The sequence below is a fragment of the Streptomyces sp. NPDC048185 genome, from assembly GCF_043202495.1.
Lineage (GTDB): Bacteria > Actinomycetota > Actinomycetes > Streptomycetales > Streptomycetaceae > Streptomyces.
Genome location: NZ_JBIDAN010000004.1, coordinates 1 through 115,343, shown reverse-complemented (window position 1 = coordinate 115,343; position 115,343 = coordinate 1). Strand labels below are relative to the sequence as shown.

The 115,343-nt window shown below is 72.0% G+C and carries 92 protein-coding genes, 1 tRNA gene, 1 rRNA gene, 1 pseudogene and 1 riboswitch (1 of these 96 running past the window's edge); of the genes and pseudogenes, 31 read left to right on the top strand and 64 right to left on the bottom strand.

From position 1 onward, the window contains the following. The 3 genes from ACGF3H_RS14155 to ACGF3H_RS14145 form a co-directional block, all read right to left on the bottom strand. Positions 1-726: the 5' portion of a M23 family metallopeptidase gene (locus ACGF3H_RS14155; protein WP_362490744.1), read on the bottom strand. Its footprint begins 39 nt before the window's first position; the window shows 726 of its 765 coding nt (coding positions 1-726); the start codon lies at positions 724-726; the stop codon falls past the left edge of the window. Between the two features lie 13 nt (positions 727-739). Further along, positions 740-903, bottom strand: a riboswitch (cyclic di-AMP (ydaO/yuaA leader). 191 nt (positions 904-1,094) lie between these two features. Beyond that, complete coding sequence (locus tag ACGF3H_RS14150) at positions 1,095-2,483, bottom strand: pitrilysin family protein (RefSeq protein WP_362490742.1); 1,389 nt, start codon at positions 2,481-2,483, stop codon at positions 1,095-1,097. After that, positions 2,480-3,859 (bottom strand): pitrilysin family protein, encoded by a 1,380-nt coding sequence (locus ACGF3H_RS14145; protein WP_362490739.1) that lies wholly within the window; start codon positions 3,857-3,859, stop codon positions 2,480-2,482. Before ACGF3H_RS14145 ends, ACGF3H_RS14150 begins: the two co-directional genes overlap by 4 nt. A 298-nt stretch (positions 3,860-4,157) precedes the next feature. On the opposite strand from ACGF3H_RS14145, the gene ACGF3H_RS14140 reads away from it, so the two are divergent. Continuing rightward, a complete protein-coding gene (locus tag ACGF3H_RS14140) occupies positions 4,158-6,614 on the top strand; it encodes a DNA topoisomerase IV subunit A (protein ID WP_362490736.1) in 2,457 nt (818 codons plus the stop codon). A 101-nt stretch (positions 6,615-6,715) separates the two neighbouring features. On the opposite strand, the gene ACGF3H_RS14135 is transcribed toward ACGF3H_RS14140, so the two are convergent. Then, on the bottom strand, positions 6,716-7,795 hold the full coding sequence (locus ACGF3H_RS14135; protein WP_393816493.1) for a CobW family GTP-binding protein: 1,080 nt from the start codon (positions 7,793-7,795) through the stop codon (positions 6,716-6,718). Positions 7,796-8,114: 319 nt separating this feature from the next. Between ACGF3H_RS14135 and ACGF3H_RS14130 the strand changes: the two genes are divergently transcribed. Together ACGF3H_RS14130 and ACGF3H_RS14125 are read left to right on the top strand one after the other, a co-directional pair. Beyond that, on the top strand, positions 8,115-8,666 hold the full coding sequence (locus tag ACGF3H_RS14130; protein WP_362490732.1) for a DUF6082 family protein: 552 nt from the start codon (positions 8,115-8,117) through the stop codon (positions 8,664-8,666). A gap of 95 nt (positions 8,667-8,761) precedes the next feature. Continuing rightward, positions 8,762-8,998: a hypothetical protein gene (locus ACGF3H_RS14125; RefSeq protein ID WP_029393384.1), complete on the top strand. Its 237-nt coding sequence runs from the start codon at positions 8,762-8,764 to the stop codon at positions 8,996-8,998. A gap of 139 nt (positions 8,999-9,137) precedes the next feature. On the opposite strand, the gene ACGF3H_RS14120 is transcribed toward ACGF3H_RS14125, so the two are convergent. Beyond that, positions 9,138-10,280, bottom strand: a complete 1,143-nt coding sequence (locus ACGF3H_RS14120; protein ID WP_362490728.1) for a citrate synthase/methylcitrate synthase — start codon at positions 10,278-10,280, stop codon at positions 9,138-9,140. A gap of 113 nt (positions 10,281-10,393) precedes the next feature. Between ACGF3H_RS14120 and ACGF3H_RS14115 the strand changes: the two genes are divergently transcribed. The 4 genes from ACGF3H_RS14115 (at position 10,394) to ACGF3H_RS14100 (ending at position 15,155) form a co-directional block, all read left to right on the top strand. After that, a complete protein-coding gene (locus ACGF3H_RS14115; protein ID WP_362490725.1) occupies positions 10,394-11,653 on the top strand; it encodes a citrate synthase in 1,260 nt (419 codons plus the stop codon). A gap of 54 nt (positions 11,654-11,707) precedes the next feature. Continuing rightward, positions 11,708-12,649, top strand: coding sequence for a sucrase ferredoxin (locus tag ACGF3H_RS14110; RefSeq protein WP_362490722.1), 942 nt, complete (start codon positions 11,708-11,710; stop codon positions 12,647-12,649). A gap of 128 nt (positions 12,650-12,777) precedes the next feature. Then, entirely contained in the window at positions 12,778-14,478 is a 1,701-nt protein-coding gene (locus ACGF3H_RS14105; RefSeq protein WP_362490720.1) for a sensor histidine kinase, read from the top strand. Next, positions 14,475-15,155 carry a response regulator gene (locus ACGF3H_RS14100; protein WP_362490718.1) on the top strand — a complete coding sequence of 227 codons (681 nt, stop codon included), beginning with the start codon at positions 14,475-14,477 and terminating at the stop codon, positions 15,153-15,155. The genes ACGF3H_RS14105 and ACGF3H_RS14100 overlap by 4 nt, the downstream gene beginning before the upstream one ends. A 42-nt stretch (positions 15,156-15,197) precedes the next feature. Here ACGF3H_RS14100 and ACGF3H_RS14095 read toward each other — a convergent pair whose 3' ends face one another. The 6 genes from ACGF3H_RS14095 to ACGF3H_RS14070 form a co-directional block, all read right to left on the bottom strand. Further along, entirely contained in the window at positions 15,198-16,790 is a 1,593-nt protein-coding gene (locus ACGF3H_RS14095) for a cation acetate symporter (protein WP_362490715.1), read from the bottom strand. Further along, a complete protein-coding gene (locus ACGF3H_RS14090; protein WP_362490713.1) occupies positions 16,787-17,350 on the bottom strand; it encodes a DUF485 domain-containing protein in 564 nt (187 codons plus the stop codon). Before ACGF3H_RS14090 ends, ACGF3H_RS14095 begins: the two co-directional genes overlap by 4 nt. 69 nt (positions 17,351-17,419) lie before the next feature. Further along, positions 17,420-18,103 carry a response regulator transcription factor gene (locus ACGF3H_RS14085; RefSeq protein WP_362490711.1) on the bottom strand — a complete coding sequence of 228 codons (684 nt, stop codon included), beginning with the start codon at positions 18,101-18,103 and terminating at the stop codon, positions 17,420-17,422. After that, the gene (locus ACGF3H_RS14080) at positions 18,100-19,251 is read right to left on the bottom strand and encodes a histidine kinase (protein ID WP_362490709.1); all 1,152 of its coding nucleotides are present in this window, start codon (positions 19,249-19,251) and stop codon (positions 18,100-18,102) included. The genes ACGF3H_RS14085 and ACGF3H_RS14080 overlap by 4 nt, the downstream gene beginning before the upstream one ends. Continuing rightward, positions 19,248-19,772: a DUF1453 domain-containing protein gene (locus ACGF3H_RS14075; protein WP_362490706.1), complete on the bottom strand. Its 525-nt coding sequence runs from the start codon at positions 19,770-19,772 to the stop codon at positions 19,248-19,250. Before ACGF3H_RS14075 ends, ACGF3H_RS14080 begins: the two co-directional genes overlap by 4 nt. Before the next feature lie 284 nt (positions 19,773-20,056). Next, on the bottom strand, positions 20,057-22,180 hold the full coding sequence (locus ACGF3H_RS14070) for a DNA topoisomerase IV subunit B (RefSeq protein WP_362490704.1): 2,124 nt from the start codon (positions 22,178-22,180) through the stop codon (positions 20,057-20,059). A gap of 444 nt (positions 22,181-22,624) precedes the next feature. Here ACGF3H_RS14070 and ACGF3H_RS14065 point away from each other — a divergent pair, with 444 nt between their 5' ends. Continuing rightward, positions 22,625-22,855 carry a hypothetical protein gene (locus tag ACGF3H_RS14065; protein ID WP_161167239.1) on the top strand — a complete coding sequence of 77 codons (231 nt, stop codon included), beginning with the start codon at positions 22,625-22,627 and terminating at the stop codon, positions 22,853-22,855. 109 nt (positions 22,856-22,964) lie between these two features. Here ACGF3H_RS14065 and ACGF3H_RS14060 read toward each other — a convergent pair whose 3' ends face one another. The 6 genes from ACGF3H_RS14060 to ACGF3H_RS14035 form a co-directional block, all read right to left on the bottom strand. Next, positions 22,965-23,831: a serine protease gene (locus tag ACGF3H_RS14060; RefSeq protein ID WP_362490701.1), complete on the bottom strand. Its 867-nt coding sequence runs from the start codon at positions 23,829-23,831 to the stop codon at positions 22,965-22,967. A 154-nt stretch (positions 23,832-23,985) separates the two neighbouring features. Then, complete coding sequence (locus tag ACGF3H_RS14055) at positions 23,986-25,515, bottom strand: RNA polymerase sigma factor (RefSeq protein WP_362490699.1); 1,530 nt, start codon at positions 25,513-25,515, stop codon at positions 23,986-23,988. Positions 25,516-25,950: 435 nt separating this feature from the next. Continuing rightward, complete coding sequence (locus tag ACGF3H_RS14050) at positions 25,951-26,838, bottom strand: FCD domain-containing protein (RefSeq protein ID WP_362490695.1); 888 nt, start codon at positions 26,836-26,838, stop codon at positions 25,951-25,953. Positions 26,839-27,001: 163 nt separating this feature from the next. After that, a complete protein-coding gene (locus ACGF3H_RS14045) occupies positions 27,002-29,371 on the bottom strand; it encodes an ATP-binding cassette domain-containing protein (RefSeq protein ID WP_362490928.1) in 2,370 nt (789 codons plus the stop codon). Between the two features lie 121 nt (positions 29,372-29,492). Continuing rightward, a complete protein-coding gene (locus ACGF3H_RS14040) occupies positions 29,493-30,251 on the bottom strand; it encodes an NUDIX hydrolase (RefSeq protein WP_362490692.1) in 759 nt (252 codons plus the stop codon). Positions 30,252-30,447: 196 nt separating this feature from the next. Continuing rightward, positions 30,448-32,085: a DUF4192 domain-containing protein gene (locus tag ACGF3H_RS14035; protein ID WP_362490689.1), complete on the bottom strand. Its 1,638-nt coding sequence runs from the start codon at positions 32,083-32,085 to the stop codon at positions 30,448-30,450. 163 nt (positions 32,086-32,248) lie between these two features. On the opposite strand from ACGF3H_RS14035, the gene ACGF3H_RS14030 reads away from it, so the two are divergent. Next, complete coding sequence (locus ACGF3H_RS14030) at positions 32,249-34,411, top strand: RecQ family ATP-dependent DNA helicase (RefSeq protein ID WP_362490686.1); 2,163 nt, start codon at positions 32,249-32,251, stop codon at positions 34,409-34,411. A 285-nt stretch (positions 34,412-34,696) separates the two neighbouring features. Further along, a complete protein-coding gene (locus ACGF3H_RS14025) occupies positions 34,697-35,311 on the top strand; it encodes a hypothetical protein (RefSeq protein ID WP_362490683.1) in 615 nt (204 codons plus the stop codon). A gap of 429 nt (positions 35,312-35,740) precedes the next feature. Here ACGF3H_RS14025 and ACGF3H_RS14020 read toward each other — a convergent pair whose 3' ends face one another. The 3 genes from ACGF3H_RS14020 to ACGF3H_RS14010 form a co-directional block, all read right to left on the bottom strand. Next, positions 35,741-36,373 (bottom strand): hypothetical protein, encoded by a 633-nt coding sequence (locus ACGF3H_RS14020; protein WP_362490681.1) that lies wholly within the window; start codon positions 36,371-36,373, stop codon positions 35,741-35,743. 68 nt (positions 36,374-36,441) lie between these two features. After that, positions 36,442-37,143 carry a ribonuclease HII gene (locus tag ACGF3H_RS14015; RefSeq protein ID WP_362490678.1) on the bottom strand — a complete coding sequence of 234 codons (702 nt, stop codon included), beginning with the start codon at positions 37,141-37,143 and terminating at the stop codon, positions 36,442-36,444. Between the two features lie 81 nt (positions 37,144-37,224). Then, positions 37,225-37,842 (bottom strand): TetR/AcrR family transcriptional regulator, encoded by a 618-nt coding sequence (locus tag ACGF3H_RS14010; RefSeq protein ID WP_362490675.1) that lies wholly within the window; start codon positions 37,840-37,842, stop codon positions 37,225-37,227. Positions 37,843-38,042: 200 nt separating this feature from the next. On the opposite strand from ACGF3H_RS14010, the gene ACGF3H_RS14005 reads away from it, so the two are divergent. Next, the gene (locus tag ACGF3H_RS14005) at positions 38,043-39,575 is read left to right on the top strand and encodes an MFS transporter (RefSeq protein ID WP_362490672.1); all 1,533 of its coding nucleotides are present in this window, start codon (positions 38,043-38,045) and stop codon (positions 39,573-39,575) included. Between the two features lie 102 nt (positions 39,576-39,677). Here ACGF3H_RS14005 and ACGF3H_RS14000 read toward each other — a convergent pair whose 3' ends face one another. The 3 genes from ACGF3H_RS14000 to ACGF3H_RS13990 all read right to left on the bottom strand — a co-directional run bounded on the left by ACGF3H_RS14000 (position 39,678) and on the right by ACGF3H_RS13990 (position 41,938). Further along, positions 39,678-40,598 (bottom strand): ADP-ribosylglycohydrolase family protein, encoded by a 921-nt coding sequence (locus ACGF3H_RS14000; protein ID WP_362490669.1) that lies wholly within the window; start codon positions 40,596-40,598, stop codon positions 39,678-39,680. Positions 40,599-40,610: 12 nt separating this feature from the next. Continuing rightward, on the bottom strand, positions 40,611-41,270 hold the full coding sequence (locus ACGF3H_RS13995) for a histidine phosphatase family protein (protein ID WP_362490666.1): 660 nt from the start codon (positions 41,268-41,270) through the stop codon (positions 40,611-40,613). Between the two features lie 62 nt (positions 41,271-41,332). Next, a complete protein-coding gene (locus ACGF3H_RS13990; RefSeq protein WP_362490663.1) occupies positions 41,333-41,938 on the bottom strand; it encodes a YdbC family protein in 606 nt (201 codons plus the stop codon). Between the two features lie 155 nt (positions 41,939-42,093). Here ACGF3H_RS13990 and ACGF3H_RS13985 point away from each other — a divergent pair, with 155 nt between their 5' ends. Next, on the top strand, positions 42,094-42,627 hold the full coding sequence (locus ACGF3H_RS13985; RefSeq protein WP_362490660.1) for a TerD family protein: 534 nt from the start codon (positions 42,094-42,096) through the stop codon (positions 42,625-42,627). A 67-nt stretch (positions 42,628-42,694) separates the two neighbouring features. On the opposite strand, the gene ACGF3H_RS13980 is transcribed toward ACGF3H_RS13985, so the two are convergent. Both ACGF3H_RS13980 and nrdR read right to left on the bottom strand, forming a co-directional pair. Next, the gene (locus tag ACGF3H_RS13980; protein WP_362490657.1) at positions 42,695-45,598 is read right to left on the bottom strand and encodes a vitamin B12-dependent ribonucleotide reductase; all 2,904 of its coding nucleotides are present in this window, start codon (positions 45,596-45,598) and stop codon (positions 42,695-42,697) included. 168 nt (positions 45,599-45,766) lie between these two features. Beyond that, positions 45,767-46,318, bottom strand: coding sequence for a transcriptional regulator NrdR (gene nrdR, locus ACGF3H_RS13975; RefSeq protein WP_362490654.1), 552 nt, complete (start codon positions 46,316-46,318; stop codon positions 45,767-45,769). Positions 46,319-46,882: 564 nt separating this feature from the next. Here nrdR and lexA point away from each other — a divergent pair. Then, on the top strand, positions 46,883-47,662 hold the full coding sequence (lexA, locus tag ACGF3H_RS13970) for a transcriptional repressor LexA (RefSeq protein ID WP_362490651.1): 780 nt from the start codon (positions 46,883-46,885) through the stop codon (positions 47,660-47,662). Between the two features lie 100 nt (positions 47,663-47,762). Here lexA and ACGF3H_RS13965 read toward each other — a convergent pair whose 3' ends face one another. The 4 genes from ACGF3H_RS13965 to ACGF3H_RS13950 all read right to left on the bottom strand — a co-directional run bounded on the left by ACGF3H_RS13965 (position 47,763) and on the right by ACGF3H_RS13950 (position 53,851). Next, positions 47,763-49,739 carry an ATP-dependent DNA helicase gene (locus tag ACGF3H_RS13965; protein ID WP_362490648.1) on the bottom strand — a complete coding sequence of 659 codons (1,977 nt, stop codon included), beginning with the start codon at positions 49,737-49,739 and terminating at the stop codon, positions 47,763-47,765. Between the two features lie 128 nt (positions 49,740-49,867). After that, on the bottom strand, positions 49,868-50,629 hold the full coding sequence (locus tag ACGF3H_RS13960; RefSeq protein ID WP_362490645.1) for a GNAT family N-acetyltransferase: 762 nt from the start codon (positions 50,627-50,629) through the stop codon (positions 49,868-49,870). A 47-nt stretch (positions 50,630-50,676) separates the two neighbouring features. Further along, complete coding sequence (locus tag ACGF3H_RS13955) at positions 50,677-52,569, bottom strand: IucA/IucC family protein (protein ID WP_393816485.1); 1,893 nt, start codon at positions 52,567-52,569, stop codon at positions 50,677-50,679. 52 nt (positions 52,570-52,621) lie between these two features. Next, complete coding sequence (locus tag ACGF3H_RS13950; RefSeq protein WP_362490922.1) at positions 52,622-53,851, bottom strand: aminotransferase class III-fold pyridoxal phosphate-dependent enzyme; 1,230 nt, start codon at positions 53,849-53,851, stop codon at positions 52,622-52,624. 440 nt (positions 53,852-54,291) lie between these two features. On the opposite strand from ACGF3H_RS13950, the gene ACGF3H_RS13945 reads away from it, so the two are divergent. After that, positions 54,292-55,521, top strand: coding sequence for a hypothetical protein (locus ACGF3H_RS13945; RefSeq protein WP_362490643.1), 1,230 nt, complete (start codon positions 54,292-54,294; stop codon positions 55,519-55,521). A gap of 255 nt (positions 55,522-55,776) precedes the next feature. Here the strand turns inward: ACGF3H_RS13945 and hflX are convergent, their stop codons facing one another. The 6 genes from hflX to miaA form a co-directional block, all read right to left on the bottom strand. After that, entirely contained in the window at positions 55,777-57,270 is a 1,494-nt protein-coding gene (hflX, locus tag ACGF3H_RS13940) for a GTPase HflX (protein ID WP_362490640.1), read from the bottom strand. 146 nt (positions 57,271-57,416) lie between these two features. Further along, entirely contained in the window at positions 57,417-58,943 is a 1,527-nt protein-coding gene (locus tag ACGF3H_RS13935; protein WP_362490637.1) for a M1 family metallopeptidase, read from the bottom strand. Positions 58,944-59,064: 121 nt separating this feature from the next. Continuing rightward, positions 59,065-61,248: an HD domain-containing protein gene (locus tag ACGF3H_RS13930; RefSeq protein WP_362490634.1), complete on the bottom strand. Its 2,184-nt coding sequence runs from the start codon at positions 61,246-61,248 to the stop codon at positions 59,065-59,067. A 216-nt stretch (positions 61,249-61,464) separates the two neighbouring features. Beyond that, positions 61,465-62,334 (bottom strand): diaminopimelate epimerase, encoded by an 870-nt coding sequence (dapF, locus tag ACGF3H_RS13925; protein WP_362490631.1) that lies wholly within the window; start codon positions 62,332-62,334, stop codon positions 61,465-61,467. Between the two features lie 193 nt (positions 62,335-62,527). After that, a complete protein-coding gene (locus ACGF3H_RS13920; protein WP_362490920.1) occupies positions 62,528-63,028 on the bottom strand; it encodes a hypothetical protein in 501 nt (166 codons plus the stop codon). A gap of 107 nt (positions 63,029-63,135) precedes the next feature. Then, positions 63,136-64,074 (bottom strand): tRNA (adenosine(37)-N6)-dimethylallyltransferase MiaA, encoded by a 939-nt coding sequence (miaA, locus tag ACGF3H_RS13915; protein ID WP_362490629.1) that lies wholly within the window; start codon positions 64,072-64,074, stop codon positions 63,136-63,138. A gap of 184 nt (positions 64,075-64,258) precedes the next feature. On the opposite strand from miaA, the gene ACGF3H_RS13910 reads away from it, so the two are divergent. Further along, positions 64,259-64,528: a hypothetical protein gene (locus ACGF3H_RS13910; RefSeq protein ID WP_362490626.1), complete on the top strand. Its 270-nt coding sequence runs from the start codon at positions 64,259-64,261 to the stop codon at positions 64,526-64,528. Positions 64,529-64,552: 24 nt separating this feature from the next. Next, positions 64,553-64,846, top strand: coding sequence for an antitoxin (locus ACGF3H_RS13905; protein ID WP_362490623.1), 294 nt, complete (start codon positions 64,553-64,555; stop codon positions 64,844-64,846). A gap of 231 nt (positions 64,847-65,077) precedes the next feature. Here ACGF3H_RS13905 and ACGF3H_RS13900 read toward each other — a convergent pair whose 3' ends face one another. From ACGF3H_RS13900 to ACGF3H_RS13885, 4 genes and pseudogenes are all read right to left on the bottom strand, one after another. Further along, a complete protein-coding gene (locus ACGF3H_RS13900; RefSeq protein WP_362490620.1) occupies positions 65,078-65,815 on the bottom strand; it encodes a class III extradiol dioxygenase subunit B-like domain-containing protein in 738 nt (245 codons plus the stop codon). Between the two features lie 50 nt (positions 65,816-65,865). Next, positions 65,866-67,383 carry a tRNA (N6-isopentenyl adenosine(37)-C2)-methylthiotransferase MiaB gene (gene miaB / locus ACGF3H_RS13895; RefSeq protein ID WP_362490617.1) on the bottom strand — a complete coding sequence of 506 codons (1,518 nt, stop codon included), beginning with the start codon at positions 67,381-67,383 and terminating at the stop codon, positions 65,866-65,868. A 77-nt stretch (positions 67,384-67,460) separates the two neighbouring features. Then, positions 67,461-68,120 carry a response regulator transcription factor gene (locus ACGF3H_RS13890; protein WP_225631475.1) on the bottom strand — a complete coding sequence of 220 codons (660 nt, stop codon included), beginning with the start codon at positions 68,118-68,120 and terminating at the stop codon, positions 67,461-67,463. Between the two features lie 332 nt (positions 68,121-68,452). Further along, positions 68,453-69,490, bottom strand: a pseudogene (locus tag ACGF3H_RS13885) (HAMP domain-containing sensor histidine kinase); the annotation flags it as partial. Between the two features lie 112 nt (positions 69,491-69,602). Here ACGF3H_RS13885 and ACGF3H_RS13880 point away from each other — a divergent pair. After that, positions 69,603-70,088 carry a cation:proton antiporter regulatory subunit gene (locus tag ACGF3H_RS13880; RefSeq protein ID WP_189231791.1) on the top strand — a complete coding sequence of 162 codons (486 nt, stop codon included), beginning with the start codon at positions 69,603-69,605 and terminating at the stop codon, positions 70,086-70,088. A 4-nt stretch (positions 70,089-70,092) separates the two neighbouring features. Then, on the top strand, positions 70,093-71,325 hold the full coding sequence (locus ACGF3H_RS13875) for a cation:proton antiporter (protein ID WP_362490610.1): 1,233 nt from the start codon (positions 70,093-70,095) through the stop codon (positions 71,323-71,325). Positions 71,326-71,337: 12 nt separating this feature from the next. On the opposite strand, the gene ACGF3H_RS13870 is transcribed toward ACGF3H_RS13875, so the two are convergent. Beyond that, on the bottom strand, positions 71,338-71,751 hold the full coding sequence (locus ACGF3H_RS13870) for a MazG nucleotide pyrophosphohydrolase domain-containing protein (RefSeq protein WP_362490607.1): 414 nt from the start codon (positions 71,749-71,751) through the stop codon (positions 71,338-71,340). A gap of 124 nt (positions 71,752-71,875) precedes the next feature. On the opposite strand from ACGF3H_RS13870, the gene ACGF3H_RS13865 reads away from it, so the two are divergent. Beyond that, positions 71,876-72,871: a TAXI family TRAP transporter solute-binding subunit gene (locus tag ACGF3H_RS13865; protein WP_362490604.1), complete on the top strand. Its 996-nt coding sequence runs from the start codon at positions 71,876-71,878 to the stop codon at positions 72,869-72,871. On the opposite strand, the gene ACGF3H_RS13860 is transcribed toward ACGF3H_RS13865, so the two are convergent. Continuing rightward, a complete protein-coding gene (locus ACGF3H_RS13860) occupies positions 72,868-74,292 on the bottom strand; it encodes a HAMP domain-containing sensor histidine kinase (RefSeq protein WP_362490602.1) in 1,425 nt (474 codons plus the stop codon). The genes ACGF3H_RS13865 and ACGF3H_RS13860 overlap by 4 nt on opposite strands. A gap of 9 nt (positions 74,293-74,301) precedes the next feature. After that, positions 74,302-74,988 (bottom strand): response regulator transcription factor, encoded by a 687-nt coding sequence (locus tag ACGF3H_RS13855; RefSeq protein ID WP_362490600.1) that lies wholly within the window; start codon positions 74,986-74,988, stop codon positions 74,302-74,304. A 315-nt stretch (positions 74,989-75,303) separates the two neighbouring features. Here ACGF3H_RS13855 and ACGF3H_RS13850 point away from each other — a divergent pair, with 315 nt between their 5' ends. The 7 genes from ACGF3H_RS13850 to ACGF3H_RS13820 all read left to right on the top strand — a co-directional run bounded on the left by ACGF3H_RS13850 (position 75,304) and on the right by ACGF3H_RS13820 (position 81,706). Beyond that, entirely contained in the window at positions 75,304-76,080 is a 777-nt protein-coding gene (locus ACGF3H_RS13850; RefSeq protein ID WP_362490598.1) for an amino acid ABC transporter ATP-binding protein, read from the top strand. A 93-nt stretch (positions 76,081-76,173) separates the two neighbouring features. Further along, positions 76,174-77,010 carry a glutamate ABC transporter substrate-binding protein gene (locus tag ACGF3H_RS13845; protein WP_362490595.1) on the top strand — a complete coding sequence of 279 codons (837 nt, stop codon included), beginning with the start codon at positions 76,174-76,176 and terminating at the stop codon, positions 77,008-77,010. An 84-nt stretch (positions 77,011-77,094) separates the two neighbouring features. Further along, positions 77,095-77,763 carry an amino acid ABC transporter permease gene (locus tag ACGF3H_RS13840; RefSeq protein WP_362490593.1) on the top strand — a complete coding sequence of 223 codons (669 nt, stop codon included), beginning with the start codon at positions 77,095-77,097 and terminating at the stop codon, positions 77,761-77,763. Next, positions 77,760-78,659 carry an amino acid ABC transporter permease gene (locus ACGF3H_RS13835; protein ID WP_362490591.1) on the top strand — a complete coding sequence of 300 codons (900 nt, stop codon included), beginning with the start codon at positions 77,760-77,762 and terminating at the stop codon, positions 78,657-78,659. The genes ACGF3H_RS13840 and ACGF3H_RS13835 overlap by 4 nt, the downstream gene beginning before the upstream one ends. A 175-nt stretch (positions 78,660-78,834) precedes the next feature. Next, complete coding sequence (locus tag ACGF3H_RS13830) at positions 78,835-80,448, top strand: FAD-dependent monooxygenase (RefSeq protein WP_362490588.1); 1,614 nt, start codon at positions 78,835-78,837, stop codon at positions 80,446-80,448. Positions 80,449-80,765: 317 nt separating this feature from the next. Beyond that, the gene (locus ACGF3H_RS13825; protein ID WP_362490586.1) at positions 80,766-81,317 is read left to right on the top strand and encodes a cysteine dioxygenase; all 552 of its coding nucleotides are present in this window, start codon (positions 80,766-80,768) and stop codon (positions 81,315-81,317) included. After that, positions 81,314-81,706 (top strand): rhodanese-like domain-containing protein, encoded by a 393-nt coding sequence (locus ACGF3H_RS13820; RefSeq protein ID WP_362490584.1) that lies wholly within the window; start codon positions 81,314-81,316, stop codon positions 81,704-81,706. The genes ACGF3H_RS13825 and ACGF3H_RS13820 overlap by 4 nt, the downstream gene beginning before the upstream one ends. A gap of 10 nt (positions 81,707-81,716) precedes the next feature. Here the strand turns inward: ACGF3H_RS13820 and ACGF3H_RS13815 are convergent, their stop codons facing one another. The 3 genes from ACGF3H_RS13815 to recA form a co-directional block, all read right to left on the bottom strand. Further along, positions 81,717-82,679 (bottom strand): sugar ABC transporter substrate-binding protein, encoded by a 963-nt coding sequence (locus tag ACGF3H_RS13815; protein WP_362490581.1) that lies wholly within the window; start codon positions 82,677-82,679, stop codon positions 81,717-81,719. A 223-nt stretch (positions 82,680-82,902) separates the two neighbouring features. Beyond that, a complete protein-coding gene (gene recX, locus ACGF3H_RS13810; protein WP_362490579.1) occupies positions 82,903-83,613 on the bottom strand; it encodes a recombination regulator RecX in 711 nt (236 codons plus the stop codon). Between the two features lie 3 nt (positions 83,614-83,616). Beyond that, positions 83,617-84,744: a recombinase RecA gene (gene recA / locus ACGF3H_RS13805; RefSeq protein ID WP_362490576.1), complete on the bottom strand. Its 1,128-nt coding sequence runs from the start codon at positions 84,742-84,744 to the stop codon at positions 83,617-83,619. 283 nt (positions 84,745-85,027) lie between these two features. Between recA and ACGF3H_RS13800 the strand changes: the two genes are divergently transcribed. Further along, positions 85,028-85,228, top strand: coding sequence for a DUF2191 domain-containing protein (locus ACGF3H_RS13800; RefSeq protein ID WP_362490574.1), 201 nt, complete (start codon positions 85,028-85,030; stop codon positions 85,226-85,228). 67 nt (positions 85,229-85,295) lie between these two features. Here ACGF3H_RS13800 and ACGF3H_RS13795 read toward each other — a convergent pair whose 3' ends face one another. Together ACGF3H_RS13795 and ACGF3H_RS13790 are read right to left on the bottom strand one after the other, a co-directional pair. Then, positions 85,296-86,597: an AI-2E family transporter gene (locus ACGF3H_RS13795; RefSeq protein ID WP_362490571.1), complete on the bottom strand. Its 1,302-nt coding sequence runs from the start codon at positions 86,595-86,597 to the stop codon at positions 85,296-85,298. 59 nt (positions 86,598-86,656) lie between these two features. Next, positions 86,657-86,851, bottom strand: a complete 195-nt coding sequence (locus tag ACGF3H_RS13790) for a DUF3046 domain-containing protein (RefSeq protein ID WP_362490569.1) — start codon at positions 86,849-86,851, stop codon at positions 86,657-86,659. Between the two features lie 81 nt (positions 86,852-86,932). Between ACGF3H_RS13790 and ACGF3H_RS13785 the strand changes: the two genes are divergently transcribed. Next, complete coding sequence (locus tag ACGF3H_RS13785) at positions 86,933-87,877, top strand: hypothetical protein (RefSeq protein ID WP_362490566.1); 945 nt, start codon at positions 86,933-86,935, stop codon at positions 87,875-87,877. A 15-nt stretch (positions 87,878-87,892) separates the two neighbouring features. Here ACGF3H_RS13785 and ACGF3H_RS13780 read toward each other — a convergent pair whose 3' ends face one another. From ACGF3H_RS13780 to ACGF3H_RS13770, 3 genes are read right to left on the bottom strand one after another with little or no spacing between them, the layout of a single operon-like run. Beyond that, entirely contained in the window at positions 87,893-88,201 is a 309-nt protein-coding gene (locus ACGF3H_RS13780) for an AzlD domain-containing protein (RefSeq protein WP_362490564.1), read from the bottom strand. Next, entirely contained in the window at positions 88,198-88,998 is an 801-nt protein-coding gene (locus ACGF3H_RS13775) for an AzlC family ABC transporter permease (RefSeq protein WP_362490562.1), read from the bottom strand. The genes ACGF3H_RS13780 and ACGF3H_RS13775 overlap by 4 nt, the downstream gene beginning before the upstream one ends. Further along, positions 88,995-89,861 carry an AraC family transcriptional regulator gene (locus ACGF3H_RS13770; protein ID WP_362490559.1) on the bottom strand — a complete coding sequence of 289 codons (867 nt, stop codon included), beginning with the start codon at positions 89,859-89,861 and terminating at the stop codon, positions 88,995-88,997. The genes ACGF3H_RS13775 and ACGF3H_RS13770 overlap by 4 nt, the downstream gene beginning before the upstream one ends. A gap of 132 nt (positions 89,862-89,993) precedes the next feature. Between ACGF3H_RS13770 and ACGF3H_RS13765 the strand changes: the two genes are divergently transcribed. Both ACGF3H_RS13765 and ACGF3H_RS13760 read left to right on the top strand, forming a co-directional pair. Beyond that, positions 89,994-94,967 (top strand): ATP-dependent helicase, encoded by a 4,974-nt coding sequence (locus ACGF3H_RS13765; RefSeq protein WP_362490557.1) that lies wholly within the window; start codon positions 89,994-89,996, stop codon positions 94,965-94,967. A gap of 37 nt (positions 94,968-95,004) precedes the next feature. Next, on the top strand, positions 95,005-95,844 hold the full coding sequence (locus ACGF3H_RS13760) for a DNA-formamidopyrimidine glycosylase family protein (RefSeq protein WP_362490554.1): 840 nt from the start codon (positions 95,005-95,007) through the stop codon (positions 95,842-95,844). Positions 95,845-95,869: 25 nt separating this feature from the next. Here the strand turns inward: ACGF3H_RS13760 and ACGF3H_RS13755 are convergent, their stop codons facing one another. The 11 genes from ACGF3H_RS13755 to ACGF3H_RS13705 all read right to left on the bottom strand — a co-directional run bounded on the left by ACGF3H_RS13755 (position 95,870) and on the right by ACGF3H_RS13705 (position 111,108). Then, a complete protein-coding gene (locus ACGF3H_RS13755; protein WP_362490552.1) occupies positions 95,870-96,355 on the bottom strand; it encodes an SRPBCC domain-containing protein in 486 nt (161 codons plus the stop codon). Beyond that, on the bottom strand, positions 96,352-96,624 hold the full coding sequence (locus tag ACGF3H_RS13750; RefSeq protein WP_362490549.1) for a hypothetical protein: 273 nt from the start codon (positions 96,622-96,624) through the stop codon (positions 96,352-96,354). Before ACGF3H_RS13750 ends, ACGF3H_RS13755 begins: the two co-directional genes overlap by 4 nt. Continuing rightward, positions 96,621-97,091 (bottom strand): DNA starvation/stationary phase protection protein, encoded by a 471-nt coding sequence (locus ACGF3H_RS13745; RefSeq protein ID WP_362490547.1) that lies wholly within the window; start codon positions 97,089-97,091, stop codon positions 96,621-96,623. Before ACGF3H_RS13745 ends, ACGF3H_RS13750 begins: the two co-directional genes overlap by 4 nt. Positions 97,092-97,276: 185 nt before the next feature. Further along, on the bottom strand, positions 97,277-97,657 hold the full coding sequence (locus tag ACGF3H_RS13740) for a helix-turn-helix domain-containing protein (protein WP_161164858.1): 381 nt from the start codon (positions 97,655-97,657) through the stop codon (positions 97,277-97,279). A 109-nt stretch (positions 97,658-97,766) separates the two neighbouring features. Continuing rightward, complete coding sequence (locus ACGF3H_RS13735; RefSeq protein WP_362490544.1) at positions 97,767-98,312, bottom strand: CinA family protein; 546 nt, start codon at positions 98,310-98,312, stop codon at positions 97,767-97,769. Further along, positions 98,309-99,082 carry a CDP-diacylglycerol--glycerol-3-phosphate 3-phosphatidyltransferase gene (gene pgsA, locus ACGF3H_RS13730; RefSeq protein ID WP_362490542.1) on the bottom strand — a complete coding sequence of 258 codons (774 nt, stop codon included), beginning with the start codon at positions 99,080-99,082 and terminating at the stop codon, positions 98,309-98,311. The genes ACGF3H_RS13735 and pgsA overlap by 4 nt, the downstream gene beginning before the upstream one ends. After that, positions 99,079-100,548 (bottom strand): 30S ribosomal protein S12 methylthiotransferase RimO, encoded by a 1,470-nt coding sequence (gene rimO, locus ACGF3H_RS13725; RefSeq protein WP_362490539.1) that lies wholly within the window; start codon positions 100,546-100,548, stop codon positions 99,079-99,081. The genes pgsA and rimO overlap by 4 nt, the downstream gene beginning before the upstream one ends. Positions 100,549-100,639: 91 nt before the next feature. Next, positions 100,640-101,491, bottom strand: a complete 852-nt coding sequence (locus ACGF3H_RS13720; RefSeq protein WP_362490535.1) for a RodZ domain-containing protein — start codon at positions 101,489-101,491, stop codon at positions 100,640-100,642. Between the two features lie 261 nt (positions 101,492-101,752). Beyond that, the gene (locus ACGF3H_RS13715) at positions 101,753-104,491 is read right to left on the bottom strand and encodes a DNA translocase FtsK (protein ID WP_362490533.1); all 2,739 of its coding nucleotides are present in this window, start codon (positions 104,489-104,491) and stop codon (positions 101,753-101,755) included. Between the two features lie 142 nt (positions 104,492-104,633). Next, positions 104,634-105,308: a response regulator gene (locus ACGF3H_RS13710; RefSeq protein WP_362490530.1), complete on the bottom strand. Its 675-nt coding sequence runs from the start codon at positions 105,306-105,308 to the stop codon at positions 104,634-104,636. A gap of 325 nt (positions 105,309-105,633) precedes the next feature. Then, the gene (locus ACGF3H_RS13705; protein ID WP_362490528.1) at positions 105,634-111,108 is read right to left on the bottom strand and encodes a HAMP domain-containing protein; all 5,475 of its coding nucleotides are present in this window, start codon (positions 111,106-111,108) and stop codon (positions 105,634-105,636) included. Positions 111,109-111,499: 391 nt separating this feature from the next. Here ACGF3H_RS13705 and ACGF3H_RS13700 point away from each other — a divergent pair, with 391 nt between their 5' ends. After that, positions 111,500-114,265 (top strand): SpoIIE family protein phosphatase, encoded by a 2,766-nt coding sequence (locus tag ACGF3H_RS13700; protein ID WP_362490525.1) that lies wholly within the window; start codon positions 111,500-111,502, stop codon positions 114,263-114,265. Positions 114,266-114,320: 55 nt separating this feature from the next. On the opposite strand, the gene ACGF3H_RS13695 is transcribed toward ACGF3H_RS13700, so the two are convergent. From ACGF3H_RS13695 to rrf, 3 genes are all read right to left on the bottom strand, one after another. Further along, positions 114,321-114,396: transfer RNA gene (locus ACGF3H_RS13695), tRNA-Thr, on the bottom strand. A 78-nt stretch (positions 114,397-114,474) separates the two neighbouring features. Next, complete coding sequence (locus ACGF3H_RS13690; protein ID WP_362490917.1) at positions 114,475-115,137, bottom strand: DegT/DnrJ/EryC1/StrS family aminotransferase; 663 nt, start codon at positions 115,135-115,137, stop codon at positions 114,475-114,477. Positions 115,138-115,252: 115 nt separating this feature from the next. After that, positions 115,253-115,343, bottom strand: a 5S ribosomal RNA gene (gene rrf / locus ACGF3H_RS13685); the annotation flags it as partial.

Genomic DNA, 115,343 nt, shown 5'->3' with positions numbered 1-115,343 from the left:
ATCCATGTCCGAGCCGTACTCCGGGCTCGTGCGGGCCTCGAAGTGCAGGTGCGGGCCGGTGACGTTGCCGGTGGCACCGGAGAGGCCGATCTGCTGACCCGCCTCGACCGACTGGCCGACCGTGACGCCGATGGACGACAGGTGCCCGTACTGGGTGTACGTGCCGTCGTGCATCTTGATCACGACCTGGTTGCCGTACGCGCCGCCCCAGCCGGTCTCGACGACGGTGCCGACGCCGACCGCGTGCACCGAGGTGCCGGTGGAGGCGTGGAAGTCGATGCCGGTGTGGCTGCCGGAGGACCACAGGGAGCTGCCGGCCTGGTAGGCCGTGGAGACGTAGGAGCCGGTGATCGGCGCGACGAAGGTGTTGAGGCGCCGGCGCTCGGCTTCGCGCGCGGCGCGCTCCTTGGCCTCGCGCGCCTCCTTGGCGGCCTCCGCGACCCGCTCGCGCGCGGCCTCCATCGCCGCCTCGCGGGCGGCGGCGTCCTGGGCGGCCTGCTTCTGCGCGGTGGCCTGGGCGTCGATCTCGTCGGCGATGGAGTCGCCGATGGTGACGACCGGGGTGAGTCCGCTCTGCTCGACCTCGGGCTCGGCGGCGAGGGCCGGGGCAGCGAGGGTGCCGACGACGCCGGTGGTGGCGAGGGCCGCGACGCCCGCCGCTCGGGCGGTGGTGCGGTGGATGCGGCTGGGACGGCGGTGCTTCCCGGTGGCGCGCGTGAACGCCATGTAGAGGCTGTTTCCTTTCCTTCCCTCTCGCCTACCGGGTTAGCTGACGGGTTCGGAGCAGGAAGGTCTCCTACGGACCCCCTCGCCGGAGCGCGGGCGTCCGATTCACCCCAGGGACTGCGATGGGTCCCCGGCTCCCCTGGCTCGCGCCGTACGGGGACTCGGCGATGACTGTCCGGTGCCGCGGGTGCGGCGCACTGCCTGACGAACAGCCCGGACGACGCTAAACGCGGCTGTCTTCAATACTCAAACGCAACCGGGTTTTTGTAGCGCACGCCACAGGGCAGACGGGCAGCCTCTCTCCCAATTCGGACATACGACGGCCCTGGTGACGTTCGGGTCACCAGGGCCGTCGCACGGGCGTGCCGCTACTCGGCGGCCACGATGGTGACTTGGCCGATGCCGAGGGCCTCGACGGGCTCCTTGATCTGCGCCGCGTCACCGACGAGGACCGTGACCAGTCGGTCGACCGGGAAGGCGTTGACGACGGCCGCGGTGGCCTCCACGGTGCCGGTGGCGGCCAGTTGGCGGTACAGCGCGGCCTGGTAGTCGTCGGGCAGGTGCTGCTCGACCTGGTCGGCCAGCGTGCTCGCCACGGCCGCCGCCGTCTCGTACTTCAGCGGCGCCACTCCCACCAGGTTCTGCACGGCGACGTCCCGCTCGGCGTCGGTGAGCCCGCCCTCGGCGAGCGTGCGCAGCACCGTCCACAGGTCCTGCAGTGCCGGGCCGGTGTTGGGTGTGTCGACCGAGCCGCTGATGGCCAGCATCGCGGCGCCCGTCCCGTCGGGCGCGGAGCGCAGGACCTGCCCGAACGCCCGCACGCCGTAGGTGTAGCCCTTCTCCTCGCGCAGCACGCGGTCCAGGCGGGAGGTGAGGGTCCCGCCGAGGCAGTAGGTGCCGAGGACCTGTGCGGGCCACACGCGGTCGTGCCGGTCGGCTCCGGTGCGGCCGATCAGCAGCTGCGTCTGGACGGCGCCGGGGCGGTCCACGATGACGACCCGTCCGGTGTCGTCGGCGGTCACCGGCGGCACGGGGCGCGGCTCGGCGGCGGAGCCGGTCCACGCGCCGAGGGTGTCGCCGAGCAGCGCGTCGAGGTCGACGTCGGTGAGGTCGCCGACGATCACGGCGGTGGCCGTGGCGGGGCGGACGTGCTTCTCGTAGAAGGCCCGGACGGCCGCCGCGTCGATGGCCGCGACCGTCTCCTCCGTGCCCTGCCGCGGGCGCGACATCCGCGAGTCCGCCGGGAACAGCTCCTTGGAGAGCTCCTTGGCGGCGCGGCGGGAGGGGTTGGCCAGCTCGTGCGGGATCTCGTCGAGCCGGTTGCGCACCAGCCGCTCGACCTCGCTGTCGGCGAAGGCGGGCGACCTGAGCGCGTCGGCGACCAGGCCGAGGGCCTTGGCGAGGCGCGAGACCGGCACCTCGAGGCTCAGCCGGACGCCGGGGTGGTCCGCGTGCGCGTCGAGGGTGGCGCCGCAGCGCTCCAGCTCCGCGGCGAACTCCTCGGCGGAGTGCTTGTCGGTGCCCTCGGAGAACGCGCGCGCCATGATCGTGGCGACACCGTCCAGGCCGGCGGGCTCGGCGTCCAGCGGGGCGTTCAGCGACACCTCGACGGCGACGACCTGCTGACCGGGGCGGTGGCAGCGCAGCACGGTGAGGCCGTTGTCGAGGCTGCCGCGCTCGGGGGCCGGGAACGCCCACGGCTTGGGCTCGCCGGGGTGCGGCTGGGAATGGAATTCCATGGTGGCGAGCTCGGTCACTTGGCCGCCTCCTCGTTCTCGTCGGTGGCGTCGGCGTCGGTCACGGAGACGGTGACGGTGGTCTCGTCGGCGGGGGCGGTCGGCTCGTAGACGAGCACCGCGCGGTTGTCGGGGCGCAGACGGGCCTTGGCGACCTCCTGCACCTCCTCGGCCGTCACCTCGAGCACCCGCTGTACGGCGGTGAGGGCGAGCTGCGGGTCGCCGAACAGGACGGCGTAACGGCACAGTTCGTCGGCGCGGCCGGCGACCGTGCCGAGCCGGTCGAGCCACTCGCGCTCGAGCTGGGCCTGGGCGCGCTCCATCTCCTCGGCCGTCGGGCCCTCCTCGGCGAACCGGGCGAGCTCCTCGTCGATGGCGGTCTCGATGACGGGCACCTCGACGTCACCGGACGTCTTCACGTCCAGCCAGCCCAGGGAGGGCGCCCCGGCGAGCCGCAGCAGGCCGAAGCCGGCGGCCACGGCCGTGCGGTCGCGCCGTACGAGCCGGTTGTACAGGCGGGACGACTCGCCGCCGCCCAGGACCGTGAGGGCCAGGTCGGCCGCGTCGCACGCGCGCGTGCCGTCCTCGGGGAGGCGGTAGGCCGCCATCAGCGCGCGGGCCGGGACCTCCTCCTCGACGACCTCGCGCAGCTGCTCGCCCATGACGTCGGGCAGCGAGCCGTCCCGGGGGGCGGGCTTGCCGTCGTGCGAGGCGATGGAGCCGAAGTACTTCTCGATCCAGGCGAGCGTCTGCTCGGGGTCGATGTCGCCGACGACGGACAGCACCGCGTTGTTCGGCGCGTAGTAGGTGCGGAAGAACGCGCGCGCGTCCTCCAGCGTCGCCGCGTCCAGGTCGGCCATCGAGCCGATCGGCGTGTGGTGGTAGGGGTGGCCCTCCGGGTACGCGAGGGCGGTCAGCCTCTCGAACGCGGTGCCGTAGGGCACGTTGTCGTAGCGCTGGCGGCGCTCGTTCTTGACGACGTCCCGCTGGTTCTCCATGGACTCCTCGTCCAGGGCGGCGAGCAGGGAGCCCATCCGGTCGGCCTCCAGCCAGAGGGCGAGCTCCAGCTGGTGGGCGGGCATCGTCTCGAAGTAGTTGGTGCGCTCGAAGCTGGTGGTGCCGTTGAGCGAGCCGCCGGCTCCCTGCACCAGCTCGAAGTGCCCGTTGCCCTTGACCTGGGCGGAGCCCTGGAACATCAGGTGCTCGAAAAGGTGAGCCAGGCCGGTACGCCCCTTGACTTCGTGGCGCGAGCCGACGTCGTACCAGAGGCACACCGCCGCGACCGGGGTCAGGTGGTCCTCGGAGAGCACCACGCGCAGGCCGTTGGCCAGGCGGTGCTCGGTCGCTGTCAGGCCGCCGGAGCCTGCCTGGGCTGTGGCCGTGTGACCCATGGGCATGTACGTCCCTTCGATCGCGGAATCTTCGTGGAGTCATCGGGCGGAACCGCGGAATTCCGCCGGTCCTGCCACTGTATGCAAGCGTGCGGGCCGCCGGTGGAGTTCCCGGCCCTCGTACGCCGAGAGCGAGCACGGGTCGGCGGGCCGCCGGGGACGACGGCGCGGGGCGAGGGCGTACCCTGCGGGCAGCGCCGGGCCGGGCAGCCCGTGACGGGTCCTGGTCGGTCGCTGTCAGTGCCGCGGTCCACAATGGACCGCGTCAGATCACCGTTCACGCTTCAGCAAGGAGCCGGCAGCGATGGCCCGCCGTAGTACGAAGACCCCGCCGCCCGACGACTCGTACGAGGAGAAGATCCTCGACATCGACGTCGTCGACGAGATGCAGGGCTCCTTCCTCGAGTACGCGTACTCGGTCATCTACTCCCGTGCGCTGCCGGACGCCCGCGACGGCCTCAAGCCGGTGCACCGCCGCATCGTGTACCAGATGAGCGAGATGGGTCTGCGGCCCGAGCGCGGCTACGTGAAGTGCGCCCGTGTCGTCGGCGAGGTCATGGGCAAGCTGCACCCGCACGGTGACGCGTCGATCTACGACGCCCTGGTGCGCATGGCCCAGCCCTTCTCCATGCGCGTGCCCCTGGTGGACGGCCACGGCAACTTCGGCTCCCTGGGCAACGACGACCCGCCGGCCGCCATGCGGTACACCGAGTGCCGGATGGCCGAGGCCACCAGCCTGATGACGGAGTCGATCGACGAGGACACCGTCGACTTCGGCCCCAACTACGACGGCCAGGAGCAGGAGCCGGTGGCCCTGCCCGCCGCCTTCCCCAACCTGCTGGTCAACGGCGCGTCCGGCATCGCGGTCGGCATGGCCACGAACATGCCGCCGCACAACCTGCGCGAGGTGATCGCGGCCGCGCGGCACCTGATCCGGCACCCGAACGCGGACCTCGAAGCGCTGATGAAGCACGTGCCGGGCCCGGACCTGCCCACCGGCGGCCGGATCGTCGGCCTGCCCGGCATCCGCGACGCCTACGAGACGGGCCGCGGCACGTTCAAGATCCGCGCGACGGTGTCCGTGGAGACCGTGACGGCCCGCCGCAAGGGCCTGGTCGTCACCGAGCTGCCCTTCGCGGTGGGCCCCGAGAAGGTCATCGCGAAGATCAAGGATCTGGTCGGCTCGAAGAAGCTCCAGGGCATCGCGGACGTCAAGGACCTGACCGACCGCGAGCACGGACTGCGTCTGGTCATCGAGATCAAGAACGGCTTCGTGCCCGAGGCCGTCCTGGAGCAGCTCTACAAGCTGACGCCGATGGAGGAGTCCTTCGGCATCAACAACGTCGCCCTGGTCGACGGCCAGCCCCTCACGCTGGGCCTCAAGGAGCTGCTGGAGGTCTACCTCGACCACCGCTTCGACGTCGTACGGCGTCGCAGCGAGTTCCGGCGCACCAAGCGGCGCGACCGTCTCCACCTGGTCGAGGGTCTGCTCACCGCCCTGGTCGACATCGACGAGGTCATCCGCCTCATCCGCTCCAGCGAGAACTCCGCGCAGGCCAAGCAGCGCCTGATGGACCGGTTCTCGCTGAGCGACGTCCAGACCCAGTACATCCTGGACACGCCGCTGCGCCGGCTGACCAAGTACGACCGCATCGAGCTCGAGGCGGAGAAGGACCGGCTCAACGCGGAGATCGAGGAGCTGACGCGGATCCTCGAGTCGGACGCGGAGCTGCGCAAGCTGGTCTCGGCCGAACTGGCGGCGGTGGCCAAGAAGTTCGGCACCGACCGGCGGACGCTCCTGCTGGAGTCGGCCGGCACCCCGGTGGCCGCCGTTCCGCTCCAGGTGGCTGACGACCCGTGCCGGGTACTGCTGTCCTCGACGGGCCTGCTGGCCCGCACCGTGAACGACGACCCCCTCGTCACGGATGCCGGCGCCAAGCGCGTCAAGCATGATCTGATCGTGTCGTCGGTCCCCGCCACGGCCCGTGGCGAGATCGGCGTGGTGACGTCCGGCGGGCGGCTCCTGCGGGTGAACGTGGTCGACCTGCCCCAGCTCCCGGACCCTCTGCCGACGCCGAACCTGTCGGGCGGCGCACCGCTGGCCGAGTTCGTGTCCCTGGAGGACGACGAGACGGTCGTCTGCCTGACCACGCTGGACGAGTCCTCGCCGGGTCTGGCCCTGGGCACGGAGCAGGGCGTCGTCAAGCGAGTGGTGCCCGACTACCCGTCCAACAAGGACGAGTTGGAGGTCATCACCCTCAAGGACGGTGACCGGATCGTCGGCGCGGCCGAGCTGCGCACGGGCGACGAGGACCTCGTCTTCATCACGGACGACGCGCAGCTGCTGCGTTACCAGGCCTCGCAGGTCCGTCCGCAGGGCCGGCCGGCGGGCGGTGTGGCGGGCATCAAGCTCGCCGAGGGCGCGAAGGTCATCTCGTTCACGGCGGTGGACCCGGCGGCGGACGCGGTCGTCTTCACGGTCGCGGGATCACGCGGCACGCTGGACGACTCCGTCCAGACCACGGCCAAGCTGACCCCGTTCGACCAGTACCCGCGCAAGGGCCGCGCCACGGGTGGCGTGCGCTGTCAGCGGTTCCTGAAGGGTGAGGACTGCCTGGCACTGGCCTGGGCGGGTCCGGTCCCGGCGCGGGCCTCGCAGAAGAACGGCACCCCGGCCCAGCTCCCGGACATCGACCCGCGCCGCGACGGCTCGGGCGTGTCGCTGCCGAAGACGGTGGCGGTGGTGGCGGGTCCCGCCTAGGCCGGGTCCTGCCCGGGCCGTGTCCCGGCTGAGCCGTGTCCCGCCTGGGCCGTGCGCGGCCCAGGCGACGGGCGGCCTGTCCCGCCTGGGCCGTGCCCGGTTTAGGCGACGGGTGGCGGTTCCTCGCCGTCCGGCTCCGCCGGGTCACCGTCCTCGGGATCCGGTACGTAGCGCAGGACGCCCCACATGCCGTGTTCGTCGGCGTACGGGGTGTCGCTGCGGCACGCGTCGAGTTCCTTGCCGAGCGCGGCCGCGTCGATGCCGGCGCCGATCAGGACGAGCTGGGTGAGACGCGGGTCGGCGGATGGCTCCGGGTAGAAGCGCAGGAAACGCCCGACGGCGTGGACGGCGTACCGGTTGCGCCTGTCGTGCGGTCCGAAGTCGACGTAGCCCTTGATCCGGTACAGGCCCTCGGGCCGGCTGTCGAGGAACCGCATCAGCCGGCGCGGGTCGAGGGGCACGTCGGAGACGAAGGACACGCTGTCGTAGGCGGTGTGCAGATGGCCGGGCCGCGCGTCGCCCGGCGAGTGGTCGTGCAGGTCGTCGAAGGACAGCTGCCCGATGCGCTCCTCGCTGGGCCGGCAGTCGAAGAGGAACTCGGGGTCGATGCGTCCGTAGGCCGCGGGGAGCACGGCCGCGCGGTCGGCGAGTGAGCGCACGAGGGCGAGGACACGCCCGGCGTCCGGGGCCCGGTCGGTCTTGTTGACCACCACGAGGTCGGCCAGCGCCAGGTGGCGGTCGATCTCGGGGTGCTTGGCGCGCGTGGCGTCGAACTCGGCGGCGTCGACGACCTCGACGAGGCCGCCGTACACGATCTCCCGCTGTTCGCTGGCGAGCAGCATGCGCACGAGTTCCTGCGGCTCGGCGAGACCGCTGGCCTCGATGACGATGACGTCGACGCCGGCGTCGGGCCGGGCGAGCCGCTCCAGGTACCCGTCGAGTTCGCCGGCATCGACGGCACAGCACAGGCAGCCGTTGCCGAGCGAGACGGTGGAGTCGCCGAGTGCGCCGGCCACCGCCATGGCGTCGATCTCGATGGAACCGAAGTCGTTGACGAGGGCACCGATCCGGCTCCCTCCGCTGCGGTGCAGCAGGTGGTTGAGCAGGGTGGTCTTTCCGGAACCGAGAAATCCGGCAAGAACGACGACCGGGATCTGCCGGGACATCGGGCGCTGCCCCACCATGCGTCCTCTCTCTCACCTAGGCGTACGCCGGCCCGCGGCAGGGTGCACCCGCGGGAACGGAACTGCCTGCTCAGGATACGAGCAGGTGAGGTCGCCCCGGAGTGAACGATTGTTAGCAGCACTTGCGGGGCAGACGTTGGACATGGCGCCGGACTGTGCGACCCTCGCCTCCCTCCGTGCGCCGCCTCTCCGCCTCCCCGCCGATCAGCGCCGCTCGGCACTCTGGAGGCGGCACGCGCCGCCCATCGCTCGCCGGTCCCCGTCAGCCGACCCGCACTCGACGACCGGCGGGCGGTCGCCTGATTCGGGGGTTGACATGGTCACACGGAAAAACGTCAGGGGGAGGTTCGGCTCCGCCACGGCCGGTCTGCTGTTCGCCACGGCCGGACTGACGCTGGCCGCGCGGCAGCGGCGACTCGACGCGGCGCGCCTGCACGCACGGCAGCTGGAACTGGAGGAACTGGCGATCCGGCGCCAGTCGCTGGCACATCAGCAGCGCATGCACTGGGAACTTCTGACCAGGGCGATCGACGACCCTTCCCTGGCCGAGGTCATCGACACGTACGACCGCAGCATCCCGGCCGCGAGGCGGCGCCAGTTCTTCTACGCCAACGCCTGGTACGTGAACCTCTTCCACATCCACCGAGCAGGGCTGATCGGCCGGGACGAGCTGTACGGGCACCTTCGGGAGTTCCTCCAGAACCAGATCTTCCGCGAGTACTGGGAGGCCTCACGGCACATGAGGGCGACGCTCGAACAGTCGTCGGACGAAGCACGGATGGGCCACCTCGTCGACGGGCTCATCACGGAACTCGACGAAGCCGACACGGACGAGTGGTGGGTGGTCGGCACGCCTCCCACCGATTAGCGCAGCGGCTTTCGGCGTGTATCCGCGTGTGTCCCCGCACCACCAGTAACGTACTGCCGACCTGTGTGCCCAGTCTCTGTAAGGACCGGTACCCCTTGAAGATCGTGCGCCGTATCGGTGTGCCTCCGAGTGCCCGCGGCAGCGCGTCGGGCGCCAACTGCCCCGACGTGTTCGAGTTGAGCGACGGCAACTTCGCCGTCATCGGCACCGAGGCCACCGAGGCGCTGGAGCGGGAGCTGCCCGCCGACGCCGCCCGCGCCGACTACGAACGCATCGTCGTCGTGAGCCGGGAAACGCTGATCCGCGCCAAGGCCGACATCCCCGACGCCTGACGTCGTCGCCCACGTCTCCGGCCGCACCCACCGTCGCCCGCGCCGGACCCCCACCCGGCGAGCAGCGCGGTACCCCGTCTTTGCTCGACGCTTCCCGACCAGGCCTGGCGCCCGAACGGCACCAGGCCACTCGTGTTCCTCAGGCCGCCGCGGGCACGCCCACGGGCGCCGGCGGCCCCACGTACCGCGCCGCAGGCCGGATGATCTTCGAGTCCCCCGCCTGTTCCAGGATGTTCGCGCTCCAGCCCACCACCCGTGCCGCCGCGAACGTCGGGGTGAACATCTCGCGCGGCAGCCCGCACAGCTCCATGACCACGCCCGCGTAGAACTCGACGTTCGTGTGCAGTTCCCGGCCGGGCTTCAGTTCCGCGAGGATGGCCTCCACCTGTCGCTCGACCTCGACCGCGAACTCCACGCGGGGGCCGCCGAACCCCTGCGCCACCTCGCGGAGCAGCCGCGAACGGGGGTCCTCCGTGCGGTAGACGGCGTGGCCGAAACCCATGATGCGGTCGCCGGCGAGCACCCGCTCCCGGATCCAGGGGTCGATGCGCTCGGGCGTGCCGATCGCGTCCAGGGTGTCCAGCGCCCGGCTCGGTGCCCCGCCGTGCAGCGGCCCGGACAGTGCCGCCACCGCCCCGGCGAGGCAGGCCGCCACGTCCGCACCCGTCGAGGCGATGACCCGCGCGGTGAACGTTGACGCGTTGAACCCGTGATCAATGGTGGAGATCAAGTACTGCTCGACCGCCCGCGTGCGCCGCTCGTCCGGCTCCGCACCGGTCAGCATGTACAGGTAGTTCGCCGCGTACGGCAGGTCCTCGCGCGGCTCCACGGGCTCGAGTCCCCGCCCGAGCCGGTGCAGCGCGGTGAGCAGCGTCGGTACGGCCGCGGCGGCCACGAGGGTGTCCTGGCGACGCCGGCCGGCGTCCAGGTCGTACACCGGCCGGAAACCCTCGGCCGCGCCCAGCAGCGACAGCGCCGTGCGCATCCCGGCCAGCGGGCCGGAGCGTCCGCCGGCCGCCGCGATGGCGGGCAGCGCTGCCCTCACCTCGCCGGGCAGCCGCCGCAGCGCCGCGGTCTCGGCGGCGAAGGCGGCGCCGCGCCGCGTGTCCGGCAGTTCGCCGTTGACAAGGAGGTGCCAGACGTCCTCGAAGCCGCGCGTCCGCGCCAGTTCGACGGCCGAGTACTGCCGGTAGTGGTAGAAGCCCTCGAGGCCCCTGACGTCACCGACCTCGGTCTCGGTGACCACGACTCCCGCGAGCCCTCGCGGCACGTTGACAGACATGTTTGCCTCCCTAGACTCCATGTCACTGTCCATACTTGACTGTCTACCTGTCAATATTGATTGAATCAATATTCCGAGACGAGCCAGCCCCGAGGATCGATACGGTGACCCCCATGCACGATCAAGAACCCGGCCACTCCGCCGGCACCGAGCGGCGCCTGACCACCCGGGAGGCCGCCGAGCTTCTGGGCGTCAAGCCCGAGACCGTGTACGCGTACGTCAGCCGCGGCCAGCTCAGCAGCCGACGCGCACCCGGCGGCCGGGGCAGCACCTTCGACGCCGAGGAGGTGCAGCGGCTCGCCCGCCGCAACCGGCGCGAGAGCGGCGCGGCCCAGGGCTCCGGACAGGAACTGGCCGTCCGGACCCGGATCACGCTCATCGAGAAGGACCGGTACTACTACCGGGGCGTCGACGCGGTGGACCTCGCCTCGCGCCACAGCTACGAGGAGGTCGCCGAGTGGCTGTGGACGGGACGACTGCGCCACGGCGTCTCCTTCACCGCGCCTCAGGAGCCGGTGACGGTCGCCCGCCGGGCCGTCGACGCCCTGCCGGAACACGCCGGCCCCACCGACCGGCTGCGCGTCGCGGCCATCGCCGCCGCGGCCGCGGACCCACTGCGCTTCGACCTGTCCGAGGACGCCGTCCTGGGCACCGCCCGCGTCCTCATTCCCACCCTGGTCGCCGCGCTGCCCCCCGTGCTGCACGAGCACGAGGACGAGGGCCCGCTCGCCCGCCGTCTGTGGACGCGGCTGAGCGGGCGCCCCGCCGACGAGGCGTCGCTGCGCGTCCTCGACACCGCACTCTCCCTGCTCGTCGACCACGACCTGGCCGCCTCCACCCTCGCCGTGCGGGTCGCCGCGTCCGCGCGGGCGCACGCGTACGCGGCCGTGTCCGCCGGGCTCGGCGTGATCGAGGGCCCGTTGCACGGCGCGGCCGGCGGGCTCGCCCACCGGATGCTGCTCGAGGTGCTCGACCAGGGCAGCGCGGCACCGGTGATCGCGGAGGAGCTGCGGGCCGGCCGCCGGATCCCGGGACTGGGCCACCGGCTCTACCCCGGCGAGGACCCGCGCGCGCGTGCCCTGTTCACCCTTCTGGAGGACATCCCCGGGGCCGCGCCCACCCTCGCCGCGGCCCGCGACGTGGTGGCCACCACCGCCCGCCACACCCCCCTGCACGCCAACGTCGACCTGGCCCTGGCCGTGTTCACCGCCTCGTCCGGCATGCCCGTCACCGCCAGCGAGACCATCTTCGCGGTGGCCCGTACGGCGGGCTGGATCGCGCACGCGCTGGAGGAGTACGGGGAGCGCCCGCTGCGCATGCGCCCCAGCGGTCTGTACTCGGGTCCGAGGCCGCCGCAACCCCTGCCGGAGTAGCTCCCGAGCGCGGCTGGAAGTCATCGCGAGCCAACTCAGGTTAGGCTCACCTCTGTGAGTACGTGCTCAACCGTTTCCCGGGACCTCGACGAGCCCGTCTCGGGGACGGCACCGGTCGCGAGGACCTGGCTGCTGCTGGAGCAGCCAGGCCCCTGGGGTGCGAAGGCGCTCACTTCGAGCCACCTGGATCCCGCGCTGGGCCGTGCCCTGGAGGCGGCGGCGAAGGGGACCGGCGTACGCATCGCGCTCATCCGCCGCCCCGGCCGCCACGCGGACCGCCACACCCCCGCGGACCGCCGGGTGTACGTGGCCCACACCGCGCCGGGAAACGCGTGGGTGCACGGTGCCGTGGTGTCGGACCCCCGCCGGCTGCTCGACCTCGACTTCGCCGCGCTCGGCAGGGGCGACCGCCGCTCCTTCGACACGGTGCTCACGGGCGGTCCCCACACCGGCGATCCGCTCGTCCTCGTCTGCACCAACGGCAAGCGTGACCGCTGCTGCGCCCTCCTCGGCCGTCCCCTGGCCGCCGAGCTCGCCGCCTCCGGGGTCGAGGGCGTCTGGGAGGTCACCCACCTCGGCGGGCACCGTTTCTCGCCGACGATGCTCGTCCTGCCGTACGGATACGCGTACGGCAGGGTCCGGGCCGACGACGTCCGGGACATCCTCCACGGCGTCCGGGACGGCCGGATCGTCGTGGACAACTGCCGCGGGAACTCGGCGTGGGACCGGCCCGGCCAGGCGGCCGAACTGGCCGTGCGCTCGGCACTGGGCGAGGACGCGGCGCAGGTGCTGGGCATCGTCCGCACCGACGGCTGCGCCCCGCGCTGGGACGTGACCGTGGCCCACGCCGACGGACGGCACTGGCGGGTCACCGTCACCCAGGGGGCGTCGCTGCCGGCCCGCCCGGAGAGCTGTGGGACCTCGGTGCTCGGCTCGCCCGCCCGGATGGAGGTCACCGCGGTCCGTGAGCTGACGGTGACGGCGCTGGCGAGCTGAGGCCGGCGCCGGAACGCCGCGACCGTCGGCCGCGCGCTTCACCGGGAAGGCGTCGCGAGGCCCCCGTAAGCGAGATCCGCACCACACCCGCCTCCGGCACAGCGCGGCCCCCACGTACCGTCATGGGTATGAGCTCCACTCCCCCCGTTCGCCGCCTGCGCCTCGGCCTGCCACGGCGGGTGTTCTCCCAGGTGCTGCTGATGCAGCTGGCGATCGCCGCGGGAGTCGCGGTGCTCGCGACCGGGCTGTTCCTGGCCCCCCTCGGTGATCAGCTGGACGACCAGGCCATGCGCCGGGCCCTCGCGATCGCGCAGACCACCGCGCAGCAGCCGCAGATCGTCCGGGACCTGCGCGGCACCCCGCCGACGCCCGGCGGCCCGGTGCAGCGGGAGACGGAGCGGATCCGTGAGGCGACCAGCGCCGAGTACGTCGTCGTGATGGACCGGCAGGGGGTGCGCTGGTCGCACACCGACCCCGCGCGGATCGGCTCGGTCGTGTCCACCGACCCCGGGCAGGCCCTGGCCGGCCGTGAGGTCATGGAGATCGACGACGGCACCCTGGGCCGTTCCGCCCGCGGCAAGGTCCCCCTGCGCGACAGCGACGGTGACATCGTCGGGGCGGTCTCGGTGGGCATCGCGTACGACAGCGTCCGGGCCCGGCTGATCCACGCCATTCCCGGGCTGCTCGCCTACGCCGGAGGTGCCCTGGCCGTCGGCGCGCTGGCCGCCTGGCTCATCGCGCGCCGGGTCCAGCGGCAGACCCGGGACCTGGCCTTCTCGGACATCGCGGGACTGCTCGCCGAGCGTGAGGCCATGCTGCACGGCATCCGGGAGGGCGTCGTCGCCCTGGACCGCGGCGGCCGGGTCCGGCTCCTGAACGACGAGGCGCAGCGCCTGCTGGGCATCGGCCCGGAGGCCGTCGGACGCCGCCCCGACGAGGCGCTAGGCGCGGGCCGTACCGCCGATGTCCTGGCCGGACGGGTGGCCGGCACCGACCTGCTGACCGTGCGCGGCCAGCGGGTCCTGGTCGCCAACCGGATGCCCACCGACGACGGCGGCGCCGTCGCCACCCTGCGCGACCGCACCGAGCTGGAGCAGCTCGGCCGGGAGCTCGACTCGACGCGCGGTCTGATCGACGCCCTGCGCGCGCAGGACCACGAGCACGCCAACCGCATGCACACGCTGCTGGGGCTGCTGGAACTGGAGATGTACGACGACGCCGTGGAGTTCGTCGGCGAGGTGGTCGGCGACCACCGCGCCACCGCGGAGCAGATCACCGAACGCATCGGGGACCCGCTGCTCGCCGCCCTGCTGGTCGGCAAGGCGACCGTCGCGGCCGAGCGTCAGGTCGCCCTGTGGGTGTCGGACCGGACCCGGCTGCCGGACCGCCTGGTCGACCCGAGGGGGCTCGTCACGGTCGTCGGCAACCTGGTCGACAACGCGCTGGACGCCGTGGCGGGCACACCGCACGCGCGCGTGGAGGTCGAGCTGCGCGCGGAGGGCCGTGCCGTCACGCTCACGGTCCGCGACACGGGGCCCGGCGTGCCCCCCGAACACCGCGAGCTGGTGTTCACGGAGGGATGGTCCACCAAGGAACCGCCCGCGCACCGCCGGCGCGGCATCGGGCTGTCCCTGGTGCGCAGGCTCGCGGAGCGGCAGGGGGGCGGTGCCACCGTCCGCGCGGCGCACGGTGGAGGCGCGGAGTTCGTCGTCGTCCTGCCCGAGGCACTGACCGGCGCGGAACCGGAGCCCGCACTCACCGCCCCCGTGTGTCCCGCGCCCGACAGCGCCGCCCCCGTGAACACCGTCGCCGAGGAGGAGTCCCGATGATCGAGGTCCTGGTCGTGGACGACGACACGCGGGTCGCGCGGGTCAACGCCGCCTACGTCGCGAAGGTGCCGGGCTTCCACGTGGCCGGCGAGGCGCACAGCGCGGCGGAGGCGCTGCAGCGCGTGGAGAGCCTGCCGCGCCTGGACCTGATCCTGCTGGACCACTACCTGCCCGACCGGACCGGCCTGGAGGTCGTCCAGGAGATGCGGCGACGCGGTCACCAGACCGACGTGATCATGGTGACGGCGGCGCGGGACGTGGCGACCGTGCAGGCGGCGATGCGCCAGGGTGCCCTGCAGTACCTCGTGAAGCCGTTCGCCTTCGCGGGTCTGCGCGCCAAGCTGGAGGCGTACGCGGAGCTGCGCCGGACCCTCGACGGCGGTGGTGAGGCCGAGCAGGCCCAGGTGGACCGCATCTTCGGCGCCCTGTCGGCACCGTCGGAGCCGGGGCTTCCCAAGGGGCACTCCCCCACCACCGCCGAGGCGGTGCGCCAGTGCCTGATGAACGCCGGCGGGCCGCTGTCCGCCCAGGAGATCGCGGAACGGACCGGGGTGAGCCGCCAGACCGCCCAGCGCTATCTGAAGCTCCTGGAGCGCACGGGACGGGCCAGGCTGACCCTGAAGTACGGCGACGCGGGCCGTCCGGAACACCGTTACGAGTGGGCCACCCGGGCCTGAGCCGCCGCGCGGGCCCGTCGGTGGGCTGCGGCCGTCCTCGTCCTACACGGCCCCCGCCCCCGTCAGCGACCGCACCTCCGTCTCGGCGTGCCGGGCCTCGTCGGGGACCTCCGTCGAGGTGACCGTGCCGAGCCAGCCCGCGACGAAGCCCAGGGGGATCGAGACGAGGCCGGGGTTCTGCAGCGGGAAGAACTGGAAGTCGGCGCCCGGGAACAGCGACCGCGGGCCGCCCGACACCACCGGCGACACCAGCACGAGCACCACGGCCGGGATCAGCCCGCCGTAGACCGCCCACACGGCACCGCGTGTGGTGAAGCGGCGCCAGAACAGTGCGTAGAGCAGCACCGGCAGGTTGGCCGACGCCGCGACGGCGAAGGCGAGCCCCACCAGGAAGGCGACGTTGAGGTCGCGGGCGAGCAGACCGAGAGCGATCGCGACGGCCCCGATCCCGACGGCGGCGACGCGTGCCACGGCGACCTCGCTGCGGCGCCCGGCACCGCGGCGCCGCAGTGACGCGTACAGGTCGTGTGCCACGGAGGCCGAGGAGGCGAGGGTGATTCCGGCGACCACCGCGAGGATGGTGGCGAAGGCGACGGCGGCCACGACCGCGAACAGGACCGTCCCCCCGGTGGAGTCCGCGCCGCCGCCGAGGTCGAGCGCCAGCAACGGCACCGCGGTGTTGCCCGCCGCGTTCGACGCGCGTACGGCATCCGGGCCGACGACGGCGGCGGCTCCGAAGCCGAGCACGATCGTCATCAGGTAGAAGCCGCCGATGAGGCCGATCGACCAGACCACCGACCGGCGCGCGGCGCGGGCGGTGGGCACGGTGTAGAAGCGGGACAGGATGTGCGGCAGTCCGGCCGTGCCCAGTACCAGGGCGAGTCCGAGGCTGATGAAGTCGAGGCGGGAGGTCCAGTCCCCGCCGTACACCAGTCCGGGCGCCAGGAACGCCTCGCCGTGGCCGCTGCGCCCGGCCGCCGTGCGCAGCAGCCGGTCGACGTCGCCGTGGAAGCGCACCAGGACGAGCGCGGTCAGCGCCACGGTGCCGCCGAGCAGCAGGACCGCTTTCACGATCTGGATCCAGGTGGTGGCCCGCATCCCGCCCAGTGACACATAGATCACCATGAGCGCTCCGACGCCGATGACGGTCCAGGTCCGCGCCGCGTCGCCCGTGCCGCCGAGCAGCAGCGCGACCAGGCTGCCCGCGCCCACCATCTGCGCCACGAGGTACAGGACGGACACGGTGACCGAGGAGGTGCCGGCCGCGATCCGCACCGGCCGTTCCCTCATGCGCGCGGCCACTACGTCCGCGAGGGTGAACCTGCCGCAGTTGCGCACGAGTTCGGCGACCAGGAACAGCACGACGAGCCAGGCGACCAGAAAGCCCACCGAGTACAGCATGCCGTCGTAGCCGTACAGCGCGATGAGTCCGGAGATGCCGAGGAACGAAGCGGCGGACATGTAGTCGCCCGCGATGGCGAACCCGTTCTCCATCGGGGAGAAGAGACGGCCTCCCGCGTAGAACTCCTCCGCCGATCCCTGCCGGTGACGGCTCACCCATGTCGTGATTCCCAGGGTGACGGCGACGAAGGTACTGAACAGCAGCAGCGCCCACGTCTGGTGGTCGCCCGTCATGAGGCACCGCCCCGGACTCCACGGGTCAGTTCCTGGGTGTCCCAGCGCAGTTCGAGCGCGGCCCGGTCCCGGCGCAGCCGAGCGTGCCGGGCGTAGGCCCAGGTGAGCAGGAAGGTCGTGAGGAACTGTCCGAGCCCCGCAAGCATCGCCACGTTCACCGCTCCGGCCACCGGACGGGCCATCAGTCCGGGCGCCGCCGTGGCGGCCACCACATAGGCGACGTACCACACGAAGAAGGCGGCGACCGCCGGCACCACGAACCTGCGGTACCGGCCGCGGACCTCCTGGAAGGCGGCGCTGCGCTGCACCTCCAGGTACACCTCGGCCGCGCCCCGAGGAGCCTGTCCCGGCGCTTCCGGACGCGTCGGGGGCACCGCCGCCACGGAGACTCCCGAGTCCGCCGACTCGCCCCAGCCCGAGGCCAGGGCGTCGTACCAAGGGTCGTCGTATCGCGGGCTCGGGGCCTCCTCGGCGCCGGCCAGGTCCCGGCCCTCGCGGTGGTCGGCCGCGACGTCGGGACCGTACCCGGCGGCGCGGAGGCGATCGTTGCTTGACTGCATGCCCAAGGATGGACAGAACGGGAAGTTCCCTGACTCTTCTTCCCCACGCGCTTCACCCCATCAGGTGACTCACCCCGCTGGTGGCCGCACGATCCCCCTCCCGTAGGCGTAACGCACCGCCTGGGCGCGATCCTTGACGCCTGTCTTGGCGAACAGGTTGTTGATGTGGGTCTTCACCGTCGCCGTGGAGACGTGCAGTCTCCGCGCGATCTCCTGGTTGCTGAGCCCTTCGGCGATGAGGACCAGCACTTCGGTCTCCCGGGCGGTGAGTCCGTCCGGCGCCTGCGCCGGGGCCGCCTGTCGCGGTTCCGGCTCCGACAGACGCTCCAGGAGGCGTCGTTGGACGGCCGGCGAGAGACCGGCGTCCCCGGACAGCACGCTGTGCACCGCCCGGACGATCTCGTCCCCGCCCGCGTCCTTGGTGAGATAGCCGCGGGCCCCCGCCCTCAGGGCGGGGAAGAGCGACTCGTCGTCCCCGAAGGTGGTGAGGACGACGACCTGTGTACCCGGATGCTCGGCGCGGATCCTCCGGGTCGCCTCGACGCCGTCGCAGCGGGGCATCCTCAGGTCCATCAGCACCACGTCCGGTGCCAGTTCGGCGACCAGCCGCACCGCCTCCTCGCCGTCCCCCGCGGCACCGACGACCTCGACTCCCGGCAGCAGTCCGAGGAGCATGACGATCCCCTCCCGCACGACGGTCTGATCGTCCACGACCAGCACCCTCGCCGGCTTCTCCCGGACCTCCTCCGTCATACGGGCACCTTCAACGTCACCACGAACCCCTCCTCGCCCGGACCTGCCCGCAGCGAGCCGCCCAGCAGCTCGGCACGCTCCCGCATGCCCAGAAGACCGTACCCACCTCCGACACCGGTCAGTTCGCCCGGCGGTCCTCCCGAGTCCCGCACGTCCAGCGTCACCTCATGGGCGCTGTACTCCAGCCGCACCCGGACCCTGGCGCCGGGAGCGTGCTTGCGGACGTTCGTCAGTGCCTCCTGGGCGACCCTGCGCACCGCCTGCGACGCCTCGGCCGGCAGCGGTCTGCGATCACCTGTAACGGTGACCTCCGCGCCGTCGGCCGTGCTGACGAGCTGGGCCAGGAGGTCCTCCAGCGGCGTCAGGTCCCCGCGCAGGGCGGACAGCGCCTGCCGGGTCTCGGAGAGTCCGTCGCGGGCCATTCCCCGGGCCGCCACCACCCGTTCGAGGATGTCCTTCCGGTCTGCGCCTCTCTCGATCAGCAGCCTGGCCGCTTCCAGGTGCACCAGCTGTGCCGAGAGGCTGTGCGCCAGCACGTCGTGGATCTCCCGGGCGATGCGGGCCCGTTCCGCGAGCGCCGCCGACTCCGCCTCGGCGGCCCGTGCCGCCCGCTCCTGCGCCAGCAGCCGCTGTGCGTTCCCGCGTGCCTCGGCGTCCAGCCGCAACACGTATCCGGCGAGCGCCAGTCCGGCCATCGTGGCCGCTGTGGACAGCCACTCGTCGTCGTTGAACGCCGCGTAGGAGGCCAGGGCCACCGTGGTCACGGGGAGCGCCGCCGCGATGGGCAGCCGTTCCAGCGCGGAGATGGCGCAGCCGCACCAGATGACCAGGGCGGGGATCCGGAAATCGGCGGCCTGGGAGACGACCGCCACGCCCAGCATCGCCGTCACGAGCGCCATCGACGGCCACAGCCGGTGCTCCAGCGTGGTCCGGGTGAAGGCCCACGCGGCACCGGCGGTCACCAGGGCAGCGGCCACCGCCGCGATCGCGCCCCACCCCCGCACGGGACTGCGGGTGAACGTGCCCCACAGCAGCATGCCGAACACGAGCACACGAACTGCCCAGGTCAGCAAGCGGCGGCGGCCGGAGATCCCCACGTGCCCGAGTGCTTCTTCGGACGGCCACCGCGTCCAGACGTTCTCCGTCATGCGGGCTCCTTCCGGGCGGGGCGGGGCGCCAAGTCGCCGGGGGCGGCGCCGGTCGCCGCGGCCCGGCCCGGTGCCTGGGCGCGCCACGCCAGGATGCCGGAACGGGCGAGGAGTGTCGCCGCGAGCGCCAGGAGCAGGGCTGACGTGTCCTGACGCACTCCCAGGGCCGCACCGGCCGCGAAGAGCGCGGCACGCAGCGCGATGCCGGCGATCCACACGGCGATGCTCGCCCGGCTTCCTCTGCCCCACACGCCACCGTCCGCCGCCACCCATATGCGGGTGGTCCAGGCCCAGCCGACTCCGGTGGCGGCACCGATGCACAGTTCCGCGGCGAGCAGCAGGACCGACGCCGGCCGGTGGTCGGCGTCGATCACGCCCGGCTGCCGCAGGGCCAAGACGCCCAGGACCACGGGCGCGACCCACCAACGCGTGTCTGTGTCGATCCGTTGCGCGCGGAACTGGCGGAGGACGACGAGACCGGCCACAGCCACGATCATCAACGCGTCGACGAGCCCGGGCATCACGGCCTCCTGGAGGGGCGAAGGACGGTGCCGGTGGCGGCCACCACCGACGCCTTCGACGCTACGCACCCCGCGCGGTCACGGGATCGGCGCCCGGGTGGATCACGGGTGGAGCCTCGGCAGGCACCGGGCTCCACCTGCGGGTGGAGGGAGGTCGGGGCGGCCGCGGCGAGCGGGCTTCCCATCCACCGGGCCGTGCACGGCAACGGCACCCACGAACGGCAGACGGCCCGGCCCCGGGCCCGTCCAGGAGACGGGGCCGGGGCCGGGGCCGGGGGGTACGGCTAGGCGTCGATGCGCGACCGGTCGAGCGTCGCGGCCGAGTTGGAGATGAACTCCTTGCGGGGAGCGACGTCGTTGCCCATCAGCAGATCGAAGACGTTCTCCGCGGATTCGAGATCGGTGAGGTTGATCCGGCGCAGGGTACGGCGGCGCGGGTCCATGGTGGTCTCGGCCAGCTGGTCGGCGTCCATCTCGCCGAGGCCCTTGTAGCGCTGGATGGAGTCCTTGTACCGGATGCCCTTGGTCTGGAACTCCATGAGCTTGTCGCGCAGTTCGCGGTCCGAGTACGTGTAGACGTACTTGTCCTGGCCCTTCTTCGGCTGGGTGAGTTCGATGCGGTGCAGGGGCGGCACCGCGGCGAAGACCCGGCCGGCCTCGACCATGGGCCGCATGTAGCGGTGGAACAGGGTCAGGAGCAGCGTCCGGATGTGGGAGCCGTCCACATCGGCGTCGGTCATCATGATGATCTTGCCGTAACGGGCCGTGTCGATGTCGAAGGTACGGCCCGATCCGGCTCCTATGACCTGGATGATCGCGCCGCACTCGGCGTTCTTCAGCATGTCCGTGACGGACGACTTCTGAACGTTGAGGATCTTGCCGCGGATCGGCAGCAGGGCCTGGAACTCGGAGTTCCGGGCGAGCTTCGCCGTACCCAGCGCGGAGTCGCCCTCCACGATGAACAGCTCGCTGCGGTCGACGTCGTCGCTGCGGCAGTCGGCGAGCTTCGCGGGCAGCGAGGAGGACTCCAGGGCCGTCTTGCGGCGCTGGGCGTCCTTGTGCTGGCGGGCGGCGATGCGGGTGCGGGCCGCGGCGACGGCCTTCTCCATGACCACCCGGGCCTGCTGGGCGGCGTCGCGCTTGGTCGAGGTCAGGAACGCCTTGAGTTCCTTGCTGATCACGTTGTTCACGATGCGGCGGGCCGCCGAGGTGCCGAGGACCTCCTTGGTCTGCCCCTCGAACTGCGGCTCGGCGAGGCGGACCGTGACGACCGCCGTCAGGCCCTCCAGGGCGTCGTCCTTGACGATGTCGTCCTCGGCGACGCGCAGGAGCTTCTTGGCCCGCAGCACCTCGTTCATCGTCTTGGCGACGGCCTGCTCGAAGCCGGCGACGTGGGTGCCGCCCTTGGGCGTGGCGATGATGTTGACGAACGACCGGAGCGTGGTGTCGTACCCGGTGCCCCAGCGCAGCGCGACGTCGACCCCCAGGTCGCGGGTGACCTCGGTGGGCGTCATCTGCCCGTACTCGTCCAGGACCGGGACGGTCTCCTTGAAGCTGCCCTGCCCGCTGAAGCGGAGGACGTCGCAGACGGGCCGGTCACTGGCCAGGAACTCGCAGAACTCGCTGATGCCGCCGTCGAAGCGGAAGGACTCCTCGCCCTTGCTGCCGCCGTCGCCGAGGCCGAACTCGTCGCGGACGACGATGGTCAGTCCGGGCACCAGGAACGCGGTCTGGCGGGCGCGCTGGTGCAGCGTCTCCAGGGAGAGCTTGGCGTCCTTGAGGAAGATCTGCCGGTCGGCCCAGTACCGCACGCGCGTGCCGGCGCGGCTCTTGGGGATCTTCTTGGCCTTGCGCAGTCCGCTCTTGGCCTCGAACTTGGCGTCGGGGCCCGCCCCCGCGAACGCGCCCGGGACTCCGCGCCGGAAGCTGATGGCGTGGGTGTTCCCGTCACGGTCGACCTCGATGTCGAGGCGGGCGGACAGGGCGTTCACCACGGACGCGCCGACGCCGTGCAGGCCACCCGAGGCGGCGTACGAGCCGCCGCCGAACTTGCCGCCGGCGTGCAGCTTGGTCATGACGACCTCGACGCCGGACAGGCCGGTCTTGGGCTCGACGTCGACCGGGATGCCGCGGCCGTTGTCCCGGACCTCCACCGACGCGTCGTCGTGGAGGATCACCTCGATGTGGTCGCAGTGACCCCCGAGAGCCTCGTCGACGGAGTTGTCGATGATCTCCCAGAGGCAGTGCATCAGACCACGGCTGTCGGTCGATCCGATGTACATGCCCGGACGCTTGCGCACGGCCTCGAGCCCCTCGAGGACGAGCAGGTGCCGCGCGGTGTAGTTGGATCCGTCCCGGTCTGCTCCTGCCAGCAGCGCAGTGGACGGCACGGACGTCTCGGCGGTCACGCGGTTCGCTCCTCGCTGAATTTCAGATGGGGCCCCGCTGGGTAAGGGCGCGGCTCGGTTCACCGGTCAGAGGGTACAGAGGCCTGGTAGAGCCGGTGTAACGCCACCCTCGCGGAAAACTCACCCTAGTCCACGGTCGCATACTTGTTCGATCCCTCGATGGGGTGAAGTACACATCACGTTCCCTTCGAGGCATGAACCATTTAGGCTCCGGGCACGTCCTCATGAACAAACCGGCAACCCAGCCGGCGGGACCGATCCACTGACCGACCGCGCGAACCCGTACGACACAGAGACACGCAATACGGCACATTCGCCGCCAACCGGCAACAGCCGGCCACTCGGAAGAAATTTTTTCGAGGAAAAGCCACGAGCGGGAACGTTTTGGGGCTGGTTGGATGTTGACCCTGGTACGACAGCTCGTCGAGCTAGAGAAGAGGCGACGTGACTACTGTTCTGACTTCCGCGAGCCCGCTGACGGCCGCTGATCGCTGCGACCGCTGCGGCGCCCAGGCATACCTGCGCGTCGTCCTGCTGAGCGGCGGAGAACTGCTCTTCTGCGCCCACCACGGTCGCAAGTTCGAGCCGGAACTCAAGAAGATCGCCGCTGAGATACAGGACGAGACGGAGCGGCTGACGGCCGTTCCCGCGTCTTCCCCCGAGGAAGACCGCTGAGGCTGCGCGCCGACCGACGAGCGAACCGGCACAGGCCGGACGAACGGGCGGCCACCTCCGACACGGAGGTGGCCGCCCGTGCTCGTGTCCGGTGAGCCCTCAGGGCGCGTCAGGCGGCCTTGCGCTGGTGCGGGGCCCTGTCCCAGCCCAGCGCCCGCAGAGCGGCGGAGATCCGCGTGTACACCCCGGGATTGCCGGGGCGCCCGCAGCCGTTCCCCCAGGACACGAGTCCGATGAGTCTCCCCCGGGCGACGAGCGGTCCTCCGCTGTCCCCCTGGCAGGCGTCGCGCCCGCCGGCTTCCACCCCGGCGCACAGCATGGTGCCCGGCAGGTACCTTCCGTCGCCACCCCCCGGATACGCCCGTTCACAGAGGGCGTCGGACAGTACGCGCACGCGTGACGCCCGCAGGCCGCTGGCGTAGTCCCCGGCACCCGAGGTGTCCCCCCACCCGTAGACGAGCGCTCCGGTCCCCGGTCCGTACGCCGTGTCGCCCTCGGCCGCCATGGCGATGACCGAGCCGGCGGGAAGAGCCTCGGAGAGGGTGAGAACGGCGAAGTCACCGGCATTGCTGATGTCGTCGTGCGCCGGGTTGACCCAGACGTCACGCACGGGAATCTCCTCCCCCTCGTCCGACAGCAGGTCCGTGCGCCCCGCGATGACCTTGAGGTCACCTACCTGTTCGGGCGGGGATCCCAGGACCTCCTCACCGAGGCAGTGGGCCGCCGTGAGCACGGTGGTCCGGCCGACGGCCACTCCCCCGCAGAACTGTCCCGCCCGCGTGCCTCCGAACCGGGCACGACTGGACAGGGCCACGGTCCACGGGCTGTCGGACACGTCGACCGGAAACCCACCGACGACGATGCCGTCGGTGGCGGCGGGAGCGGAGGCGGAGGCGGCGGACGCCAGCGGTATCGCCGTCGCCACGGCCGCCAGGACGAGCGGCCGCGCGAGTACCCGGGCAAAGAGGCGACGCATACGGACTCCTCACGGAGAGGTGTACAGGGAACACCCAGGGTGATCCACCTCGTCGGACCTCGCACCCGCTGGTCAGCACGAAGGCCCGGTTCCCCCATGGGGGAACCGGGCCTTGCCGGTCGTACGCCCGCTCTCGCGGGACGTACGGCCGTTACTAGTCGAGGTAGTCGCGCAGCACCTGGGAGCGCGACGGGTGACGCAGCTTCGACATGGTCTTGGACTCGATCTGGCGGATGCGCTCGCGCGTGACGCCGTACACCTTGCCGATCTCGTCGAGGGTCTTAGGCTGACCATCGGTGAGACCGAACCGCATGGAGACGACACCCGCCTCGCGCTCGGAAAGGGTGTCCAGCACGGAGTGCAGCTGCTCCTGGAGGAGCGTGAAGGAGACGGCGTCGGCCGGAACGACGGCCTCGGAGTCCTCGATGAGGTCACCGAACTCGCTGTCGCCGTCCTCGCCCAGCGGGGTGTGCAGCGAGATGGGCTCACGGCCGTACTTCTGGACCTCGATGACCTTCTCGGGGGTCATGTCGAGTTCCTTGGCCAGCTCCTCCGGGGTGGGCTCGCGGCCCAGGTCCTGGAGCATCTGGCGCTGCACGCGCGCGAGCTTGTTGATGACCTCGACCATGTGCACCGGGATGCGGATGGTGCGGGCCTGGTCGGCCATCGCTCGCGTGATCGCCTGACGGATCCACCAGGTGGCATACGTGGAGAACTTGTAGCCCTTGGTGTAGTCGAACTTCTCGACCGCGCGGATCAGACCGAGGTTGCCCTCCTGGATGAGGTCCAGGAAGAGCATGCCGCGGCCGGTGTAGCGCTTGGCCAGGGAGACCACCAGGCGGAGGTTGGCCTCCAGGAGGTGGTTCTTGGCTCGGCGGCCGTCCTCGGCGATGATCTCCAGCTCACGCTTGAGCTTGGGCGCGAGCTTGTCGGAGTTCGCCAGCTTGTCCTCGGCGAAGAGGCCCGCCTCGATGCGCTTGGCGAGCTCGACCTCCTGCTCGGCGTTGAGCAGGGGGACCTTGCCGATCTGCTTGAGGTAGTCCTTGACCGGGTCGGCGGTGGCGCCGGCCGCGGCGACCTGCTGGGCGGGAGCGTCGTCCTCGTCCTCGTCGGACAGCACGAAGCCCGCGTTCTCGGTGCCCTCGGGCTCCTCGGTCGCCGCCTTCGGCTCCTCGATCGCCTCGTCCTCGAGAAGCTCGCCGTCGTCCTTCTTGGCGCTGGTCTTCTTGGCCGCCGTCTTCTTGACGGTCGCCTTCTTCGTCGCCGCCTTCTTGGCGGTGGTCTTCTTGGCCGCCGGCTTCCCGGCCGACGCCTCTTCCTCGGCCGCGGGGTCAGCGGCAGGAGCCGCCGGTGTGGCGGGGGCGGCCTTCCTGCTGGTCACCGGCTTCGCCGCGACCGTCTTGGTGGCGGTGCGCTTGGCGGGACTCTTCGCTGCGACGCTCTTTCGGGTGCGCTTGGGCTCTGCGGCACTGACCATCAGCGTCACACCCTCTTCCTCGAGGATCTGGTTGAGGCTGCGCAGTACGTTCTTCCACTGAGTGGCCGGAATCTGGTCAGCTTCGAAGGCCCGACGCACGTCATCGCCGGCGATCTGCCCCTCAGCCTTTCCCCGCTCGATGAGCGCCATGACAGAGACGGATTCGGCGATCTCCGGCGGGAGCGTACGGGATGTGCTGGCCGACACGAACAACCTCTCGGAACGTTGGAAAACGGCTTCCGGCCCCGTCCGGGGAGGACAGGGGCCGACCGCCGGCTTGGGGATGGGCCGACGGCGCGGGCGGGGGCCGGGGAGATGCACAGCGCCGTGAACGGCGTCCGTATTCCCTCCGCGGCTGTCACCTCTTAGGTCATCGCGTTGTTCCCACGAGCGTTACGCCCAATCCGCGTGGCCCGAGTCACACCCCGTAAGCACTCAAAACCGGTCACACGCGAACAAAGAGGGTCGTCAATCGTTCCGGTTCGACCGGGCCTGGAGCGTCAAGCGGTTCATCATCACACCGTCGGACCCCGCGGGGTCCGGAGATCCCGCGGGGCCCGCGGCGGCGGCGAGCCGGCCGGCCACGGCCAGAGGAGGGGCTGGCGGGTGTGGCCGGCGCGCGCCGTGTCGGGGGGTGCGTGCTCAGTGCTCGCGCGGGGCGGGCACCACGCGGTCCACCTCGGGGTGGACGGTCAGGAGCTGCCGCATGGCCGTCTCGGCCGCGGCGCCGTCACCGGCCCCCAGGGCGTCGACGATCCGGCCGTGCTGCGCCAGCGAGGCGTCGTTCGGCCGGTCACAGCCCGTGACCGGTCCGCCGGAGACGTGGAGGGCGGCGGACACGATCCCCGAGAGGTGCCCCAGCATGCGGTTGCCGGCGACCTGGATGAGGAGCGTGTGGAACTCGGCGTCGGCGCGGGAGAAGGTGAGCGCATCACCCTGCCCCATGGCATTGCCCATGATCCCGACCATGTCGCACAGCCGCCGCTGCACATCCTCGCGCCCGTGCCCGGCGGCGAGGCGCGCGGCGAGCGGCTCGATGGTCCAGCGCAGCTCACTGAGCTCACGGCGCTGGTCGTCACGCTGCGGGCCGAAGGCGCGCCATTCGATGATGTCGGGGTCGAGGAGGTTCCAGTCGCTGACGGGGCGCACCCGCGTACCGACGTTCGGGCGGGCGCTGACCAGGCCCTTGGCCTCCAGGACACGGAGCGATTCACGGACGACGGTGCGGGAGACCTCGAAACGCTGACCGATCTCCTCGGGCACCAGGGGACGGTCGGCCCCCAGGTCGCCCGAGACGATCATCTGGCCGAGCTGCTGAACGAGTTGCCCGTGCAGTCCACGCCCTCGGCTGCCCCCGGTGCGCCGGCCCACGCGTCCCAGCTCGGGCTCCACGCCTTCCCAGGCGGGCACCCCGACGCGGTCGGCGGCGGCCGCCTCGGCGTACGGGTAGCGGTCGAGTTCGCCCGGGTTCGCGAGGCCGGAGTCGGCGGAACGGGCGGCGGTCATCATGGTGTGCGCAAGGGTAGTCACGCATCCTTTGTCGGCCTCGCCTCCAACTCCCTTGAGGTCTTTGGTGAAAAGCACACGAAAGGGTGATCGCTCACCCCGTCGCAATTGACGCCTTATCGGAAAGAAATGGGCGTTCCCCGGGGAGTTGCGCACATGGTCGAACCGGAAGGGTACGGGCGGGCTGTCAGCGGGTCCTGCCGCGCAGGGTCATGAGCAGATACGCGCAGAGCAGAGCGGTCAGTGACAACGTCATTGCGCTGCCCACGGGTTGAGCGAGGACCCGAAGGATCTCTCCGAGGTAACGCTGCCCGCCGAACGGCCACTGCGTCAGGAGCGCCTCCCGCAGCCGCATCGGAAGGCCGGCCGCGGTCCGCACGGACTGGCCCTGCCAGACCCTTTGTACGAGGGGAACGACGAGGACGGGAACGGCGACCACCGCGGCGAGCCCGGCCGAAGTGGAGCGGAAGATTCCCGCGGCCAGCACCCCGGACCAGGCGCATCCGACGCAGAGCCCGAGCCAACCGGTGCCCAGCGCGGGCCAGTCGGCGGGGACCCGTGTCAGCTCCGGCCCGTAGAACAGGTGGAGCACCTCCGCGTCGCAGCCCACCGTGAGGACCGCCAGCATGATCGCGGTGGCCGCGGAGACGACGAGTTTGGCGGTCAGCAGCCCCAGCCGACGGGGCACGGTGCCGCGGTCCGCCGCCAGGGCGGGATGACGGAACTCGTCGCCGAAGGCCAGCGCGCCGAGCAGTCCCGCGCCGAGCGCGGCGGGCGGCAGCGGCAGCTCCCGCGGCCAGGCTGCCAGCAGGCGCGGCTGCGGGGTGTGTCCGATGCGGGCGAGGAGCACGGCGGTGACGGCGGACACGAGCAGGACGGCCGCCCCGGTGAGGAATCCGGTGCCGATGCCGGTCGCGCGGCGCAGTTCGTACCTGAGCGGGCGGAGGGGGCTCGGCGCGGAGCGGACGGAGATGGGCGGTGGGAGGGGGGACAGGGCACGGCCGGAGGCCGGTGCGCCGGAGGTGAGCGCGGCGCCCGGGTGCGGCGCGCCTCGTGGGGCAGGTCGTGGGGACGCGGGGCGGGAATCGTGCGACGCCGGGGTGGCCGCCTCGGTTGCCGTTTCGTCCTCGCCCTCGGCTCGGGGGGCGTCGCCCGGCGCGGACGCCTCGGGGGCCGAAGGGGTCGCTCGAACCGCCGGGGACACCGCCTCGTCCGCCGCCGCCTGCCCGGGCTCGTCGGGGGCGGCAGCGGCGGACCTGGGCCCGGCGGACCGCTGAGCGCCGGCCGGGCTGGGGATCCGGTAGGGGCCGGCCGTCCCCGGCACCTCGGCGGGCACATGGCGCAGGCCGGCGGGCGAGAGGGAGGTGTCCGGAGCTGAGGGGACGGCGCCGGCGGCCGAGGACGCCGCGGCGGAGGCCGAGGAGGCCGTGCCGGCGACCGACGCATCGGTACCGGCGGTACCGGCGTCCGAATGACCCGCCCCGGTGACGGAAGAACTCGCTCCCGTGACCGAAGGGCCCGCCCCAGTGGTGGAAGGGCCCGCTCCGGTGGTGGGAGACTCCGCTCCCGGGCCGGAAGAGCCCGTGCCGGTCGGCTGCCGGGGGGCCGGTGACGGGTGGCTCTCGATGGCCCGGTGCCGGCGGACCGGAGCCGAGCGCCCCAGGGGCGCCGTACTCGCACCTGGCCCCATGTCGCCGACCTCGTCGGCCAGTTGGTGCACGAGGATGCCGTGACGGAAGGCCGTGTCGCCGATGTCGGCGCACGTACTGCCGTACACGGCCAGGCGGTTGCCGCTCTCCTGCACGACCTCGACGGAACGGCGGCCGGTGCGCGCCTCCTTGACCAGCAGAGCGGCGAGACGGGCCGCGTGCGGGCTGCGCACGGCGACGCGGGGGCGCAGGCGGGTCCGGGAGAAGTCCGCGGCCTCCTGGTCGGCGACGACTCTCCCCCGTTCCAGCGTGACGACGTGGTCGGCGGCACGCGCCGCTTCCTTGGGGTCGGACGTGCTGAACAGGACGGTGCCGCCCTGCGCCGCGTGGGCGCGCAGGGCGCCGTGCAGCCAGCGGGCCTCACCGGCGGAGAGCGCGCCGGCCGGGTCGTCGAGCACCAGGGTGTGCGGATCGGCCAGCAGTGCGCAGGCCAGCCCGAGGCGCCGGTCCATACCGCGCGCCAGGGTGCCGAGGCGTTCGTCGCGCAGACTCACGAGGCCCACGGACTCCAGAACGTCGTCCGCACGCCGGCCGGGAACACCGGCGGCCGCGCAGAGCATCCGCAGATGGCCGCGGACGGTGCGGGCCGGGTGCCCGGGCACATCGCCCAGCAGCACCCCGACTTCGCGCGAGGGGTGGGCGATGCGGTGCAGGGGGCGGCCCCTGAAGTAGGTGATGCCACGGCCGCGTTGCAGTCCGAGCATGAGTCTGAGCGTCGTCGTCTTGCCCGCGCCCGGGGCTCCGAGCAGTGCGGTGACGCGGCCCGCGCGGGTCTCGAAGGAGACGTCGTCGACGGCGGGCGGATGCTCCTTGCGGGGGTTGCTGGTCAATCCGAAGACCTGGATCACTCGCAGCAAGATAGCGCGCAATACTCCTTTTTTCGGGCATCGTGCGGCTTTTCGGGTGTAAAGGGTTCGGTCATGCCGACTGCCCCTCGTCGTTCGCACCAGGCCCGTCCGGGCTTCGGTGTCACACCTCGGGGCGCAGCATCGGCGGATTGAGGAGGGTCGCGCCGCCGGCTCGGAAGAGCTGCGCCGGACGGCCGCCCTGGCGGGTGGTGGTGCCGCCGGTCGGGACGAGGAAGCCCGGCGTGCCCGTCACCTTGCGGTGGAAGTTCCGCGGGTCGAGGGCCACGCTCCACACCGCCTCGTAGACGCGGCGCAACTCGCCGACGGTGAACTCGGGCGGGCAGAAGGCGGTGGCCAGCGACGAGTACTCGATCTTGGAGCGGGCCCGTTCCACCCCGTCCGCCAGGATCTGCGCGTGGTCGAAGGCGAGGGGTGCCACCGGCTCGCCGTCATGGCCGTAACCGCTCTGTTCCAGCAGTTCCTCGACCGGCGCCCAGCGCGCGTTGCTGGCGTCACCGCCCGCCCGGGGCGCGGGCAGGTCGGGGGCGAGCGCGAGATGCGCGACACTGACCACTCGCATCCGGGGGTCCCGTTTCGGGTCGCCGTACGTCGCGAGCTGCTCCAGGTGTGCGCCGTTGTCCTCGGCGGGCACGGCGGGGTCGTGGACGCGCAGCCCCGTCTCCTCGGCCAGTTCCCGCGCCGCCGCCTGCGCCAGGTCCTCGTCGGCCCGCACGAAACCGCCGGGCAGGGCCCACCGCCCCTGGAACGGCGGTTCGCCGCGGCGCACCGCCAGCGCGCACAGGGAGTGGCGCCGCACGGTCAGCACGACCAGGTCCACGGTGACGGCGAAGGGCGGGAAGGCTGACGGGTCGTAGGACATGCGGCGATCATAGTCGTCTGCCTGACGATAAACACTCCCTTCACCGGCCGCTTCGGCGGCTGATCCACCCCGGCGCGGCGTCCCTGCCGCCGTCTGCGCCCCGGCACCGTGCGAGCCACGTCGCGCCAGGTCGAAGCGCCGGCCGTCGGCCATCGGTGTTTCGACGGCGCCGTCCCCCGATCCGGTCCCGCCGCGCCTATTCACCTCCCTTTCCGGGCCTCCCGGAGCACGTGTCTCCCGGTCGGGTGCCCTGCCCGCCCGTGGCCTCCTCGCCCGAGGACCCAGGACGCGTCCGGTCCGGCCGCGTCCCGCCGGGGCGTGCGCCGCCCGCCGGACCGCGGGGACGTACCACGTTCGCACCCGGCTCGCGGCTCTGCACCCTCGCCCGGCGGCGGGCTGTCCCGTCGGCCAGGGCCCCCGAACGCGTCCGGCGCCGACGGGCGGGATGCGCCCCCGGCGCCGCCGGGGCCCCGGCCGTCGCGCGACGCACCGGCCGGTCGGCACGCTCTTCGCCGTCCGGCGCACCACCGTCCGGCACGCCGTCGTCCAGCACGCCGTCGTCCAGCACGCCGTCGTCCAGCACGCCGGTATCGGCTCGCCCGCTGCCGTCCGGCACGCCCGTATCGGCTCGGCCGCTGTCGGCCCGCTCGGCGCGCAGGCAGCGGCGGACCGACTCGGGGTCGAGGCCTTCGTTGCAGGCCTGGTGCAGGAGCCTGGCGAAGAGGTAGTCCGGGTCCGCCCCCAGTGCCATCGCCAGGGCCTCCCGTGCCTCCAGTTCGTCGCCGGAGGACCAGGCGACCCATCCGGCGAGGGTGAGGGGCGCGGCGGCGTGTTCGCCGTACGGTCCGACGCAGCGCCGGGCCAGTGCCCGCCAGAGGCGCAGCGCGGGTCCGGCCTCGTCACCCTCCATCCACGCCGCCGCACGGTCGCGGGTCGTACGGTCCTGCAGCCCGAGGATCAGGGCCGCGGCCTCGTCGTGTCCGAGCAGCCGGTCGTCCCGCAGGTCCTGCGCGGGCATGCCGGACACCGCAGGGGCGTCGGCCAGACGGCCCATGACCCGTTCGGCCAGGGCGAGTGTCTCCTCGGCCACGTCCGCGCGCCTGGCGTCGTCGAGGAGCCGGGAGACGATCGTCATGCCGGCGGAGTCCAGGGCGGCCTGCTGTTCGAGTGCCGCGGAGTGCTCCCACGGAAGCAGCCTCGCCCGCAGCTCGCGCAGCGAGCCGCGCACCTGGATACCGGCGTAGGTGGCCGCCGCGGCCAGCACGGACGTGCCCGGCAGACCCATGGGGACGCCCTCGGAGGGGCAGCAGGTCCGGTCGTCGCAGCAGTACGACCAGAAGCGGCCGTCCGAGATGCACAGCGCCTCGACCACCGGGACGTCGAGGGTGCCGCACTCGACGCGCAGCCTCTGAGCCAGCGGCCGCAGGCGCTCCATGACCTGTCGGCCCGATTCGCCCGGGGACGGTTCCTGGCAGAGGTAGGCGACCATCTGCTCGGGGCGGACACCGCGGCGCTCGCTGCCGGTCACCAGGCCGTGGACCAGCTGTCCGGCCGCGCCCGCCCAGTCCTCCTCGTTCGCGGGGATGCCGAGGCGGGCACGGCCGCCGAAGCGGCCCCGACCGTCCCTGTCGCGCAGGGCGACCAGGACGATGCTGTCCTCGGGGCGGTAGCCGAGCAGGTAGGGAAGGGCGTCCGCCAGTTCGGCCGGGGTGCGCAGGGTGACCTGGGGTTCGTCGCCGGGGCCGTCGCCGCGGGTCCGTGCCGCCTGGTCCGGGGCGGGCCCGGTGATGTCGCCGTTCTCCGCGGATCCGGTCGTTTCGCTGTGGTTCGTCATGGCCCGACGATCTCGCGGATCACGACGCTCCGCTCCGCCCTGTGGATAACCTCGATCAGGGACACGCCACCTTCGGCTGCCGGTCCCCCCGTACGGGCAGCCCCCTCCCCGTCCCGCCCGCCCCTGGCGCCGGATGTCAGTCCCGTCCTGTTGTATGGAACGCATGGAGCACACGAACAACGCGGACCTCCGGACAGCGGCCGACGCGGTCCTCGCCCGTCTCGTCGGGGACCCCTCCGGCGCCGCCCGCCTGCGGGAGGACCAGTGGCGGGCGATCGAGGCGCTGGTCGCGGACCGGCGCCGGGCCCTGGTCGTCCAGCGCACGGGCTGGGGCAAGTCCGCGGTGTACTTCGTGGCCACCGCGCTGTTGCGGGACCGGGGCAGCGGCCCCACCGTGATCGTCTCCCCGCTGCTCGCGCTGATGCGCAACCAGGTCGAGGCAGCGGCCCGGGCCGGTATCCGTGCCCGGACCATCAACTCCTCCAACACCGAGGAGTGGGGTGCCGTCCAGGACGAGATCACCGCGGGCGAGGTGGACGTCCTGCTGGTGAGTCCCGAGCGGCTCAACAATCCGGACTTCCGCGATCAGGTGCTGCCCGAGCTGGCCGCCGCCACCGGGCTGCTCGTGGTGGACGAGGCCCACTGCATCTCCGACTGGGGCCACGACTTCCGCCCCGACTACCGGCGGCTGCGCACGATGCTCACCGACCTCCCGCCCGGTGTGCCGGTCCTGGCGACGACCGCCACCGCCAACGCGCGCGTGACCGCGGACGTGGCGGAGCAGCTGGGCACCGGGGGCACCTCGGACGCCCTGGTGCTGCGCGGACCGCTGGACCGGGAGAGCCTCAGCCTGAGCGTGCTGCGCCTGTCCGACGCGGCGCACCGGATGGCCTGGCTCGCCGACCACCTCCACGAGCTGCCGGGCTCCGGGATCATCTACACGCTCACGGTGGCCGCCGCCGAGGAGGTCACCGCCTTCCTCCGCCGGCGCGGCCACACCGTCGCCTCCTACACGGGCAAGACGGAGAACGCCGACCGGCAGCAGGCCGAGGACGACCTGCTCGCCAACCGCGTCAAGGCCCTCGTCGCCACCTCGGCGCTGGGCATGGGGTTCGACAAGCCGGACCTGGGTTTCGTGGTGCACCTCGGCTCGCCGTCCTCCCCCATCGCCTACTACCAGCAGGTCGGCCGCGCCGGCCGCGGTGTCGATCACGCCGAGGTGCTCCTCCTGCCGGGCAAGGAGGACGAGGCGATCTGGCAGTACTTCGCCTCGCTGGCCTTCCCGGCCGAGGACCTGGTGCGCCGGACCCTCGACGTCCTCGCCCGCGCGGAGCGGCCCTTGTCGCTGCCGGCCCTGGAGCCCCTGGTGGAGCTGCGCCGCTCCCGCCTGGAGACCATGCTCAAGGTCCTCGACGTGGACGGCGCGGTGAAGCGGGTCAAGGGCGGCTGGATCGCGACCGGCCTGCCGTGGACGTACGACGCCGAGCGGTACGACTGGGTCGCGCGGCAGCGCAGGGCCGAGCAGCAGGCGATGCGCGACTACGCGTCGACGACGGACTGCCGGATGGAGTTCCTGCAGCGCCAGCTGGACGACGAGGGCGCGAAGCCCTGTGGCCACTGCGACAACTGCGCGGGCCCCCGCTTCACTGCGGACACCTCCAGCACCGCCCTGGACGCCGCGCGGGTCGACCTCGGCCGGGCCGGCGTCGAGGTGGAGCCGCGCCGGATGTGGCCGACGGGCCTCCCGGCCATCGGCGTCGAGCTCAAGGGCCGTATTCCCGCCGGGGAACAGGCGTCACCCGGGCGGGCGTTGGGACGTCTTTCCGACATCGGCTGGGGAAACCGGCTGCGTCCGATGCTGGGGGCGCACGCTCCCGACGGGCCGGTCCCGGACGACGTCGCGAAGGCCGTCGTGACGGTGCTGGCCGACTGGGCGAAGGGGCCGGGCGGCTGGGCCTCCGGCGCCGCGGACGCGCCGCCGCGTCCCGTCGGGGTGGTGACGATCGCCTCGCGCTCGCGCCCGCAGCTGATCCGTTCGCTCGGTGCGCGCATCGCCGAGGTGGGCCGGCTGCCGCTGCTCGGCTCGGTCGAGTACACGGGAGAAGCACCGGCCGTGTCCCGCAGCAACAGCGCGCAGCGGCTCAAGGCTCTCGACGGCATGGCGGTGCCCCCCGCCCTCGCCGACGCGCTCAGCGGCCAGGAGGGTCCGGTTCTCCTCGTGGACGATTACACGGAGACCGGCTGGACCCTCGCGGTCGCCGCCCGGCTGCTCCGCCGTGCGGGCGCGCCGGGTGTGTTGCCGCTGGTCCTGGCCGTGCAGGGCTGATCGCCCGCCGCCGTCGGCACGGCCGGGGCCGGGGCTCCGGCCGTCGCTCGGGGCGGTGCGCCCCCGTGCGTCGCCCGGCACCTGTCTGGGTAGGGATATAGAACGCGCAACATCCGATAACGGTCGACGGGTCCAATTGCTCGTTGCCGCATCCCAGTTCGACAGGAAGAATCGAAGTCCGCTCCCCGCACGGCTCGTCCGTGTCCCGGCAGGGCTTCGCTGCGGTGCGCGCTCCCCCGAATCCGATCCCGCCCGCAGTGTGGGCGCGTAGCCGAAGGGAGGAACGTGACCTTCGGATTCGCCTCGTCCTCGGCGGCATCTTTGTCGCCGTCCACCGCCTCCGCCGCCCGCCTGCTCGAACCCGCGGAGTGGGCCTCGGCCGGGATCCCGCTGCTGCGCAATCCGCGGGAGGTCGTCAGCGGACTGCACTCGCGACACCGTCCGGAGCCGGCGACCGCGATCGTGGCCGTGCTCGATCCGGACGAACGGCTGCGCGCGAGCGCCTCGTTCACCAGCCGCCGGGCACCGGCGGACGGATGGATGTTCCGCAACGCCCTGCTGGCGCAGCTCCGCCGGGTCGTCCCGCACGATCTGCGGCGCCGCACTCCGGTGCGCACCGCCGTGCTGCTCTATTGCCGTGAGGGCGACGCGCGCTGGACGGAGGAGGACGGTGCGTGGATGTGGGGACTGCGTGACGCCTGCACGCTGCACGGGCTGCGCTGCGGGGCGTACATCACGCTGACCCGTGACGGATGGCAGGTCCTCGGCGAGGGCCGCGGCGGCCGCCGGCCCAACGCGGTGTCGGTACCTGAGCCGTTCGCCACGTCGGAGGCACCGCCTCCGCCGCCGCGTACCGGCGGTGTCGCCTCCGACGTACTGCGACGCGCGGCGGCCCGCTGAGCCACGGGGCGGCTCGGCGCGCCGGTTCGGTGCACCCCCGCAGCCGTGCCCGACGGGAGACCGGGCTCCGCCCGTCCCCGGCCTGACCCAACCCGGTGCGCCCGACGCCGCCATGGGCCCGGACAGCGGTACGGCGCCGACGCCCGGGCATCACCACGCGCACGCAGCGCAACGCCCGCGCATCACCACGCCGTTGCGTCGCAACGCCCGTGCGTAAGCCCGGCACAGCCGCACCCCGTGCTGAACGGCGCATCCATCCGGCCGTGCTGCGGCGGGGCCCCGCCCGTACCGCGGGCGGGCAGCGGTGCGCCCCGGCCGGCGTCGGCCGCCGGGACAGGCCGATGCCGCCGCCGCGCGGGGACCGGCAGGACGGTCACCGGTGTCGTGCCCGGGCTCCGCGCCGGGACCCGGCGCCCGTGACCGGACGGCTCAGGCGCTCGCGCCCAGCACCGAGTTGATGCGCTGCGGGTCACCGCAGACGATCAACAGGGCGCCCGCCCGGGAGTGGGCCGCCGACAGTGCGGTGACGGCAGCGGCCTCGGGACCGCCGTTGAGCGCGACGACGACCACGGGACGCGCCGCGGCACGGTCGGCGACGGCGGCGTCCGCGTAGAAGACGTCGTCGCCCGCGTCGTGCTGCGCCCAGTAGGCGGCATCGCCGAAGGACAGTTCGTGGGCGGCCCACGGGTGCGGTTCCCCGGTGGTGACCACCAGCACGTCACCAGGGGTGCGGCCCGAGTCCAGGAGCAGGTCCACGGCCTCCTCGGCCGCGTCGAGCGCGCCCTCGGGAGAAGCCGGGACCAGCTGGATCTGCGGGCCCGCCGGGGTGGCGGCGGGAGTGGCCGGACGCGAGGGTCCGGGCTTGACCGGAGCCGCGTCGCGCGAGGTGCGCTGCGCCGGCGGCGTCGGCCGCAGAGGGCCGGGACGACCGGGACGCGGCGGAGCCGCGGGACGGGGGCCGGGTACGGGGCGGGGGGTCGGCGCGGTGCGGCCGCTGGCCGGAGTGGCGCGGGGACCCTGGGCCTTCTCGTGAATCTGAGGCTCCTCGGGAATGAGAGGCATGAGCTGATTTTTATCAAACGTTGGTGCGGCTCGCGTCGGCGGGTGGCGCATGCCTGCGAGCGGAATCGTCAGAAGTCGAAGCCGAGCTGGCCCTCGATCTCCGGAACGTTTCCGTCCACCCAGGCGCGGACCTTCTTGAGGTGCCGCCACCGGGGCAGCGCATCAAGATACGCCCACGACAACCGGTGGTACGGGGTGGGACCCCGCTCCGCCAGTGCGGCCTTGTGCACGGGCGAGGGATACCCGGCGTTGTCCGCAAAACCGAAGTCTGCATGGTCGATGCCCAGTTCGGCCATCATTTTGTCGCGCTGGACCTTGGCGAGCACCGAAGCCGCCGCGACCGCCACGCACGACTGGTCCCCCTTGATCACCGTACGGACCTGCCAGGGCGCCCCGAGGTAGTCGTGCTTGCCGTCGAGGATGACGGCGTCGGGCCGGACGGGCAGGGTCTCCAGGGCACGCACCGCGGCCAGTCGCAGCGCCGCGGTCATCCCCAGAGCGTCGATCTCCTCCGGGGAGGCGTGCCCCAGGGCGTAGGAGGTCACCCAGCCCCGCAGCTCCGCGGCGAGCTCGGTCCGCCGCTTGACGGTGAGCAGCTTGGAGTCGGTGAGGCCCACCGGGGGCCGGCGCAGTCCGGTGATCGCCGCGCAGACGGTGACGGGACCGGCCCACGCTCCGCGCCCCACCTCGTCGACACCGGCGATGATCTTGGCTCCGGTCGTGGCGCGGAGAGAGCGCTCGACGGTGTGAGTAGGTGGTTCGTACGGCATGGCGCCCTTAGCCTACGCCGCCCCGGACCGCCCGCGACACCCCGGTTCCCCGAAGGACGCCGGACCCTTCCCGGCAGAGGATCAGGCGCCTTCGGGCCGCAGCAGCGGCACCATCAGCCGGTCGATCATCTCCTCGATCTCCCGATCCGACCATTCACTTCCGCGAATTTTCGATCGGTACATCATCATCGCCGGTACGGCATCGAAGACATAGTCGTCGGCGGCCCCCTCCCGCACCTCCCCCCGCTCGATTCCACGGGTGACGACCTCACGGAGCATCTTGATGGTCGGCTCGATGACCCCTTCGAGGATCACGGCATGGAAGCGCTCCGCCTGCATCGTGTCGCATTCGTGAATGACCGCTCGCAGGGCGAAACCGGGGCGCGAGAACATCGCGTCGCGAGCCCGCAGACACAGCGCCAGAAGATCGTCACGCACGCTCCCGAGGTCGGGCACGCTGTCGTAGCTCGGCAGTCCGGACCGCAGGGCGTCCGCGACGAGGTCCTCCTTGGACGGCCAGCGGCGGTAGACCGCCGCCTTGCCCGTCTGGGCACCGGCGGCCACCCCCTCCATCGTCAGGCCGTTCCATCCGACGGTGCCGAGCTGCTCCAGCGCGGCATCGAGGATCGCGCGTTCGAGGACCGCGCCGCGCCGGCGGGAGGGCGTCCGGGCGGCGGCGGCCCAGTGCGAAGCAACCATTCGAGGGTCTCCAGAAAGCAAGGAGCGGTTTTGGGGGATGGAGACGCGACGCGCGCCCACAACGGGGGACGGGACACGCGACGACGACACGAGTGAACGCTTGCGTTCACTGTCGGGGAGTCACTACCGTTGACGCAACAGTGAACGCGGGCGTTCACTAAGTCATTCGTGGGGGACACATAGTGACGACCTCTTCTTCCTTGATCAAAGACCAGAAGCCGGGAGCTGCCCGCCGGGCGGGACACCCCGGCATCGCGCTGACGGTCATCGCGGCCTGCCAACTCATGGTGGTACTCGACGCGACGATTGTGAACATCGCGCTCCCGCACATTCAAGAGGCACTCGCGTTCAGCACCACCGACCTCACATGGGTGGTCAGTGCCTACACGCTCACCTTCGGCGGACTGCTGCTCCTCGGCGGCCGGGCCGGTGACATCCTCGGCCGGCGCCGCGTCTTCATGACCGGCATCCTGCTGTTCACCTTCGCCTCGCTGCTCGGCGGCTTCGCCCAGGAGCCCTGGCAGTTGCTGGCGGCGCGCGTCCTGCAGGGCATGGGAGGCGCGATCGCGTCGCCCACGTCGCTGGCGCTCATCACGACCACCTTTCCCGAAGGACCGGAGCGCAACCGGGCGTTCGGCGTCTTCGCGGCCGTCTCGGCGGGCGGCGGCGCCATAGGCCTGCTGGCGGGCGGCATGCTCACCGAGTGGCTCGACTGGCGCTGGGTGCTCTTCGTCAACGTGCCGATCGGCATCCTGATCGCCGTGCTGACCCCGGTCTACATCAGCGAGTCCGAGCGGCACTCCGGACGCTTCGACATCGCCGGGGCGGTGACCTCGACGGCCGGCATGGCGTCCCTCGTCTACGGCTTCATCCGCGCCGCGGACGAGGGCTGGCGGGACACCCTCACCATCGCGTCCTTCGCGGCGGCCGTGGTACTGCTGCTGGCCTTCACGCTCATCGAGTCGCGGGCCAAGGAGCCGATCACTCCACTGAAGATGTTCGCCGACCGCAACCGGTCCGGCACCTACGTGATCATGCTCTGCCTGGCCGCGGCGATGTTCGGCATGTTCTTCTACATCGTGCTGTTCGTGCAGAACGTACTGGGCTACACCCCGATCCAGGCCGGCCTCGCCTTCCTGCCGGTCACGGTCGTGATCGCGATCGGTGCGGGTCTGTCGCAGCGCTTCCTGCCCGTGTTCGGACCGAAACCGTTCATGCTCGTGGGCTCGGCGCTCGCGGCGCTCGGACTGGGCTGGCAGGCCCTCATCAGCTCCGACAGCTCCTACGTGGGCGGCGTGCTCGGCCCGATGCTGATCTTCGGCTTCGGCATGGGCCTGAACTTCGTGACGTTGACGCTCACCGCGGTCTCCGGAGTCGCCCAGCACGAGGCCGGCGCGGCGTCCGGGCTGCTCAACGCGATGCAACAGGTGGGCGGATCGATCGGCCTGGCCATCCTGACGACCGTGTTCGGCACGGCCAGCAAGGACGAGGCGGCCAAGGTGCTGCCGGACTTCCTCGCCAACAGCTCGCCCGAGCAGAAGGCGGAGTTCGCCAGGACCCACCAGCTGCCCGCTCCCTGGGGGCACGAGGTGCTGGCCGAGGGCATCTCGGCGGCCTTCGTCCCCGCCGCGGCCATGGCCGTACTCGCCCTGGCCACGGCGTGGCTGGTGATCCGCGTCCGCAAGAGCGACCTGGAGGCTCTCTCCGGTACGGCCGGACCCGGCATGGGCTGACGGCACGGCCGGGCCCGGCCGGCCCGGGGGCGCCGGCGGACCGGCGTCGACCGTCATCCGCCGGCCACTGCCTCACCGGCCGGTGGGGCAGCGGCCGCCGCATCACCCGGCGGCGCTGTCCACCCCGGCCGTCCAGCTCGGCAGCGCCTCGGTCCGGGCCACCCACTCGGCCGGCGGCGCGCCCGCCCGGCCGGAGGCGGCGATCACCCCGCCCACGATCGCGCAGGTCGTGTCCACGTCCCCGCCGACCTGGGCGGTCGTCCAGAAGGCGTGCTCGTAGTCACCGAGGGCCCGCGCGGCTGACCAGAGCGCGAAGGGGACCGTGTCGTGGGCGGTGGTACGCCTGCCGCAGCCCAGTACGGCGGCGACGGTGGCAGCGTCGCCGTAGTCGAGCATGTCGCGGGCTCGGCGCAGCCCGGCGCCGACGGCGCTCTTCGGCACGAGGGCGATCACCCCGTCGAGGAGCGCGTGCGCCCGGGGCGGACCGTCGGCCGACGCGGCCAGCGCCGCGGCGGCGGCGACCGCCATGGCGCCGACCACCGCCTCGCGGTGCTGATGCGTGGGGTAGGCCGAGATCTCGGCCTGGTGGGTCGCCTGCTCCGGATCGTCCGCGTACCAGGCGCCCAGGGGCGCGATGCGCATCGCGGCACCGTTGCCCCAGGACCCCTGGCCGTTGAAGAGGGCGGCGGCGAGCTCGCGCCAGTCACCGCCCTCACGGACCAGCCGCAGCAGCCGGTTGACCGCCGGGCCGTAGCCGCGGTCGAAGTCGTGGTGCTCCGCGAAGGACCGTGCCAGGGCGTCCTGGTCGATGCGGAGGTGGGCGGCCAGGACGGTGACCACGGAGGCGGCCATCTCGGTGTCGTCGGTCCACTGCCAGGTCCCGGGCGGCAGCTCCCGGCGCTTGAGCAGCGGATAGTTCGCGGGAACGAAGAACTGTGAGCCCAGCGCGTCCCCGACCGACAGTCCGCGCAGGCTGGCCAGGGCCCTGTCCAGGCGCCCGTCAGGAGAGGAATGAGCGGTCATCGCCCTGCCACCTTATCCCGTGATCCCGTACGGTTCCGGTTTCCGCCACCGCTCGAAGGGCCGGTCCAGGGTGTACTTGCCGTCGTCGCCCAGGACGAGCATCCGGAACTCGCCGTTGCCCGGGTTCGACAGCGATTCGAACTCCGCGACCGACCAGTGGAACCACCGCATGCAGAACAGGCGCATCGCCAGTCCGTGCGTGACCAGGAGGACGTTCGGCGGGTGGTCGGGGGCCTCGAAGCTGCGGAAGAGGCTCTCCAGGAAGCCGCCGACCCGGTCGTAGACGTCGGCGCCGGACTCGCCCTGCGCGAAACGGTAGAAGAAGTGGCCGTAGGCGTCGCGGTACGCCTTCTGCAGGCGCACGTCCTCGCGGTCCTGCCAGTTCCCCCAGTCCTGCTCGCGCAGCCGGGGCTCCTCCCGTATCCGTATGAGCTCGGGGTCGAGGTGGAAGGCGCGCAGCGTCTCGTGCGTGCGGCGGTAGGGGGAGACGTACACGCTGACGCGCTCGCGGCCGAACACCTCGCGCAGGGTCTTGCCGGTCTCCTCGGCCTCCGCCCAGCCCTGCTCGGTCAGGGCGAGCGCGTGGTCGGGTTCGCGCTCGTACACGGAGTCGTCGTGGTTGCCGACCGATTCGCCGTGCCGGACGAGAACGATGCGCCGTGGTCGTGCCATGCCAGAACCCTAGATCGTGGAAGCCGGAACCGAAGACTCCTACCTGCCCCGTACGGCGCAGGTCACACGGTCCAGGAGGGTTCCAGCTGCACGATGTCCCCCGTGAGGGCCGCGACGTCGGCCTCCGTCTGGGCGCGCAGGGCGAGCCGCTCGACCCTCTCGGCGCGGTACTTGCCGTGTTCGGCGGCCGACCGCCACATCGACAGCACCAGGTACTCGTTGCCGGGCGCCTCGCCGAAGAGCCCGCGGATCATGCCGGGCGAGCCGGCCATCGCGGGGTTCCAGACCTTCTCCTGCATCAGCACGTAGTGCTCGGCCCGGTCCTCGTGAGCACGGCAGAGCGCCACCCGCAGCAGGTCGGCGTCGGTGAAGCGGGGTTCGAAGCCGGTCTTCACGTCGAACCGGTGGTCGAAGAGCCTGACCTGGGCGTCCTTGAAGGTGCCGACCTGGGCCGAGGCGAGGCGGTCGTGCGAGCGCGCCATGAAGGAGTCGTAGAAGGCCCTGCTCTCCCAGAACGCGAACACGTGGGCCACGTCCGGCCGCCCCCGGCTCCAGCCACCCCCCTGCCCACGGAAACCCGGCTCCCCCGGAAGCCCCGCCCACTTCCGCTGCCCACGCTCGAAACCGCGGCGGTCGACCACGGTGCAGCGCATCCACTTGACCAGCACCGCGCCATGGTAAGGCCAGGGAACGTGGCACCGGTCACTTCCGGGCGGACCGCTCTTCGGCCGCCCTCATCGGGCCCATGGCAGGATGGGCAACCGGCCGACACCGTTCGGCAGTTGGGGTGGCGGGGCAAGCAGGACCGGGGAAGGGGAAGTCTGTGAACGGCCTCAGCAAGGGGATCCGCAAGGTCGAGGTCGCGCTGCGTTGGGACCCGAGTCCGGCGGGACAGCCACCCGCCGATCTGGATCTCGTCGCCGGGACCTATACGGCGGACGATCCGTACGGGGCCCCCTCGTACGTGGTGCACTTCGACAGCCGCTCGCCCGACGGCACCATCTATCTGAACCGGGACAGCCAGGACGGCAAGGGCTTCGGGTACGACGAGGTCATGACGCTGGAGCTGGAGCGGCTCGACGCCCGGTACGCGCGCGTGGTCGTCGGCGTCGTGATCCAGCAGCGCTCCGGGGAACGGACCTTCGCCGGCGTGGCCAATCCGGGCCTGCGCATCCGGGAGGGATACACGGAGCTGGCCGAGGACGCTTTCGCCGGGGTTCCCGGGGCGACCGCGGCGACGGTCGCGGAGTTCGTCCGGGACGAGACGGGGGCGTGGGAGTTCCGCGCCGGTGTCCACGGCTTCGAGGGCGACCCGGCGGCCTTCACCGGCACCATGGGCGCGGCCCGCAGGCCCTGACCCCGGTGGAACGAGCGGAGGGGCGCCGGCCGTGGGCCGGCGCCCCTCACTCATGGGGTCCTACCGATCAGCTGCAGCCGCTGGTCGAGCCGCAGCCCTCGCAGATGTAGCAGGAACCTGCCCGCTGCATCTTCGTCCCGCAGGAGAAGCAGAGCGGGGCGTCGGCCTGGATGCCCAGCTGCATCTCCACCAGCTCGGCGCTGGTGTGCGCCTGCTTGGGGGCCGGCTTGGCCGCCTCGACCTCGGCCTTCGGCGTGGCGACGGCCTTCAGCTCCTGGGCGCGCGGCGCCGACTGGGCCAGGCCCTCGACGTCGACCTCGTCGTCCGACGGCTCGTACGAACCGGTCTCCAGGTGCCGCTGGCGCTCCTCGGCGGAGTGGATGCCGAGGGCGGAGCGGGTCTCGAAGGGCAGGAAGTCCAGCGCCAGGCGGCGGAAGATGTAGTCGACGATCGACTGCGCCATCCGCACGTCCGGGTCGTCCGTCATGCCGGCCGGCTCGAAGCGCATGTTGGTGAACTTCGAGACGTACGTCTCCAGCGGGACGCCGTACTGGAGGCCGACGGAGACGGCGATGGAGAAGGCGTCCATCATGCCCGCGAGAGTCGAGCCCTGCTTGGACATCTTCAGGAAGACCTCGCCGAGACCGTCGTCCGGGTAGGAGTTGGCGGTCATGTAGCCCTCGGCGCCGCCGACCGTGAAGGAGGTGGTGATGCCGGGACGGCCCTTCGGGAGGCGCTTGCGGACCGGGCGGTACTCGACCACCTTCTCGACCGCGGCGCGGATCGTCTCCTCGGCCTTCTCCGTGACCTCGGCCTTCTCCGTGTCCTTGGCCGACTTGGTCTTCGCCGAGAGCGGCTGGCCGACCTTGCAGTTGTCGCGGTAGATGGCGAGCGCCTTGACGCCCATCTTCCAGGCCTCGAAGTAGACCTCCTCGACGTCCTCGACCGTCGCGGACTCCGGCAGGTTGACGGTCTTGGAGAGGGCGCCGGAGATCCAGGGCTGGATCGCGGCCATCATGCGGACGTGGCCCATCGCGGAGATGGAACGCTCGCCCATGGCGCAGTCGAAGACCTCGTAGTGCTCGGTCTTCAGACCCGGGGCGTCGATCACATTGCCGTGGTCGGCGATGTGGGCGACGATCGCCTCGATCTGCTCCTCCTGGTAGCCCAGGCGGCGCAGGGCCTGCGGGACGGTGCCGTTGACGATCTGCATCGAGCCGCCGCCGACCAGCTTCTTGAACTTGACCAGGGCGAGGTCGGGCTCGAGACCGGTGGTGTCGCAGGACATCGCGAGACCGATAGTGCCGGTCGGGGCGATGACGGACGCCTGCGAGTTACGGAAACCGTTCTTCTCGCCGAGGCGGATCACGTCCTGCCAGGCCTCCGTGGCGGCGGCCCAGATCGGGGTGTCCAGGTCGTCCATGCGGACGGCCGCGGTGTTGGCGTCGGCGTGCTGCTTCATGACGCGCAGGTGCGGCGTGGCGTTCTTGGCGTAGCCGTCGTACGGGCCGACGACCGCGGCGAGCTCAGCCGAGCGCTTGTACGACGTACCCGTCATCAGCGAGGTGATCGCGCCGGCGAGGGCGCGGCCGCCGTCCGAGTCGTAGGCGTGGCCGGTCGCCATGAGCAGGGCGCCCAGGTTGGCGTAGCCGATGCCGAGCTGGCGGAAGGCGCGGGTGTTCTCGCCGATCTTCTCCGTCGGGAAGTCCGCGAAGCAGATCGAGATGTCCATCGCGGTGATGACCAGCTCGACGACCTTGGCGAAGCGCTCGACGTCGAAGGACTGGTTGCCCAGGCCGTCGTCCTTGAGGAACTTCATCAGGTTCAGCGAGGCGAGGTTGCAGGACGTGTTGTCCAGGTGCATGTACTCGCTGCACGGGTTCGAGCCGTTGATACGGCCGGACTCCGGGCACGTGTGCCACTGGTTGATGGTGTCGTCGTACTGGATGCCGGGGTCGGCGCAGGCCCAGGCGGCCTCGGCCATCTTGCGGAAGAGCGACTTGGCGTCGACCTCCTCGATGACCTCGCCGGTCATGCGGGACGTCAGGCCGAACTTGCCGCCCGTCTCGACGGCCTTCATGAACGTGTCGTTCACACGGACCGAGTTGTTGGCGTTCTGGTACTGGACGGACGTGATGTCGTCGCCGCCCAGGTCCATGTCAAAGCCCGCGTCGCGCAGGGCGCGGATCTTCTCCTCTTCCTTCACCTTGGTCTCGATGAAGCCCTCGATGTCGGGGTGGTCGACGTCGAGGATGACCATCTTGGCGGCGCGGCGGGTGGCACCACCGGACTTGATGGTGCCGGCGGAGGCGTCGGCGCCGCGCATGAAGGAGACCGGTCCGGAGGCGTTGCCGCCGGAGGAGAGCAGCTCCTTGGAGGAACGGATCCGGGAGAGGTTCAGGCCGGCACCGGAGCCGCCCTTGAAGATCATGCCCTCTTCCTTGTACCAGTCGAGGATCGACTCCATGGAGTCGTCGACGGACAGGATGAAGCAGGCGGAGACCTGCTGCGGCTGGGGCGTGCCGACGTTGAACCAGACCGGGCTGTTGAAGCTGAAGATCTGGTGCAGGAGGGCGTAGGCCAGCTCGTGCTCGAAGATCTCGGCGTCGGCGGGCGAGGCGAAGTACTTGTAGTCCTCACCGGCCTTCCGGTACGTCTTCACGATGCGGTCGATCAGCTGCTTGAGGCCGGTCTCGCGCTGCGGGGTGCCGACGGCACCGCGGAAGTACTTGCTGGTGACGATGTTGACCGCGTTCACCGACCAGAAGTCGGGGAACTCGACGCCGCGCTGCTCGAAGTTGACCGAGCCGTCGCGCCAGTTGGTCATGACGACGTCACGACGCTCCCAGGCCACCTCGTCGTAGGGGTGGACCCCGGGAGTGGTGTGGACGCGCTCGACACGGAGTCCCTTGCCCGCCTTGGTGCCCTTGGCGCGGGAGCTCCGTGCCGGACCGCTCGCCGTCTCTGTCATGCCGCCTCCCTGTACGGGCGAAAACGCCCTGAAGTGCCGCGATTGTTCCCGTGGCACGGTGTTCTGTCTGGTGTTGCGGGCACCTCTGGCTCCGCCCGCAACAGGTCTTTTCTCACTCGCCGCCGACCGGCCGGGCCCGGACCGTCGGGTCCGGATCCGGCCCGCCGGTCAGTCGGCGGCGCCTGCGGGCTCGGGGACCTGTGCCGTCCCCGTGGACCCGCGGTCGTCTTCCTGGCTCCCCGCGCCGGCCGCCTCGCCGGCCTCGCCGGGACGCCCCGTCGCCTCCCTCAGCTCCGCGATCGCGGCCTCGAAGTCCTCGAGCGAGTCGAACGCCCGGTAGACCGAGGCGAACCGCAGATAGGCGACGAGGTCGAGCTCCTGCAACGGGCCGAGTATGGCCAGCCCCACGTCATGGGTGGTCAGCTCGGCGCTTCCGGTGGCCCGCACCGCCTCCTCGACCCGCTGGCCGAGCTGGGCGAGCGCGTCCTCGGTGACGGGCCGGCCCTGACATGCCTTGCGCACACCATTGATGATCTTGAGACGGCTGAACGGCTCGGTGACCCCGGACCGCTTCACCACCATGAGCGAGCACGTCTCCACGGTCGTGAAGCGACGGGAGCAGTCGGGGCACTGACGGCGCCTGCGGATCGACGTGCCGTCGTCGGTCGTACGACTGTCGACCACGCGGCTGTCGGGGTGCCTGCAGAAGGGGCAGTGCATGAACTCCCAACCCTCCTCACAGCAGACTCAAATAGCCTCACGAGGCCCTTCAGGCCCCTCGAAGCAGCCCCAAGCATAGGCGATCCCGGCGGGCGCGAAGACCGGGGGGAACACAACTTGTGGGCTGCTCTCGCAATCCAACCACTAGATGTGGGGCTTGGCTCATATATTCACGCGCTGCACGCGTGTCGCGGCCGTGCGCACAAAGGGCCACATGCCCCCGAGGTGCGGCGATACGCCGGGGCACGCCCGCACCGTGCCGGCGCATGCGGAGATACGGTGGGCGCCGCGGGGAGGGGCCGTGGGGCTACGGCACAGATGGGTACCGGTCCCCGTCGAACGGGACACCTGATGGCAGACTGGGGCGACAACCAGCGAGGTCGCCACCCGGCGGTGAAGAGTACAGCAATGAGCCCTTTTGTCCGCCGGGCACCGCGATAGCTATACACCCGGATCACTTCTCCAGGCGGTCGATTCGCGTTTTTTCACTCGAACGTGTGTTTGGCGCAACCTTTCGAAAGCTACTACCGTTGTGCTGCAGGGAGACCATCGAGAGGGGCCGACGTGACCACCACCGCCGACAGTGCCGCCATCACTGCCCAGGACCGCCCCCAGGGCCGACCTGAGCCGGTGCATGCGATGAGCGACGCCACGCTAGTCGAGGGGCCGAAGCGCTCCCTGCCGGGCCGACCTCCCGGCATCCGGGCGGACAGCTCCGGACTGACCGATCGCCAGCGCAGGGTGATCGAAGTCATCCGGGACTCCGTGCAGCGGCGCGGCTACCCGCCGTCGATGCGGGAGATCGGCCAGGCCGTCGGCCTTTCCAGCACCTCCTCCGTCGCGCACCAGCTGATGGCACTGGAGCGCAAGGGCTTCCTGCGCCGCGACCCGCACCGCCCGCGCGCCTACGAGGTGCGCGGTTCCGACCAGGCCGCCTCCGTGCAGCCCACGGACACCGCCGGCAAGCCCGCCGCGTCGTACGTCCCGCTCGTCGGGCGCATCGCGGCCGGTGGTCCCATCCTCGCCGAGGAGTCCGTGGAGGACGTCTTCCCCCTCCCGCGGCAGCTGGTCGGTGACGGCGAGCTCTTCGTCCTCAAGGTCGTCGGCGACTCCATGATCGAGGCCGCCATCTGTGACGGCGACTGGGTCACGGTCCGCCGCCAGCCGGTCGCCGAGAACGGCGACATCGTGGCCGCGATGCTCGACGGCGAGGCCACCGTCAAGCGCTTCAAGCGCGAGGACGGGCACGTCTGGCTCCTCCCGCACAACTCGGCGTACGAGCCCATCCCCGGTGACGACGCGACCATCCTCGGCAAGGTGGTGGCCGTACTGCGTCGCGTCTGAGCGCCACGCCGGGCGGATCCTGCACGACAGCGACCCGCCGCCCCGACCGGGCCCCGGAACCTCTGCGCCGGTTCCGGGGCCCTGCGCTGTCCGGGCTTCCTCAGTCGCCCTCCGACTGGCGCGCCGCCGCGTCGATGGCGGCCAGCGACTTGCGTACCTGGTTGCGGTCCGTGGTGAACCAGAAGTCGGGCAGCGAAGCCTTCAGGTAGCTCCCGTACCGGGCCGTGGCCAGGCGCTGGTCCAGTACGGCGACGACACCGCGGTCTCCCGACGCCCGGACGAGACGGCCGGCACCCTGAGCCATGAGCAGCGCGGCATGCGTGGCGGCGACCGCCATGAAGCCGTTGCCGCCGGCCTCCTCGACCGCCTTCTGCCGAGCGCTCATCAGCGGGTCGTCGGGGCGCGGGAACGGGATCTTGTCCATGACGACCAGCTGGCAGCTGGGACCCGGGACGTCCACGCCCTGCCACAGGGACAGCGTGCCGAACAGACAGGTCCGCGGATCGGCGGCGAAGTTCTTGATCAGCTCGCCGAGTGTCTCCTCGCCCTGGAGGAGGATCGGGTACTCGGGGATGCGCGAACGCAGCTCCTCGGCGGCCAGCTGGGCCGCCCGCATCGAGGAGAACAGACCCAGCGTGCGGCCGTCGGCCGCCTGGATCAGCTCCGTCAGCTCGTCGAGCATGTCGCCGCGGTCGCCGTCCCGCGCGGGCCGTGCCAGGTGCTTGGCCACGTACAGGATGCCCTGCTTGCGGTAGTCGAAGGGCGAACCCACGTCGACGCCCTTCCACTGCGGCACGTCGTCCCCCTCCGTCCCCTCGGGAGCGAGGCCGAGGGAGGCGCCGACACCGTTGAAGTCGCCGCCCAGCTTCAGCGTCGCGGAGGTCAGCACGACGGAGCGGTCGGTGAAGAGCTTCTCGCGCAGCAGGCCCGACACGGACATGGGGGCGACGCGCAGCGAGGCACCGAAGCGGTCGTGCCGCTCGTACCAGACGACGTCCCACTCCGAGCCGTGCGTGATCCGCTCCGCCACGTCGTGGACGGACTCCACCGAGGCCAGCGCCTGCTTGCGGACCGCGTCCTCGTCCTGCACGGACTTGTCCCGCGTGGTGCCGATCGCGGAGATCACCGTGCGGCAGGCGTCGCGCAGCGCCATCAGCGCGTAGCCGAGGTCCTCCGGGATCTCCTCCAGCCGGCCCGGCAGGGCCAGCTCCATCAGCCGCTCGAAACCCTCCGCGGCCGTCTGCAGCTGGTCGGCGGCCTTCTCGTTCACCAGTTTCGCGGCCCGCCGGACCGCGCGGTTGACCTGGCCCGGAGTGAGCTCGCCGGTGGCCACCCCGGTGACCCGGGAGACCAGCTCGTGCGCCTCGTCGACGATCAGCACCTCGTGCTGCGGCAGCACCGGCGCGCCCTCGATGGCGTCGATCGCGAGCAGCGCGTGGTTGGTGACGACGACCTCGGAGAGCTTGGCGCGCTCCCGGGCCATCTCCGCGAAGCACTCCGCGCCGTAGGCGCACTTCGAGGCGCCCAGGCACTCCCGCGAGGACACCGACACCTGCGACCAGGCCCGGTCGGAGACGCCGGGCGTGAGGTCGTCGCGGTCGCCCGTCTCCGTCTCGTCCGCCCAGTCCCGCATCCGCAGCAGGTCCTGGCCCAGCTTGCTGGTGGGAGCGGCGGCCTCGAACTGGTCGAACAGGCCCTCTTCCTCGTCCTGCGGAACGCCCTCGTGGAGCCGGTGCAGGCACAGGTAGTTCGACCGGCCCTTGAGCATCGCGAACTCCGGGCGGCGGCGCAGCTGGGGGTGCAGGGCGTCGACCGTGCGCGGCAGGTCCCGCTCGACCAGCTGGCGCTGCAGGGCCAGCGTCGCGGTGGCCACGACGACGCGCTCCCCGTGCGCGAGTGCGGGCACCAGGTACCCGAGCGACTTGCCGGTGCCGGTGCCGGCCTGGACCAGCAGATGGGAGCCGCCGTCGATCGCTTCCGCGACGGCTTCGGCCATGGCCACCTGGCCGGGACGCTCCGTGCCGCCGACGGCGGTGACGGCGGCGTGCAGGAGTTCGGGGAGTGAGGGCTTCGTCATAGCGCGACCACCCTACGGCCCGGGACTGACAAACGGGTGACGGTGACGGAGAGCGGGGACGCCGGAGGTCGCGGGGACGGCGGACGCAAGGGTGGGCTCCTCGGCAGGCGGGACGGGTGGTGCAGGCCCTACGACAGCTCTCGCGCGCACCGCTCACGGACCATGAGGGCGGCTCGTTTGGCGGGCAGGTCGACCTCGGCGGTGAGCTGGAACCCGGCGGACAGGAAGGCCGCGACGGAGACGGTGTTGCGCACGTCGGGTTCGGCGAGGACGCGGGAGCAGCCGGGCCGCCTGTCGAGGACGAGGCCGGCCACGGCCCTGATCAGGGTGGTGCCGAGACCCCGCCCGCGGTCGGCACCGTCGCCGATGAGGAGGTGGATGCCCGTGTCGTGGGGCCGGACCGGACAGTACCGGGCCAGCGGGTCGAGGTCGGCCCGGTAGATCTCCCAGTAGCTCATCGGCGTCCCCTCCAGCAGGCCGAGGCACGGGACGCTCCGTCCGTCGCCGGCGAGCTGGGCCCGGAGGTGGTCCTCGGTCACGGTCCGCGGCCCGGTCAGCTCCCAGAAGGCGGCGACGGCGGGGTCGTTCATCCAGCGGGCGATGAGCTCGGCGTCCTGTTCGACGTGGACGGGCACCAGCTGGAACAGGCCCTCGGGCGTGGCTGCCGGGCCCCAGCCGGCGACACGGTCGAGCAGGTCGTCATCGGTGCGCGAGTCCGGGAGGTCGCCGGCCGGCGGTTCCCGGAAGAGGGTGACGAACTCCTCGGGCAGGTGCAGGTCCAGGGTGTCGTCCCCGTCCGTGTCCGTCTCTGTTTCCGGGCCGGGCTCCGGGTCGGTGCCGCGGTCGGCGGGGGCGGTGGGGGCGTCGGTGCGCGCATCGGTGGAAGCCACGGTGTCGCTCCTTTCGGGAGGCGGGGTCGGGCGTTGTCGTCGGGTGCTCAGGAGTGCAGGGGGTTGGTGATCGTGACGTAGACGGACTGGGTGTCGACCGGGCCGACGAGCTCGTCGAGGCCGCGCAGGCGGGTCAGCAGGTTGGCCTTGCAACGCAGTACGGGCGAGTCGAGCAGCCGGGCGGGCAGCGCGCTGCGCCTCGGGGCCGGTGACGAGGCGAGCGGGCCGAGGAAGCGGCGGAAGGCGGAGAGCAGCAGCCGTTCGTCGGCGAGGCCCTGCGAGCCGAACGCTCCGACCAGGCCGAGCACGTTGTTGATGGCCAGGTAGTAGGCGAAGCGCTCGTCGGTGACCTCGTCGGAGACGAACGTGTCGCTGCGGGTGCCGATGCCCGGCAGCCTGGCGTCCAGTTCCGCGCGGCGGGACTCGCGGAAGTAGTAGCCCTGGTTGTCGCGGTAGCGGCCGCCGGCCGGCCAGCCGTCGGCGTCCAGCAGGAGCAGCGTGTTCTGCTGGTGGGCCTCCAGGGCGATGCCGGCCTCCGCGTCCAGCCACAGCACGGGGCGGACGACGTGCTCGAGGTACCGCAGGAACCACTCGGCGGCGACCGCGCCGCGTGGGCGGCCGGTGCGCCGGGCGAGACGGGTGACGATCTCGCCGAGCCTGGAGTGCGCGGCGGGGCCGCTCCCGCACTCGCCGTCGGCCGTCCGGGGCGGGCGGGCCGCGACGAGGGCCGCGACGCAGGAGACGTCGTCCGAAGGGCGGAAGGGGTTGTGCCGGATGACGGCGTCGAGCCCTTGCCCGGGCGCGCCGTCCGGTCCGTCCACGGCGATCCAGGCCGGGTCGCGGACGATGTCGAAGTCCGGGTGAGCGGCCCGCCAGCGCCGGGACAGGCCGGCGCGCAGCAGACGGTGGACCTCGACGCCGCGGTGGAGCTCCTTGCGCAGGTTCTCCCGGCGGGAGTTGGTGATGTGCAGCGCCAGGGACAGCTTGAGCATGGCGGGCGCGCCGCTGCGGTGGACGGTACGCAGGGAGGACGTGGGGTGCCACGGGTCGCCGTGGGGACCGAGGTCACGCAGCAGTCCGGCGTCCAGCAGGGCCTGCGTCCCGGGCCGGTGCCGGACCTCGCGGAACTGCCAGGGGTGCAGGGGCAGGGCGGCGTGGCCGTCCGGCACCGCCAGGCCCGTTCCGGCGAGGCGCGCGGTGAGTCCGGGCGCGGCGACCGGGCGCCCGCGCTCGGTCCAGGCCGAGTCGGTGGCCAGGACGGAGGGTGCGACGGCCAGCCAGTGCAGCGGGAAGGAACCGCGCAGCTCGGGTGAGTACCGAAGGGCCTCGGCGTCGGTGAGCCCCTCCCGGCTCTTCGGGGTCGGATGGAGGGGGTGTCCGAGAAGGAGGGCCTGTTCGGCGGTGAGGAAGAAATCGGGGCCGTCGTCGGGACGTCGCCGGCGGTCCTGGAGGAAGACGGCGGTGCGGCGAGCGGAGTCGGCCACGCGCGCGACGAGGTCGGTGCCGTGGGCCCCCGCTTCCCCGGCCGCCTCCCTCGCGAGGAGCGCGGCGACCGTCACCGCGTCCACGGGCGGCGCGGACGCGGGGGCACCGGTCAGGCGCGGGGGTCCGAAGCGGTGCATGCCTGTCGGGGACCAGTACGGGACGGGGACGACCAGGGCGGTGCCGCTGGCCGGCAGCGGAATGGTCAGGAGGCCGTCGTCCGGCGCCGGCAGGCCGGCCTCGCGGGTCCAGCAGCGCAGCAGGTTCCCCACCGCGGCGGCCCGGGCGGTGCCGTGCGGGTCGGGGTCGTCCGGGCGGGAGCGGCGCAGGGCCGCGCGCTCCGGCTCCGCCGACGGCGGACGCGCGGGAACGGGGTGGTGCGGTCGGTCCGGGTCCGTGTGGCCCGTGGGCCCGGGGACGGAGGCGGTGGCGGGTTCGGGCGCGGGGGTGGTGTGCAACGCGGGTCCTCGGTGGCGTGCTGTGTCGGGCGGCGTCGGGGGCGGGCGGGGCTCAGCCTGGAGCGCCCCGGCCGGGCGACGGGGTGTGGCAGGTGCGGGGCGGCGGGGCCGCGGCCACCGTCTGGAGCGCGTCGGTCAGCCGGTCCAGCACAGCCGTCGCCTGTTCTTCGGTGATGGTCAGCGGCGGCAGCAGTCGTACGACGCTCGCGGACGGCCCCGAGCGGTCCACGACGAGCCCGCGGCGCAGGCACTCCCGCTGGACTGCGGCGGCAGTCCCGGGCGCGGGGGCGGCGGCACCGTGCTCGCCGTCGGCTGCCACCAGTTCGACCCCGATCATCAGCCCCCGCCCGCGCACGTCACCGACGCAGGCGAACTCCCCGGCCAGGCACCGCAGTCGGGCCAGCATGCGGGCGCCCAGGGCGGAGGCGTGTTCGGCGAGCCGGTGCGCGCGGACGTGGGCGAGGGTCGCCGTGCCGGCGGCCAGGGCGAGTTGGTTGCCGCGGAAGGCGCCGGCACCGGGGTCCCCCACGCACAGGTCCTCGTGGTGGACGACCGCGGCCAGCGGCCGACTGCCGCCGATGGCCCTGGGGAGGACGAGGACGTCGGGGGTGATCCCGCTGTGCTCCACCGCCCAGAAGGCTCCGGTCCTGCCCACTCCCGTCTCGGTCTCGTCGGCGATCAGCGGCACGGCCCGCTCGGCCGTGAGCCGCCGCACGCGTCGCATCCACGCGTCGGGGGCGGGGAACACTCCGTCCCCGTCGAGCACCGGCCGGAGCATCAGCCCGGCGGGCCGCGTCTGCCCCGCGCGGCGGCCGTCGAGCACGGACTCGGCCCAGCGGGCGGCGAGTTCGGCGCCGTGTTCACCGGGGGCACCGAGGTGGTGGGCGTCGGTGAGGGTGACCACCCGGTCCCGTCCGGTGGCGGCGCGGACGAGACCGAGGGCGGCGGCGACGGCGTCCGTGCCGTCCGGCCCGCAGAACCGGACGCGCGCGTGGCCGGCCAGGCCGGGCGGCAGGGTGCGCAGCAACTCGGCGACGAAGGCGTCCTCCACCGGCGTGGTGAGGTTCGTGACCTGCAACGGGGCACCCGAGTCGAGCACCTTGCGGATGGCTTCCAGCACCACCGGGTGGTTGTGCCCCAGGACCGGCGTCCCGGCGCCCGAGCCACAGTCCAGGTAACGCCGCCCGTCCGCGCCCTCGATGGTGAGGCCCCGGGCCCGGACCGGCACGATCGGCAGGGCGCACGCGGAGGTACGGGCCGCGGGCTCGCGCGCCGTCCGCATCCTCGGTGGGCTCCCGCCGGAGTTCGCCCGTGCGGACACGCCGTCCTCGTCGCGCTCGGCGGCGGCCCGGCCGCCGCCCCCGCACTCGGACGCCGGCTCCCTGTACGCGGTTCCCGCCACGGCTCCCTGTCCTCCCGCTGTCCGGAGGCGAGTCGCGTATCGTGTCGCCCTCGTCGCCGCCCTCGGCACGGGGACCGCGTCCGGACAGCAGTCCCCCCACCGCTACCAACCCCCGGCCGTTCACCGGGTTACGGGTTGCCTCAAGATCCTTGCCGTGACGTAACCGTTGCCGTTCCGTCGGAACTCCCCCACAGCGACCGCATAGTGTGTGGTGCCGTTCCAGGACGCCGCGGACCTCGCGGCCCGGCTCGTACTCGGCCCGGGCCCGGCGACAAACGCGGCCGCAGCACCACTCGTTCACAGCAGGGGGAGTCAACACCATGCGATCCATACGGCCGTCGTTCACCACGCGCGGGCACAGAGGCGGGCGGCGCAGGGCCTTCCCCGTGCCGGCCGCCGTGGCACTCGTGTCGGCACTCGTGCTCACCGCCACCGCCTGTGAGTCGGGCGATGACGAGGCGGGCGGCGACGCCTCGGCCTCCGCGTCCGCGGCGGACGGCGGCAACGGTGAGATCAGGATCCCGGACCACATCAAGGACAAGCTCAAGGAACACGGGATCGACGTCGACGAGTGGAAGAACGGCGCCTGGAAGAACTGGAACAAGGAGGACTGGCTGCGCGAGGCGCAGGACTACGTCAACCCGATCATCGAGGACCTCTGGGACCCGGACCGCATGCGGGACGCCGAGGAGCCGGACAAGGGTGTCGACGACAGCGACCTCTCCGGTGACCAGGGCGTCACCGACCCGGAGCCGCAGCCGGTCCAGGCCGAGGCGGTGCCGCCGTCGTACCACGAGAACGCGGCCACCGCGGGCAAGGTGTTCTTCGACTCCCCCGAGGGCACCATGGTCTGCTCGGCGACGGTCGTGCAGGACCCGGCGCACCCCGGCAAGTCGAACATGGTCTGGACGGCGGGCCACTGCGTGCACGCGGGGAAGAAGGGCGGCTGGTACCGCAACATCGCCTTCGTGCCGTCGTACAACGACTCCGGCATGTCGACCGCCGAGCTGGAGAACGCGACGACGGAGGAGGTCGCTCCCTTCGGCGTGTGGTGGGGCGACTGGGCGCAGACCTCCGACCAGTGGATCGAGCAGGGCGGTGCGACGGGCGGCGACGGTGCCTCGTACGACTTCGCGGTCATCCATGTGACGCCGGAGAAGGGCAGCAACGGCAAGTCCCTGGAGGAGACGGTCGGGTCAGCGCTGCCGGTGGACTTCACGGCGCCCGCCGTGCCGAAGGTCGAGAGCATCACCGCGACCGGTTACCCGGCCGCGCCGCCCTACGACGGCCAGAAGCTGTTCCAGTGCGCGGACAAGCCGGGCCGGCTGTCGCTGACCGCCTCGGACCCGACGATGTACCGCATCGGCTGCACCATGACCGGCGGTTCGTCCGGCGGCGGCTGGGTCGCGGCGGGCTCCGACGGCGAGCCGGCGCTCGTGTCCAACACCTCGATCGGCCCGGTGACGGCCGGCTGGCTGGCCGGTCCGCGGCTGGGCGAGGAGGCCAAGGGCGTGTACGACGCGGTCAGCGGCAAGTTCGCCGGTCAGTGACCGGACGCTGAGCACTCGGGGCGGTGGGGTGCGCCGGGCGGACGCCGGCGCCCCGCCGCGCGTCCCGTGAGGTTCGTACGTACGCCGGAAGTCATCTGCCTGTGTCCGCGGCGCCACGGCTCGGGCGGCGGCGCGCCGCACTCGCCACCGTCGGCCCGGCCGCCGCTCCCGCGCTCACCGCGACCGGGTGATCCGCGCAGGCCGAGGGCCCGCCCCCTGCGTCTGCAGGGGGCGGGCCCTCGGTCGTCACGGCCTTCAGGCGAGCGGCGCCGGAGCGTACGGCGTGAGCTCCGCCGCCAGCTCCTCGTGCACCCGGACCTTGAGCAGGGTGCCCTCCGGGGTGTGCTCCTCGGAGATCACCTCGCCCTCGTCGTGGGCGCGGGCGACCAGCTTGCCGCGGGTGTACGGCACGAGCGCCTCGATCTCGACCGAGGGGCGCGGCAGCTCGCTGTCGATCAGCGCGAGCAGCTCGTCGATGTTCCGGCCGGTGCGCGCCGAGACGGCGATGGACCGCTTCTCGACGCGCATCAGCCGCTGGAGCGTCAGCGGGTCCGCCAAATCGGCCTTGTTGATCACGACGATCTCGGGCACGTCGGTGGCGCCGACGTCCCTGATCACCTCGCGCACGGCGGCCAGCTGCTCCTCCGGGGCCGGGTGCGAACCGTCCACCACGTGCAGGATCAGGTCGGAGTCGCCGACCTCCTCCATCGTGGAGCGGAACGCCTCGACCAGGTGGTGCGGCAGGTGCCGGACGAAGCCGACGGTGTCCGCCAGGGTGTACAGCCGCCCGCTCGGGGTCTCGGCGCGGCGCACGGTCGGGTCGAGGGTGGCGAACAGCGCGTTCTCCACCAGCACGCCCGCGCCGGTGAGGCGGTTGAGCAGGGAGGACTTGCCGGCGTTGGTGTAGCCCGCGATGGCCACGGACGGCACCTTGTTGCGCCGGCGTTCCTGGCGCTTGATCTCGCGGCCGGTCTTCATCTCCGCGATCTCCCGGCGCATCTTCGCCATCTTCTCGCGGATCCGGCGCCGGTCCGTCTCGATCTTGGTCTCACCGGGACCGCGGGTGGCGAGGCCGCCGCCCTTGCCGCCGCCCATCTGCCGGGACAGCGACTGACCCCAGCCGCGCAGCCGCGGCAGCATGTACTGCATCTGCGCGAGTGCGACCTGCGCCTTGCCCTCTCGGGACTTGGCGTGCTGGGCGAAGATGTCCAGGATCAGGGCCGTACGGTCGATGACCTTGACCTTGACGACGTCCTCGAGGTGGATGAGCTGGCCCGGGCTGAGCTCACCGTCGCAGATGACGGTGTCCGCACCCGACTCGAGGACGACGTCCCGCAGCTCCTGGGCCTTGCCGGAGCCGATGTAGGTGGCGGCGTCGGGCTTGTCGCGGCGCTGGATCACGCCGTCGAGCACGAGGGCGCCCGCGGTCTCCGCGAGGGCGGCGAGCTCCGCGAGGGAGTTCTCCGCGTCCTGCACCGTGCCCGTGGTCCAGACGCCGACGAGGACGACCCGCTCCAGGCGGAGCTGGCGGTACTCGACCTCGGTGACGTCCTCGAGCTCGGTGGACAGGCCCACCACCCGGCGCAGAGCCGCGCGGTCGGAGCGGTCGAACTGCTCGCCGTCCCATTCCGAGTCGATCTCGTGGCTCCAGGCGACGTCCTCTTCCATCAGGGCATCGGCCCGAAGGCCCTCGGGGTAGGTCTGCGCGAGACGCTTGGTGTCCTGGGAGGGGGAAGAAGAGGAGGTCATTGGATCCTTACGTAGCTGGGGAACGTGTCGCGCGGCATGGATGCCGCCGCACTCTTCACAACGCGTGAGCCGCCGGGGAGATTCCCGCGACCCGTGCCGCGCCGTCCCGAAGATGGTCGCACGGCACGGGCCGTCTCGTCACCGGCTTATTCCCCGCGGGCCTTGCCGGCGGGGGCCGGCGGCGCCGTGTCGGCCGCCGTCGGCCTCCAGTCGGGGTGGCCGGGCATCGGCGGGGTCTTCGCGCCGTACAGCCAGCCCCGGAGGAAGCCACCCAGGTCACGGCCCGCGACCTCGGAGGCGAGCCGGACGAAGTCGGCGGTCGTCGCCGTGCGGTCCCGGTGCCGGGCGGCCCATTCCCGTTCGAGGCGCTCGAAGGCCGGGGCGCCGATCTTCTGGCGCAGTGCGTACAGCACGAGCGCGGCGCCGTCGTAGACGTTGGCCCGGAAGATGCTGGTCCTGTCGCCCTTCTCCGGCGGCTCGGGCGCGGCCGGGGGGCCGCCCGCCGCGCGCCAGCGGTCGGACGCGCCGTAGGCGGCCTTCATCCTCGCATCCAGAGAGCGGTCCGCCTTCTCCTGCGCGTACAGGGCCTCGTACCAGGTGGCGTGGCCTTCGTTGAGCCAGAGGTCGGACCAGGAGCGCGGGCCGACGCTGTCGCCGAACCACTGGTGGGACAGCTCGTGCACCATGATCGACTCGATGTACCACCGCGGGTACTCGGGGTCGCTGAACATGTCCCGCTCGAACAGGGACAGCGTCTGGGTCTCCAGCTCGAAGCCGGTGGTGGCGTCGGCCATGAGCACGCCGTAGGTCTCGAAGGGGTAGCGGCCGACCTTGCCCTCCATCCAGGCGATCTGGGCGGGGGTCTTCCTCAGCCACGGTTCGAGCGCCGCGCGGTGCTTTGCCGGCACGACGTCGCGGACGGGCAGCCCGTGCGGGCCGGTGCGGTGCAGCACGGTGGAGCGGCCGATGGAGACCTGGGCCAGTTCGGTGGCCATCGGGTGTGCGGTCCGGTACGTCCAGGTGGTCGCCCCGCCGGCCCGGTCCACGGCCGTCGGCAGCCCGTTCGCGACCGCGGTGAGCCCGTCGGGGGCGGTGACCCGGAAGGTGAAGCGCGCTTTGTCCGAGGGGTGGTCGTTGCAGGGGAACACCAGGTGGGCGACGTCGGCCTGGTTGGCCATGGCGAGCCCGTCGGCGGTGCGCACCCAGCCGCCCTGCCGGTCCTCGGGGTACACGGGGTCGCTGCTGTGCCGCACGGTGATCCGGGTCCGCTCGCCCTCGGCGAGCGGCTTCCCGGGCGTGATCACGAGGTCCTCGCCGGCGGTGACGAAGGCGGCGGGCTCGCCGTCGACCTCGACCGACTCGACCTTCCCGTGGGCGAAGTCGAGGTTGACCCGGTCCAGGCCGGCCGTCGTCCGGGCGTCGATGGTGGTGACGGCCTTCAGCGGCTTGCCGTTGCTGCCGGAGTAGGTGAAGGACAGGTCGTAGGCGACCACGTCGTACCCCGGATTGCCCAGGTACGGGAAGAGCCGGTCGCCGACGCCCAGGGGGGCCGGCGGGGCGCTCGCGGCGACCAGGCCGACGGAGACGGCCGAGGCGAGCAGCGCCGTGGCCCTGAGCCGGCGGCGGGCCCGAGCGCGGGGACGGGAGACCGGGGTGTGGGGGGTGTGCGGCATCCCCCACCGCTATCAGCGCGCACGGGCGCCCCGGCGACGGCGCGCGCCCGGGGCACCCGAATGGACACGCCGTACCGGCGCCGCGCGGCCACGTCCCCGACCGGCCCGGCCGTGCTCCTGCTCAGGCGCCCGTCGGCTGCGGTTGCGCCCTGCTCACGTCGTAGACACCGGCCACGTCGCGCATCGCGCGCATGAGGGCGGGCAGCCGGGCGGCGTCGGGCAGCAGGACGGTGTAGGTGTGGCGGACCCGCTGGCGGTCGGGGGGTTCGACGGTGGCGGAGACGATCTCGGCACCTTCGAGGGCCATGGCCTCGGTGAGGTCGGCCAGGAGATGCGGCCGGCCGAACGATTCGGCGAGCAGCGTGACCCGGCACTCGCTGGACTCACCCCAGCGCACGCCGATCTCCGGGCGCCCTCCGCTCTTCATGCGCGCCACGACGGCGCACTCGGCGCGGTGCACGGTCACCACTCCCCCGCGCACGGCGAAGCCGGTGATCTTGTCGGGCGGCACGGGGGTGCAGCAGCGGGCCAGGCGCACGGTCGCGCCGGGCCGGTCGACGAGCACGTCGGCGGGCGCGGGGCGGGCCGCCGGTCCGCCGGCCGTCGGACGCGGGGCGGGTGCGTCGGCTCCCTGCCCCGGCGCGGCGGGCCGTTCCCGGGTCGCGTCCTCGGTGTCGGCGGGCACCGGCGCGGGCCGGGCCGCGAGCCGGCGCTGGATGGCGATCCGGGCGGCGGGTGTGTGGGCGTGCTCCAGCCACTCCCGGGAGGGCTCGGAGGCGGGGTCCTGGCCCATCAGGAGCTGCACGGTGTCGCCGTCCCGGAGCACGGTGCTCATCGTGGCCAGGCGGCCGTTCACGTAGGCGCCCATGGCCGCGTGCGCGTCCTCTCCGTACTGGGCGTACGCGGCGTCCACGCAGGTGGCGCCCTCGGGCAGACCGAGGGTGCCGCCGTCGGGACGGAAGACGGTGATCTCCCGGTCCTGGGCCAGGTCCTGGCGCAGGGTGGACCAGAAGGTGTCCGGGTCGGGTGCGCCCCGCTGCCAGTCGAGCAGCCGGGAGAGCCAGCCGGGCCGGGTCGGGTCGACGCGCTCGCCGTCGCCGGTGCCCTGCTCCTCCGCCGGTGTGGCGTAGGGATTGCCGAGCGCGACGACTCCGGCCTCGGCGACCTTGTGCATCTGGTGGGTGCGGATGAGGACCTCGACGACCTGGCCGTCCTGTGCGCGGGCCACGGCGGTGTGCAGCGACTGGTACAGGTTGAACTTGGGTACGGCGATGAAGTCCTTGAACTCCGAGACGACGGGCGTCATGCAGGTGTGCAGTTCGCCGAGGACGGCGTAACAGTCGGCGTCCTCCTGGACGAGGACCAGCAGACGGCCGAAGTCGGCGCCGGAGAGCGGGCCCCGTTTCCGGGACACGCGGTGCACGGAGACGAAGTGCCGGGGCCGGATGAGGACCTCGGCGGTGATGTCGGCCTCGCGGAGCACCTTGCGCACCTCGTCGGCGACGGCGGCGAGCGGGTCGTCGGTGCGGGCCGCGTTCTCGGCGATCAGCTCTCGGGTGTGCGCGTGCTCCTCGGGGTGCAGCACCGCGAAGACGAGGTCCTCCAGCTCGGACTTGAGCGCCTGGACGCCGAGCCGTTCGGCGAGCGGGATGAGGACGTCCCGGGTGACCTTGGCGATGCGCTCCTGTTTCTCCTGGCGCATGACGCCGAGGGTGCGCATGTTGTGCAGCCGGTCGGCGAGTTTGATCGACATCACCCGGACGTCGTTGCCGGTGGCGAGGAGCATCTTGCGGAAGGTCTCGGGCTCGGCGGCGGCGCCGTAGTCGACCTTCTCCAGTTTGGTGACCCCGTCGACGAGGTAGCGGACCTCGGCGCCGAACTGCGCGCCGACCTGATCCAGCGTCACGTCCGTGTCCTCGACGGTGTCGTGGAGGAGGGAGGCGGTCAGGGTCGTGGTCTCGGCGCCGAGTTCCGCGAGGATCAGGGTCACGGCGAGCGGGTGGGTGATGTACGGCTCGCCGCTCTTGCGCATCTGGCCGCGGTGCGAGGACTCGGCCAGCAGATAGGCGCGGCGCAGCGGGTCGAGGTCGGCGTCGGGGTGGTGGGCGCGGTGGGCCTCGACGACGTGGCCGATCGCGTCGGGCAGCCGGTCGCGGGCGGCTGAGCCGAGGAGCGCGGCGCGGCCCAGCCGGCGCAGGTCGATCCGGGGCCGGGCCTTCCTGCGGGGTGCCGCCGGGGTGGCGGCACCGGCGGCCGGCGGCGTCACAGGGGCTGGGCTCGCGGGATTCACGGCCTCCGCGTTCATGGGCACCTCCGGCTGCACGGACCGGCGGACGGGGCGCCCCAGGGCGGACACGGCTCAGGGGATGGCATCGATCCCCCGTCCGGGCCGGTGCTTGATGCTATCGAGCCCATCACGGACCGCAGACCGCCTCTCGCCGAGCGTGAAACGGATCACCCATTCGAGCGAAGGCCCGAGGGTTTACGTTTTCGCACTGAGTGTCATGGACCGGGCTGTGGTTCAGCTCAGGACCTCCTCCAGCCATGTCGTGTCGATCTCGCCCTCGGCCACGATCACCGCGGGGCCGGTCATCTCGATCTCGCCGTCGGGCCGTTCGGTGATCACCAGGGTGCCGCCGGGCACGTCGACGGTGTACGTCACCGGGGTGCCGGTGGCCGCCGGGTCGGCACCGTCCCTGCGCGCGGTGGCGACGGCGACGGCGCACGCGCCGGTGCCGCACGAACGCGTCTCCCCGGAGCCGCGCTCGTGCACGCGCATCGCCACGTGACGGGGGCCGCGGTCGACGACGAACTCGACGTTGACCCCGTCCGGGTAGGCCGCGGCCGGCCGGTACGGCGGCGGGTCGTACAGGTCGCCGGCGTGCTCCAGGTCGGCGACGAAGGCCACGGCGTGCGGATTGCCCATGTTCACGTTGCGCGCGGGCCAGCTGCGGTCCCCGACGCTCACCTCGACGTCGCCCTCGGGGAGCAGCGCCCGGCCCATGCCGACGGTGACGTCCCCGTCCTTGGACAGGTGCACCCGCTTCACGCCTCCGCGGGTGGCGACGGCGAGGTCGCCCGCGGTGACGTGGCCGGCGTGCTGGAGGTAGCGCGCGAAGACGCGGACGCCGTTGCCGCACATCTCGGCGACGGAGCCGTCGCCGTTGCGGTAGTCCATGAACCACTCCGCCTCGGCCGCCATGTCCTTGGCCTCGGGGTGCGCCGCGGACCGCACCACGTGCAGCACTCCGTCGCCGCCGATGCCCGCGCGGCGGTCGCACAGGGCGGCGACGGCGGCGGGCGGCAGGTCGATGGCGTTCTCGGGGTCCGGGACGATCACGAAGTCGTTCTCGGTGCCGTGACCCTTGAGGAAGGCGATCCGCGTGCTCATTCCTCGATCGTACGGCGTACCCGCACCACGACGACGAGCGCTCCGGCCCTCGGGACGCGCCGTGCCCGCACGTGAGCCGCCCCGGCACCGGTGCGGGCCCCGCACAGCGGCTTCGCCGGGCGGTGGCGTCAGGCGCGCAGCGGTTCGCCGGGTGGTCGGTGTCAGCCGCTCAGTGGTCCGTGGGGCGGTGGCGTCAGCCGCGCAGGCGGGCCACCCGCCACACGGCCAGGACGACGACGGCGGCGACCGCCAGGACGTAGGCGAGGATCACCCGCCAGTCGGCACGGCGCCCCGAACCCCGCTGCGGCAGGCCCGGCCAGGTGTGACCGACCCGGCGGGCGGCCATCATGCCCCAGCCGGCCGCGCAGGAGCAGATCAGCAGCCCCAGCATCGCGATCACGGCCCCGCTGTCGCCGAAGTCGAAGGCGAGCGGGAAGGCGAACATCAGGGAGCCGAGCGAGGCCAGGCACACGATGGGGGCGAGCTGCCAGAGCCGCAGCCGCCGCTGCGGGCGCAGCTCCACCTCGACCTCGTCGCCGTACATCTCGTCGGGCGCGGGGCCGTCGGCGGCCACACCGTCCGGCGTCTCGTCGGGGCCGTCGGGGCTCAGGCGGGCTCCGTCCGGCTCCGCCTCGCCGGGGTCGGCGCTGCCGTGCTCGGTGCTCGGTGCGGTGTCACGAGGGCCGGCCTCCATCGCCACGCGCCCTCCCAACTAGGACTCACTCGGTCGATCGAAGCTCGATGATGGCACGGCGCCGATGGCCGCGATGACGGCCGGGGCGTCCCGATGCCATCACGTGATCAGGCTGTAACCGGTCGTTCGACCAACGACAGCGCGAGCCGCGGAAGTTCCGTGCGGTCCGCCACAGCCCCACTCAACCAGTGCACCCGCGGATCGCGCCTGAACCACGAATCCTGACGGCGCGCGAAGCGTTTGGTGGCACGGACGGTCTCGGTCCGTGCCTCGTCCAGCGTGCACTCGCCGGCGAGCGCCGCGAGCACCTGCTGGTAGCCCAGCGCGCGCGATGCCGTACGCCCTTCGCGCAACCCCTGCGCCTCCAGCGTCCGCACCTCGTCCACCAGGCCGGCCTCCCACATCCGGTCGACGCGGCGCGCGATGCGCTCGTCCAGTTCGGGGCGGGCCACGTCGACGCCGATCTGCACGGTGTCGTAGACCGAGTCGTGGCCGGGGAGGTTCGCGGTGAACGGCTTGCCGGTGATCTCGATCACCTCCAGGGCCCGCACGATCCGGCGCCCGTTGCTCGGCAGGATCGCCCGCGCGGCCCCTGGGTCGGCGGCGGCCAGCCGCGCGTGCAGCGCCCCCGGGCCGCGCAGCGCGAGCTCCTCCTCCAGCCGGGCCCTGACCTCGGGGTCGGTACCGGGGAACTCGAGGTTGTCGACGGCGCCGCGGACGTAGAGTCCCGAGCCCCCGACCAGGATCGGCCAGCGCCCCTCGGCGAGCAGCGCGTCGATCCGCTCCCGCGCGAGGCGCTGGTACTCGGCGACCGAGGCCGTGACGGTCACGTCCCAGATGTCGAGGAGGTGATGGGGGACGCCGTCTCGCTCCTCGGGCGTCAGCTTGGCGGTGCCGATGTCCATCCCTCGGTAGAGCTGCATGGAGTCGGCGTTGACGACCTCGCCGCCCAGTCGCTGGGCCAGGAAGACGCCCAGATCGGACTTTCCGGCCGCGGTGGGACCGACGACGGCGATGACGCGGGGGGCGGGGGGTGCGCTGCTCACCGCCCCAGTCTCCCAAACCTCGCGCCCCGCTCTCGAACGAGTTACGTGACGGTGCGGGACAGGGCTCGTTGCCCGTTGCGGGGTTCCCACCCCCCGGGGCGACGGGGTTGCTGTGCGCGACTGCGCGAACGGACGTACCGGACGCCGCGGGATTTCGCCCGCACGAGTAACGTATGGAGTTGATATGGGCGTTTTTGCACGGTTTCTTCGGAGGTCGAAGACCACGGAGGAGGCGTCGGCCGCCGAGTCGCGGGCCGGGACACCGGCCCCCGGGAGCGCGGCGGACGAGAAGGCGACCGAGGCGAACGGACCGGCCGACGCGGGCGTCGGGGAGACGACGCCCGCGGTGACGGAACCCGCGGAGGCCGCCGACTCCGAGGGCGTCGGGATCCCCAAGCAGCAGTCCGCGGACGAGGCCGTCGACAACGAGTCCGACAAGGGCGCCCGCACCTGACCGCCCCGTGAGGGAAGGCGAACCATGGGTCTGCTGGACAACTTGAAGGCCAGGCTGGGACCGGCGAAGGGCAAGGTCTCGGATCTCGCGCAGCAGCACGGCGACAAGATCGACCGCGGTCTCGACAAGATGGCGAGGACCGTCGACGAGAGGACCAAGGGCAAGTACAGCGACCGGATCCAGACGGGTACCGGCAAGGCCAAGGGCGCGATGGACCGCCTCGCCCACAAGGACCACGACGGAGGCACTCCGGGCAGCGGGCCCGGGGGCACGCCCCCGACGGGGCCCCCGCCGGCGGGACCGCCGCCGGCTTCCTGAGCCGTCCGCGCGCCTCGGCCCGGACGGGAGGCGTTCCGGCTCGCCCAGGCGGATCACCGGCACACCGACCGGCACACTGACGGACGGCCGCGGAGCGGATCGGCTCCGCGGCCGTCCGCCGTCGCGTTCCGGGCGTGCACGACGTCCCGCTCTCGGTCCGCACGGCGACCCGTCCACGGTTCGCCCGGCCCGCTCCCGCCCCCGGGGCCGGTGTCCTACGACGCCGGACCCCTACGACCAGACGGCCGCCACGTATCCCACTCCGTACGGCGCGTCCTCGTACAGCAGCGCGCCGGTGAGGGCCGTGCCCTCGGCCGCGCCCGCGAGGACCTGCCAGGGCGCCCGCCCGGACACCTTCAGCTCGCGGGCCAGTCCGGCGTCCAGCGCCGCGAGGGCGGCCACGTCCGCCGTCCCCAGGGCACGCCCGGCCGCCGCGTCGAAGGGCGCCGCCCGCTCGTCCAGGTACCCGGGTGCCTTGAGGGTGCGGCATGCGCTGGCGTCACCCAGCACCAGCAGCGCCACCCGCGGTGCCCGGGCGGCCGCGTCCCGGCCGAGGGCGGCACACCGTTCGGCCGGGAGGTGCTCGCCGACGCCTAGTCCCTCGACGGGGGCGTCGGCCCACCCGGTCCGCCGCAGCAGCCAGGCACCCACGGCGAGCCCGTACGGCAGCTCCGCCCCGGGCCGCGCGGTCCCGTCCGGGACCTCATCCGAAGCCTCGTCCGGACCGAGGCACACGTCCAGCTCCACGCCGAAGCCCCGGAACGAGCCGCGCGTGCCCGCCGGGTACGTCTCGGGTCCGGCCTCCGGCACGGGACCGACGACCACGAGCCGGTCGGGCCGGGCGGCGGCGAGCACGCCCAGCGCGTCCGCGCACGCGGCGCGCGCGGCGTCCAGCTCGGGAGCGGCACCCGCGGCGACCTCCGGCACGAGGAGCGGCGGACAGGGGCAGACAGCGGCGGCGACAAGCATGATCGGCAGCGTAACCCCGCCCGGCGACCGCCGGGCACCGCGCCCTGCGGTCAGTCGCAGCCGCAGCCGCTCGCCACGGCGGGCTGGGGCTCAGGCACGCCGATCCTGGGCAGGCCCAGCATGACGCCGGCGGGCTTGGCCTGCTCGGCGGCGTTGCGCTTCTCCCAGGCGTCGCCCGCGCGCGTACGGCGCACGTCGAGCACCGCGCCCTCGGCGAGGAGATGGTGCGGTGCGGCGTAGGTGATCTCGACGGTCACCACGTCGCCGGGACGGACCTCCTCCGCGGGCTTCGTGAAGTGCACGAGGCGGTTGTCCGGGGCGCGGCCGGAGAGACGGTGGGTGGTGCCGTCCTTGCGGCCCTCCCCCTCGGCGACCATCAGCTCCAGCGTGCGGCCGACCTGCTTCTTGTTCTCCTCCCAGGAGATTTCCTCCTGGAGGGCGACGAGACGCTCGTACCTCTCCTGCACGACCGCCTTGGGGATCTGGTCGTCCATCTCCGCGGCCGGGGTGCCGGGGCGCTTGGAGTACTGGAAGGTGAAGGCCTGGGCGAACCGGGCCTCGCGCACCACGTGCAGGGTCTGCTGGAAGTCCTCCTCGGTCTCGCCCGGGAAGCCCACGATGATGTCGGTGGTGATCGCCGCGTGCGGGATGGCCGCCCGCACCTTCTCGATGATCCCCAGGTAGCGCTCCTGCCGGTAGGAGCGGCGCATCGCCTTCAGGACCGGGTCCGAGCCGGACTGGAGCGGCATGTGCAGCTGCGGCATCACGTTCGGCGTCTCGGCCATGGCGGCGATGACGTCGTCGGTGAAGTCGCGCGGGTGGGGGGAGGTGAAACGGACGCGCTCCAGGCCCTCGATGTTCCCGCAGGCGCGCAGCAGCTTGCTGAACGCCTCGCGGTCGCCGATGTCGGAGCCGTACGCGTTCACGTTCTGCCCGAGGAGGGTGATCTCGCTGACGCCCTCGGCGACCAGGGCCTCGACCTCGGCGAGGATGTCGCCGGGGCGTCGGTCCTTCTCCTTGCCGCGCAGCGCCGGGACGATGCAGAAGGTGCAGGTGTTGTTGCAGCCGACGGAGATGGAGACCCACGCCGCGTACGCGCTCTCGCGCCGGGTGGGCAGCGTGGACGGGAACGCCTCCAGGGACTCGGCGATCTCGACCTGCGCCTCCTCCTGCACGCGGGCCCGCTCCAGCAGCACCGGAAGCTTGCCGATGTTGTGCGTGCCGAAGACGACGTCGACCCAGGGCGCGCGCTTCACGATGGTGTCGCGGTCCTTCTGCGCCAGGCAGCCGCCGACCGCGATCTGCATCCCGGGCCGGCTCGCCTTCTTCGGGGCGAGGTGGCCGAGGTTGCCGTACAGCTTGTTGTCGGCGTTCTCCCGCACGGCGCAGGTGTTGAAGACGACGACGTCCGCGTCGCCGTCGGCGTCCTCGGGGGCGCGGACGTAGCCCGCGTCCTCCAGCAGCCCGGACAATCGCTCGGAGTCGTGGACGTTCATCTGGCACCCGTAGGTGCGTACTTCATAGGTGCGCGTGCCGCCCACTGACTGGCTCCGGTCGATGCTGCTCATGGCAATAAGGGTAGGCGGTCCGCGACGGTGGCCCGGGCCGCCTGTGGACAACCGGGGTCGCGGCAGGTCAGGGCTGGTCAGGGCTCGATGAGGCCCGCGCGGATCGCGTACCGGGTGAGTTCCAGCCGGTCTCGGACGCCCAGTTTCTGCAGGAGGTTGGCGCGGTGGCGTTCGACGGTCTTGGCGCTGATGAACAGCAGCTCGCCGATCTCCTTGGAGGTGTGGCCCTCGGCGACGAGCTTGAGGATCTCCTCCTCTCGTTCGGTGATGGGTCGCTCGGGCAGTCCGCCCCCGCTGTGCAGGCGGTCCAGGTAGGACCGGACGAGGGCCCGCTCCGCGCCCGGGTAGATGAACGGTTCGTCGCGCACCGCCGCCCGGCACGCCTCGACCAGGTCGCGGTCGGCGACCGACTTGAGGACGTATCCGCAGGCCCCGGCCTTGAGTGCCTCGAAGAAGTACTGCTCGTTGTCGTACATGGTCAGGATGAGGATGCGCAGCCGTGGCAGGCGGCGGGAGAGTTCGCGGGCCGCCTGGAGGCCGGTCATGCGGGGCATGGCGACGTCCAGGACGGCCAGGTCGGCCTCGGTGGCCCGTGCCGCCGCGACGGCCTCGGCGCCGTCCCCCGCCTCGGCGACGACCGTGAGGTCCGGTTCGCCGTCCAGGATGAGACGCACTCCGCGGCGGACGAGGGTGTGGTCGTCGGCGAGCAGGACGCGGATCGGGGGCCGTGCGGACATCAGGGGCTGTCTCCGGGGCGGTCTGGGGCGCGGTCGGTGGCGGGGGCTGCGGGGCGGCGGTCCGTGGCCGGATCAGCGGACGGAGCTGCGGGGCGGTCCGGGGCCGGGGACGCGGAGGGAGCTGCGGATCGGTCCGTGGTCGCGGACGCGGGACGGCCCGCGGCCGGGGACGCGGACGGAGCTGCGGATCGGTCCGTGGTCGCGGACGCGGGACGGCCCGCGGCCGGGGACGCGGACGGAGCTGCGGATCGGCCCGTGGTCGCGGACGCGGGACGGCCCGCGGCCGGGGACGCGATCTCGTCCGCCGGCCGGTCCACGGCCGGGACCCGTGGCTCCGCGGCCGGGACCGGGATGCGCAGGCGTACGTCGGTGCCCCGGCCGGGGGCGGGTGCGAGGTGGATCTCGGCTCCGATCAGCAGGGCCCGTTCGCGCATGCCGCGGATGCCGGCGCCCTCGGGGGCCGCGCCGAGGCCGGTGCCGTTGTCGCGGACGAGCAGTTCGACGCCGCCCGGCAGCGGGCGCAGGGTGAGGCCTGCGCGGTCGGCGGCGGCGTGCCGGGCGGTGTTGGTGAGGCTCTCCTGGGCGACCCGGTAGATCACGAGTTCCGCCTCCGGGGTGAGCGGGGGCAGGTCGCCGGGGACGTGGTGGGCGACGGTGAGCCCGTGGTGCGTGAACTCGGCGGCGAGCGCGCGCAGGGCGCTGGCCAGGCCGAGTTCCTCCAGGACGCCGGGGCGCAGCCGGCGCGCGATGCGGCGGATCTCGTCGAGACCGGCGCGGGTGGCCTCCTGGGCGAGGGACACCTCCTCGCGCAGCTCGCCGGGCACCCGGTCGGCGACGCGCTTGAGCTGGAGGAGGACGGCGGTGAGGGTCTGGCCGACCTCGTCGTGCAGCTCCCGGGCGATGCGGTGACGCTCGCGTTCCTGGGCGTGCAGCGCGCGGCCGGCACCGGCGGCGCGCTCTGCCTGGAGCCGGTCGAGCATCGTGTTGTACGTCGCGATCAGCTCGGCCGCCTCGGCCGGTCCGGCGACCTCCGGGCGGGTGCCGGGCACCAGCAGGTCGGCGGTGCTCATGGCGCGGCCCAGCCTGTGCAGCGGAGTGAGTCCCAGGCGCAGGACGACCGCGTTGCCGGCCAGCAGGGCGGTGAGGCCGGCGAGCAGGACCAAGGCCTCGTGCGGCAGGACGGGGGTCGAGACGGTGACCGGTCCCAGCAGCAGCGCGGTGGCCACGACCAGGCCCACGGCGTTGAGCGAGAAGATCCGCCAGAACAGCGACACGGTCCTCTTTCCGCTCCTCCCGGCCCTCGCACGCAACACGGCCTGAACCAGTCTGGCCGCCCACGACCGGCCGCGTATATCCGTCACGACACCCATACCGCCACCGTACGTGCGGGTGACAGCATGGCGAGGCCGCGAGCACGTCACGGACGTGCGGAAACGCGCAGCAAGAGACGCAAGACATGCAGGACGACTGAGGGGAAGACTCGTGTCCGCTCCACGCCTGAGGGCGACGCCGCTACCGGGTATCGGGGTCCAGTACGACCTGGTGACCCGGGAACACCGCCATCTGTCGGTGGTGGCGCACCGCGACGGCGCCCGCACGGTGAACGTGTACCGGGCCGACGACCCCGACTCCTGTGCCCACTCGCTCCGGCTCACCGGACAGGAGGCGGGCGCGCTGATCGACACGCTGAAGCCGTCCCACCACAGCGCGAGCCTGTTGTACACGACCGATCTGGGGCTGGTGGCGGAGCGGATCGAGGTGTCCGCGACGTCCCGCTGGAACGGGCGGGTGCTGGGCGACACCCGGATGCGCACCGACACGGGGGCGTCGATCGTGGCGGTGCTGCGCCGGGCGGAGGCGATTCCGTCGCCCGCGCCGGACTTCCGGCTGTCCGGTGGTGACATCCTGATCGTCATCGGCACCCGTGAGGGCGTCGACTCCGCCGCGGCGATACTCGGGCAGGAGTGAGCCCGTGCACTCCGCGGTTCTGCTGATCGAGTTCGGTTCCATCATCCTGGGCCTCGGGCTGCTCGGCCGGTTCGCCGGCCGCTACCGCCTCTCCCCCATCCCGCTCTACCTGCTGGCGGGCCTGGCCTTCGGCGAGGGCGGGCTGCTGCCGCTGGGTGCGAGCGAGGAGTTCGTGGCGACCGGTGCCGAGATCGGCGTCATCCTGCTGCTGCTGATGCTCGGCCTGGAGTACACGGCCGGTGACCTGGTCACCAACCTGAAGTCGCACTATCCCGCCGGCCTGGTCGACTGCGCGCTCAACGCGGTGCCCGGTGCGGTGGCGGCGCTGCTGCTGGGCTGGGGACCGGTGGCCGCCGTCGTCCTGGCCGGTGTCACGTGGATCTCGTCGTCCGGTGTCATCGCGAAGGTCCTCGGTGACCTGGGCCGGGTCGGCAACCGGGAGACCCCGGTGATCCTCAGTGTGCTGGTCCTGGAGGACCTGGCGATGGCGGTGTACCTGCCGATCGTCACCGCGCTGGTGGCCGGTGCCGGGCTGATGACCGGCAGCATCACGCTGGCGGTCGCGCTGGCCGCCGCCGGGCTGGTGCTGTTCGTCGCGGTGCGCTACGGCCGGCTGATCTCCCGGTTCGTCTCCAGCGACGACCCGGAGAAGCTGCTGCTGGTGGTGCTCGGCCTGACGATCCTGGTCGCGGGAGTCGCCCAGCAGCTCCAGGTGTCGGCGGCGGTCGGGGCGTTCCTGGTGGGCATCGCGCTGTCCGGTGAGGTGGCGGAGGGCGCGCACACGCTGCTGAGCCCGCTGCGGGATCTGTTCGCCGCCGTGTTCTTCGTCTTCTTCGGACTGCACACCGACCCGGCCAGCATCCCGCCGGTACTGCTGCCCGCGCTGGCGCTGGCTCTGCTCACCGCCGTGACGAAGATCGCGACCGGGTACTGGGCCGCGCGGCGGGCCGGGATCTCCGTCAAGGGCCGCTGGCGTGCGGGCGGTGCGCTGGTCGCGCGCGGCGAGTTCTCCATCGTCATCGCCGGATTGGCGGTGTCCGCGGGGATCGAACCGTCGCTGGGCCCGCTGGCCACGGCCTACGTCCTCATCCTGGTCGTCCTCGGCCCCCTCACCGCCCGCTTCACCGAGCCGCTGGCGATGCGCCTGTTCCGTCGCCGCGACAACCCCGACCGGCCAGCGGAGGTGTCCGACGGGACGCCTCGGCCCGCGGGTGCGGAGGCGTCGGTGGCCGACTGAAGCGGACGGGGATCAGGCGTCCTGCGCCCCGGGCTCCCACCCCTGCCGGCGCAGTACGCCCCTCACGTCCGGGGCCTCGTAGTGGTCGCCCTTGAGCACCTTGCCGTCGGCTCTGCGGCTCACCCGGCCGTCGGGGCCCAGCTTGGTCATGTTGGAGCGGTGGACCTCGGCGATCACGGCGTCCAGGTCGATGCCGTGGACGAGGGCCGTGCCGTAGGCGACGTAGACCACGTCGGCCAGTTCGTGCGCGAGCCGGTCGAGCGGGCCGGTCACCGACACCTCGGCGACCTCCGCTGCCTCCTCGGCGAGCAGCGCACCCCGCTGGGCGGCGAGTGCCGACGGGACCTGTGCCGGCGTGCTGCGGGCGTCCAGGCCGAAGGCCAGGTGGAAGGCGCGGACCAGGTCGGCGGGCGAGGAGCTGCTCATGCGGACGACTGTAGCGAGCGGCACCGACACCGCCCCCTCGCTCCCGCGCGGCACCGCCGTGTGGGCCCGGCCGTGTGAGCCCGGCCCTGGTCAGCGGGGGATGCTGCCTGGCAGGATCGCGCGCATGTCCACGATGTTCTCGCGTGCCGGCGGCCGCCGGGCCCTCACCGGCGCGGCCGCCGGTGTCGTCGCCCTCGGGCTGCTGCTGTGGTGGCTGCTGCCCCTGGGCGAGAAGCCGCCGAGCGGGACGATCACGTTCAGCACGGGCACGCGCGCCGGGGTCTACCAGAAGTACGGGGAGCTGCTGCGTACCGAGCTGCGCAAGGACATGCCGGGCCTGAAGGTCCGGCTGATGACCAGCGCGGGCTCCCAGGAGAACGTCGAGCGGGTGGCGTCCGGGGAGGCCGACTTCACGATCGCCGCGGCCGACGCGGTCGAGACGTACAAGATCGCCGACCGCGTGGGCGCCCAGCGGCTGCGCGGTGTCACCCGGCTCTACGACGACTACGTGCAGCTGGTCGTCCCGCCCGACTCGGACATCCAGTCCGTGGCCGACCTGCGGGGCAAGCGGGTGGCCATCGGGCTGCCGAACTCCGGCGTGCGGCTGATCGCCACCCGGCTGCTGCGGGCCGCCGGTATCGATCCGGTGCGGGACATCACACCCCGGTCGGACGGCATCGACACCGGTCCCGGGCGGCTGGGCCACGAGATCGACGCGTTCTTCTGGTCGGGCGGGCTGCCGACGGACGGGCTCAAGCAGATAGCCGAGCTGTCCGCCTTCCGGTTCGTGCCGATAGGTGACGACCTCGTCGCCAAGCTGCACCGATCCGGCGGTGCGACCCGCTACTACCGCTCCACCAACATCCCGGAGTCGGCGTACCCGACCGTCCAGAACGGTGCCGTGGTGCCGACGATGGCGGTGTCCAATCTGCTGATCACCCGCGCCGACATGGATCCGCGGATCACCGAGTGGCTGACCAGGGCGGTCCTCGACAGCCGTGACGGCATCGGGGCGCATGTGCACTCCGCCCAGCTGGTGGACGTGCGGACGGCGATCTACACCGACCCGCTGGAGCTGCACGAGGGCGCCCGGCGGTACTACCGGTCGGTGAAGCCCTAGGGCTGCCCGGGCCCCCTGCGCGCTCCCGACCTGGGCACCGTGACCGTCACGGTCAGTCCGTGCGGTTCGTGGTGGCCGAAGGAGATCGAGCCGTCGCCCGCCGCGAGCAGCGCCCGGCAGATCGACAGGCCGAGGCCCGAGCCCTTGACGTTCTGGTGCCGGCCGCTGCGCCAGAAGCGGTCGCCCACCCGGGCGAGCTCCTCGTCGGTCAGACCGGGCCCGTCGTCGGTGACCTCGACGGTGGCCGTGTCGCCGCTCGAGGTGACCGTGACCCGGACGGTCTCGTCGGGCGGCGTGAACTTCACCGCGTTGTCGATGACCGCGTCCAGGGCGCTGGAGAGTGTCACCGGGTCGGCCCAGCCCGTGGTCGGCGGGCAGTCCCCGTCCAGCCGTACGCCCTTGGCCTCCGCGGTCGGTGCCCAGGCGGCCAGCCGTTCGGCGGCCAGCGCCCCGATGTCGGTGACCTTGAGGTCGGCGTCGCTGTGCTCGGCCAGCGCCAGATCGAGCAGGTCGTCGAGGACCCGGGCGAGGCGTTTGCCCTCGGCCTGGACGGACGCGATCTCCTCGTTGCCCTCGGGCAGTTCGAGCGCGAGCAGTTCGATGCGCAGCAGCAGCGCGGACAGCGGGTTGCGCAGCTGGTGCGAGGCGTCGGCGACGAAGGCGCGCTGCTGCTCCAGCACGTCCTCGACGTGGTCCGCCATCTCGTTGAACGACCCGGCCAGGCGCCTGAGTTCCGGTGGTCCCCCGGACGGTGCGACCCGGGACTTCAGTCGTCCGGTGGCGATGTCGTGGGTGGTGGCGTCGAGGACGCGTACCGGCCTGAGCACCCAGCCGGTCAGCCGGAGCGCGGCACCGACGGCCAGCAGCATGGCGGCGATCTCACCGGCTCCGATGACGAGCCAGCCGCGCAGGGTCCGGGAACGCATCGCGTCGGTGGGCGAGTCGGTGACCACCACCGCGACGACGTCTCCGTCCCGGATGACCGGCGAGGCGACCACGAGCCGGCCGTCCTCCCACGGCCACACCTGCTGCGGATCGTGACTGCGGCGGCTGAGCAGCGACTCGTCGAAGGCGTCGCGCACCTCACCGGTCTGGGGGAGGAACCAGGTCGTCGGCGCGTTGGCCATGGGGATCTGGTTGCGGTAGAAGACGCCCGCCCGGATGTCGTAGACCTCGTAGTAGCTGGTGAGCTCGGTCTGCAGGGTCTCCAGCCGCTCGTCCGTCGTGACCGGGCGGGAGCCGCCCGGCGCGGACTCGGTGACGAACTGGGCGAGCGCCGCGAAGCGTGCCGTGTCGTCGATACGGTCGACGACGACCCGCTGCTGTTCGGCGCGGGCGACGCTGACGGCCAGCGGGACACCGAGGGCGAGCAGTACGGCCGCCATCAGGACGATGAGCAGCGGGAGCAGGCGTGTGCGCACCCGGACCCGCTACACGGTGGGGGCGACGAGGCGGTAGCCGACGCCCCGTACGGTCTCGATGAGTGCCGGCATGCGCAGCTTGGCGCGCAGGGAGGCGACGTGCACCTCCAGGGTGCGCCCGGTCCCTTCCCAGCTGGTGCGCCACACCTCGCTGATGATCTGCTCCCGGCGGAAGACGACGCCGGGACGCTGTGCGAGCAGGGCGAGGAGGTCGAACTCCTTGCGGGTGAGCTGGACGGCCGCGCCGTCGACGCTGACCTGGCGGGTCGGCAGTTCGATGCGCACGGGCCCGAGGCGCACGACGGTCTCGGTGCTGCCGGTGGCGTCCTCGTTGGCGGTGCGCCGGCTGACGGCGTGGATCCGGGCGAGCAGCTCGCCGGTGTCGTACGGCTTGACCACGTAGTCGTCCGCGCCGAGGTTGAGGCCGTGGATGCGGGAGCGGACGTCGGAACGGGCGGTGACCATGATCACCGGGGTGCCGGTGCGCTTGCGGATCTTGCCGCAGACCTCGTACCCGTCCTGGTCGGGCAGGCCCAGGTCGAGCAGGACGACGCCGAAGCAGTCACTCTCGGGGACGAGCGCCTGGAGCGCCTCCTCGCCGTTGCGCGCGTGGGTGACGTCGAAGCCGTGCCGGGCAAGGACCGCGGACAGGGCGGCGGCGACGTGGTTGTCGTCCTCGACGAGCAGCAGTCTCATCCGGGCCTCCTTCGGTTCATCGGCCGTACGGTCGGGGCGGGTACAGCGGGGCGGACACGACGGAACATGTGAACGACGTGTGCACGCGCGCGCGTGCCCAGTGCAGTGACGCCGATGAAGGGGGACGGCGTCAAGGGGGTTCCGGTTGCCGCCGCCCGAAGTTATCCGGCCGATATGCTCCCTGCTCACCCGAGCTACGAGGCGTGCCCGATTGCTATCGGATCGTGATGCTCAGATTCCCCTCAGATGTAGAGACGCAGGTCGTTCGGCGTTATTACTGTCCTCCGAAACCGAGGAGGACGGAGCCCGAAAGCGATGACCGAAGTATCGGTGGCCAAGGAAGACGTGGCCGCGACCGGCGAACTGGTCGTGCTGAGGAATGTCAACAAGCACTTCGGTGCGTTGCACGTGCTCCAGGACATCGACCTGACGATCACCCGTGGCGAGGTCGTGGTGGTCATCGGCCCCTCCGGGTCCGGTAAGTCCACACTGTGCCGCACCATCAACCGCCTGGAGACCATCGACTCCGGCACGATCGCGATCGACGGCAAGCCGCTCCCCGCCGAGGGCAGGGAGCTGGCCCGGCTGCGCGCCGACGTCGGCATGGTCTTCCAGTCCTTCAACCTGTTCGCGCACAAGACCGTGCTCGAGAACGTGACGCTGGGACAGATCAAGGTCCGCAAGGTCGACGCCAAGAAGGCCGAGGAGAAGGCCCGGGCCCTGCTCGACCGGGTCGGCGTGGGCGCCCAGGCGGACAAGTACCCGGCCCAGCTCTCCGGTGGCCAGCAGCAGCGTGTCGCCATCGCGCGCGCCCTGGCCATGGACCCGAAGGTCATGCTCTTCGACGAGCCGACGTCGGCTCTCGACCCGGAGATGATCAACGAGGTCCTGGAGGTCATGCGGCAGCTCGCCCAGGACGGCATGACCATGATCGTGGTCACGCACGAGATGGGCTTCGCCCGGTCCGCCGCCAATCGCGTGGTGTTCATGGCGGACGGCCGCATCGTCGAAGAGGCCACGCCGGACCAGTTCTTCAGCAACCCGCGCAGCGACCGTGCCAAGGACTTCCTGTCGAAGATCCTCCATCACTGACGCGGCCCGGCTCCGACGTCCGCGTCGCCGCCCGCGCCCCAGCCGGCCGCCTCTCGCATCTGATCGTCTGATCACAGTCAAAGGATGTTCACCATGAAGCTCCTCAAGGTCACCGCCGCCTCGGCCACCGTCCTCGCCCTCGCCCTGACCGCCACCGCGTGCGGTGGCGACGACGACAGCAGCGACAGCGGTTCCGGTGGTGGCAAGAAGATCACCATCGGCATCAAGTTCGACCAGCCGGGCCTCGGCCAGAAGACCCCAGACGGGTACACCGGATTCGACGTCGACGTCGCCACGTACGTCGCGAAGAAGCTCGGCTACACCGAGGACCAGATCGAGTGGAAGGAGTCGAAGAGCGCCGACCGCGAGACCATGCTGCAGCGCGGTGACGTCGACTTCATCGCCGCCACGTACTCGATCACGCCGAAGCGCGAGGCGAAGGTCGACTTCGCCGGCCCGTACCTGCTCGCCCACCAGGACGTGCTGCTCCGCGCCGACGACGACAAGGTCAAGGCGCCGGAGGACCTGAACGACGCGAAGCTCTGCTCGGTCACCGGCTCCACCTCGGCCCAGAACGTCAAGGACAAGCTGGCCCCCAAGGCGCAGCTCCAGCCGTACCCGACGTACTCCGCCTGCCTGCCCGGCCTGCAGAACGGTGCCATCGACGCGCTGACCACCGACGACTCGATCCTCGCCGGTTACGCCTCCCAGCCGCAGTTCAAGGGCAAGTTCAAGCTCGGCGGCTTCAAGCTCACGAACGAGAACTACGGCATCGGCGTCAAGAAGGGCAGCGACCTCAAGGCGAAGATCAACGACGCGCTCGAGGCCATGGTCGCCGACGGCTCGTGGCAGAAGGCCGTGGACACGAACCTCGGTCCGGCCAACTACAAGAACGAGCCCGCGCCGAAGATCGGCGACGTCAAGAGCTGAGGCCGGGCCTGACCGGGGTGCGCCGTCCTTCGGCAGGGCGGCGCACCAGGGCGGGCATCCCTACACGCGGAAGCGCGGGAGATCGTGTTCGACTTTCTTCAGGATTACGACTTGGCGGGAGCCGTCTGGACGACAGTGCAGCTCGCTGTGCTGTCGGCCGTCGGCTCCCTGATCTGGGGCACCGTACTGGCCGCGATGCGCGTCGGCCCGGTCCCGCTCATGCGCGGTTTCGGAACTGCGTACGTGAACATCGTGCGGAACATCCCGCTGACCGTGATCATTCTGTTCACGTCGCTGGGTCTGAACCAGACGTTGCAGATCACGCTCGGTGCCGAAGGTGACTTCGAAGCGATCAACTTCCGGCTCGCCGTCCTGGGTCTGATCCTCTACACCTCCTCGTTCGTGTGCGAGGCGCTGCGCTCCGGCATCAACACGGTGCCGGTCGGCCAGGCGGAAGCCGCTCGGGCTCTCGGCCTGAGCTTCGGCCAAGTGCTCCGGCTGGTGGTCCTGCCGCAGGCGTTCCGCTCGTCCGTCGTTCCGATGGCGAACGTGCTGATCGCACTGATCAAGAACACCACGGTCGCCGCCGCGATCGGTGTGGCGGAAACGGCGCTGCTGATGAAGGAGATGATCGAGAACGAGGCGCAGCTGCTGCTCATCTCCGCCGTCATCGCTCTCGTGTTCGTGGTGCTGACGCTGCCGACCGGTCTGATCCTCGGCTGGGTGGGCAAGAAGGTGGCGGTGAAGCGATGAGCTCGGTCCTCTACGACGCCCAGGGCCCCCGCGCGAAGCGTCGCAACATCCTCTTCACGGTCGTGTTCCTGGTCGCCCTCGCTGCCCTGCTGTGGTGGGTGTTCAGCACCCTCAACGACAAGGGCCAGCTGGAGTGGGCCCTGTGGAAGCCGTTCTTCACCGGCACCGAGGCATGGTCGACCTACATCTGGCCGGGTCTGCAGAACACCCTGAAGGCCGCGGTTCTCGCGGTGGTCATCGCCCTGCCGCTCGGCGCCGCACTGGGCATCGCCCGGCTCTCCGACCACGCATGGGTCCGTGTCCCGGCCGCAGTCGTGGTCGAGTTCTTCCGGTCCATCCCCGTGCTGGTCCTGATGATCTTCGGTCTCGCGCTGTTCGCGGAGTACACGAACGTCAGCTCGGACGACCGCCCGCTCTACGCCGTCGTCACCGGCCTGGTCCTGTACAACGCCTCCGTCCTCGCCGAGATCGTCCGGTCCGGCATTCTGGCCCTGCCCAAGGGTCAGGCCGAGGGCGCGATGGCGATCGGCCTCCGCAAGGGCCAAGTCATGCGGCTGATCCTGCTGCCGCAGGCGGTCACCGCGATGCTGCCGGCCATCGTCAGCCAGCTCGTCGTGATCCTCAAGGACACCGCGCTCGGCGGCGCCATCCTCACCTTCCCGGAGCTGCTCGCATCGGCCAACACGATGAGCGGCTACTACGGCGCCAACGTGATCGCCAGCTACACGGTGGTCGCCGTCATCTACATCGCGCTCAACTTCGCCCTGACCAGCTTCGCGAGCTGGCTGGAGCGACGGCTGCGGCGGGCCAAGAAGTCGACCGGCGCCGTGCTCAAGGTGGATGACGCGGGTGTGCCCGGAACGTCCGCGACGGGCGCCGGCGGAGGCACCGCCTGACGCTCCGTCACCTGTTCGACTCTCACGGAGGCCGTGGCATGATCGCCACGGCCTCCGTTCGCTTGACGCAAGCTGCGGCAATAGGTTGCATACGTTCTGTGACCGTGCACCCTGCTCCAACTTCCTGTTCACCCACGTCCCCCGGGACGCCGTCACAGGCAGGGGGCATCGCACCGTGGACCCGGTGATCATCGTCGGAGCGGGGCCCGTCGGGCTCACGCTCGCCCTGGCCCTGGCCCGTCAGGAGGTGCCCTGCGTCCTCCTCGACGAGGGTCCGGGCAAGGACGAACCGCGTCCCGCCCGCACCGTCGTCCTGCGCGAGGACGTCGTCGCCCTCGTCGAGAGGCTGACCGGCTTCTCCCTGGACGAGGTGGGTTTCCGTTGGGCCGGATGGCGGTCGATGCGGCGCAAGCAGGTGACGCGCGAGGTCGCGTTCGACGACGCCGGCCAGGCGCCGCTGCACATCGCCCAGCACGAGCTCACGACCGTCCTGCGCACCGCTCTGGCCGACGAGCCCCTCGTGAAGGCCGCGGCGGACAGCCGTCTGATCGGCGTCGAACAGGAGACGTCCGGCGTCACCGCCCACACGCGCGGCCCCAAGGGCACCTGGTGGCGCGGCAGTTACCTGGTCGGCTGCGACGGCCCCCGCTCGACCGTGCGCAAGCTCCAGGACATCCGCTTCCCCGGCCGTACGGCGGTGGAACGATACGCCGTCGCCGCGCTGCGCACCGAACTCCCCTGGGCCGACGAGGCCCTGCTCCACCGGGCGCCGCCCTGGCGGACGACCGGCCCGTCGGCCGGCGAGATCGTCGGCCGCCCCCTGCCCGACGGCGTGTGGCGCCTGGACTGGCTGTTGCCGCCCGGCAAGGACCTGGTCACGCCCGAACTGCTGGTGAACCGGGTCCGGGAGACCCTCACCGGCTGGCGGGCCGGGGCCACTCCGTCCTACGAACTCCTCGACACCGGCGTGCACACGGTCCACCACCGTCTGGCCCGCCGCTGGCGGGCGGGCCGCGTGTTCCTCGCCGGGGACGCGGCGCATCTGCTGGGCGCGCTGGGCACGCAGGGCCTCGACGAAGGGCTGCGGGACGCGGACAACCTGGCCTGGAAGCTCGCCCTCGCCTGGCACCACGGGCCGCACGAAGCGCTGCTCGACAGCTACCAGAAGGAACGGCGCACGGCCGTCGCGGCACGGCTGCGTGCCGCCGACCAGGTGCTGCCGCTGCTGCGCGGAGGCGGGGGGCTGCGGTCGTACATCCCCGGCTCCGCCCGGGGTCACGACGCGCTGCTCGCCGACGGTCATGTGGGGCAGGGGGCGCTCGGGGCTCCGGGGGCGTATGCCGACTCACCGCTCATGCCCCCGCCCCTCGACGGCGAGGTGGCCGTGGGTACGGCACCCGGAACGCCCGTCACCGACGTCCGGGTCACGGCGGAGGACGGCACGTTCGTGCGGCTGCGGGACCGGCTGGGGCGGGGTGCGCTGCTGGTGGTGCTGATCGCACCGGGCACCGGGGTGTGGGACCGCAAGCACTGGGTGACCGCCGGCGTCATGCCCCGGCTGGCGGCGGCCGTGACGGCGCTGCCGCACCGTGCCGAGCTGCTGGTGGCCGAGAGTTACCCGGGGGCCGCCGCACACACCGTGCTGCTGGTGCGGCCCGACGGCGACCTCGTCACGGCGCTGAACGGGGTGCGCCCGGCCGACCTGTACACGGCGGCCGAGGCCGCGCTGGGCGGGGCGACGAAGGCGGCCGCGGAGTCGGGAGCCGGGGCTGCGGCCGGGGCCCGCTGAACGCTTGCCCGTCACGGAGCGGGGCGCCTCCGGCCGGGGCGGGCCGTGGCCCGGCGGGCGGTTCCGCGCTCGCCGGCCCGCCGCGGTCTGCCGTCGCCGTCCGCAGGGTGTCGGTGAGTTGACCGGCCCACGCCGTCATGGTCTACTCCGGAGCGTGACCGACACCGATGTGCGCCTCTGGCGGAGGGTCCACATGGACCTCGTCCGCTATGTGGGCTGCGTGTGTCGCCCGTCCTGCTGAATTCGCCTCTCTTCCTTCGCGCGCCCCGCTTCGCCATGCCGCCGCGCGCTTCCCCGCGAACTCCAGGACGGTACCCGTGTCCGTGTCCTCCCCTGCCCCCGCTCCTCTTTCCTCACCGACGGCCGTGAGCGCGCCCGTGCCGACCCAGGCCGACCTGCTCGACTTCGTACGGCGCGTCGCCGCCGACGCCGAACTGATCGCCTCGCTCCCCCTCGACCCCGAGGGCCGTACCTGGGTGCGGCTGGACGGACCCGGCGGCAGCGAGGCCTGGCTGATCGGCTGGCCGCCCGGCACCGGCACCGGCTGGCACGACCACGCCGAATCCGTGGGCGCCTTCGTGACGGCGGCCGGCGAGCTCAAGGAGAACGCGCTCGCCGCCCGGCTGCCCACCGACGGCTGGAAGACCCTGGAGCTCACCGACGGCGTCGACCGGGAGCGTCGTCTGCCCACCGGAAAGGGCCGTGCCTTCGGTCGGCACCACGTCCACGAGGTGCTCAACGAGTCGCCCGACCGACACGCGATCTCCGTCCACGCCTACTACCCGCCCCTGCCGCGGATCCGTCGCTACAGTCGCACCGGCCAGGTCCTGCGCCTGGAGGAGGTCGAGCGCCCGGAGGACTGGCAGTGAGCGAACCGATCGGGATCGACGAGGTGCTGGAGCGGGTGCGCCAGGGCTACACGCGCATAGAACCGCGCGCGGCGTACGACGCCGCCGAGGCCGGTGAGGCGTTGCTGGTCGACATCCGGTACGCCGCTCTGCGTGACGCGGACGGTCTGATTCCGGGCGCCCTGGTGATCGAGCGCAACGAACTCGAGTGGCGCCTGGATCCGCAGGGGAGCCACCGCGTTCCCGAGGCCACGGGTCACGACCTGCGTGTCGTGGTGGTGTGCAACGAGGGCTACGCCTCCAGCCTCGCCGCGGAGTCCCTGCACCGCCTGGGGTTGCACCGGGCCACCGATCTGGTCGGCGGGTTCCAGGCGTGGCGGGCGACGGGACTGCCGGTGACCGCGCCGTAAGGCGCACGGGTCAGAGAGCGGAGGGGCAGTACAGCGGTGCCGTGTCCGCGTTGCCCTTGGTCACCAGGCGGATCGGCGTGGTGTCGATCTTCTCGGCCTTCCTGCCGCGCAGCAGGGCGATGGTGTTCCGGACGGCCAGCTCACCGGTGTTCCCGGCCGAGTCGGAGACCGTCGCGGAGAACCGTCCGTCCTTGAGCGCGGCGAGGGCCTCGTCGGTGCCGTTCACCGTGACGATCTTCACCTGGCCGGCTCCCGCCGCGTCGAAGGCCTCGCGCGCGGCGAACGCCATCTGTTCGTTGGCGACGAAGGCGTAGTCCAGGTCGGGGTGGGCGCGGGCCATGGTGTCCGCGACCTTCCCGGCCTTGGCCGCGTCGAACATGCCGGGCTGGTCGGCGACCACCTCGGCGTTGGCCGGCAGCGCTCCGGTGAAGCCGCCGACGAGCAGGTCGGAGGCGGCACCCGGGGCACCCGCGACGATCCCGACCCGGACGTCCTTGCCCGCCGCGTCGTCGGTGATCCACTGGGCGTCGAGGCGCCCGACGGCCTTCAGGTCGACGACCACCGCCCCCAGGATGTCGTCGGGGTCCGCGCTCACGGAGGTCAGGAAGACGGGGATGCCGGCCCGCTCGGCCTTCGCCAGGTCACTCTCGAGGGCGTCGGTGCTGACGGTCTGCAGGATGATCGCGTCGACCTTGCGCGTGATCATGTCCTCGATGTTGGACAGTTCCTTCGTGGCGTCCTGCCCGGAGTTGGCCGTGACGAGTTCGGCGAAGTTGTTCTTGGCCGTGATCTCCACGGACCGCTGCAGGCAGGTGTGGAACTGGCTGCCGCCTCCGTTGACGAAGCCGAGGACGAGCGGGCCGTCTTGCGCCGAGCCGGAGTCGGCCGCGATCGGACCGCAGCCGCCGAGGAGCAGGCCGGCGCCGAGGAGCAGGGCGTGCGTCGTTCTTCGGGGGCGCGCGGTCAGAGGCATGGCGGGGCCGCCTTTCTGGACGTACCGGGGCGTTGTCGGTGCGGGCCCGTTCGCCGGCCGGATTCCAGGGGCGGCGTACGCGCGCGGTGGACGCGGCTCGGGCAGCCGCGCGACGGCGCAGACGGTACAGCCGTACGGAAGGTCTTCACCCCTCCGGGAGCGCAAGGTAATCCTGCGTGCTCCGGGACGACGCCCATACCCACGCGGGCGACGTCGCGTCCGGTCAGAAGCTCTCGTCGCCGAGGAACTCCGTGTCCTCGCCCTCCTGTTCCAGCGCCTGCCGGACCACCCGCAGGGCCATGCCCTCGGGGTAGCCCTTGCGGGCCAGCATGCCGGCGAGGCGGCGCAGCCTCTTGTCGCGGTCGAGGCCGCGGGTGGCGCGCAGTTTGCGGGCGACGAGTTCCCGTGCGGTCTCCTCCTCCTGGTCGGAGTCCAGCTGGGACACCGCCGCGTCGATGAGGGTGGAGTCGACGCCCTTGGTCCGCAGTTCCCGGGCGAGAGCGCGCCGGGCCAGTCCGCGGCCGTGGTGCCGGGACTCGACCCAGGCGTCGGCGAAGGCACTGTCGTTGATCAGGCCGGCCTCCTCGAACCTGGACAGCACCTCCTCCGCGGCCTCGTCCGGGATCTCCCGTTTGCGCAGGGCGTCGGCGAGTTGCTTGCGGGTGCGCGGGGTCCCGGTGAGCAGGCGCAGGCAGATCGCCCGTGCCTGCTCCACCGGGTCCCGCGGAGGCTCCCCCTTCTCGGCCCTCGACGAGGAAGTGGCACCTCCGTCCTCGGCGAACGGCTCCGCGCCCTCGCGCCGTCGCCGCCGCCCGCCTCTGCGACGCGCGCCGCCCTCACCGGACGGCACGTCCGCCGAGCCCGCCCCGTACGCGCCGTCGTCCGTCCCGGCGGAGCCGGCGTCATACTCGGCCCAGTCGGTTCGTCGTGTCACGGGTCAGCTCTTGGCTGCCGCGGCCTTGGACTTGGTCGCCTTGGCCGAGGCGGGTGCGGGCACCGCCGACGCGGCGTCGGCCGGGGCGGCGGAGACCGCGGCGTCCGTACCCGGCTCGGTGGCCGGCTCCTCGGGACGCACGCCGACGCCCAGCTTCTCCTTGATCTTCTTCTCGATCTCGTTCGCCAGGTCGGGGTTGTCCTTCAGGAAGTTGCGCGCGTTCTCCTTGCCCTGGCCGAGCTGGTCGCCCTCGTACGTGTACCAGGCACCGGCCTTGCGGACGAACCCGTGCTCCACGCCCATGTCGATCAGGCCGCCCTCGCGGCTGATGCCCTGGCCGTAGAGGATGTCGAACTCGGCCTGCTTGAAGGGCGGCGCGACCTTGTTCTTGACGACCTTGCAGCGGGTGCGGTTGCCGACCGCCTCCGTGCCGTCCTTCAGCGTCTCGATGCGGCGGATGTCGATGCGCACGGAGGCGTAGAACTTCAGCGCCCGGCCACCTGTCGTGGTCTCCGGGGAGCCGAACATCACACCGATCTTCTCGCGGAGCTGGTTGATGAAGATCGCGGTGGTCTTGGACTGGTTGAGCGCGCTGGTGATCTTCCGCAGGGCCTGGCTCATCAGCCGGGCCTGGAGACCCACGTGACTGTCGCCCATCTCACCCTCGATCTCCGCGCGCGGGACGAGCGCGGCGACGGAGTCGATGACGATGAGGTCGAGGGCGCCGGAGCGGACCAGCATGTCCACGATCTCCAAGGCCTGCTCGCCGTTGTCCGGCTGGGAGAGGATCAGGTTGTCGATGTCGACGCCGAGCTTCTTCGCGTACTCGGGGTCGAGGGCGTGCTCCGCGTCCACGAACGCGACCTGACCGCCGGCCTTCTGCGCGTTCGCCACGGCGTGCAGGGTCAGGGTCGTCTTGCCCGAGGACTCGGGGCCGTAGACCTCCACGACCCGGCCGCGGGGGAGGCCGCCGACGCCGAGGGCCACGTCGAGCGCGGTCGATCCGGTCGGGATGACCTCGATGGGCTCGTTCGGCCGCTCGCCCATGCGCATGACCGCGCCCTTGCCGAATTGCCGTTCAATCTGCGCGAGCGCGGCGTCCAGGGCCTTCTCGCGGTCGGTTCCTGCCATGGGTTCCACCCGGTTTGCTTGATTCGATCGCTTCACGTCAAAGACGCTAATGCCTGCCACTGACAATGCGCCTCGATGCGGGTCCGGCCTGTGGATAACTCGGGGACCTCTCCGTCCAAACCCAGTCGAATCACCCGTCACGAGCCTCGCCGGAGCCTCCATAAGAATGGATGTTCGATTTTCGTGTCAAGCGCACCGCTCGGCACCTCCGAGCGTACGTCTCGGGTGCCCGCGGACAGGCCTACGGCTACATTGCGTGCACGCGATGCGAGGAGGGGTCCCCATGGCCGAGGTCAGCATCAGTCTCGACGCCGAGCTGGTGGTGGAGGTGATGGTCCTGGCCGGCATCGGCTCGCCCCAGGACGCCGTCGAGGCCGTGGTCCGGGACTACATCGCCCGCGGCCACCGCACGGAGACCCGCACCGAGGCCAAGGACCGCGACCTGCGTGCGGCCGACGCAGAGCCCCAGGAACCACAGGGATGATTCCCCTCAGGGCCGTCGCCGCCGGAGTGCGGGCCGCTCTGGCGTACTGGCCCGGCCGTCCCGCACTTCAGGCGGTGCCGCCGTCCCCGGAGCCACCACGCCCGGGCCCGTCCTCCCCGGGGCTCCGGCCGGGGCGCGCCGGGTCCGATCGCCGGGCCCACAGCTTCCGTATGCGCGTGAACGCCCCGGCCCCCGCCCCGCGGCGGTCGCGGTGCCCGTGGACGCGGGGGTCGTCCGTGACGTCGTACCGCTTGACGTACGCCCCGAGGAACGCCTGTAGCGTGGCGACCGCCGGGATGGCGATCAGCGCGCCGACGGCGCCCAGCAGGGCGGTGCCCGCGATGACCGAGCCGAAGGCGACGGCGGGGTGGATGTCCACGGTCTTCGACGTCAGCTTGGGCTGCAACACGTAGTTCTCGAACTGCTGGTAGATCACCACGAAGCCCAGCACCCACAGCGCGTACCAGGGGTTGACCGTGAAGGCGATCAGCATGGGCAGGGCGCCCGCGAGATAGGTGCCGATGGTGGGGATGAACTGCGACACCAGGCCCACCCACACGGCGAGCGCGGGCGCGTAGGGCACCTCCAGGATCTCCAGCAGGACGTAGTGCGCGATCCCGGAGATCAACGCCATCAGGCCGCGCGAGTAGAGGTAACCGCCGGTCTTGTCCACGGCGATCTCCCACGCGCGCAGGACCTCGGCCTGCCGGGCGGGCGGCAGGACGGAACAGAGCCCGCGCCGCAGCCGGGGGCCGTCGGCGGCGAAGTAGAACGAGAAGAGCAGGATCGTCAGCAGTTGGAAGAGGCCCCCGAGGACCTGGGCGGACACGTCCAGGACGCCGGAGGCGCTGTTCTGCACGTAGTTGCGCAGCCAGTCGGAGCGGAGCAGTCCCTCCTGGACGTCCACCCTTCTGAGCTCGGTGTGGAAGTGGCCGTTGATCCAGGCGATCACGGAGTCGAGGTAGTCGGGGAAGTCCTCGACCATCTTGACGATCTGGCCCGCGAGCATGGAGCCGAGCAGCGTCACGAATCCCGCGGCGGCGATCAGCACGGCGAGGAAGACGATGAACGTGGCGAACCCCCGGCGCATGCCGCGCGCCGACATCCAGCTCACCGCGGGCTCGATGGCGAGCGCCAGGAAGAACGCGATCAGGATGTTGATCAGCAGACCGGTGAGCTGGTGGAAGGCCCAGCTGCCCAGCTGGAAGACGGCGATCAGCGAAAGGGCCAGCACCATGGCCCGCGGCAGCCAGCGCGGCATACGGGCGCCCGGTCCCGCGCTGCCGCCGGCGGGGGGCGGGGCGGGCGGCGTCGTGCCGGACGGAGGGGTCTGCCGGGCCGCTTGCCCGGTCTCGTCAGTGGATGCCACGGACCAAGTCTCACCCACGCCGCCGACAGCGGACGCACGGTCGCGATCTTCGTGACCCGTCAGCGCCGCTCCTGTGGCACGTTCATGACGTTGCAGACCACCCGCCAGACGTCCTTGGCGTCCCAGCCGGAGTCCAGCGCCTCGTGCACCGTACGACCGCCGAGCTCCGTCATCACGTGATCGCGCGCGAAGGTGTCGGCGTAGCCCGGACCGAAGTGCTCCGTCATCCGCTCCCAGAAGACCGTCAACCGCATGCATCCAGTATCCCGCCCCTGAGAGTGGGCCCTGCGCCGGGACCGCGTACCGGTACCGCTTTCCGCCCTACGGTCTGTCGCATGGCCGAGAACGGAGCTTCCCCACTCCCCCCGAGACCCCCTGCGCGCTCCCCGCTCGCGCGCGCCGAGCACTTCGTCTGGCTCACCGCGCGCGTGCTGGAGCAGCGCCTGTTCGCGTACCACTTCCGCGACGGCGACGCCGCACCGGTGGAGGCGGCGCTGGAGGCCTACCGCAACGAGGACGGCGGGTACGGCCACGCCCTGGAGCCCGATCTGCGCGGCCCCGTCAGCCAGCCGCTGCACACCGCGCACGCCCTGCGGGTCCTGGACGCCGTCGGGCGCTGCGGCGGGCAGCGTGCGGAACGGGTGTGCCGCTATCTGACCTCCGTCTCCACCGCCGACGGAGCCCTGCCCGCGATCCATCCCAGCCAGCGCGGCTACCCGGCCGCCCCCTTCGTACCGGTGGTGGACGACCCTCCCGGGGAGCTGCTCGCCACCGGTCCCGTGGTCGGTCTGCTGCACCGCAACGAGGTCTGGCACGCCTGGCTGTTCCGGGCCACGGACTTCTGCTGGCGTGCGGTCGAGTCGGTGCGGACCTCCCACCCGTACGAGGTGGAGGCCGCCGTGGCCTTCCTGGACGCCGCCCCCGACCGCCCGCGCGCGCAGGCGGCGGCCGACCGGCTGGGCCGCCTGGTGCGTGACCAGCGCCTCGCGGTGCTCGATCCGGACGCCCGCGGCACCTACCCGGTCTCCCCCGGCTACGGCCCGGGTGAGCACCACTTCCCCCACGACTACGCGAGGACGCCGCACTCCCTCGCGCGCGCGTGGTTCACGGACGACGAGATGGCCCGTTCCCTCGACTTCCTCCTCGCGGAACAGGAGGAGGACGGCGGCTGGCCCGTGCGGTGGCGCCGCTGGGCGCCCGCCCCCGTGCTGGAGGCACGCCCCCGGGTGACGCTCGACGCCCTGCGCACGCTGCGGGCCCACGGCCGTCTCATCGGCTGACCGGCCCGCCCGCCCTCACCCGCCCATGGCCCGCACACCCGCGGTGACCACCACGGCCGCCGCGACGACCAGCAGGAACGGAGCCCGCAGCACCAGGGCCACGGCGGCCGCGGCCACTCCCGCGGCCCGTGCGTCGAGCACAAGGGCCTGCCCGTCCTGGAAGGTCTGCTGGGCGGTGAGCGCGGCGAGGAGAGCGACGGGCAGCAGGGCGGCGAGACGCCTGACCAGCGGTCGTTCCAGGGCGCCCGCGGGTACGAGCAGTCCGACGAGTTTCACGACGTAACAGCCGAGTGCGGTCACGCCGATCGCGATCCAGATGCTCACCGCTCTCCCTCCCGCCCGGAGCCCTGCACGGGGCCCCGTGCGATGTCCTGTGGGTCCTCCCGTGTGTCGTCCACCCCGTCGCTCCGGAATGTCCTGCGGCGTCCCTCCGCCCACAGGACGGCCGGCGCCGCCAGCGCCGCCACCAGGACGGGCACACCGGCGGGCAGGACGGGCAGCAGACCGAGCCCCAGCAGCACGGCCAGAGCGGCGACCGCACGCTCGGTGGTGCTCTTCAGCATCGGCGCGAGGAGCGCCAGGAACACCGCGGGCCCGGCCGCGTCGAGGCCCCAGGCGTCGGTGTCCCCGATGGCCTCCGCGCCCAGCGCGCCGAGCAGGGTGGTGACGTTCCACAGCACGTAGAGGGTGAGACCGGTGACACTGAACCCGATCCGGACGCTGCGCCGCGTGGGCTGCGCCAGCGCCACGGCCGCCGTCTCGTCGATCACCCACTGGGCGGCGAGGGGCCGCACCGCGCGCGGGAGGGCCAGCAGCTGTGACAGCCGCAGCCCGTAGAAGGCGTTGCGCACGCCCAGGAAGAAGGCCCCCGCCGCGGCCGTGAGCGGATTGCCGCCGGCCGCGAGCGCTCCGACGAGCGCGAACTGGGATGCCCCGGTGAAGACCAGGAGGCTGAGCGCGCACGTCTGCAGCAACGTGAGCCCACTGCCCGCCGAGGTCACCCCGAAGGCGAACCCGGACAGCCCGACGGCGACTCCTACTCCGAGGGCGTCCCGTACGACGGCGGCGTCGGGCTTGTCCTCGACGACGCGCGTGCCGGGTACGACTGTCTGTTCTGTCACGCCTCGGACGGTAGGAGCAGTCGCCGCCGCGTGTCTTGTACGTTCTTGCGCTCGCGCCGGTACGCGCCGGGCGGTACGCCCACGATCCGCGCGAAGTGCCGGTTCAGGTGCGGCTGGTCGGTGAAACCCACGGCGACGGCGGCCTCGGCCGGGGCCGTCCCGGCGTCCAGCATCCGCCGGGCCCGGCGCACCCGGGCGTCCGTCAGCCAGGTGTGCGGGGGCATCCCGTACGCGTCCCGGAAGGCGCGCAGCAGCGCGAAGGGACTGCTCCCGAGCTCCGCGGCGAGCGCCTCCAGGCTGGGCGGATCGGCCATCCGCTCCTCCAGCACGGCACGCGCGCGTGCCGCCACCCGGGCCCCGGCGGTCCGCACCTCCCGCCGTGGCAGCGGGCCGCCGTTCAGCCGCAGCAGCCGGGTCACGGCCACCCTCAGCAGGGTGTCGGCGGCGAGCGCGTTGCCCTCGTCGGCCGCCCGCAGCACCCGGTGGACCAGCTCGGCGCTGTACGGGTCGTCGAGCACCGGCCGGACGAAGCCCGGTGTACCGCGCAGGGTGGTCGTCTCCGCCGCGATCGCGGCCACCAGCTCGGGCGCCGGATAGACCGCCCCGTAGCGCCAGCCCTCCGGAATGCCGGCCCGCCCCGTGTGCGGGGTGTCGGGATTGATCAGCGCGAGCGATCCGGCACCGGCGTACCGGTCGCTCCCGCCGTGGTGGAAGACCTCCACGCCGTCGGCGATGGCGGCGATGACGAAGTGCTCGTGCGTATGCCGGACGAAGGTCTTCCGTATGTACCGGGCGCGCAGCAGATCGACACCGGGCAGCTCCGCGTACTGCCAGTGCCGCGCCCGCTCACCCGTCTTCGCCATGGGTCCATTCTCCGCCGGCCGGGCGGACCGGCGTCCGCCGGCGTGCCCCGGGCGGGCCGCGCGCAGCCGTCCCGTCCGGCGGCATCCGCCCAGCTCAAGGCAATTGTCAGTGTCCGGGTGCAGGATGGATCCATGGTCAGCTCCGCACACCGAGCCCTGGACGGCTTCTCCCCCGCGACCCGCGGCTGGTTCACGGGGGCCTTCTCCGCGCCCACCGCCGCCCAGGCGGGCGCGTGGCAGGCCATCTCGGAGGGCTCGGACGTGCTGGTGGTCGCGCCCACCGGTTCCGGCAAGACGCTGGCCGCCTTTCTCGCCGCCCTGGACCAGCTGGCCTCCACGCCGCCGCCGGCCGATCCGAAGAAGCGGTGCCGGGTGCTGTACGTCTCTCCGCTCAAGGCCCTGGCGGTGGACGTCGAGCGCAACCTGCGCAGCCCGCTGACCGGCATCCGCCAGGAGTCCGTCCGGCTCGGTCTTCCCGAGCCGGAGGTGAAGGTGGGCATCCGCTCGGGAGACACCCCGGCCGCCGAGCGCCGGGCCCTGGCCACCCGCCCTCCGGACATCCTGATCACGACCCCGGAGTCCCTGTTCCTGATGCTGACGTCGGCCACGCGTGACGCGCTGACCGGCGTGGAGACGGTGATCCTGGACGAGGTGCACGCGGTGGCGGGCACCAAGCGCGGCGCCCATCTCGCGCTCACCCTGGAGCGGCTGGACGAGCTGCTGCCGAAGCCGGCCCGCCGGATCGGCCTGTCGGCGACGGTCCGCCCGGTGGACGAGGTCGCCCGTTTCCTCGCCCCCCGCGGCAAGGTGGAGATCGTCCAGCCGGACTCGGGCAAGGAGTTCGACCTCTCCGTCGTCGTCCCGGTCGAGGACCTGGGAGAGCTCGGCGGCTCCCCCGTCGCCGAGGGGAACGAGGGCGCCGAGCGCCCGTCGATCTGGCCGCACGTCGAGGAGCGGATCACCGACCTCGTCCAGTCGCACCGCTCCACCATCGTCTTCGCCAACTCCCGCCGCCTGGCCGAACGCCTGTGCAACAGGCTCAACGAGATCGCGTACGAACGCGCCACCGGCGAGCCCCTGGACGAGCACCACTCCCCCGCCGAGCTCATGGGCGGCTCGGGAGCGGCCCAGGGTGCCCCGCCCGTGATCGCCCGCGCCCACCACGGCTCGGTCTCCAAGGAGCAGCGGGCCCTCGTGGAGGAGGACCTCAAGGCGGGCCGCCTGCCCGCCGTGGTCGCCACCTCCAGCCTGGAGCTGGGCATCGACATGGGCGCCGTCGACCTCGTCGTCCAGGTCGAGTCACCGCCCTCCGTCGCCTCCGGCCTCCAGCGCGTCGGCCGCGCGGGCCATCAGGTCGGCGCGGTCTCCACGGGCGTGGTCTTCCCCAAGTACCGCGGTGACCTGGTGCAGGCCGCCGTGGTCACCGAGCGGATGCGCAGCGGCGCCATCGAGGCCCTGAGGGTCCCCGCCAATCCGCTGGACGTCCTGGCCCAGCAGCTGGTCGCGATGACCGCGCTGGACACCTGGCAGGTCGACGACCTGCTCACCACCGTGCGCCGCGCCGCCCCCTTCGCCTCCCTTCCGGAGTCGGCCTTCACGGCCGTCCTCGACATGCTCGCGGGCCGCTATCCCTCCGACGCCTTCGCCGAGCTGCGCCCCCGCGTGGTGTGGGACCGGGTCACCGGGACCGTCACCGGCCGCCCGGGCGCGCAGCGCCTCGCCGTCACCTCCGGGGGGACGATCCCCGACCGCGGACTCTTCGGGGTCTTCCTCGCCGGTGCCGACCCCAAGAAGGGCGGCGGCCGGGTCGGCGAGCTCGACGAGGAGATGGTCTACGAGTCCCGCGTCGGGGACGTCTTCACGCTCGGCACGAGCTCCTGGCGCATCGAGGACATCACGCGCGACCGGGTGCTGGTCTCCCCCGCTCCGGGTGTGCCGGGACGGCTGCCGTTCTGGAAGGGCGACCAGCTGGGCCGCCCCCTCGAACTGGGCCGCGCGCTGGGCGCGTTCCTGCGCGAGGTCGGCTCCCTCGGCAAGGAGGACGCCCGGCTGCGCCTGGTCACCGCGGGCCTGGACGCCTGGGCGGCGGACAACGTGCTGGCCTATCTCGACGAGCAGCGCGAGGCCTGCGGCCACGTGCCCGACGACCGGACCATCGTCGTGGAGCGCTTCCGGGACGAGCTGGGCGACTGGCGCGTCGTGGTCCACTCGCCCTTCGGCGCCCAGGTCCACGCCCCCTGGGCGCTCGCGCTCGGCGCCCGGCTGTCCGAGCGGTACGGCATGGACGCCCAGGTCATGCACGCCGACGACGGCATCGTGCTGCGCCTGCCCGACGCCGATCTGATGAGCCTGGACCTGCTCGACCAGGAACCGTCGAAGCCCGGCCTGGAGTACGACGCCGAGCAGGCGCCCGTGGGCGCGTCCGACGTCGTCTTCGACAAGGGCGACGTCGACCGGGTCGTCACCGACCAGGTGGGCGGGTCGGCCCTGTTCGCGTCCCGCTTCCGGGAGTGCGCCGCCCGCGCGCTCCTGCTGCCGCGCCGCAACCCGGGCAAGCGCACCCCGCTGTGGCAGCAGCGTCAGCGTGCCGCGCAGCTGCTCGAGGTGGCGAGCGAGTACGGCTCGTTCCCGATCGTCCTGGAAGCGGTCCGCGAGTGCCTCCAGGACGTCTTCGACGTGCCCGGCCTGGTCGAGCTGATGGGCGACGTGGAGTCCCGCAAGGTGCGCCTGGTCGAGGTCACCACCCCGGAGCCGTCCCCGTTCGCCCGCTCCCTGCTGTTCGGGTACGTCGCCCAGTTCCTGTACGAGGGCGACTCGCCGCTCGCCGAGCGCCGGGCCGCGGCGCTGTCGCTGGACTCGCGGCTGCTGGCCGAGCTGCTCGGCCAGGCGGAGCTGCGCGAGCTGCTCGACGCGGACGTGCTGGGCGAGCTGGAGCGCGAGCTGCAGTGGCTCACCGAGGACCGGCGCGTCAAGGATCCGGAAGGCGTCGCGGACCTGCTGCGGATGCTCGGCCCGCTCACGGACGCCGAGCTGGCCGAGCGGGGCGCCGAGCCTCAGTGGGCCCAGGAGCTGGCGGCGGCCCGGCGCGCGATCAAGGTGCGCATCGCCGGTGCCGACCACTGGGCGGCGATCGAGGACGCGGGCCGGCTGCGCGACGCGTTGGGCACGGCCCTGCCCGTGGGCGTGCCCGAGGCCTTCACGGAGCCGGTCAAGGACCCGCTCGGCGACCTCCTGGCCCGCCACGCCCGCACCCACGGCCCGTTCACGTCGGTGACCGCCGCCGCCCGCTTCGGTCTGGGCGTCGCCGTGACCGAGGGCGCACTGCAGCGGCTCGCGGCGGCCGGCCGGGTCGTCCAGGGCGAGTTCCATCCGGCGGGGATCGGTCAGGAATGGTGCGACGCGACGGTGCTGCGCCGGTTGCGCCGCCGTTCCCTCGCCGCGCTGCGGCACGAGCTGGAGCCGGTCCCGCCGGCCGCGCTCGGCCAGTTCCTGCCCCAGTGGCAGCACATCGGCAAGGGGCACACGCTGCGCGGCGTCGACGGGCTGGTGCGGGCCGTCGAGCAGATGCAGGGCGCGGCCGTGCCCGCGTCCGCCCTGGAGAAGCTCGTCCTGCCGTCCCGGGTGGCGAACTACACGCCCGCGATGCTGGACGAGCTCACGGCCGCCGGCGAGGTGGTGTGGGCGGGTGCGGGCTCCCTCCCCGGCAAGGACGGCTGGGTCTCGCTCTACCTCGCGGACGCCGCCCCGGTGCTGCTGCCGCCCGCGCACCCCCTGGAGACGACCGCTCTCCACCAGTCCGTCCTGGACAGCCTCTCCGGCGGGTACGGTCTGTTCTTCCGGCAGATCGCCGACCAGGTCCGCGCCACCACGCACCCGGACGTCACGGACCCGCAGCTGGCCGACGCCCTGTGGGACCTGGCCTGGTCCGGACGGCTGACGAACGACACGCTCGCACCCCTGCGCGCCCTGCTGGGCTCGGGCCGTACGGCGGGTGCCACCGCCCACCGCGCCAAGCGCGCGGTGCCGCGGGGACGCTACGGCTCGCTGACGGCCGCCGCCCGCGCCACGTCCCGCACCGGTCCGCCGACGGTCGCGGGCCGGTGGTCGCTGCTCCCGGCCCGCGAGGCCGACACCACGGTGCGCGCCCACGCCCTGGCCCGTACGCTCCTGGACCGCCACGGCGTGGTGACCCGGGGTGCCGTCGCCGCCGAGGGCGTCGAGGGCGGCTTCTCCGCGGTGTACCGCATCCTGGCCGCGTTCGAGGAGAGCGGACAGGCCCGGCGCGGCTATGTCGTGGAGGGGCTCGGTGCCGCTCAGTTCGCCATGGAGGGCGCCGTGGACCGGTTGCGCGCGGTGGCCAACGCCCGTGAGCGCGGCGACGGTCCCCCCGGCCGGGCGGGACAGGGCAACGGCGGCCCCGGGGGGCGCACCTCGCCCGACGGCTCCGCGCCGGACGCCTGGGCCTCCGGCGACGCCCCCTTCGACGACTTCGCCGCGGGCGGCTACGGAGACGCCGGCACCCCGGACGGCTCGGCCGACGTGTTCGCACCGGCCCAGCCGCTTCCCCGGTCCCGGGGTGACTACGTCTCCCCGCGCGACTACGCCGAACCGGGTGCCGGCGGCCCGCGCGGCGGTGGCGCGCAGGGCGGCTTCGGCCTCCCGCACGGCTCGTACGACGCCGGTCCCCCCGGCCGTCGCAGCCGGGGGGACACCGCCTCCCGGGCCGTCGTCCTGGCCGCCGCCGATCCGGCGAACGCCTACGGTGCTGCCCTGGGCTGGCCCGAGCCCCCGGCCGGGGCCACGCACAAACCGGGCCGCAAGGCGGGCTCCCTGGTGGTGCTGGTGGAGGGGGAGCCCGCGCTCTACATGGAGCGCGGTGGCAAGACCCTGCTGCTCTGGCCCTCCGACCCGGACGGTCCGCCGGCCGGGGACCCGGCCCTGCGCGCCGCCACGGAGGCCCTGGCCGCCGCCGCCCGCGCGGGTTCCCTCGGCACGGTCACGGTGGAACGCGTCAACGGCGCCGCGGCCCTGACGTCTCCGTTCGGCGTCCTGCTGGAGGAGGCGGGCTTCATCGCCACCCCGCGCGGCCTGCGCATCCGGGCGTGAGCCTGCCACCCTTGACCCATGTCCGAGGAAGACACCCATGCCTGAGGGAGACACCGTCTGGCAGGCCGCGCGGCGGCTGCACGGAGCGCTGGCGGGCAGGACGCTGACCCGCAGCGACTTCCGCGTGCCCCGGTACGCGACGGTCGACCTGACCGGCCGCACCGTCCTGGACGTCACCCCGCGCGGCAAGCACCTGCTGACCCGCGTCGAGGGCGGGCTCACGGTGCACTCGCACCTCAGGATGGACGGTGCCTGGAAGGTGTTCGCGGCCGGTCAGCGCTGGAGCGGCGGCCCGGCGCACCAGATCCGCATCATCCTCGGCACCGCCGACCGTACGGCCGTCGGCTACCGCCTCCCGGTGCTGGAGCTGCTGCGGACCGCCGACGAAGAGCGCGCGGTCGGCCATCTCGGTCCCGACCTGCTGGGACCGGACTGGGACCCGGAGAAGGCCCTGTCCAACCTCCAGGGGGACCCGGCCCGCCCTCTCGGTGAGGCCCTGCTCGACCAGCGCAATCTCGCCGGGATCGGCAACGTGTACAAGTGCGAGCTCTGTTTCCTGCTCGGCGTCACCCCGTGGCTGCCGGTGGGCGAGCTGCCCGCCGACCGGGCCGCGAAACTGCCCGCCCTCGCCCACAGGCTCCTGGAAGCCAACCGCGAGCGTCCGGTACGCCGCACGACGGGCCTGCGCGGCCATGACCTGTTCGTCTACGGCCGCGCGCCCCGCCCGTGTCTGCGCTGCGGCACGTCCGTGCGTCTGGCCGACCAGGGCGACGGCTCCCGTGAGCGCCCGACGTACTGGTGCCCCGTCTGCCAGGCGGGCCCCGCCCCGCGACCGGGCGGCTCCGGTGCCGCGGGCCGGCGGAGGAGGAGAGCGTGACCCCGTCCGCCGCCCGGCCCGTGGCTCAGCCGGCCAGCAGCGCGTCCATCTGACCGACGGCCTCCCGCAGGCCGTCGACCATGCCCATGTCGGTCAGCTGCTCCATGTGGGCCGCGGTGTCGAAGACCGAGCGCATCTCCATCCGGGTGCCGTCTCCGTGCTCGCTGAGCCGTACCCGTACCGCCATGGTCGGCATGGTGGTGCTCGGCGCACCGTCCTGGTCGGCGAATCCGTCGGTGAACTCCAGCGACGTCGGGGCGTCGACCGAGGTGATCCGCCACCAGCCGCGGTACCTGTCGCCGTCCGGGCCCGTCATGAAGTAGGTGACGTCACCGCCCGGGATCAGGTCGTGCTCCTCCACGGTCGCCGGATAGGTCGGCGGACCCCACCAGCGCTCGAGCTGCCGCGGGTCGGCCCACAGCTGCCACACCCGGTCGACGGGCGCGGTGAAGTCGGCCACGAGCGTGAGGGCAAGGTGGTCGACGTCCTTGTCCAGGCTGGTATGGGTCATCGGTCCCGTCCTTCCGTCGGATGATGCCCCGGCGCCGGGCCCGCACCACCGCCTCGCAGGGCCGTCCGCCACCGTCCCGCGCCGACGGCACTCACCGCCCGGTTCCTGGGCACGCAGTGCACCGGCAACACGCTCAGACCCCATCCGCCGGCCGCGACCGCCCCCTCGACCGGACCGGCCCCGGGCACCAGCAGCAGACGCAGCACGGCCCAGCACCACAGCGCGCCGAGCCCCAGCGCGGCCGCCCGGCGCACGGTCGCAGAGGTCATCCGTTCTCGGCTTGGAACATCCAATGCTGCTTCTCGAGGTCGGCCGTGATCTGGATGAAGATGTCCTGGCTCACGGGGTCCGGGTCCCCGGTGGCGGTGATCCGTTCCCGCATCCGTGTGATCACCGCGCCCAGCGCCTCGACGATCGTCCCCACCGCGGTGGTGTCGTCCACCCAGCCCTCCGGCGTCACGCCGATGCCGCTGCCCACGGCCACCGTCGCGGCCCGTCCGTCCGGGGACACGCCGAGCGCCGAGGCACGCTCTGCCACGGTGTCGGAGTGCGTGCGTGCGGTGGCGACGACCTCGTCCAGCTGCAGGTGCACGGAGCGGAAACGCGGCCCGACGACGTTCCAGTGGATCTGCTTCGCGACCAGGGCCAGGTCCACCAGGTCGACGAGAGCACCCTGGAGCGCCTCGGAGACGATCTTGAGATTCGCGTCGGACAAGGGGCTCTTGACGACGTACATCCGCACCTCCGTCGGTTGTCCCCCGGCATGTCCTTCCACGATGACCGCCGCGTCAGGGACCGGCAAACCGGCGGAAATCACCCCTGGCCGGGCTCCTGCGCCCGGACACGCAAAAACCCCGACCGCACCCCTCCGGTCTCCCGGAGAGGCCCTGGCCGGGGCCTCGGGCGTCGACGCGCAGACGCTCAGGCGGCGACGACGTCCACCGCTTCCGCGGGTGCCTTGATGGTGACCCGTTCCGGTGGCACACCGGCCACCGACACGGAGCCCAGCATCGGACGAACCGGCGCGGGCACGGACTCGCTCGACGTGGCCGCGGCGGACTGGGCCAGCTCCGCGAGGGCGAGTTCGTCGCTCACTTCTCGCATGAGTTCGGACATCCGTACGTCCAGCGCGTCGCAGATGGCGGACAGCAGCTCGGAGGACGCCTCCTTCTGCCCCCGCTCCACCTCGGAGAGATAGCCGAGTGAGACTCGGGCGGACGAGGAGACTTCGCGCAGAGTACGGCCCTGGCGCTGGCGCTGCCGACGCAGCACGTCACCCAGCAGGCGACGGAGCAGAATCATCGGTGGCTCCCTCCTCGGACCGCGTAGCCGCATCCTTCACGCCCCACCGTACCGCCTCGCGCCGCGGCCGTGCGGGGAGCGATGTCGTGTTCACTCAGGGCTGCAAACATCAAAACCCCCCGTTCCGTTCCGTATCCTGTGCCCGCTCATTCCCGGTCTGTTCGCCCGCGAGCTCCTTCAGGAGGAGCGCGAGCACGCTCCGTACACTCTCCATACGAATTTCCGCGCGGCCGCCGTTCAACCGCAGCGCCTCCACTTTTCCGCCAGGGGCGGAACCGTCCCGTGGTGCGGCAGGCCCGTGCACGCCCACGTAGACCGTCCCGACGGGTTGTCCGTCCTGTGGATCGGGGCCTGCGACACCGGTGGTCGCGATGCCCCAGTCGGCTCCCAGCGCCTCGCGCACGCCGGCCGCCATCTCCGCGGCGACCTGCGGATCCACCGCGCCTCGAGCCGCCAGCAAGCCGGCGTCGACGTGCAGCAGATCCCGCTTCAGTTCCGTGGCGTACGCGGTCACCGAACCCCGGAAGACCTTCGACGCTCCCGGGACCGCGGTGATCCCTGCCGCCACCAGACCACCGGTCAGCGACTCGGCGACGGCCAGGGTCTCGCCCCTCACCGTGAGTAGTCGGACCACGTCGGCGGCGCTGGAACTCACCCTTCGGTCTCCTTCAACGCCGCCCTGCGCTCGGCGATTCCCTGCCGGCGCAGGACAATGGCCTGCTTCACATAGTCCAGTCCGGTCACCACGGTCAGCAGGACCGCCACCGCCATCACCCAGAACCTCAGGGTGGCCAGCGGCCCCGTCAGTGCCAGGACGTACATGCCGACGGCGACGCCCTGGGTGAGGGTCTTCAGCTTGCCGCCGCGGCTCGCCGGGATGACGCCGTACCGGATGACCAGGAAACGCAGCAGGGTGATCCCGAGTTCCCGGCCCAGGATGACGGCCGTCACCCACCAGGGCAGGTCGCCGAGCGCGGAGAGACAGATCAGCGCCGCCCCCATGATCGCCTTGTCGGCGATGGGGTCGGCGATCTTCCCGAAGTCCGTGACGAGGTTGTAGGTGCGCGCCAGATGCCCGTCGAAGATGTCGGTGAACATGGCGACGGCGAAGGCCGCCCAGGCGAAGGAGCGCCAGGCCGGGTCGTAGCCGCCGTTGCCGAGCATCAGCACCACGAAGACCGGCACGAGGACCAGCCGGAACATCGTCAGCAGATTGGCGACGTTCCAGACGCTCGCCTGGTTGACGGCGGCGGCCGCGATCTTGCCGCCGCGCCCGGCGGCACCGCCCTCGGTCGCACCCCGCTCCACGGCGCCCCCCGCGGTCTTGCGCTCGGCCGGTTCCTGAGCCGCGCCCGAGGCGCCGCGCGGGCCGGTCCTGCGCGCACTGGAGGAGCCGCCCGCCGCGGACGCCGGGACTCCGGTCATCTGGCCGCCTCCTCGCTCCACGCGGGCGAGCCCGGCAGCGGCTCGGCCACCAGGTCGACACCCTCCGTACCGACCACCTTCGCGTCGACCATACGACCGGCACCGAGACCTTCGCCGCCCGTGAGCAGCACCTGGCCGTCCGTCTCCGGCGCCTGGTGGGCCGCGCGCCCGTACACGCCGTCCTCGTCCACGGACTCCACGAGCACCCGCACGGTCGAGCCGATCCGCTCCTCGGCGCGCTGCGACACGAGCTCCTCGGCCAGCCTGGACACGCGGGCCAGCCGCTCGGCGACGACGTCCTGGTCGACCTTGTTCTCGTAGGTCGCCGCCTCGGTGCCCTCCTCGTCGGAGTAGCCGAAGACGCCGATGGCGTCCAGCCGCGCGTGGTTCAGGAACCGCTCGAGCTCGGCGAGGTCGGCCTCGGACTCGCCGGGGAAGCCGACGATGAAGTTGGAGCGCACGCCGGCCTCGGGGGCCTTGCTCCGGATGGTGTCCAGCAGTTCCAGGAAGCGGTCGGTGTCACCGAAGCGGCGCATCGCCCGGAGCACGTTCGGCGCGGAGTGCTGGAAGGACAGGTCGAAGTACGGCACGACCTTCGGCGTCGAGGTCAGCACGTCGATGAGGCCCGGGCGCATCTCGGCCGGCTGGAGGTAGCTGACGCGCACCCGCTCGAGGCCGTCGACCTCGGCGAGCTCGGGCAGCAGCGACTCCAGCAGGCGGATGTCGCCGAGGTCCTTGCCGTAGGAGGTGTTGTTCTCGGAGACCAGCATGATCTCCTTGACGCCCTGTTCGGCCAGCCACCGGGTCTCGTTCAGCACGTCGCTCGGGCGGCGCGAGATGAAGGAGCCACGGAAGGACGGGATGGCGCAGAAGGAGCAGCGCCGGTCGCAGCCGGAGGCCAGCTTCACGGAGGCGACCGGGGAGCCGTCCAGGCGGCGGCGCAGGGGCGCGCGGGGGCCGGAGGCGGGGGCGACGCCCTCCGGGAGGTCGGCGGGGCCGTGGCCGGGCAGGGCGACGGCGGCACCGGCCTCCTGCCGCTCTGCGGGGCTGATCGGCAGCAGCTTCCGCCGGTCGCGCGGGGTGTGGGCGGCGTGGATGCCGCCGCTGAGGATGGTCTGGAGCCGGTCGGAGATGTCGGCGTAGTCGTCGAAGCCGAGGACGCCGTCGGCCTCGGGCAGGGCTTCGGCGAGCTCCTTGCCGTACCGCTCGGCCATGCAGCCCACGGCCACCACGGCCTGGGTTCTGCCGTGGCCCTTGAGGTCGTTGGCCTCCAGGAGGGCGTCCACGGAGTCCTTCTTGGCGGCCTCGACGAAGCCGCACGTGTTCACGACGGCGACGTCCGCTTCCTCGGCGTCGTCGACGAGCTTCCAGCCGTCCGCCTCCAGACGGCCTGCGAGCTCCTCCGAGTCCACCTCGTTACGGGCGCAGCCAAGGGTGACGAGTGCGACGGTACGGCTTTCAGGCATGGGCTCAAGACTACTTCGTCCCGCCGACGGCCCACGTCGACGGGGTTGGCCGATCCGGCCAACCCCGTAGCGACGCGTCCCCTCGGTCCGCTCATCCGACCTGCGGGTCGCCCTTCGTGTACGTCAGCCGCTCCACGGCACCGGGCTGGAAGTCGTCCTCGATCTTCTTGCCGTTGACGTAGAGCTGGATGGCGCCGGCGTCGCCGAGGACGAGGTTGACCTTCTCGTTGTCCTGGAAGGTCTTGGAGTCGCCCTGCTTGAGCAGGCCGTCGAAGAGCAGCCGGCCGCTGTGGTCCTTGGCGGAGATCCAGCTGCGTCCGTCGGTGGCGCTGACCTTGACGGTCACCTTGTCGCGCGGCGCGGCGGCGATGGCGCTGTCAGTCGGGTCCGGCTTCGGGTCGGCAGGCTTCTTGGGCCGGGCGCTCGCCGAGGCGGACTTTCCGGCCGTCGGCTGGGCCCCCTCGGCGACGCTCGCCTCGGAGCCGCCGTCGTCGCCGCCCTTGACGAACGTGAAGCCGACGAAGCCGATCACGGCGACGATCGCTGCGACCATCGCCGCGGTCCAGTTGGGGCCGCGACGCTCGGGACGGATGCGTTCCGCCTCGAACAGGGGCGCGGCAGGGGTCGGGGCCGGGCGTCCGCCGTGATCGGCGTCGTACTGCGCGATCAGTTCGGCCGGGTCGAGCCGGACGGCCTTGGCCAGGGTCCTGAGGTGACCGCGGGCGTAGACGTCGCCGCCGCACGGCGTGAAGTCGTCCGCCTCGATGGCGTGCACGATGGCGATACGGACGCGGGTGGCGCTGCTGATGTCGTCGACGGTCAACCCGGCGGCGATGCGCGCCTGTTGCAGGGCACGGCCGACAGAGGGGCGGGCTTCCTCAGAGATGTCTTCGGACACGCCGTCGGTCGGACGCTCGTCTTCAGGGGAGTTGCCGATGGACACGGGGGCGCCTTTCGAGCGGATGGCCGCCTGTGCTGGACGTTCAGTCTAGGGGGGGTACAAACGGGTGGGGCAACCGGACGGCGGGACTTGTACGCCATCGGTATGGCTTCGTGTCCCGATGGCGGTCTACCTTTTGTCGCCTCCCCCAACTTGACGTATGCCATGGGGAAACGGTTGCTCAATGATCCCTAACGGGTGAGTCACGATCGGCCGTCCGGCCGTCCCGATCCGCCACGCGAGGTGATCCGCGCGTACCGTTCCCTACCCCTCGGACTCCCCCCGGATCACCGCGAGCACGCCGTCCAGCTCGTCGGCCTTCACGAGAACGTCACGCGCCTTCGAACCCTCGCTCGGTCCGACGATGTTCCGCGACTCCATCAGGTCCATCAGGCGTCCGGCCTTGGCGAAGCCGACGCGCAGCTTGCGCTGGAGCATGGAGGTCGACCCGAACTGGGTGGAGACGACCAGCTCGGCCGCCTGGCACAGCAGGTCGAGGTCGTCGCCGATGTCCTCGTCGATCTCCTTCTTCTGCTTGGTGCCGACGGTGACGTCGTCCCGGAAGACGGGCGCCATCTGGTCCTTGCAGTGCTGGACGACGGCCGCGACCTCCTCCTCGGTCACGAACGCGCCCTGCATGCGGGTCGGCTTGTTCGCGCCCATCGGCAGGAAGAGTCCGTCGCCCTTGCCGATCAGCTTCTCCGCGCCGGGCTGGTCGAGGATGACCCGCGAGTCCGCCAGCGAGGAGGTGGCGAAGGCCAGCCGGGAGGGCACGTTCGCCTTGATCAGACCGGTGACGACGTCCACGGACGGACGCTGGGTGGCGAGCACCAGGTGAATGCCGGCCGCGCGGGCGAGCTGCGTGATCCGCACGATCGCGTCCTCGACGTCGCGCGGGGCGACCATCATCAGGTCGGCCAGCTCGTCCACGATCACCAGCAGGTACGGGTACGGCTGGAGCTCGCGCTCGCTGCCCTCGGGCGGCTTGACCTTGCCCTCGCGCACCGCGCGGTTGAAGTCGTCGATGTGCCGGTAGCCGTACGCGGCGAGGTCGTCGTAGCGCAGGTCCATCTCGCGCACCACCCACTGGAGCGCCTCGGCGGCCCGCTTCGGGTTGGTGATGATGGGCGTGATCAGGTGCGGGATGCCCTCGTACGCGGTCAGCTCGACGCGCTTGGGGTCGACCAGGATCATCCGGACGTCCTCCGGGGTCGCCCGCATCATGATCGAGGTGATCAGGCAGTTGATGCAGGACGACTTGCCGGAGCCGGTGGCGCCCGCGACCAGCATGTGCGGCATCTTCGCGAGCGAGTGCATGACGTAGCCGCCCTCGACGTCCTTGCCGAACGCGACCAGCATCGGGTCGTCGTCCTCGGCGGACTCCGCGAGCCGCAGCACGTCGCCGAGGTTGACCATCTCCCGGTCGGTGTTGGGGATCTCGATGCCGACCGCGGACTTGCCGGGGATCGGGCTGATGATCCGCACGTCGGGGCTGGCGACGGCGTACGCGATGTTCTTGGTCAGCGCGGTGATCCGCTCCACCTTCACGGCGGGCCCGAGCTCGACCTCGTACCGGGTGACCGTCGGGCCGCGGGTGAAGCCGGTGACGGCCGCGTCGACCTTGAACTCGGTGAAGACCGTGGTCAGCGAGGCCACGACGGCGTCGTTGGCGGCGCTGCGCGACTTGCCGGGGCCGCCGCGCGTGAGGAGGTCGAGCGCCGGCAGGGAGTAGGTGATGTCGCCGGAGAGCTGGAGCTGCTCGGCACGGGGCGGCAGCTCCCGCTCCTGCGGCAGCGGCGTCTTGGTGAGGTCGGGGACCTCCACCTTGGCCGGGCCCTGACCGGACGGGTCCTTCTTGAGCTTCCCGGGCTGGGGCCGCGCAGCAGGGACCGGCGTCGGCGTCGTCGACTCGCGCTCCCCCGTGCTCACGCCCTGGGTGAGGTCGGCGACCAGCGGAGACGGCGGCATCCCGTGCAGGACGGCACCGTCGAGCGCGGCGGCGGCCGCGGCGGCGACGTCCACGGCGTCCATCGACCGGTTCGCGTCGGGCTGCGGCACGGCGGACCGGCGGGGCCGGCCGCGGCGCCGGGTGAGCGCCTCCTGTTCGGCGCCGTCGTGGTCGTACGGCTCCTCGGCCGGCGGTCCCCCGCGCCTGCGGGGGCGGGCGGGCAGCGACTCGCGCCACTGCTCGTCGTACCGCTCGTCGTCGTCGGTGAACCGGTCCGGCTCCGGGTCGCTGACGAGTCCCAGCCGCACGCCGAGCAGCCGCAGCCGCTGCGGGATGGCGTTGACGGGTGTGGCCGTGACGACCAGCAGCCCGAAGACGGTGAGCAGCACGAGCAGCGGCACGGCCAGCACGTCGGTCATCGTGTACGACAGCGGGGTCGCCGCGCCCCAGCCGATCAGGCCGCCGGCGTCCCTTATGGCCTGCATGCCGTCGCTGCGGGCCGGCGAGCCGCAGGCGATGTGCACCTGCCCCAGCACGCCGATGACCAGTGCGGACAGGCCGATCACGATCCGGCCGTTGGCCTCGGGCTGCTCCGGATGCCGGATCAGACGCACGCCGACGGCGCCGAGCAGGAGGGGCGCGAGCAGGTCGAGCCGGCCGAAGGCTCCGGTCACCAGGATCTCGACGAGGTCGCCGACGGGGCCCTTGAGGTCGGCCCAGGTACCGGCGGCGACGATCAGCGCCATGCCGAGCAGCAGCAGGGCCACGCCGTCCTTGCGGTGCGCGGGGTCGAGGTTCTTGGCGCCCTGGCCTATTCCGCGGAAGACGGCGCCGACGGCGTGTGCGATACCCAGCCAGAGGGCGCGGACGAGCCGGTAGACACCGCTGGTCGGACTGGCGACCGGTGCGGGCACGGGCTTCTTCGCCGCGGCCTTCCGGGCGGGCGCCTTCTTCGCCGGTGCCTTTTTCGCGGCGGCCTTCCTCGCCGGAGCCTTCGCGGGAGCCGCCGCCTTCTTGGCGGGCTGCTTCTTGGCTGCGGAGGGACGTGAGGCCATAGGTGTGAGGTTACCGGGGGAGACGGCGGTCGACACGTGTCCCCACCGCTTCACCCGTTCGTGTCGTCCGCGCGCGGGCAGGGAACTGACGCGACGGGTACGGATGCTGACATGTCTTCACGCACCCGCCCCGCCGACAGACTCAGTTCACCGCGGGCTGGCCTCCGGAGGAACCCGGTTCGAGGGCGTCCAGGGCGCGGCGCAGGCCCGTGAGCTTGCGCTCCAGATGGGCCGCGGTCGCCACCGCCGCCGCGTCGGTCGACTCGTCGCCCAGCTGCTTGGACAGCGCTTCGGCCTGCTCCTCGACGGCCGCCAGCCGCGCCGACAGCTCGGCGAGCAGCCCCGCCGGCTCCTTGGTCTCCACACCGGCGGTCTTGCCGCCGCCCTCCAACTGCAGCCGCAGCAGTGCCGCCTGCTCGCGCAGCTGGCAGTTCTTCATGTAGAGCTCGACGAAGACGGAGACCTTCGCGCGCAGCACCCACGGGTCGAACGGCTTGGAAATGTAGTCCACCGCGCCGGCCGCGTACCCGCGGAAGGTGTGGTGCGGCCCGTGGTTGATCGCGGTGAGGAAGATGATCGGGATGTCCCGGGTCCGCTCCCGCCGCTTGATGTGCGCGGCTGTCTCGAAACCGTCCATGCCCGGCATCTGGACGTCCAGCAGAATGACCGCGAAGTCGTCCGTGAGCAGCGCTTTGAGCGCTTCCTCCCCGGACGATGCCCGCACCAGCGTCTGATCGAGCGCCGAGAGGATCGCCTCCAGCGCCAGCAGATTCTCCGGCCGGTCATCGACCAGGAGGATCTTGGCCTTCTGCACCATGGCCCGCCCTCCTCGCCCCGGCGTGGGGCCTCCCCTGTCCGCAGGACTTGGGGCAGCACCGGCGGGCGCCGCCCCAGAGGGCGACTCCCTTGCGTCGCCCGTCCTTGTGCCGGTCATCGTAGCCGCACCCCGCCTGTCGCCACACCCTGTCACCGCGATGTCACTGTGTACGTAGCAGAAACGTGGGGGGAGACCAGAAGGTTCCCCGGATCCCGTACTTTTACACGACGTCGAGCACACCGAGTCAGCAACTCCGCGTGAACGCCGCAGCCTCCGCCACGCCCGCGCACCCCACATTTCGCACGCTGCCGCCCGGGCGTGCCGGTCACTCCTCCCGCATCCACTGCTCCATCACCGTCAGCAGGTGGTCGGGGTCGACCGGCTTGGTGACGTAGTCGGAGGCGCCCGACTCGATCGCCTTCTCCCGGTCGCCCTTCATCGCCTTGGCGGTCAGCGCGATGATCGGGAGCCCGGCGAACTGGGGCATCCGACGGATCGCTGTGGTCGTCGCATACCCGTCCATCTCGGGCATCATGATGTCCATCAGGACGACCGCGACATCCTCGTGCTGCTCCAGCACCTCGATGCCCTCCCGGCCGTTCTCGGCGTACAGCACGGACAGTCCGTGCTGCTCCAGGACACTGGTGAGCGCGAAGACGTTGCGGATGTCGTCGTCGACGATCAGCACCTTCCGGCCACCGAACCGGACACTCCGGTGCGACTGCGGCGCCGTGTCCTGCCCGCCGGCCGGCCGCTGTTCCTGCGGGACGGCCTGCTCGTCGGCCTCCGGCACGGCCCTGCGGCGACGCCGGAACAGCGCGGCCGCACCGTTCTGCGAGTCCTGGTACGACTTCACCTCGGCCGGCGTCTCGACCTGCGTCTCCGGCACCTCGGCCGGGGCGCTCGCGGAGGCCAGCAGCTCGCCCGCCTCCAGGGACGGCATCGGCTGCTGGTAACCGTGCGCGGGCAGTTCACTCGGGTGCAGCGGCAGGTACAGGGTGAACGTCGAACCACGGCCCGGCTCGCTCTGTGCGTGGATCTCACCGCCCAGCAGCTGCGCGATCTCCCGCGAGATGGACAGCCCGAGGCCCGTGCCGCCGTACTTGCGGCTGGTGGTGCCGTCGGCCTGCTTGAACGCCTCGAAGATCACCCGCATCTTGCTCGCCGCGATCCCGATGCCGGTGTCGCTCACCGAGAACGCGATCAGCTGCCCGTCCGGGTCGGTCATCGAACCGGCCTCCAGCAGCTGCTCCCGGATGGCCTGCGGCACGTCGTCCCGGGCCGGCCGGATGACCAGCTCGACCGCTCCCGAGTCGGTGAACTTCACCGCGTTGGACAGCAGGTTGCGCAGCACCTGCAGCAGTCGCTGCTCGTCGGTGTGCAGGGTGGCGGGCAGTTCCGGCGACACCCGCACCGACAGGTCGAGGCCCTTCTCCGCGGTCAACGGACGGAACGTGGCCTCCACGTAGTCCACGAGCTGCACGAGCGCGATGCGCGTCGGAGAGACGTCCATCTTGCCCGCTTCGACCTTCGACAGGTCGAGGATGTCGTTGATGAGCTGGAGCAGGTCGGAGCCGGCGCCGTGAATGGTCTCGGCGAACTCGACCTGCTTCGGAGACAGGTTCGCGTCGGCGTTGTCGGCGAGCAACTTCGCCAGGATCAGCAGCGAGTTGAGCGGCGTACGCAGCTCGTGGGACATGTTCGCCAGGAACTCGCTCTTGTAGCGCATGGAGACCGCGAGCTGCTCGGCCCGCTCCTCCAGCACCTGCCGGGCCTCCTCGATCTCGGTGTTCTTCACCTCGATGTCGCGGTTCTGCTGCGCCAGCAGCTCCGCCTTCTCCTCCAGTTCGGCATTGGAGGACTGCAGCGCCTTCTGCCGCTGCTCCAACTCCGCCGAACGCTCACGCAGTTGCTCGGTCAGCTCCTGCGACTGCTTCAGCAGCACCTCCGTCTTGGTGTTGACGGAGATGGTGTTGACGCTCGTCGCGATCATCTCGGCGATCTGGTTGAGGAAGTCCTTCTGGATCTGCGTGAAGGGCGTGAAGGACGCCAGCTCGATGACGCCGAGCACCTTCCCCTCGAACAGCACCGGCAGCACGATCACCTGAGCGGGCGGGGCCTCCCCCAGCCCGGAGGAGATCTTCAGGTAACCGGTCGGCGCGTTCTCCACGAGGATCGTGCGCTTCTCCTGGGCGGCCGTCCCGACCAGCGCCTCCCCCGGCCGGAAGGACGTCGGCATGGAGCCCATCGAGTAACCGTACGAGCCGAGCATCCGCAGCTCGTACTGGTCGTCGTGGTCGGCGGCGAGCTCCTGGCCGTCCACCAGCGGCATCGCCAGGAAGAACGCGCCGTGCTGCGCGGAGACCACCGGCGTCAGCTCGCTCATGATCAGCGAGGCCACGTCCTGGAGGTCCCGGCGGCCCTGCATCAGCGCGGAGATACGGGCGAGATTGCCCTTGAGCCAGTCCTGCTCCTTGTTGGCGATCGTGGTGTCGCGCAGGTTGGCGATCATCTTGTTGATGTAGTCCTGGAGCTCGGAGATCTCCCCGGAGGCATCCACGTCGATCTTCAGGTTCAGGTCGCCCCGCGTCACCGCGGTCGCCACGCGCGCGATGGCACGCACCTGCCGGGTCAGGTTCCCGGCCATCTCGTTCACGGACTCCGTCAGGTCCCGCCAGGTGCCGTCCACGTCCCGCACCCGCGCCTGCCCGCCGAGCTGGCCCTCCGTGCCCACCTCGCGGGCCACACGGGTCACCTCCTCGGCGAACGAGGACAGCTGGTCGACCATCGTGTTGATCGTGGTCTTCAGCTCGAGGATCTCACCGCGCGCGTCGATGTCGATCTTCTTGGTCAGGTCGCCCTTGGCGATGGCCGTCGTGACCATGGCGATGTTGCGGACCTGACCGGTCAGGTTGGACGCCATCTGGTTCACCGACTCGGTGAGGTCCTTCCACGTCCCCGACACGCCCGGCACCTGTGCCTGGCCGCCCAGGATGCCGTCGGTGCCCACCTCGCGGGCCACCTTGGTCACCTGGTCGGCGAAGGACCGCAGCGTCCGCACCATGGTGTTGAAGGTGTCGGCGAGCTGCGCCACCTCCCCGCGCGCCTCGATCGTCACCGTCCGCGTCAGATCGCCGTTGGCCACGGCCGCGGCCACCTGGGAGATGTTCCGCACCTGGACCGTGAGGTTCTTGGCCATCAGGTTGACGTTGTCGTTGAGGTCCTTCCAGATGCCCACGACGCCGGGCACGCTCGCCTGACCACCGAGAATGCCCTCCGTGCCCACCTCACGGGCCACCCGCGTGACCTGCTCGGCGAAGGAGGAGAGCTGGTCGACCATCGTGTTGACGGTGGTGACCAGCTCGAGGATCTCCCCCTTGGCGTCGACGGTGATCTTCTTCGACAGGTCGCCCTTGGCGACCGCGGTGGTGACCTCGGCGATGTTGCGCACCTGCATGGTCAGGTTGTTGGCCATGCCGTTCACGGACTGCGTGAGGTCCTTCCAGGTGCCGGAAACCCCCTGCACCTCGGCCTGGCCGCCGAGGATGCCCTCGGTGCCCACCTCGCGCGCGACGCGCGTGACCTCCTGGGCGAACGACGACAGCTGGTCCACCATCGTGTTCAGCGTGTTCTTGAGCTCCAGGATCTCCCCGCGCGCGTCCACGGTGATCTTCTGGGACAGGTCACCGCGGGCCACCGCCGTCGCGACCTGCGCGATGTTGCGGACCTGCGCGGTGAGGTTGCCGGCCATGCCGTTCACCGAGTCGGTCAGGTCGCGCCACACACCGGCGACCCCGGGCACCTGCGCCTGACCGCCGAGGCGACCCTCCGTACCCACCTCGCGCGCCACCCGCGTGACCTGCTCGGCGAAGGAGGAGAGCTGGTCCACCATCGTGTTGATGGTGTTCTTCAGCTCCAGGATCTCCCCGCGCGCGTCGACGTCGATCTTCTGGGACAGGTCACCACGCGCCACGGCTGTCGTCACCTGCGCGATGTTGCGCACCTGGGAGGTCAGGTTCCCCGCCATGGAGTTGACGGAGTCCGTCAGCTCCTTCCAGGTCCCCGACACCCCGTCGACCCGCGCCTGACCACCGAGGCGGCCCTCCGTGCCCACGTCCCGGGCCATCCGCGTGACCTGGTCGGCGAAGCTGGAGAGCTGGTCCACCATGGTGTTCACGGTGTTCTTCAGCTGCAGCATCTCACCGGAGACGTCCACGGTGACCTTCTGCGACAGGTCACCGTTGGCCACCGCCGTCGTCACCTGGGCGATGTTCCGCACCTGACCAGTGAGGTTGCGGAACGCGGTGTTGACGGAGTCCGTGAGGTCCTTCCACGTACCGGCCGCCCCCGGCACCTGTGCCTGGCCGCCCAGCTCGCCCTCGACACCGACCTCCCGGGCCACCCGCGTGACCTCGGCACCGAAGGCGGACAGCTGGTCCACCATCGTGTTGACCGTGTTCTTCAGCTCCAGCATCTCGCCGGCCACGTCGACGGTGACCTTCTGCGACAGGTCACCGCTGGCCACGGCCGTCGTCACCGTGGCGATGTCCCGCACCTGAGTGGTCAGGTTCCGGAACACGGTGTTGACGGAGTCGGTCAGGTCCTTCCAGATGCCCGCCGCACCCGGCACGTTCGCCTGACCGCCGAGCTGCCCCTCGCCACCGACCTCGTTGGCCACCCGCGTGACCTCGTCCGCGAAGATCCGCAGCGTCTCGGTCATCTGGTTGATCGTCTCGGCGAGCTGCGCGACCTCGCCGCGAGCCGGCACGGTCACCTTCAGCGACAGGTCACCGTTGGCGACCGCGGTCGTCACCTCGGAGATCCCGCGCACCTGGGCCGTCAGATTCCCGGCCATGGTGTTGACGGAGTCGGTGAGCTCCTTCCACACGCCCGCCACCCCGGGCACCTGCGCCTGACCACCGAGCGCACCCTCGGTACCCACCTCACGGGCGACGCGCGTCACCTCGGAGGAGAACGCGGAGAGCTGGTCCACCATCGTGTTGACGGTGTTCTTCAGCTCCAGCATCTCGCCGGCCACGTGCACCGTGACCTTGCGCGACAGATCACCCTTGGCCACGGCCGTCGTCACCAGCGCGATGTCCCGCACCTGCGCGGTCAGCCGGTACGCCATCGTGTTGACGGAGTCCGTGAGGTCCTTCCACGAACCGGACATACCGCGCACCTGGGCCTGCCCGCCCAGCTTGCCCTCGGTACCGACCTCGCTGGCCACCCGCGTGACCTCGTCCGTGAACGTCGACAACTGGTCGACCAGGTTGTTCACGGTCCGCCCGACCTTCAGGAACTCCCCGCGCAGCGGATGCCCGGTGCCCTCCGCCGTCTGCGTCCGCAGCTCCATGCGGGGCGACAGGTCGCCGTCCGCCACCGCCGACAGCACCCGGCTGACCTCGGAGACGGGCCGCACGAGGTCGTCCACGAGTGCGTTGGAGTTGTCGATGGCCGCGGCCCAGGACCCCTCGCAGGCCCCCGTCTCCAGCCGCTCCGTGAGCTTTCCTTCACGTCCGACCATCCGCCGCACGCGCGCCAGCTCGCCCGTGAGGTGCAGGTTGCGGTCGGCCACCTCGTTGAAGACGGCCGCGATCTCCGACATCACGCCGTCCCCGGACACCGTGAGCCGCTTGCGGAAGTTGCCCTCCCGCATCGAGACGAGGGCGGCGAGCAGCCGGTTCAGCGCCGCCGTGTCGACCGTCGTCGTCCCGCCTCGTGTCCTGCCCTGCTTACTCAGGGACTGTCCGCCTTTCGCGCGCGTCTTCGTGGCCCGCGTCGCTGCGCCAGACTCCACTGTGTCCCTCCCGCAGGGGTCGACCTTTACTGCTGTGCCCGGTGCACCCCACGGTGACCGGTTGCTGCCGCGTGCTTCCTGTGCCGCCGCGTGCTCCGGCCCGGCTCGCCGGACCGCTGCCAGGGCTGCTGCCCATGGAGACCGCTCGGCAATCGGCCTGCCCGGACGCACACAAGAAGCTTGCCCAGTGTTTCACCCCGGCCGAACCAGGCCATAACAGTTCGGCAGCTTCGCACATCGTCCGCACACCCTCTGGGCGGAAACACTGCAGACCGGCATCCGCGGGGACGGCGAAGGTAAGTAACCTTGCATGCGGCTGTCCAGCCATGCCGGTTCTGTCCGGCCTGGGCGGTGGCACGAGACGAGCGGGCACGGAGGGGCGGCCGGACACATGACCACCGGACTGGTCCCGGGGGAGCAGCCCCCGGATCACGGGCCGACGGACGGCCTGCCGCAGCAGCGGCACGAGCCGGTCGGCCGCGAGGCCGTACAGGTGCACGTGGACGTGGAGAGAGGGTCGAGGAGTTCTGTGATCACCGCGCGCGCGGCCGCCAGTTTCGAGCCCGTCGGACGATCGGTGGCGAGCGCACGTTCCTTCGTCCGCGACACCCTCCAGGGCTGGGGCCATGCCGACATCGTCGACGACGCCGTGGTGCTCACCAGCGAACTGGTGACCAATGCCGTGGTCCACGCCGGTACCGCCGCCGACGTGGTGTGCCTGCGCAGCGACGACGGCGTGCGCATCGAGGTGGCCGACCACTACCCCGAGCGCGAGGTCCCGATCCAGGGCTCGGCCGTCAACATGGGCAGTCCCGACCGCGAGGGCGGACGCGGCCTCCAGCTCTGCGCGGCCCTCGCCGGCCGCTGGGGCGTCGAGTACACGCCCACCCACAAGAACGTCTGGTTCCAGCTCGACCTGCCCGCGCGCGCGGTCGGTACGCGTTCCGCGGGCCCGGCCCTCCCGGCCGAGCTGCTGCCGGTCGCCGACGGCCGCGTCCGGGTCGCCGTCGTCCAGATCGACCGCACCGGCGCCATCACCGCCTGGAACGAGGACGCCGAGGAGCTCTTCGGCTACCCCGCCGACCAGGTCACCGGCAAACCACTCACCGACCTCGCCGCCTGGCCCCACACCCCCGGCACCAGCACCGGCATCGTCGAGGCACTCCAGCTCTCCCGGTGGGAGGGCAGCTACGGCATAAGGACCGCCGACGGCCGCGTCACCCCGGTCTACGCCTCCCACCTCCGCGTCCGTGACGCCGGCGGCGATCCCTCCACCGTCTGCCTCCTCGTGCGGGACCACGAGCGCGCCGTGCTGCAGACGCCACTGCGCGTACCCGCCTCCGACTCCGGCAGCTCCGCCGAGGGCCCGAGCACCGATCCCTTCGAGGTGTTCATCGGCTCCCCCGCCCCTGACGACCTCGACGGCCTCCTCCAGCGCACGGTCGAACGCGCCCGCGACATGCTGGACGCCGACGCCGCCTTCCTGCTGCTCGCCACCGACGACGAGACGGAGCTGGAGGTCCGCGCCTCCACCGGCCTGCCCTCCGCCCGCCAGCGCTTCGCCCGCGTCCCCGTCGAGGCGGGCCCCGGCCGCTACGGCTCCGCGCGCATGCCCGCCGTCCACGACGACCTCGCCGCGGTCCCCGGAGCCGTCCCCCTGCTGAACGGCACCGGCATGCGCTCGGTCGTCACCGTCCCCCTCAAGGTCGAGGGCCGCCTCACCGGCTCCCTCGGCGTCGCGGCCGAATCCCCCGGCCGCTACTCCAACGAGGAGGCACTGCGTCTCCAGTTCGCCGCCGACCGCATCGCCCTCGCCGTCGAGTCGGCCCGTCTGGGCGAGCTGGAGCGGCTGCGCCGCGGCTCCCTCAGCTTCCTCGTCGAGGCCTCCGACCTTCTCGCCGGCACCCTGGACCGTGACCAGACCCTGGCCCTCATGGCGCAGATGACGGTCCCGACCCTGGCCACCTGGTGCGCCGTCTACACCATCGCCGACCAGGCCTCCGACCCCTACCTGTCGTACGTCCTGCACGAGGACGAGGAACTGATCGACGGCATCAAGTCCCTGCTCTCCAAGATCGACCCGCCCGACCCGGTGCCCACCCCGGGCGCCCGCGTCTGGTCGGCGCCCGCCGAGGTCGCCCACCAGGCGGCGCTGCGCAGCTCCATGCGCAGCCTCGGCCTGAGCGGCGGCGCACCCCAGCAGGTCAGCTCCGGCATCGGCCCGACCCTGGCCACGGCCTCCGCGGTCGGCGGCGAGACCGTGGTCCTGCCCCTGGTCGCCCGCAACCGCGTCATCGGCATGCTGACCCTCGGCAAGCCCACCGACGAACACTTCCGCCAGGAGATCCTGGAACTCGCCGAGGACCTGTCGCGGCGAGCCGCCCTGGCCCTCGACAACGCCCGCCTGTACTCGGAGCGCACAGCCATCAGCCAGTCCCTCCAGCGCAGCCTGCTGCCGCCGGAGCTTCCCCTGATCGCCGGTGTCGAGGTCGAGGTCATCTACCGCGCGGCCGGCGAGGGCAACGAGGTCGGCGGCGACTTCTACGACCTCTTCCCCATCAGCGACGGCGCCTACGGCTTCGCCATCGGCGACGTCTGCGGTACGGGGCCGAACGCGGCGGCCGTCACGGGCCTGGCCCGGCACGCCCTGCGCCTGCTCGCCCGCGAGGGCCTCAGCGGGCCCGCGGTCCTGGAGCGTCTCAACTCCGCGATCCTCGACGAGGGCGCCCGCAGCCGCTTCCTCACCCTCCTCTACGGCGAGATGCGCCCGCAGGAGGACGGCAGCGCCGAGCTGAAAGTCGTCTGCGCCGGCCATCCCCTCCCTCTGCGTCTGCGCCAGGACGGCACGGTGGAACCGGCTGCCGAACCCCAGCCCCTCCTCGGCGTCCTGGAGGATCTGGAGCTCTACGAGCAGACGGTCACCCTGGATCCGGGCGATGTCCTGCTCTGCGTCACGGACGGCGTCACGGAACGCCGCGAGGGCACGCGGATGCTGGGGGACGACGGCCTCGCCGACGTCCTGACCACGTGCACGGGTCTGACGGCGGGCGCGGTGGCGGCCCGCATCATGCGGGCGGTGGAGCGCTTCGCGTCGGACGCGCCGTCCGACGACATGGCGATCCTGGCGATGCGGGTGCCGGAGCCGCACGCGGACTGACCCTCCGCAGCAGGGCATGCAGAAGGCCCCGCCCAATGGGCGGGGCCTTTCTCTGTGGAGCCCCCAAACGGAATCGAACCGTTGACCTTCTCCTTACCATGGAGACGCTCTACCGACTGAGCTATAGGGGCCTGTCGCTTTTTCGAGGTTTCCCTCGCGGCAACGGAATAGATCATACCCCGAACAGACGGGTGCTCCCAACACGGCTTTCAGTGCGCGGGTTGGAGCAGCCCGCCCAGGGCATTGCAGGCGGACACGATCCGCTGCATGTCCCGCTTCGTCAGCGAGGCGTCCACCGGCAGCGCGAGTGTCTCGTCGGCGGCCCGCTCCGTCTCCGGCAGGGACACGCAGCGCCGGAACCCGGGCATCCGGTGCACCGGTGTCGGCACCGGCACGCGGCAGTCGACTCCCTTCGCCCGCACGGCCCGGGCGAAGGCGTCCCGGTCGGGCCGGCCGTTGCCCGGCACCCTCACCACGTACTGCTGATAGGTGTGCCCGTCGCCCCCGTCAGGGGTGCGTACGCCCTTCAACTTCCCGTCGAGGTACGCCGCTCGCTCCCTGCGCCGCGCTATGTCGTCGTACGGCTCGTCGGACTCCCCGTGCTCCAGGACGAGCAGCCCGCGGCGCTGCCCGATCCCGTGCAGCCGGGTCAGGTCCGCCGGCCGCCCGAAGCGGTGCACGGCGACGACGGCCGCGGTCCGTGGGGTCATCGCCGCCTCCACGGCGGACGGGTCGAGGCAGTACGTCGCCGGGTCTATGTCGGCGAACACCGGCAACGCACCGGCCAGGATTACGTGTTCCGCGACTTCCGCGTTCCCGAAGGCCGGCACGACGACCTCGTCACCGACGCCCACGCCGGCGGCCCTGAGCATGGCAGCAGTACTCATGCCGACGATGCTTGTTGCGCCACGTGAACGTCAAGTGACGGCAAACAAAAAAGGGTTGGACCCGGAACCGAAGTTCGGGGTCCAACCCTTTTGAATGATTGTTCGGCGGCGTCCTACTCTCCCACAGGGTCCCCCCTGCAGTACCATCGGCGCTGTAAGGCTTAGCTTCCGGGTTCGGAATGTAACCGGGC

Coding starts and splice junctions, on each gene's coding strand:
- ACGF3H_RS14145 (WP_362490739.1), bottom strand. CDS start 3,859: ATGCCCATGGGTCACACGGCCACAGCCCAGGCAGGCTCCGGCGGCCTG.
- ACGF3H_RS14140 (WP_362490736.1), top strand. CDS start 4,158: ATGGCCCGCCGTAGTACGAAGACCCCGCCGCCCGACGACTCGTACGAG.
- ACGF3H_RS14130 (WP_362490732.1), top strand. CDS start 8,115: ATGGTCACACGGAAAAACGTCAGGGGGAGGTTCGGCTCCGCCACGGCC.
- ACGF3H_RS14120 (WP_362490728.1), bottom strand. CDS start 10,280: ATGTCTGTCAACGTGCCGCGAGGGCTCGCGGGAGTCGTGGTCACCGAG.
- ACGF3H_RS14115 (WP_362490725.1), top strand. CDS start 10,394: ATGCACGATCAAGAACCCGGCCACTCCGCCGGCACCGAGCGGCGCCTG.
- ACGF3H_RS14105 (WP_362490720.1), top strand. CDS start 12,778: ATGAGCTCCACTCCCCCCGTTCGCCGCCTGCGCCTCGGCCTGCCACGG.
- ACGF3H_RS14100 (WP_362490718.1), top strand. CDS start 14,475: ATGATCGAGGTCCTGGTCGTGGACGACGACACGCGGGTCGCGCGGGTC.
- ACGF3H_RS14095 (WP_362490715.1), bottom strand. CDS start 16,790: ATGACGGGCGACCACCAGACGTGGGCGCTGCTGCTGTTCAGTACCTTC.
- ACGF3H_RS14090 (WP_362490713.1), bottom strand. CDS start 17,350: ATGCAGTCAAGCAACGATCGCCTCCGCGCCGCCGGGTACGGTCCCGAC.
- ACGF3H_RS14085 (WP_362490711.1), bottom strand. CDS start 18,103: ATGACGGAGGAGGTCCGGGAGAAGCCGGCGAGGGTGCTGGTCGTGGAC.
- ACGF3H_RS14080 (WP_362490709.1), bottom strand. CDS start 19,251: ATGACGGAGAACGTCTGGACGCGGTGGCCGTCCGAAGAAGCACTCGGG.
- ACGF3H_RS14075 (WP_362490706.1), bottom strand. CDS start 19,772: ATGCCCGGGCTCGTCGACGCGTTGATGATCGTGGCTGTGGCCGGTCTC.
- ACGF3H_RS14060 (WP_362490701.1), bottom strand. CDS start 23,831: ATGCGTCGCCTCTTTGCCCGGGTACTCGCGCGGCCGCTCGTCCTGGCG.
- ACGF3H_RS14040 (WP_362490692.1), bottom strand. CDS start 30,251: ATGTCCTACGACCCGTCAGCCTTCCCGCCCTTCGCCGTCACCGTGGAC.
- ACGF3H_RS14035 (WP_362490689.1), bottom strand. CDS start 32,085: ATGACGAACCACAGCGAAACGACCGGATCCGCGGAGAACGGCGACATC.
- ACGF3H_RS14030 (WP_362490686.1), top strand. CDS start 32,249: ATGGAGCACACGAACAACGCGGACCTCCGGACAGCGGCCGACGCGGTC.
- ACGF3H_RS14020 (WP_362490681.1), bottom strand. CDS start 36,373: ATGCCTCTCATTCCCGAGGAGCCTCAGATTCACGAGAAGGCCCAGGGT.
- ACGF3H_RS14015 (WP_362490678.1), bottom strand. CDS start 37,143: ATGCCGTACGAACCACCTACTCACACCGTCGAGCGCTCTCTCCGCGCC.
- ACGF3H_RS14010 (WP_362490675.1), bottom strand. CDS start 37,842: ATGGTTGCTTCGCACTGGGCCGCCGCCGCCCGGACGCCCTCCCGCCGG.
- ACGF3H_RS14000 (WP_362490669.1), bottom strand. CDS start 40,598: ATGACCGCTCATTCCTCTCCTGACGGGCGCCTGGACAGGGCCCTGGCC.
- ACGF3H_RS13995 (WP_362490666.1), bottom strand. CDS start 41,270: ATGGCACGACCACGGCGCATCGTTCTCGTCCGGCACGGCGAATCGGTC.
- ACGF3H_RS13980 (WP_362490657.1), bottom strand. CDS start 45,598: ATGACAGAGACGGCGAGCGGTCCGGCACGGAGCTCCCGCGCCAAGGGC.
- nrdR (WP_362490654.1), bottom strand. CDS start 46,318: ATGCACTGCCCCTTCTGCAGGCACCCCGACAGCCGCGTGGTCGACAGT.
- ACGF3H_RS13965 (WP_362490648.1), bottom strand. CDS start 49,739: ATGACGAAGCCCTCACTCCCCGAACTCCTGCACGCCGCCGTCACCGCC.
- ACGF3H_RS13950 (WP_362490922.1), bottom strand. CDS start 53,851: ATGCGGACGGCGCGCGAGCCCGCGGCCCGTACCTCCGCGTGCGCCCTG.
- ACGF3H_RS13945 (WP_362490643.1), top strand. CDS start 54,292: ATGCGATCCATACGGCCGTCGTTCACCACGCGCGGGCACAGAGGCGGG.
- hflX (WP_362490640.1), bottom strand. CDS start 57,270: ATGACCTCCTCTTCTTCCCCCTCCCAGGACACCAAGCGTCTCGCGCAG.
- ACGF3H_RS13935 (WP_362490637.1), bottom strand. CDS start 58,943: ATGCCGCACACCCCCCACACCCCGGTCTCCCGTCCCCGCGCTCGGGCC.
- ACGF3H_RS13930 (WP_362490634.1), bottom strand. CDS start 61,248: ATGAACGCGGAGGCCGTGAATCCCGCGAGCCCAGCCCCTGTGACGCCG.
- dapF (WP_362490631.1), bottom strand. CDS start 62,334: ATGAGCACGCGGATCGCCTTCCTCAAGGGTCACGGCACCGAGAACGAC.
- ACGF3H_RS13920 (WP_362490920.1), bottom strand. CDS start 63,028: ATGGAGGCCGGCCCTCGTGACACCGCACCGAGCACCGAGCACGGCAGC.
- ACGF3H_RS13910 (WP_362490626.1), top strand. CDS start 64,259: ATGGGCGTTTTTGCACGGTTTCTTCGGAGGTCGAAGACCACGGAGGAG.
- ACGF3H_RS13905 (WP_362490623.1), top strand. CDS start 64,553: ATGGGTCTGCTGGACAACTTGAAGGCCAGGCTGGGACCGGCGAAGGGC.
- ACGF3H_RS13900 (WP_362490620.1), bottom strand. CDS start 65,815: ATGCTTGTCGCCGCCGCTGTCTGCCCCTGTCCGCCGCTCCTCGTGCCG.
- miaB (WP_362490617.1), bottom strand. CDS start 67,383: ATGAGCAGCATCGACCGGAGCCAGTCAGTGGGCGGCACGCGCACCTAT.
- ACGF3H_RS13890 (WP_225631475.1), bottom strand. CDS start 68,120: ATGTCCGCACGGCCCCCGATCCGCGTCCTGCTCGCCGACGACCACACC.
- ACGF3H_RS13870 (WP_362490607.1), bottom strand. CDS start 71,751: ATGAGCAGCTCCTCGCCCGCCGACCTGGTCCGCGCCTTCCACCTGGCC.
- ACGF3H_RS13865 (WP_362490604.1), top strand. CDS start 71,876: ATGTCCACGATGTTCTCGCGTGCCGGCGGCCGCCGGGCCCTCACCGGC.
- ACGF3H_RS13855 (WP_362490600.1), bottom strand. CDS start 74,988: ATGAGACTGCTGCTCGTCGAGGACGACAACCACGTCGCCGCCGCCCTG.
- ACGF3H_RS13850 (WP_362490598.1), top strand. CDS start 75,304: ATGACCGAAGTATCGGTGGCCAAGGAAGACGTGGCCGCGACCGGCGAA.
- ACGF3H_RS13845 (WP_362490595.1), top strand. CDS start 76,174: ATGAAGCTCCTCAAGGTCACCGCCGCCTCGGCCACCGTCCTCGCCCTC.
- ACGF3H_RS13835 (WP_362490591.1), top strand. CDS start 77,760: ATGAGCTCGGTCCTCTACGACGCCCAGGGCCCCCGCGCGAAGCGTCGC.
- ACGF3H_RS13815 (WP_362490581.1), bottom strand. CDS start 82,679: ATGCCTCTGACCGCGCGCCCCCGAAGAACGACGCACGCCCTGCTCCTC.
- recA (WP_362490576.1), bottom strand. CDS start 84,744: ATGGCAGGAACCGACCGCGAGAAGGCCCTGGACGCCGCGCTCGCGCAG.
- ACGF3H_RS13800 (WP_362490574.1), top strand. CDS start 85,028: ATGGCCGAGGTCAGCATCAGTCTCGACGCCGAGCTGGTGGTGGAGGTG.
- ACGF3H_RS13790 (WP_362490569.1), bottom strand. CDS start 86,851: ATGCGGTTGACGGTCTTCTGGGAGCGGATGACGGAGCACTTCGGTCCG.
- ACGF3H_RS13785 (WP_362490566.1), top strand. CDS start 86,933: ATGGCCGAGAACGGAGCTTCCCCACTCCCCCCGAGACCCCCTGCGCGC.
- ACGF3H_RS13770 (WP_362490559.1), bottom strand. CDS start 89,861: ATGGCGAAGACGGGTGAGCGGGCGCGGCACTGGCAGTACGCGGAGCTG.
- ACGF3H_RS13765 (WP_362490557.1), top strand. CDS start 89,994: ATGGTCAGCTCCGCACACCGAGCCCTGGACGGCTTCTCCCCCGCGACC.
- ACGF3H_RS13760 (WP_362490554.1), top strand. CDS start 95,005: ATGCCTGAGGGAGACACCGTCTGGCAGGCCGCGCGGCGGCTGCACGGA.
- ACGF3H_RS13755 (WP_362490552.1), bottom strand. CDS start 96,355: ATGACCCATACCAGCCTGGACAAGGACGTCGACCACCTTGCCCTCACG.
- ACGF3H_RS13750 (WP_362490549.1), bottom strand. CDS start 96,624: ATGACCTCTGCGACCGTGCGCCGGGCGGCCGCGCTGGGGCTCGGCGCG.
- ACGF3H_RS13745 (WP_362490547.1), bottom strand. CDS start 97,091: ATGTACGTCGTCAAGAGCCCCTTGTCCGACGCGAATCTCAAGATCGTC.
- ACGF3H_RS13740 (WP_161164858.1), bottom strand. CDS start 97,657: ATGATTCTGCTCCGTCGCCTGCTGGGTGACGTGCTGCGTCGGCAGCGC.
- pgsA (WP_362490542.1), bottom strand. CDS start 99,082: ATGACCGGAGTCCCGGCGTCCGCGGCGGGCGGCTCCTCCAGTGCGCGC.
- rimO (WP_362490539.1), bottom strand. CDS start 100,548: ATGCCTGAAAGCCGTACCGTCGCACTCGTCACCCTTGGCTGCGCCCGT.
- ACGF3H_RS13715 (WP_362490533.1), bottom strand. CDS start 104,491: ATGGCCTCACGTCCCTCCGCAGCCAAGAAGCAGCCCGCCAAGAAGGCG.
- ACGF3H_RS13710 (WP_362490530.1), bottom strand. CDS start 105,308: ATGGTGCAGAAGGCCAAGATCCTCCTGGTCGATGACCGGCCGGAGAAT.
- ACGF3H_RS13700 (WP_362490525.1), top strand. CDS start 111,500: ATGACCACCGGACTGGTCCCGGGGGAGCAGCCCCCGGATCACGGGCCG.
- ACGF3H_RS13690 (WP_362490917.1), bottom strand. CDS start 115,137: ATGCTCAGGGCCGCCGGCGTGGGCGTCGGTGACGAGGTCGTCGTGCCG.